Annotated in this window: 108 protein-coding genes and 1 pseudogene (2 of these 109 only partly in view); 55 read left to right on the top strand and 54 right to left on the bottom strand. The window is 72.8% G+C overall.

The window, feature by feature from the left end:
- Positions 1-1301, bottom strand: the 5' portion of a protein-coding gene (locus tag E4P39_RS12160; protein ID WP_135136833.1) for a deoxyribodipyrimidine photo-lyase. The gene continues 61 nt to the left of window position 1, outside the view; only the first 1301 of its 1362 coding nucleotides appear in the window; the start codon lies at positions 1299-1301; the stop codon falls past the left edge of the window.
- Positions 1302-1483: 182 nt separating this feature from the next.
- Here E4P39_RS12160 and E4P39_RS12155 point away from each other — a divergent pair, with 182 nt between their 5' ends.
- Complete coding sequence (locus E4P39_RS12155; protein ID WP_135136832.1) at positions 1484-2338, top strand: DNA-formamidopyrimidine glycosylase family protein; 855 nt, start codon at positions 1484-1486, stop codon at positions 2336-2338.
- Positions 2339-2449: 111 nt separating this feature from the next.
- On the opposite strand, the gene E4P39_RS23225 is transcribed toward E4P39_RS12155, so the two are convergent.
- The gene (locus E4P39_RS23225) at positions 2450-2581 is read right to left on the bottom strand and encodes a hypothetical protein (RefSeq protein WP_280790853.1); all 132 of its coding nucleotides are present in this window, start codon (positions 2579-2581) and stop codon (positions 2450-2452) included.
- 130 nt (positions 2582-2711) lie between these two features.
- Complete coding sequence (locus E4P39_RS12150; RefSeq protein ID WP_209306501.1) at positions 2712-3920, bottom strand: MBL fold metallo-hydrolase; 1209 nt, start codon at positions 3918-3920, stop codon at positions 2712-2714.
- Positions 3921-4001: 81 nt separating this feature from the next.
- Between E4P39_RS12150 and E4P39_RS22340 the strand changes: the two genes are divergently transcribed.
- Positions 4002-4151 carry a hypothetical protein gene (locus E4P39_RS22340; RefSeq protein ID WP_167761812.1) on the top strand — a complete coding sequence of 50 codons (150 nt, stop codon included), beginning with the start codon at positions 4002-4004 and terminating at the stop codon, positions 4149-4151.
- On the opposite strand, the gene E4P39_RS12145 is transcribed toward E4P39_RS22340, so the two are convergent.
- Positions 4152-5465 carry a Rieske 2Fe-2S domain-containing protein gene (locus E4P39_RS12145; protein WP_135136831.1) on the bottom strand — a complete coding sequence of 438 codons (1314 nt, stop codon included), beginning with the start codon at positions 5463-5465 and terminating at the stop codon, positions 4152-4154. It lies immediately after the preceding gene.
- A 57-nt stretch (positions 5466-5522) separates the two neighbouring features.
- The gene (locus E4P39_RS12140; RefSeq protein ID WP_135136830.1) at positions 5523-6707 is read right to left on the bottom strand and encodes a PP2C family protein-serine/threonine phosphatase; all 1185 of its coding nucleotides are present in this window, start codon (positions 6705-6707) and stop codon (positions 5523-5525) included.
- 144 nt (positions 6708-6851) lie between these two features.
- Between E4P39_RS12140 and E4P39_RS12135 the strand changes: the two genes are divergently transcribed.
- The 3 genes from E4P39_RS12135 to E4P39_RS12125 all read left to right on the top strand — a co-directional run bounded on the left by E4P39_RS12135 (position 6852) and on the right by E4P39_RS12125 (position 10312).
- On the top strand, positions 6852-7247 hold the full coding sequence (locus E4P39_RS12135) for a DUF485 domain-containing protein (RefSeq protein WP_135136829.1): 396 nt from the start codon (positions 6852-6854) through the stop codon (positions 7245-7247).
- Between the two features lies 1 nt (position 7248).
- Positions 7249-8901 carry a cation acetate symporter gene (locus tag E4P39_RS12130; protein WP_135136864.1) on the top strand — a complete coding sequence of 551 codons (1653 nt, stop codon included), beginning with the start codon at positions 7249-7251 and terminating at the stop codon, positions 8899-8901.
- A 142-nt stretch (positions 8902-9043) separates the two neighbouring features.
- Positions 9044-10312 (top strand): glutamate mutase L, encoded by a 1269-nt coding sequence (locus E4P39_RS12125; protein ID WP_135136828.1) that lies wholly within the window; start codon positions 9044-9046, stop codon positions 10310-10312.
- Here the strand turns inward: E4P39_RS12125 and E4P39_RS12120 are convergent.
- From E4P39_RS12120 to E4P39_RS12110, 3 genes are read right to left on the bottom strand one after another with little or no spacing between them, the layout of a single operon-like run.
- Positions 10293-11051 (bottom strand): VOC family protein, encoded by a 759-nt coding sequence (locus tag E4P39_RS12120; protein ID WP_135136827.1) that lies wholly within the window; start codon positions 11049-11051, stop codon positions 10293-10295. The two genes, E4P39_RS12125 and E4P39_RS12120, sit on opposite strands and share 20 nt — an antisense overlap.
- A 56-nt stretch (positions 11052-11107) precedes the next feature.
- A complete protein-coding gene (locus tag E4P39_RS12115; protein WP_135136826.1) occupies positions 11108-12571 on the bottom strand; it encodes a PH domain-containing protein in 1464 nt (487 codons plus the stop codon).
- The gene (locus E4P39_RS12110; RefSeq protein ID WP_135136825.1) at positions 12568-13080 is read right to left on the bottom strand and encodes a PH domain-containing protein; all 513 of its coding nucleotides are present in this window, start codon (positions 13078-13080) and stop codon (positions 12568-12570) included. Before E4P39_RS12110 ends, E4P39_RS12115 begins: the two co-directional genes overlap by 4 nt.
- A 57-nt stretch (positions 13081-13137) precedes the next feature.
- Here E4P39_RS12110 and E4P39_RS12105 point away from each other — a divergent pair, with 57 nt between their 5' ends.
- The 4 genes from E4P39_RS12105 to E4P39_RS12090 all read left to right on the top strand — a co-directional run bounded on the left by E4P39_RS12105 (position 13138) and on the right by E4P39_RS12090 (position 18571).
- Complete coding sequence (locus tag E4P39_RS12105) at positions 13138-13467, top strand: rhodanese-like domain-containing protein (protein ID WP_245159787.1); 330 nt, start codon at positions 13138-13140, stop codon at positions 13465-13467.
- A gap of 310 nt (positions 13468-13777) precedes the next feature.
- A complete protein-coding gene (locus E4P39_RS12100) occupies positions 13778-15481 on the top strand; it encodes a DUF4331 domain-containing protein (protein ID WP_209306500.1) in 1704 nt (567 codons plus the stop codon).
- A gap of 202 nt (positions 15482-15683) precedes the next feature.
- The gene (locus E4P39_RS12095; RefSeq protein WP_135136823.1) at positions 15684-16991 is read left to right on the top strand and encodes a tetratricopeptide repeat protein; all 1308 of its coding nucleotides are present in this window, start codon (positions 15684-15686) and stop codon (positions 16989-16991) included.
- Positions 16988-18571 (top strand): High-affinity nickel-transporter, encoded by a 1584-nt coding sequence (locus tag E4P39_RS12090; RefSeq protein ID WP_135136822.1) that lies wholly within the window; start codon positions 16988-16990, stop codon positions 18569-18571. Before E4P39_RS12095 ends, E4P39_RS12090 begins: the two co-directional genes overlap by 4 nt.
- A 71-nt stretch (positions 18572-18642) precedes the next feature.
- On the opposite strand, the gene E4P39_RS12085 is transcribed toward E4P39_RS12090, so the two are convergent.
- Positions 18643-20259, bottom strand: a complete 1617-nt coding sequence (locus E4P39_RS12085) for a long-chain fatty acid--CoA ligase (protein WP_135136821.1) — start codon at positions 20257-20259, stop codon at positions 18643-18645.
- A gap of 231 nt (positions 20260-20490) precedes the next feature.
- Between E4P39_RS12085 and E4P39_RS12080 the strand changes: the two genes are divergently transcribed.
- Positions 20491-21789: a PIN domain-containing protein gene (locus E4P39_RS12080; RefSeq protein WP_135136820.1), complete on the top strand. Its 1299-nt coding sequence runs from the start codon at positions 20491-20493 to the stop codon at positions 21787-21789.
- On the opposite strand, the gene E4P39_RS12075 is transcribed toward E4P39_RS12080, so the two are convergent.
- Positions 21779-22984 carry a cytochrome P450 gene (locus E4P39_RS12075; protein WP_135136819.1) on the bottom strand — a complete coding sequence of 402 codons (1206 nt, stop codon included), beginning with the start codon at positions 22982-22984 and terminating at the stop codon, positions 21779-21781. The genes E4P39_RS12080 and E4P39_RS12075 overlap by 11 nt on opposite strands.
- Before the next feature lie 163 nt (positions 22985-23147).
- On the opposite strand from E4P39_RS12075, the gene E4P39_RS12070 reads away from it, so the two are divergent.
- From E4P39_RS12070 to araA, 9 genes are all read left to right on the top strand, one after another.
- The gene (locus E4P39_RS12070; protein WP_135136818.1) at positions 23148-24077 is read left to right on the top strand and encodes a DUF5926 family protein; all 930 of its coding nucleotides are present in this window, start codon (positions 23148-23150) and stop codon (positions 24075-24077) included.
- Between the two features lie 225 nt (positions 24078-24302).
- Positions 24303-25460, top strand: a complete 1158-nt coding sequence (chvE, locus tag E4P39_RS12065) for a multiple monosaccharide ABC transporter substrate-binding protein (RefSeq protein ID WP_135136817.1) — start codon at positions 24303-24305, stop codon at positions 25458-25460.
- Positions 25461-25624: 164 nt separating this feature from the next.
- Complete coding sequence (mmsA, locus tag E4P39_RS12060; RefSeq protein ID WP_135136816.1) at positions 25625-27163, top strand: multiple monosaccharide ABC transporter ATP-binding protein; 1539 nt, start codon at positions 25625-25627, stop codon at positions 27161-27163.
- Entirely contained in the window at positions 27160-28407 is a 1248-nt protein-coding gene (gene mmsB, locus E4P39_RS12055; protein WP_135136815.1) for a multiple monosaccharide ABC transporter permease, read from the top strand. The genes mmsA and mmsB overlap by 4 nt, the downstream gene beginning before the upstream one ends.
- A 56-nt stretch (positions 28408-28463) precedes the next feature.
- Positions 28464-29516, top strand: coding sequence for a LacI family DNA-binding transcriptional regulator (locus E4P39_RS12050; protein ID WP_209306499.1), 1053 nt, complete (start codon positions 28464-28466; stop codon positions 29514-29516).
- 82 nt (positions 29517-29598) lie between these two features.
- Positions 29599-29721 (top strand): hypothetical protein, encoded by a 123-nt coding sequence (locus tag E4P39_RS23220; RefSeq protein ID WP_280790852.1) that lies wholly within the window; start codon positions 29599-29601, stop codon positions 29719-29721.
- 1 nt (position 29722) lies between these two features.
- Entirely contained in the window at positions 29723-31384 is a 1662-nt protein-coding gene (locus E4P39_RS12045; RefSeq protein ID WP_135136814.1) for an FGGY-family carbohydrate kinase, read from the top strand.
- Positions 31381-32061 carry an L-ribulose-5-phosphate 4-epimerase gene (locus E4P39_RS12040; RefSeq protein ID WP_135136813.1) on the top strand — a complete coding sequence of 227 codons (681 nt, stop codon included), beginning with the start codon at positions 31381-31383 and terminating at the stop codon, positions 32059-32061. Before E4P39_RS12045 ends, E4P39_RS12040 begins: the two co-directional genes overlap by 4 nt.
- Before the next feature lie 14 nt (positions 32062-32075).
- Positions 32076-33584 (top strand): L-arabinose isomerase, encoded by a 1509-nt coding sequence (gene araA / locus E4P39_RS12035; protein ID WP_245159786.1) that lies wholly within the window; start codon positions 32076-32078, stop codon positions 33582-33584.
- Positions 33585-33684: 100 nt separating this feature from the next.
- Here the strand turns inward: araA and E4P39_RS12030 are convergent, their stop codons facing one another.
- On the bottom strand, positions 33685-34932 hold the full coding sequence (locus E4P39_RS12030) for an arginine deiminase (RefSeq protein ID WP_245159785.1): 1248 nt from the start codon (positions 34930-34932) through the stop codon (positions 33685-33687).
- 200 nt (positions 34933-35132) lie between these two features.
- Here E4P39_RS12030 and E4P39_RS12025 point away from each other — a divergent pair, with 200 nt between their 5' ends.
- Positions 35133-36581, top strand: coding sequence for an FAD-binding oxidoreductase (locus tag E4P39_RS12025; protein WP_135136811.1), 1449 nt, complete (start codon positions 35133-35135; stop codon positions 36579-36581).
- Positions 36582-36624: 43 nt separating this feature from the next.
- Here the strand turns inward: E4P39_RS12025 and E4P39_RS12020 are convergent, their stop codons facing one another.
- Entirely contained in the window at positions 36625-38277 is a 1653-nt protein-coding gene (locus E4P39_RS12020; RefSeq protein ID WP_135136810.1) for an FAD-binding oxidoreductase, read from the bottom strand.
- Between the two features lie 35 nt (positions 38278-38312).
- On the opposite strand from E4P39_RS12020, the gene E4P39_RS12015 reads away from it, so the two are divergent.
- Positions 38313-39836 carry a glycerol-3-phosphate dehydrogenase/oxidase gene (locus E4P39_RS12015; protein ID WP_135136809.1) on the top strand — a complete coding sequence of 508 codons (1524 nt, stop codon included), beginning with the start codon at positions 38313-38315 and terminating at the stop codon, positions 39834-39836.
- 145 nt (positions 39837-39981) lie between these two features.
- Positions 39982-40776 carry a methyltransferase domain-containing protein gene (locus tag E4P39_RS12010; protein WP_135136808.1) on the top strand — a complete coding sequence of 265 codons (795 nt, stop codon included), beginning with the start codon at positions 39982-39984 and terminating at the stop codon, positions 40774-40776.
- A gap of 78 nt (positions 40777-40854) precedes the next feature.
- Here the strand turns inward: E4P39_RS12010 and E4P39_RS12005 are convergent, their stop codons facing one another.
- Complete coding sequence (locus E4P39_RS12005) at positions 40855-41607, bottom strand: MerR family transcriptional regulator (protein WP_135136807.1); 753 nt, start codon at positions 41605-41607, stop codon at positions 40855-40857.
- A 94-nt stretch (positions 41608-41701) separates the two neighbouring features.
- Here E4P39_RS12005 and E4P39_RS12000 point away from each other — a divergent pair, with 94 nt between their 5' ends.
- Entirely contained in the window at positions 41702-42577 is an 876-nt protein-coding gene (locus E4P39_RS12000) for a haloalkane dehalogenase (protein WP_135136806.1), read from the top strand.
- Here E4P39_RS12000 and E4P39_RS11995 read toward each other — a convergent pair.
- The 6 genes from E4P39_RS11995 to E4P39_RS11970 all read right to left on the bottom strand — a co-directional run bounded on the left by E4P39_RS11995 (position 42564) and on the right by E4P39_RS11970 (position 46357).
- Entirely contained in the window at positions 42564-42953 is a 390-nt protein-coding gene (locus E4P39_RS11995; protein ID WP_135136805.1) for a hypothetical protein, read from the bottom strand. The two genes, E4P39_RS12000 and E4P39_RS11995, sit on opposite strands and share 14 nt — an antisense overlap.
- An 89-nt stretch (positions 42954-43042) precedes the next feature.
- Complete coding sequence (locus E4P39_RS11990) at positions 43043-43489, bottom strand: YdeI/OmpD-associated family protein (RefSeq protein WP_135136804.1); 447 nt, start codon at positions 43487-43489, stop codon at positions 43043-43045.
- Positions 43490-43507: 18 nt separating this feature from the next.
- The gene (locus E4P39_RS11985; protein WP_135136803.1) at positions 43508-44314 is read right to left on the bottom strand and encodes an ABC transporter permease; all 807 of its coding nucleotides are present in this window, start codon (positions 44312-44314) and stop codon (positions 43508-43510) included.
- Positions 44311-45279: an ABC transporter ATP-binding protein gene (locus tag E4P39_RS11980; protein ID WP_135136802.1), complete on the bottom strand. Its 969-nt coding sequence runs from the start codon at positions 45277-45279 to the stop codon at positions 44311-44313. Before E4P39_RS11980 ends, E4P39_RS11985 begins: the two co-directional genes overlap by 4 nt.
- A 44-nt stretch (positions 45280-45323) precedes the next feature.
- Positions 45324-45920: a TMEM165/GDT1 family protein gene (locus E4P39_RS11975; RefSeq protein WP_135136801.1), complete on the bottom strand. Its 597-nt coding sequence runs from the start codon at positions 45918-45920 to the stop codon at positions 45324-45326.
- A gap of 83 nt (positions 45921-46003) precedes the next feature.
- On the bottom strand, positions 46004-46357 hold the full coding sequence (locus E4P39_RS11970; RefSeq protein WP_135136800.1) for a hypothetical protein: 354 nt from the start codon (positions 46355-46357) through the stop codon (positions 46004-46006).
- Between the two features lie 119 nt (positions 46358-46476).
- Between E4P39_RS11970 and E4P39_RS11965 the strand changes: the two genes are divergently transcribed.
- Complete coding sequence (locus E4P39_RS11965; protein WP_135136799.1) at positions 46477-47574, top strand: MFS transporter; 1098 nt, start codon at positions 46477-46479, stop codon at positions 47572-47574.
- A gap of 2 nt (positions 47575-47576) precedes the next feature.
- Here the strand turns inward: E4P39_RS11965 and E4P39_RS11960 are convergent, their stop codons facing one another.
- From E4P39_RS11960 to E4P39_RS11945, 5 genes are all read right to left on the bottom strand, one after another.
- A complete protein-coding gene (locus E4P39_RS11960) occupies positions 47577-48224 on the bottom strand; it encodes a hypothetical protein (protein ID WP_135136798.1) in 648 nt (215 codons plus the stop codon).
- 68 nt (positions 48225-48292) lie between these two features.
- Positions 48293-48520 (bottom strand): nickel insertion protein, encoded by a 228-nt coding sequence (gene larC, locus E4P39_RS23215; RefSeq protein ID WP_280790851.1) that lies wholly within the window; start codon positions 48518-48520, stop codon positions 48293-48295.
- Positions 48517-49470 carry a nickel pincer cofactor biosynthesis protein LarC gene (larC, locus tag E4P39_RS11955; RefSeq protein WP_280790850.1) on the bottom strand — a complete coding sequence of 318 codons (954 nt, stop codon included), beginning with the start codon at positions 49468-49470 and terminating at the stop codon, positions 48517-48519. Before larC (E4P39_RS11955) ends, larC (E4P39_RS23215) begins: the two co-directional genes overlap by 4 nt.
- 122 nt (positions 49471-49592) lie before the next feature.
- Positions 49593-52340 carry a diguanylate cyclase gene (locus E4P39_RS11950; protein ID WP_245159784.1) on the bottom strand — a complete coding sequence of 916 codons (2748 nt, stop codon included), beginning with the start codon at positions 52338-52340 and terminating at the stop codon, positions 49593-49595.
- A gap of 101 nt (positions 52341-52441) precedes the next feature.
- Positions 52442-54175, bottom strand: a complete 1734-nt coding sequence (locus tag E4P39_RS11945; protein WP_135136796.1) for a GGDEF domain-containing protein — start codon at positions 54173-54175, stop codon at positions 52442-52444.
- Between the two features lie 116 nt (positions 54176-54291).
- Here E4P39_RS11945 and pheA point away from each other — a divergent pair, with 116 nt between their 5' ends.
- On the top strand, positions 54292-55233 hold the full coding sequence (gene pheA, locus E4P39_RS11940) for a prephenate dehydratase (RefSeq protein ID WP_135136795.1): 942 nt from the start codon (positions 54292-54294) through the stop codon (positions 55231-55233).
- A 66-nt stretch (positions 55234-55299) separates the two neighbouring features.
- On the opposite strand, the gene E4P39_RS11935 is transcribed toward pheA, so the two are convergent.
- Complete coding sequence (locus tag E4P39_RS11935) at positions 55300-57414, bottom strand: MMPL family transporter (protein WP_135136794.1); 2115 nt, start codon at positions 57412-57414, stop codon at positions 55300-55302.
- 66 nt (positions 57415-57480) lie between these two features.
- Here E4P39_RS11935 and E4P39_RS11930 point away from each other — a divergent pair, with 66 nt between their 5' ends.
- Entirely contained in the window at positions 57481-57954 is a 474-nt protein-coding gene (locus tag E4P39_RS11930) for a MarR family transcriptional regulator (RefSeq protein ID WP_135136793.1), read from the top strand.
- Positions 57955-58036: 82 nt separating this feature from the next.
- On the opposite strand, the gene E4P39_RS11925 is transcribed toward E4P39_RS11930, so the two are convergent.
- The 5 genes from E4P39_RS11925 to E4P39_RS11905 all read right to left on the bottom strand — a co-directional run bounded on the left by E4P39_RS11925 (position 58037) and on the right by E4P39_RS11905 (position 60963).
- The gene (locus E4P39_RS11925) at positions 58037-58384 is read right to left on the bottom strand and encodes a co-chaperone GroES (RefSeq protein WP_245159783.1); all 348 of its coding nucleotides are present in this window, start codon (positions 58382-58384) and stop codon (positions 58037-58039) included.
- Positions 58385-58471: 87 nt separating this feature from the next.
- Positions 58472-58819, bottom strand: a complete 348-nt coding sequence (locus E4P39_RS11920; RefSeq protein WP_135136792.1) for a metallopeptidase family protein — start codon at positions 58817-58819, stop codon at positions 58472-58474.
- Positions 58820-58874: 55 nt separating this feature from the next.
- Complete coding sequence (locus E4P39_RS11915) at positions 58875-60305, bottom strand: GuaB1 family IMP dehydrogenase-related protein (RefSeq protein ID WP_135136791.1); 1431 nt, start codon at positions 60303-60305, stop codon at positions 58875-58877.
- Positions 60306-60343: 38 nt separating this feature from the next.
- The gene (locus E4P39_RS11910) at positions 60344-60718 is read right to left on the bottom strand and encodes a type II toxin-antitoxin system VapC family toxin (RefSeq protein ID WP_135136790.1); all 375 of its coding nucleotides are present in this window, start codon (positions 60716-60718) and stop codon (positions 60344-60346) included.
- A complete protein-coding gene (locus E4P39_RS11905) occupies positions 60715-60963 on the bottom strand; it encodes a type II toxin-antitoxin system prevent-host-death family antitoxin (RefSeq protein WP_245159782.1) in 249 nt (82 codons plus the stop codon). The genes E4P39_RS11910 and E4P39_RS11905 overlap by 4 nt, the downstream gene beginning before the upstream one ends.
- 91 nt (positions 60964-61054) lie before the next feature.
- On the opposite strand from E4P39_RS11905, the gene serS reads away from it, so the two are divergent.
- The 3 genes from serS to E4P39_RS11890 are packed head-to-tail and all read left to right on the top strand — an operon-like array spanning position 61055 to position 64060.
- A complete protein-coding gene (gene serS / locus E4P39_RS11900; RefSeq protein WP_135136789.1) occupies positions 61055-62350 on the top strand; it encodes a serine--tRNA ligase in 1296 nt (431 codons plus the stop codon).
- Positions 62347-63264: an HAD family hydrolase gene (locus E4P39_RS11895; protein WP_135136788.1), complete on the top strand. Its 918-nt coding sequence runs from the start codon at positions 62347-62349 to the stop codon at positions 63262-63264. Before serS ends, E4P39_RS11895 begins: the two co-directional genes overlap by 4 nt.
- On the top strand, positions 63257-64060 hold the full coding sequence (locus tag E4P39_RS11890) for an HAD family hydrolase (protein WP_135136787.1): 804 nt from the start codon (positions 63257-63259) through the stop codon (positions 64058-64060). Before E4P39_RS11895 ends, E4P39_RS11890 begins: the two co-directional genes overlap by 8 nt.
- Positions 64061-64188: 128 nt before the next feature.
- Here the strand turns inward: E4P39_RS11890 and E4P39_RS22335 are convergent, their stop codons facing one another.
- The 3 genes from E4P39_RS22335 to E4P39_RS11875 all read right to left on the bottom strand — a co-directional run bounded on the left by E4P39_RS22335 (position 64189) and on the right by E4P39_RS11875 (position 66163).
- Positions 64189-64458: a hypothetical protein gene (locus E4P39_RS22335; RefSeq protein WP_167761811.1), complete on the bottom strand. Its 270-nt coding sequence runs from the start codon at positions 64456-64458 to the stop codon at positions 64189-64191.
- A gap of 118 nt (positions 64459-64576) precedes the next feature.
- The gene (locus E4P39_RS11880; protein WP_135136785.1) at positions 64577-65113 is read right to left on the bottom strand and encodes a bacterial proteasome activator family protein; all 537 of its coding nucleotides are present in this window, start codon (positions 65111-65113) and stop codon (positions 64577-64579) included.
- 57 nt (positions 65114-65170) lie between these two features.
- Positions 65171-66163 carry an NAD(P)H-quinone oxidoreductase gene (locus E4P39_RS11875; protein ID WP_135136784.1) on the bottom strand — a complete coding sequence of 331 codons (993 nt, stop codon included), beginning with the start codon at positions 66161-66163 and terminating at the stop codon, positions 65171-65173.
- Positions 66164-66212: 49 nt separating this feature from the next.
- Between E4P39_RS11875 and E4P39_RS11870 the strand changes: the two genes are divergently transcribed.
- Positions 66213-66545 (top strand): VOC family protein, encoded by a 333-nt coding sequence (locus E4P39_RS11870; RefSeq protein ID WP_135136783.1) that lies wholly within the window; start codon positions 66213-66215, stop codon positions 66543-66545.
- Positions 66546-66552: 7 nt separating this feature from the next.
- Here E4P39_RS11870 and E4P39_RS11865 read toward each other — a convergent pair whose 3' ends face one another.
- Positions 66553-66846, bottom strand: coding sequence for a DUF1905 domain-containing protein (locus E4P39_RS11865; protein WP_209306498.1), 294 nt, complete (start codon positions 66844-66846; stop codon positions 66553-66555).
- Between the two features lie 260 nt (positions 66847-67106).
- On the opposite strand from E4P39_RS11865, the gene E4P39_RS11860 reads away from it, so the two are divergent.
- Entirely contained in the window at positions 67107-68021 is a 915-nt protein-coding gene (locus E4P39_RS11860; protein WP_135136782.1) for a hypothetical protein, read from the top strand.
- A gap of 83 nt (positions 68022-68104) precedes the next feature.
- Here the strand turns inward: E4P39_RS11860 and E4P39_RS11855 are convergent, their stop codons facing one another.
- The 8 genes from E4P39_RS11855 to E4P39_RS11820 form a co-directional block, all read right to left on the bottom strand.
- On the bottom strand, positions 68105-69706 hold the full coding sequence (locus E4P39_RS11855) for a 4-coumarate--CoA ligase family protein (protein ID WP_135136781.1): 1602 nt from the start codon (positions 69704-69706) through the stop codon (positions 68105-68107).
- A gap of 91 nt (positions 69707-69797) precedes the next feature.
- Positions 69798-70223, bottom strand: a complete 426-nt coding sequence (locus E4P39_RS11850) for a PaaI family thioesterase (RefSeq protein ID WP_135136780.1) — start codon at positions 70221-70223, stop codon at positions 69798-69800.
- An 81-nt stretch (positions 70224-70304) separates the two neighbouring features.
- Positions 70305-70691, bottom strand: a complete 387-nt coding sequence (locus E4P39_RS11845) for a VOC family protein (RefSeq protein ID WP_135136779.1) — start codon at positions 70689-70691, stop codon at positions 70305-70307.
- Positions 70692-70833: 142 nt separating this feature from the next.
- The gene (gene folP, locus E4P39_RS11840) at positions 70834-71694 is read right to left on the bottom strand and encodes a dihydropteroate synthase (protein WP_135136778.1); all 861 of its coding nucleotides are present in this window, start codon (positions 71692-71694) and stop codon (positions 70834-70836) included.
- A 145-nt stretch (positions 71695-71839) separates the two neighbouring features.
- A complete protein-coding gene (locus E4P39_RS11835) occupies positions 71840-73096 on the bottom strand; it encodes a serine hydrolase domain-containing protein (protein WP_135136777.1) in 1257 nt (418 codons plus the stop codon).
- 147 nt (positions 73097-73243) lie between these two features.
- The gene (locus tag E4P39_RS11830; protein ID WP_135136776.1) at positions 73244-73528 is read right to left on the bottom strand and encodes an HU family DNA-binding protein; all 285 of its coding nucleotides are present in this window, start codon (positions 73526-73528) and stop codon (positions 73244-73246) included.
- Positions 73529-73824: 296 nt separating this feature from the next.
- On the bottom strand, positions 73825-73998 hold the full coding sequence (locus E4P39_RS11825) for a DUF1059 domain-containing protein (RefSeq protein ID WP_135136775.1): 174 nt from the start codon (positions 73996-73998) through the stop codon (positions 73825-73827).
- A 78-nt stretch (positions 73999-74076) separates the two neighbouring features.
- Positions 74077-75165: an EAL domain-containing protein gene (locus tag E4P39_RS11820; protein WP_135136774.1), complete on the bottom strand. Its 1089-nt coding sequence runs from the start codon at positions 75163-75165 to the stop codon at positions 74077-74079.
- Between the two features lie 190 nt (positions 75166-75355).
- Between E4P39_RS11820 and E4P39_RS11815 the strand changes: the two genes are divergently transcribed.
- Positions 75356-78190 (top strand): SpoIIE family protein phosphatase, encoded by a 2835-nt coding sequence (locus E4P39_RS11815; RefSeq protein WP_245159781.1) that lies wholly within the window; start codon positions 75356-75358, stop codon positions 78188-78190.
- Position 78191: 1 nt separating this feature from the next.
- On the opposite strand, the gene E4P39_RS11810 is transcribed toward E4P39_RS11815, so the two are convergent.
- From E4P39_RS11810 to E4P39_RS11800, 3 genes are all read right to left on the bottom strand, one after another.
- Positions 78192-78890: a TRIC cation channel family protein gene (locus E4P39_RS11810; protein WP_245159780.1), complete on the bottom strand. Its 699-nt coding sequence runs from the start codon at positions 78888-78890 to the stop codon at positions 78192-78194.
- A gap of 104 nt (positions 78891-78994) precedes the next feature.
- A complete protein-coding gene (locus E4P39_RS11805; RefSeq protein WP_245159779.1) occupies positions 78995-81037 on the bottom strand; it encodes an acyl-CoA dehydrogenase in 2043 nt (680 codons plus the stop codon).
- On the bottom strand, positions 81034-81714 hold the full coding sequence (locus tag E4P39_RS11800) for a TetR family transcriptional regulator (RefSeq protein ID WP_135136772.1): 681 nt from the start codon (positions 81712-81714) through the stop codon (positions 81034-81036). The genes E4P39_RS11805 and E4P39_RS11800 overlap by 4 nt, the downstream gene beginning before the upstream one ends.
- 99 nt (positions 81715-81813) lie before the next feature.
- On the opposite strand from E4P39_RS11800, the gene E4P39_RS11795 reads away from it, so the two are divergent.
- From E4P39_RS11795 to E4P39_RS11775, 5 genes and pseudogenes are all read left to right on the top strand, one after another.
- Positions 81814-83094: an acetyl-CoA C-acetyltransferase gene (locus E4P39_RS11795; RefSeq protein WP_135136771.1), complete on the top strand. Its 1281-nt coding sequence runs from the start codon at positions 81814-81816 to the stop codon at positions 83092-83094.
- A gap of 86 nt (positions 83095-83180) precedes the next feature.
- Positions 83181-84536, top strand: a complete 1356-nt coding sequence (locus E4P39_RS11790; protein ID WP_135136770.1) for a 3-oxoacyl-ACP reductase — start codon at positions 83181-83183, stop codon at positions 84534-84536.
- Positions 84536-85390: a MaoC/PaaZ C-terminal domain-containing protein gene (locus tag E4P39_RS11785; protein WP_135136769.1), complete on the top strand. Its 855-nt coding sequence runs from the start codon at positions 84536-84538 to the stop codon at positions 85388-85390. Before E4P39_RS11790 ends, E4P39_RS11785 begins: the two co-directional genes overlap by 1 nt.
- 188 nt (positions 85391-85578) lie before the next feature.
- A pseudogene (locus E4P39_RS22915) lies at positions 85579-86637 on the top strand (hypothetical protein).
- A complete protein-coding gene (locus E4P39_RS11775; RefSeq protein ID WP_135136768.1) occupies positions 86630-87301 on the top strand; it encodes a class I SAM-dependent methyltransferase in 672 nt (223 codons plus the stop codon). The pseudogene E4P39_RS22915 and the gene E4P39_RS11775 overlap by 8 nt, the downstream one beginning before the upstream one ends.
- 14 nt (positions 87302-87315) lie before the next feature.
- On the opposite strand, the gene E4P39_RS11770 is transcribed toward E4P39_RS11775, so the two are convergent.
- The gene (locus tag E4P39_RS11770) at positions 87316-88098 is read right to left on the bottom strand and encodes a FadR/GntR family transcriptional regulator (RefSeq protein WP_209306495.1); all 783 of its coding nucleotides are present in this window, start codon (positions 88096-88098) and stop codon (positions 87316-87318) included.
- 110 nt (positions 88099-88208) lie between these two features.
- The gene (locus E4P39_RS11765) at positions 88209-88952 is read right to left on the bottom strand and encodes a phosphoglyceromutase (protein WP_135136767.1); all 744 of its coding nucleotides are present in this window, start codon (positions 88950-88952) and stop codon (positions 88209-88211) included.
- 105 nt (positions 88953-89057) lie between these two features.
- Here E4P39_RS11765 and E4P39_RS11760 point away from each other — a divergent pair, with 105 nt between their 5' ends.
- The 5 genes from E4P39_RS11760 to E4P39_RS11740 all read left to right on the top strand — a co-directional run bounded on the left by E4P39_RS11760 (position 89058) and on the right by E4P39_RS11740 (position 93110).
- On the top strand, positions 89058-89381 hold the full coding sequence (locus E4P39_RS11760; RefSeq protein WP_135136766.1) for a 2Fe-2S iron-sulfur cluster-binding protein: 324 nt from the start codon (positions 89058-89060) through the stop codon (positions 89379-89381).
- A gap of 122 nt (positions 89382-89503) precedes the next feature.
- Positions 89504-90790, top strand: a complete 1287-nt coding sequence (locus E4P39_RS11755) for an aromatic ring-hydroxylating dioxygenase subunit alpha (RefSeq protein ID WP_135136765.1) — start codon at positions 89504-89506, stop codon at positions 90788-90790.
- A gap of 1 nt (position 90791) precedes the next feature.
- On the top strand, positions 90792-91289 hold the full coding sequence (locus tag E4P39_RS11750; protein ID WP_135136764.1) for a 3-methyl-2-oxobutanoate hydroxymethyltransferase: 498 nt from the start codon (positions 90792-90794) through the stop codon (positions 91287-91289).
- An 83-nt stretch (positions 91290-91372) separates the two neighbouring features.
- On the top strand, positions 91373-92206 hold the full coding sequence (locus E4P39_RS11745) for a 3-methyl-2-oxobutanoate hydroxymethyltransferase (protein ID WP_135136763.1): 834 nt from the start codon (positions 91373-91375) through the stop codon (positions 92204-92206).
- Between the two features lie 40 nt (positions 92207-92246).
- Entirely contained in the window at positions 92247-93110 is an 864-nt protein-coding gene (locus E4P39_RS11740) for an alpha/beta hydrolase (protein WP_209306494.1), read from the top strand.
- 23 nt (positions 93111-93133) lie between these two features.
- On the opposite strand, the gene E4P39_RS11735 is transcribed toward E4P39_RS11740, so the two are convergent.
- Positions 93134-93589, bottom strand: a complete 456-nt coding sequence (locus tag E4P39_RS11735) for an RpiB/LacA/LacB family sugar-phosphate isomerase (RefSeq protein ID WP_209306493.1) — start codon at positions 93587-93589, stop codon at positions 93134-93136.
- Positions 93590-93614: 25 nt separating this feature from the next.
- A complete protein-coding gene (locus E4P39_RS11730; protein WP_209306492.1) occupies positions 93615-94562 on the bottom strand; it encodes an ABC transporter substrate-binding protein in 948 nt (315 codons plus the stop codon).
- A 129-nt stretch (positions 94563-94691) separates the two neighbouring features.
- Between E4P39_RS11730 and E4P39_RS11725 the strand changes: the two genes are divergently transcribed.
- From E4P39_RS11725 to E4P39_RS11700, 6 genes are read left to right on the top strand one after another with little or no spacing between them, the layout of a single operon-like run.
- Positions 94692-95813: an alcohol dehydrogenase catalytic domain-containing protein gene (locus E4P39_RS11725; RefSeq protein WP_135136760.1), complete on the top strand. Its 1122-nt coding sequence runs from the start codon at positions 94692-94694 to the stop codon at positions 95811-95813.
- The gene (locus tag E4P39_RS11720; RefSeq protein ID WP_135136759.1) at positions 95810-96514 is read left to right on the top strand and encodes a 4-carboxy-4-hydroxy-2-oxoadipate aldolase/oxaloacetate decarboxylase; all 705 of its coding nucleotides are present in this window, start codon (positions 95810-95812) and stop codon (positions 96512-96514) included. The genes E4P39_RS11725 and E4P39_RS11720 overlap by 4 nt, the downstream gene beginning before the upstream one ends.
- Complete coding sequence (locus E4P39_RS11715) at positions 96511-97527, top strand: amidohydrolase family protein (RefSeq protein WP_135136758.1); 1017 nt, start codon at positions 96511-96513, stop codon at positions 97525-97527. Before E4P39_RS11720 ends, E4P39_RS11715 begins: the two co-directional genes overlap by 4 nt.
- Positions 97528-97531: 4 nt before the next feature.
- On the top strand, positions 97532-98521 hold the full coding sequence (locus E4P39_RS11710; RefSeq protein ID WP_135136757.1) for an ABC transporter substrate-binding protein: 990 nt from the start codon (positions 97532-97534) through the stop codon (positions 98519-98521).
- Positions 98522-98552: 31 nt separating this feature from the next.
- Entirely contained in the window at positions 98553-99380 is an 828-nt protein-coding gene (locus E4P39_RS11705; protein WP_135136756.1) for a dienelactone hydrolase family protein, read from the top strand.
- A 49-nt stretch (positions 99381-99429) separates the two neighbouring features.
- Positions 99430-100311, top strand: coding sequence for an amidohydrolase family protein (locus tag E4P39_RS11700; protein ID WP_167761809.1), 882 nt, complete (start codon positions 99430-99432; stop codon positions 100309-100311).
- Between the two features lie 12 nt (positions 100312-100323).
- Here E4P39_RS11700 and E4P39_RS11695 read toward each other — a convergent pair whose 3' ends face one another.
- Entirely contained in the window at positions 100324-101574 is a 1251-nt protein-coding gene (locus tag E4P39_RS11695) for an FAD-dependent oxidoreductase (RefSeq protein WP_135136754.1), read from the bottom strand.
- Between the two features lie 158 nt (positions 101575-101732).
- Between E4P39_RS11695 and E4P39_RS11690 the strand changes: the two genes are divergently transcribed.
- A complete protein-coding gene (locus E4P39_RS11690; RefSeq protein WP_135136753.1) occupies positions 101733-102425 on the top strand; it encodes a class II aldolase/adducin family protein in 693 nt (230 codons plus the stop codon).
- Here E4P39_RS11690 and E4P39_RS11685 read toward each other — a convergent pair.
- From E4P39_RS11685 to E4P39_RS11670, 4 genes are all read right to left on the bottom strand, one after another.
- Complete coding sequence (locus E4P39_RS11685; protein WP_135136752.1) at positions 102422-102880, bottom strand: isoprenylcysteine carboxylmethyltransferase family protein; 459 nt, start codon at positions 102878-102880, stop codon at positions 102422-102424. The genes E4P39_RS11690 and E4P39_RS11685 overlap by 4 nt on opposite strands.
- Positions 102877-103974 (bottom strand): MFS transporter, encoded by a 1098-nt coding sequence (locus E4P39_RS11680; RefSeq protein ID WP_135136751.1) that lies wholly within the window; start codon positions 103972-103974, stop codon positions 102877-102879. The genes E4P39_RS11685 and E4P39_RS11680 overlap by 4 nt, the downstream gene beginning before the upstream one ends.
- 77 nt (positions 103975-104051) lie before the next feature.
- A complete protein-coding gene (locus tag E4P39_RS11675) occupies positions 104052-105263 on the bottom strand; it encodes a cupin domain-containing protein (protein ID WP_209306491.1) in 1212 nt (403 codons plus the stop codon).
- 118 nt (positions 105264-105381) lie between these two features.
- Positions 105382-106686 carry an MFS transporter gene (locus E4P39_RS11670; protein ID WP_167761807.1) on the bottom strand — a complete coding sequence of 435 codons (1305 nt, stop codon included), beginning with the start codon at positions 106684-106686 and terminating at the stop codon, positions 105382-105384.
- Between the two features lie 379 nt (positions 106687-107065).
- Here E4P39_RS11670 and E4P39_RS11665 point away from each other — a divergent pair, with 379 nt between their 5' ends.
- From E4P39_RS11665 to E4P39_RS11640, 6 genes are all read left to right on the top strand, one after another.
- Positions 107066-108208 carry an ABC transporter substrate-binding protein gene (locus E4P39_RS11665; protein WP_135136749.1) on the top strand — a complete coding sequence of 381 codons (1143 nt, stop codon included), beginning with the start codon at positions 107066-107068 and terminating at the stop codon, positions 108206-108208.
- Positions 108209-108261: 53 nt separating this feature from the next.
- A complete protein-coding gene (locus E4P39_RS11660) occupies positions 108262-109383 on the top strand; it encodes an extracellular solute-binding protein (protein ID WP_135136748.1) in 1122 nt (373 codons plus the stop codon).
- Between the two features lie 120 nt (positions 109384-109503).
- Positions 109504-111258, top strand: coding sequence for an iron ABC transporter permease (locus E4P39_RS11655; protein WP_135136747.1), 1755 nt, complete (start codon positions 109504-109506; stop codon positions 111256-111258).
- A 73-nt stretch (positions 111259-111331) separates the two neighbouring features.
- Complete coding sequence (locus E4P39_RS11650) at positions 111332-112486, top strand: ABC transporter ATP-binding protein (protein ID WP_135136746.1); 1155 nt, start codon at positions 111332-111334, stop codon at positions 112484-112486.
- Between the two features lies 1 nt (position 112487).
- The gene (locus E4P39_RS11645) at positions 112488-113783 is read left to right on the top strand and encodes an MFS transporter (protein ID WP_135136745.1); all 1296 of its coding nucleotides are present in this window, start codon (positions 112488-112490) and stop codon (positions 113781-113783) included.
- Between the two features lie 58 nt (positions 113784-113841).
- Positions 113842-113964 carry the 5' portion of an aldo/keto reductase gene (locus tag E4P39_RS11640; RefSeq protein WP_135136743.1) on the top strand. Its footprint extends 891 nt past the window's final position, so the window shows 123 of its 1014 coding nt (coding positions 1-123); it begins with the start codon at positions 113842-113844; its stop codon lies beyond the right edge, outside the window.

Below are 113964 nucleotides of genomic sequence, written 5' to 3'. Positions count from 1 at the left end.
ACGATCGGCTCGGGATACCCGGCCGGGATGCCGCCGGGCGCCGTCCACGGCTCGTGGACGTGCTTCGGGTCCAGGCCGCGCAGCTCCGGCACCCACCGCTTGACGTAGGCGCCGTCGGGGTCGAACTTCTTGCCCTGCGTGATCGGGTTGAAGACGCGGTAGTACGGCGAGGCGTCGGTGCCCGTGCCGGCCACCCACTGCCAGCCGTGGTTGTTGCTGGCCAGGTCGCCGTCGACCAGGTGCCGCAGGAAGTACCGGGCGCCGCGGGTCCACTCCTGGTGCAGGTCCTTGACCAGGAACGACGCGACGATCATCCGCACCCGGTTGTGCACGTAGGCCTCGCCGAGCAGCTGCCGCATCCCGGCGTCGACGATCGGGAAGCCGGTACGCCCCTGCTCCCAGGCGGTCACGAGCGCCTCGGCGTCCGGACCGTCGTCGTAGGGCATGCCCGCGAGCTGCGGGTTCAGGTACTCCCGTGCGGAGTCGGGGCGGTGCCAGAGGACGTCGGCGTAGAACTCCCGCCAGGCCAGCTCGGTCACGTACCGGCGAGCCGCCTCCCCGTCCTGCCCGGCCAGGTCGGCGAGCAGGGTCCGCGGGTGGATGCAGCCGTACTTCAGGTACGCCGACATCCGGCTGGTCCCGTCGACCCCCGGGGTGTCGCGTGCCTCGTCGTACCCCGAGAGCCGCTCGTCGCGGAACCGTTCCCAGGCTGCCTGAGCTGCGACCTCACCGGCCGGCGGCAGGTCGGCGTCCACCCGCGGGGCGGGAGGCGTGGCGTCGGAGCGGACGCCGGTGGTCCACGGGACGGCGTCCGGGCGCCGGGCCGGGGCGCGCCAGCCGTGCTCCCGCCAGGCGCGGGCGAAAGGGGAGAAGACCTTGAACGGCGTCCCGTCGCCCTTGGTCACCCGGCCCGGGGTGACCGCGTACGGCGAGCCGGTGCGGACCAGGGGGACATCGCCCAGCGCACGCTCGACGGCGTCGTCCCGCAGCCGGCCATAGGGCCCGGTGTCGGCGGAGACGTGCACGCTCCCCGCGCCGACCTCCGCGGCCAGTCGCGGGATCGCCCGCGCCGGGTCGCCGGACCGCAGGACCAGCGCGCCGCCCGTCTGCTCGTCCAGCGCGCCGAGGCAGTCGAGCAGGAAGCGGCGGCGGGGGTCGCCGGACGGCCCCCAGAGCCGCTCGTCCAACACGAAGAACGGCAGCACCGTGCCGTCGGGGCCGGCCGAGTCGAGCGCGGCCAGCAGCGCCGGGTGGTCGCCGAGCCGCAGGTCCCGTCGGAACCAGAGCACGGCGGGGGGCACCGCCCGAGCGTAGGAGCGGTTCCGCCGGTGTGCTTTGTGAGTGCCGTTCCACCGTTGCGGGTGCTGCAGCGGCCGCAATGCGCGAACAACACGCGCAATCCGGCACCGAGGGGGCCTTTCCGCGCGGAAAGTCCCCTGATCGGGGGCGGCGCGGGGCGGGTTGCGTCGGGGATCATGGGCGGGTGCCCGAGTTGCCCGAGGTGGAGGCGCTGGCCGCGTTCCTCCGGGAGAACGCCGTCGGCCGGGTGATCACGCGGGTGGACCTCGCCGGCATCCAGTCGATCAAGACCTTCGACCCGCCGCTGTCCGCGCTCGCCGGTCTCGAGGTCACCGGTGCCAGCCGGCACGGCAAGTTCCTCGACCTCGACGTCTCCGGCCTGCACCTCGTCGTCCACCTGGCGCGGGCCGGCTGGCTGCACTGGCGCGACGCCCTCCCGCCGGCGCCGCCCAAGCCGGGCAAGGGCCCGCTGGCGCTGCGGGTCCATCTGGAGGACGGGCACGGCTTCGACCTCACCGAGCAGGGCACCCGCAAGGGGCTGGCGGTCTACGTCGTCCGCTCGCCGTCGGAGGTCCCCGGCATCGTGCGGCTGGGCCCGGATGCGCTCACCGTCGACCAGGAGGGGTTCGCGCGCCTGATGGCGAGCCGCAGCGGGCAGGTCAAGGGCGCGCTCACCGATCAGACCCTGATCTCCGGCATCGGCAACGCCTACTCCGACGAGATCCTGCACGCGGCGCGGCTCTCCCCGTTCAAGATGGCCGACAAGCTGACCGGGGACGAACAGATCCGTCTCTTCGACGCCATGCGGGCGACGCTCACCGAGGCCCTCGGCCGCCAGGTCGGGCAGAAGGCGGCGACGCTCAAGGGGGAGAAGCGCTCGGGCCTCACGGTGCACGCCCGCACCGGGCTGCCCTGCCCGGTCTGCGGCGACACCGTCCGCGAGGTGTCCTTCGCCGACACCTCGCTGCAGTACTGCCCGACCTGCCAGACCGGCGGCAAGCCGCTGGCCGACCGGCGGATGTCCAAGCTGCTGCGCTGAGCGGCGGCTACCGCTCCGCCCGGGGGCGGGCGAGCAGCAGCCGCTCGTAGCGCGCCTCCTGGACGGCCAGGAACTCGCGCGGTGCCCGCCAGGCGCGCCACGCGGGGCGGGTCACGAGGACCGGCTGCCGTAGCCGCCCATCATCAGCCGCGCGGTCGAATAGCCGGTGTCGCGGGTGTCGGCTAACCAGCGGCCCGGGTGCGGTCGGCGGATCCAGCGGCGGGCCTTCGGTGCGCGGGTCATGACGTTCTCCCGGAGGAGGTCGGTTCAGCGGTTGCTGCACCAAGGGTCGACCTCCGCGGTCGCCTTCACGAGTGTCCGGGTCAACACATACCGCGTCCTTCCTGCCACTTCCGACGGGTTCCGCCGAAGGTCAGTCCGGCAACAGCGCGATCAGCCGGGAGAAGGTGCGCGCCAGGACGGCGCTGCCGACGCCGGCGTCGTCCGGACGGCTGGGCAGGTCCTCCGCCGAGCCGACCGCCGTCCACCAGTCGGTCAGCGGCGGCGGGTCCAGGACGTCGATCCGCTCGCCGGGCAGGGGGACGACGACCTGCGCCCGCGAGCGGGCGGCGGCCATCAGTCGCTGCACCGGCTCCGCCCAGCGGTGGAACGCGAGGTTGAACGTGGCCCAGTGGATCGGCAGCAGCACGCGGCCACCGAGGTCACCGTGCGCGCGCACCGCCTCCTCGGGGTCCATGTGGATGGCGTGCCACGCGTCGTTGTAGGCCCCGATCGGCAGCAGCGTCAGGTCGAAGGGGCCCAGCCGCGCACCCAGTTCGGCGAAGGCGGGCGTGTAGCCGGTGTCGCCGCCGAAGAACACCCGGTGCCGCGGCCCGGAGACGGCCCACGAGGCCCACAGCGTCGTGTCCCGCGTGAAGAAGCGGCCGGAGAAGTGCCGCGCCTCGGTGCAGGTGAGCGTGAGCCCGCCGACGGTCGTGCTCCCGTCCCAGTCCAGCTCCACGATGCGGTCGTCCGGCACGCCCCACCCGCGCAGGTGCTCCCCGATCCCCAGTGGGACGACGAACGGCGCGGACTGCGAGGTCAGCAGCTCCCGGACGGTGGGCAGGTCGAGGTGGTCGTAGTGGTCATGGGAGATCAGGACGGCGTCCACCGGCGGCAGCTCGTCCAGGGGGACGGGCACCTCGTGCAGCCGGGTGGGCCCGAACACCGGGGACGGCGAGACGCGCCGGCTCCACACCGGGTCGAGGAGGACCCGCTGCCCGTCGATCTCCAGCAGCGCGCTGGCGTGGCCGAACCAGGTGACCGCCAGCTCGGCGGCCTCCTCGGGCAGCACGGGGCGGGCGAGCGGGATGTCCCCGCCCGGCAGGCCGACGTGCCGTTCCTCGTGCATCTGCCGCAGCAGGCCCTTGCGGGCGCTGGCCGGTGGCAGCGCCGGTGTCTCCAGGCGGTTGTGGAACCGGCCGTCGGTGAACTGGGGGGACCCGGCGACGGTCGGCCGGAGCCGGCGTCGGCTCGCCCCCAGGGCCACGGGGAGACCCCAGGCGGCACGGGTCACGAAGCCCACCGGTCCGGCGAGGGCGGCGGCGGTCAGGGCGGCGCGGCGGAGCGGGGACGTCGGCACCGGTCCAGCATCCCAGCGATTCCGGCACGGCACCGGGCTGGATCGGCGCGGAGGCGCTCCCACGGGTGAGACCCTGGTCGCATGGACGAGGCGGAGCGGGCGCTCCCTCCCGAGGACGGCGGGGACCCGGCCTGCTGGCTCCGGCGCGTCTGCCCGGCCTGCGGTCGGCTGGCCGACGAGGACCCGCCCACCCGCTGCCCGGCCTGCGGCGCCGAGCTCCCCGACGACTGATCACGAGGCGGTGCGTGCCCGCCTCGCCGTCGCGAAGTCGCACAGCGCGCGGCGGAGTGCGACGCCCAGCCGGTCCGCGGGCACGTGCAGCTCCTCGCGGACGTCCAGCGGCAGTCCCTCGCTGGCGATCACGCCCATCAGCCGGAGGTCCTCCTCCAGCACCCGGCGGTGGAAGGCCACCTCCTCGGCGACGGCAGCGGGGAGCGGCAGCGGCTGACCGTGCCCGGCCGACAGGAACAGGCAGGTGTAGATCCGGGTGGAGTCGGCGTCCTCGGGCTGGAGCAGGAACAGGATCGTCGTCGTCGCCCCGCTGTCGAGGTACTCCAGGGACACCCGGAAAGAGAACGGCGCCCGGTAGACGTAGCCGGCCCGCCGGCGCTGCCGCAGCGGCCGCCCGCCGCGGGCGACCTCCGGGTCGGTGGGGTTCTCGCACCACTGCTCATGGGTGCTGCGGAAACCGCCCGGTTCGGGGACGACGTCGTAGACGGGCACCTCCGGACGGTCCTCCGCGCCGAAGGTCGCCCCGTGCACGTGAGCGAAGTGGGCGACGTCGAGGAAGTTGTCGGCCATCGGTCCCGCCGGGCCGGGCGAGCGCAGTGGCGGCAGCCACCCGGGGACGTAGTGCCGGTCGGTGGCCTCGGGGAGGTCCAGCGGGACGTCGATCGGCTCGGCCGGTGCCAGCCAGACGATGCCGAACCGCTCGCGGACGCCGAACGCCGGCGGGTCGCCCTCGACCCCGTCGGCCGTGCGGCGCAGCGTCCAGGTGCGGCCCAGCAGGCGCACCTGCAGCCAGCCGCCCGGCCGCAGTTCGCGGGAGAGGGCGACGGGGTGCCAGGCGTGGTCGAGGGACGGATCGAGGTTGCCGAACACCGGGCCGGCCGGTGCGGGCGCGGCCGGGACCGGCTCGGGGACGGTGTCGGCCGAGGGGCGCGGCGGGGCCGGTGCCGCGGTCCGCTCGGGTGCGAGCCACACCCAGCCGTGCCGCTCCTCCACCGCCCACGGCACGGACAGGTCGGCGCGGGGCGGGGGCGTACCGGCGTCCCCGAGGGAGGGGATGCCCACGCAGCGGCCCTCGGCGTCGAACCGCCAGCCGTGATACCCGCACTGCAGCCGTCCGTCGACGACCGAGCCGGCGGCCAGCGGCACGAGGCGGTGCGGGCAGCGGGCCGGAAAGGCGGTGACCTCCGCGCCGGGCCGCAACCGGACGACGACGTAGGCCCGGCCGCCGGCGCCCACCGGAACCGGCGTCGTCCCCACCTCGGCGGCACGGGCGACCGGGTACCAGCCTGTCGACCTGCGATGCGATACGGCCATGTCCCATTGCACCGCCCGCCGGTGTTCCGGGCGTTACGGCTTCGGGAAGGTTGTGCGTCAGTCGGCCACAGCGGGCGGCCGGCCCTCCGCCCGGACGGCGACGAGGCAGAGGTCGTCGGCCAGCGTGCCTCCGGAGAACGACGTGACGGCGGCGACCAGTGACTCCAGCACCCGCGCGGGATGGGCACCGTCGAGCTCCTGGATGACGCGGCGCGCGCGTTCCTCGCCGAACAGCTCGAGCGCCCCGCCGAGGTCCCGTCGCCGTACCGGCCGGCCCTCGGTGAGCCCGTCGGTGAAGACCAGGATGCCCCCGCCCGGAGCCAGCGCGGCCCGTCCGGGCCTTAGCCGGAGGGCTTCCGCGCCGACACCGAGCGGTGCACCGACCTGTCCCCCGGGCAGCGGGGTGCCGGTGTCCAGGAACCATGGGACCTCGTGACCCGCGGTCGCCCAGGTGACCTCAGGAGCGGGTGGCGGGCCGATGTTGAGGCAGACGGCGGTCACGAACTGGGCACCCTGCTTGCCGTGCTCGACCAGGGCGGCGTTGGCGAGCTGGAGCAGCTCCACCGGATCGCGGGTGAACCGGGCGAAGGTCGCGAGCGCCGCGCGCACGAATGCGGCGCACCGCGCGGCCTCCAGTCCGTGCCCGACGACGTCGCCCACCGCGATGGTCGTGCTGTCAGTCGGACCCTCGACGACCAGGAAGAAGTCGCCGGCGACCAGCCCGTCCGCGGGGGTGAACGACGTCGCGAACTCGAGCTGCGGACGCTCCGGGAAGCCGGACGGGGTCAACGCCGCGCGCAGCGACTCCAGCTCGGCGATCTCGTCCTGCTGGGCGCGCACCCGGCCGGCCAGTGCCCGCTCCCGGTCCAGCAGCAGGGAGACGAGCACCGCCACGCCGACGAACGCGACCGACCGGTTCAGCGCCGCGACCCACAGGTCGCCGCCGGTGAGGTCCGTGGACGGGTGGAAGAGCTGGGCGGCGACGAACGCCAGCGTCGCGGCGGCCGCGACGACCAGGCCGCCGCGAAGGCCGAACCAGTGCACGCCGAGCACGATCGGGATCAGCGCGTACATGGCGATGGCCAGGTCCGGCCTGTTCACCAGGACGACGACCACCACGACGGCGCCGAGCAGGAACGCGAGGACGGCGATCTGCCCGGCCGGGCGGGACGGCCGGTGTCCGAGGACCGTTGTCACGCTCCACCGGGACGAGGGCGCGGAGTCGACCCGGCGACCCGGCATGCGGGAAAGCTAACAGCATCCCGGCGACCGGACGGGCGACTCCGGCGGTTCGGGTGTCTGCTCGTCTCGGTAACGCCCCGCCGGACTCGCGGGTAACCCATACAGTGACGACGGCCACACATTGCCCGAGCTGGAGGGTGCCCCGTGAGCGATCCCGAAGAACGTCGGTTGCTGACACCGGAGGAGTACCGGGCGGCGCAGGACAGCCCGGAGTTCCTGGAGCTGAAGCGGCGGTTCCGCCGGTTCGCGTTCCCGATGACGGTGGCCTTCTTCACCTGGTACCTGCTCTACGTGCTGCTCTCCACCTACGCGTCGGACTTCATGTCCACGCGGGTGTTCGGCAACGTGAACCTCGGTCTCCTGCTGGGCCTCGCCCAGTTCGTGACCACGTTCGCCATCACCCACCTCTACGTCGCGCACGCCAACCGGCAGACCGACCCGATCGCCGACGAGATGCGTGGGCGCCTCGAGGCCCACGAGTTCGCCCGCGACGGCCGGGCCACGGGCACGGGCGGAACCGAGGGGGCCTCCCGTGCATGACATCACCGCGGCGGCCGCGACCACGGAGACCATCGGCAACCCGACGATCAACATCTCGATCTTCGGCGTCTTTGTCGCCATCACGCTGTTCATCACCTTCCGGGCCAGCAGCAGCAACAAGAGCGCCGCGGACTACTACGCGGCCGGGCGCAACATCAGCGGCACCCAGAACGGCCTGGCTATCGCCGGCGACTACCTGTCGGCCGCCTCGTTCCTGGGCATCGCCGGCGCCATCGCCGTCTACGGCTACGACGGCTTTCTCTACTCGATCGGCTTCCTCGTCGCCTGGCTGGTGGCGTTGCTGCTGGTCGCCGAGCTCATGCGGAACACCGCCCGGTACACGATGGCCGACGTCCTGGCCTTCCGGATGCGTCAGCGGCCGGTACGCATGGCGGCGGCCATCTCGACGCTCACCGTGTCGCTGTTCTACCTGCTCGCGCAGATGGCCGGTGCCGGCGGACTGGTCACCCTGTTGCTCGGGGTGAGCGGCGAGGCGGCGCAGGCCGTCGTCGTCACGATCGTCGGCGCGCTGATGATCTTCTACGTCCTGGTCGGCGGCATGCGCGGCACGACGTACGTGCAGATCATCAAGGCGTCGCTGCTGATCATCGGCGCCTTCGTGATGACCGTGTGGGTGCTCGGGAAATACGGCTTCAACCTGTCCGCGCTGCTCGGCGGGGCGGCGGAGAGCTCGGCTGCGGCGGCCACCCCGCGGGACGTCCTGGCCCCCGGGGCCCAGTACGGCGCAACCGGGACCTCGAAATTGGACTTCGTGTCCCTGGGACTGGCCCTGGTGCTGGGGACGGCGGGCCTGCCGCACGTACTGATGCGCTTCTACACCGTGCCGACGGCGAAGGACGCCCGCCGCTCGGTCGTCTGGGCGATCTGGCTGATCGGCATCTTCTACCTGTTCAGCCTGGTGATCGGCTACGGCGCCGGCGCCCTCGTCGGTGCCGACGAGATCCTGGCCGCCCCGGGCGCGGTCAACGCCGCGGCGCCCCTGCTGGCCTTCGAGCTGGGCGGCACGGTGCTGCTCGGCATCATCGCCGGGGTGGCGTTCGCCACGATCCTCGCCGTCGTCGCGGGCCTGACCATCACCGCGTCGGCGTCGTTCGCGCACGACGTCTACGCGTCGGTCATCAAGAAGGGCCAGGTGTCCGGAAACGGGGAGGTGCACGTCGCCCGGATCACCGCCGTCGTCATCGGCGCGATCTCGATCGGGCTGGGCATCCTGGCGCTGCAGGCGGGCATCAACATCGCCTTCCTGGTGGCGCTCGCGTTCGCGGTCGCCGCCTCGGCCAACCTGCCGACGATCATCTACACGCTCTTCTGGAGCCGCTTCACCACCCAGGGCGCGCTGTGGTCGATCTACGGTGGGCTGATCGCCTGCGTCACGTTGATCATCTTCTCGCCGGTCGTCTCCGGGGCGCCCGTGAACGAGGCGACCGGGGTGAGCCCGTCGCTGATCCAGCCGCCGGTCGACTTCCACTGGTTCCCGCTGAACAACCCCGGCCTCGTCTCCATCCCGCTGTCGTTCTTCCTGGGCTGGCTGGGCACGAAGCTGTCGAAGGAGGAGCCGGACGAGCTCAAGAACGCCGAGCTCGAGGTCCGGTCGCTGACCGGCATCGGCGCGGAGAAGGCCGTCGCCCACTGAGCCCGGTGGCCAGCGAGGCGCATTGCGTGTGCTGTTCCGGCGTTGTGGGTGCTGCAGTGGCCGCAACGCCGGAACAGCGGCCGCACTGCGGAGCAGATCCCGCCCCGGCCGGCGGCGAACTGCCGCGGCTAGGGTCCGGCGGGTGAGCGCACGCATCGCCTGCGTGGACATCGGCTCGACGTACACGAAGGCAGCGCTCGTGGACCCGGCCACCGGAGAACTGCTGGCCACCGCGCAGGCGCCGACGACGCCGGACGACGTCGTCCGCGGGGTCCTCGCCGCGACCGCCGGGTTCGCCGACGCCCCCGTGGTGGCCTGCTCCAGCGCCGGCGGTGGCCTCCGGCTGGCCGTGGTCGGCTACGAGGAGCTGATCAGCGCCGAGGCCGGCCACCGCGCGGCGCTCTCGGCAGGAGCCCGGGTGGTGCACGTCGCCGCCGGGGTGCTCGACGCGGCCGCGCTGGCCGAGCTGCGCGCCGCGGAGCCCGACGTCGTCCTGCTGGTCGGCGGTACCGACGGCGGCGAGGCCTCGGTGCTGCGGGCGAACGCGACGGTCCTGGCCGGTGCGGACCGGTCCGTCCCCGTCGTCCTCGCCGGCAACGCATCCGTGCGCGACGAGGTGGCCGCGGTGCTGCGGGACGGCGGGCTGCCGGTGCACGAGGCGGACAACGTGCTGCCCGACATCGGCCGGCTGGCGCCCGAGTCGGCCCGCTCGGCGATCCGGGCGGTCTTCCTGGAGCACGTCATCGGCGGCGACCGGCTGTCCACCGATCCGAGGTTGCGGTCCTGGGTGCGCGCCGTGACGCCGGACGCCGTCCTCGAGGGCGTGACGGTGCTGGCGCGGGTGCTCGCACCGGACGAGGTCGCCGTCGTCGTCCTCGACGTGGGTGGCGCGACGACCGACGTCTACTGCGTGCCGGACGCCGACGCCGAGCAGGCCACGCTCGGCCGCGAGGCGGTCGGGATCCCGGCCCGCCGGAGGACCGTCGAGGGCGACCTCGGCGTGGCCTCGAGCATCGGCGCGCTGCGGGCGGCCGCGGCCGCCGAGGGACTGGCCGTGCCGGGCGACGCCCCGCTGGACCTGGGCGAGGCGGCCGCCACGATCGCGCTGCGCCGGCACCTGCGGGCCGAGGCCGGCTACGGCCCCGGCGGTGCGAGTGCCCGGTCCGCCGGTCTGGTCGTGCTCTCCGGCGGCGTGTTCCGGCACGCCGACCCGGCGACCGTGGACGGCGTCGTCGGCCGGCTGGCCGCCGACCGAGGGGGCGCCGGGAGCATCCTGGCCCACAGCGAGGTCCTGGTCGACCGCGGCTACGTCCTCGCCGCGACCGGGCTGCTGGCCGCCGACCATCCCGAGGCCGCGGCGGGACTGGCCCGGGGTCTCCTGGCAGGCGCCGTCACGTCCCGGGCCGGGTGATGATCGAGAACTCCGCGCCGAACGGGTCGGTGATCGTCGCGAGCCGGCCGTAGAGGAAGTCCTTCGCCCCGTCGGAGCTGCCTCCGGCGTCGAGGGCGCGGCGCACGGCCTCGTCGGTGCCGTCGACCTCGAACGTCGTGCTCCACGCCGACGAACTGCCGGGTGCGTTCATGATGCCGCCGACCTCGTGGCCGTCGGGCCGCCGGAGGAACGTGAAGTCGGCCTGCGGCATGTCCGGGTTGCCGTCGAGCGTGAACCCGAAGACTGTGGCGTAGAACTCGCGCGCGGGCCCCGGATCGGGCGTGACCAGGTCGTTGCGCACCAGCGCGCCCGGCTCGTTCACCACCTGCGCTCCGGTGTGCGCCCGGCCCTCCCACAAGCCGAACTGGGCTCCGACCGGATCGCGGACGACGGCCATCCGGCCCTGGTCCGTCACGGCCGTCGGCTCCACCAGCAGGGTCCCGCCCGCCTCCCGCGCCCGTTCCGCCGTCCGGTCGCAGTCGGGAGTCGCCAGGTAGACGCTCCAGAAACAGCCGGCGTCGGGCTCGTGCGCCGCCGAGATCGCGGCGACGCGACGGCCCCGCAGGAGGCACATCGTGTACCGGCCCGCGTCCTCGGGGACGACGTCGAACTCCCAGCCGAACACCGAGCCGTAGAAGGCCAGCGCGCGGTCGAGGTCGGGCACACCCAGGTCGATCCAGGCCGGCGTCCCGAGCGGTTGGTTCGTGTCGACGTCCATGGCGACTCCTTCCCTCGGCGACCGCAACGTAGCGCCGGCCACCGACATCGCGGGAGTCAGCGGGGAGCGAACTCCGCGGCCCAGCTCTCCGATGCCGCGGCGGTGAACGGAGCGACGTCCGCAGTGGCCAGGTCGACGGCCGCGTAGCCGCCGCTGCCCGCCCCCACGCAGGCGACGACGGTGGCCAGGCCGGCGCGCCCCTGGAAGAAGGACTGCCGCACCCGCCAGCCGACGACCGCGCGGCGCTGCAGGACCGCCTGCTCGCGCACCAGCCAGCCGCTGCGGACGGTGAACGACTCCCGGCCCGTGGCATGACCGAGCGACGCGTACCGGCCCAGACCCACCGGAACCCCGAGGACCGTCAGTGCGATGCCCACCGCGAGCACCCACCACCACCCGGCCGTGACCGTCGCGAGGACACCGGCGGCGGAGACCAGCAGACCCGTGGCGACCGCCCGCACGATCCGCCGTCTCCGGGCCGCGGGCGGGTGGGTGACGAGCGGGCCGGGGTTCTCGACCAGCCGGTCCGCGAGCTCCCACGCCTGGGTGCGAGGGCCGAGCGGCAGGAGCTGGCCGCGCCGTCCCGCGTCCCCGAGCCCGGTGACCAGCGCGTTGACCCGGGCCGCCCGCACCCATCGCATGCCGAGCCCCTCGGAGACCGTGCAGCCGCGGATCCGGTCGATCTCGAGCTCGGTGTGCCGCCGGGTGACCAGACCCCGGACGGCGACCAGCGATCCGCCGCGGCGCACGAGCGAGAAGCCCCAGTTGACCAGCGCCGCCCCGACGACGGCGCCGGCCGCGAGGAGCAGGAGCAGTACGCCCACGGCGCCGAGCGTTCGCGCCCAGCCGCCGGCGAGGTCCAGCCCGTCGAGATCGGGCTGGACCCGCTGGCCCAGCTCCTCGAGCAGCCGGAAGCCGGCTCCCACGGCGGCCACGGGAACGGCGAGGTAGCTCCCGACCAGGGGCGCGTAGAGCAGCCAGCGGTTGTCGAAGCGGGCGAACTGCTCCTCGGGCGGCCCCGCCTCGCCGGCGCCGTCCATCCCCGGTTCGGGCTGTGCCGAGGTGCGGGTCAGGACGGCGGTGCGCAGGCGGTCGCCCTCGGCCCGGGGGACGCCGTCGACCACGATCTCCTCGTCCTTGCCGCTGACCGCGCCCGCGGCGGCGTCGATGCGCACCCGGACGAGACCGAACAGCCGGTGCATCAGCGGGGTTTCGATCTCGACGCCCCGGATGCGGTCGGTCGGCACCGTTCGCACGGACCGGGCCAGCAGGCCCCGCGTGACGACGACGGCGCTCGGCCCGACGGCGTAGCTGAACCGCCACCAGGTCAGCGCCGCCGTGAGCAGCGAGAACAGGGTGACGGCGAGCGCCAGCAGGATGATCGTCGTCCGGCCGCCGCCGAGCCCGGTGGCCGCGACGAGCGGGATCAGGACCGGGACGAAGGCCCGCGCCTGCCGGAAGGTCACCGTGTGCACGAGCAGGACCCGCGGCGACGTCCGGAGGCCCGGCGGCTCGGTCACGTGGCCTGGTCGCGGACCTGGGCCGCCCGCCGCGCGAGGTCGTCGGCCACGCGCTGGGCGACGCCGGCCTCGAGGTGCGGCACCCGCACGGTGCCCTCCGACGACGCCGTGAGCACGGCGACGGAGGCCAGCCCGAACACCTGCTGCATCACCCCGCGGGTGACGTCGACGGTCTGGATCCGGGAGATCGGGACGAGGGTCCACGTGCGGGACAGCCAGCCGGTAAGGGTGTAGACCGCCTCGTCGGTGACCTCCCAGCGGTGCACCCGGTAGCGCAGCCGGGGTCGCAGTCCGATGGACACCACCGCGTCGACCACCACCAGGATCGGCACCGCCCACCGCAGGAACGGCACGGGCCCGCCTACTGACGCCGGGACGAACCAGAGGAAGGCGGCCGTGCCGAGCGCCAGGACGATCGCGCCGATGATCCCCTCGGTGACCCACAGGCCGATCGCTCCCCGGGAGACCTGCCAGGCCGGGTCGCGGACGGGTGAGGCGACGGCGGGCACCCGTCCATCCTCGCAGTGACCGGCCCGGGAGCGGCGCGTGCCACGATGGACGGCGTGATGCCGCAGCAGGTTCCGACCGTGCCCGCCGCCGAGGTGCCCGAGGACGCCGTCGTCCTGGACGTCCGCGAGGACGACGAATGGGTGCACGGCCACATCGACGGGGCGACCCACATCCCGATGGGCGACGTCCCCACGCGCCTGGACGACCTGCCGGACGGTGACCCGCTCTACGTCACCTGTCGCGGCGGCGGCCGCTCGGCGCGGGTCGCGGCCTGGCTGAACCAGAACGGTTTCGACGCGGTGAATGTCGGCGGCGGCATGGGCGCCTGGCTCGACGCGGGGCGGCCGATGGTCAGCAACACTGGGGCGCCGCCGACCGTTCTGTGAGCGAGCCGGTACGGTTCCGTCACTTTATTGCACACCACTCACTACGGATCAATCTTATCGATCGCGTCTCCGTCACGTGACGCATTGCTACCGACAGGCCGTTCACCTGGCATTTTCCCGTTCGTGGTGAGCGGCGTCACACGGGTCCGGCTTATGTTCGCGCCATCGCAGCAGGCGACGATGTTCCACGCGAACACACGCACTACAGGGATCGCCTCTTCGGCGGCCCGGTGTCTTCCCTTCATCGACTGACTGCGGCGTCATGTCGGTCTCGCCCGTCCCGGGCGACTGGGAAAGGACTCCCATGCTCATGCCTCGACGACTCCTCCAACGCCGGGGGAGCCGTGCCACTGCGCTCATCGCGTCGGGCGGCCTGCTCGCCGGCTCGACCCTGATCGGCCTCCTGCCGACCATGGCGGGGGCGTCCAGTCACCGCGAAGCGCCGCTGATCCTGGGCGATCCAGCGGTGGACAACACCGACGTCTACGCGTTCTCCAGCCCGGAGAACGAGGACCACGTCACCTTCATCGCCAACTGGCTGCCCAACCAGGAACCCGACGGCGGCCCGAACTTCTATCCGTGGGCCGACGATGCCGAGTACCTGATCAACATCGACAACGACGGCGACGCCCTGGCCGACCTCATCTACCGGTGGCGGTTCCACACCGACGACCAGCGCGCAACCGACACGTTCCTCTACAACAACGGCCCGGTGACCTCGCTGGACGACGAGAACCTGCTGTTCCGGCAGCACTTCACACTGGACGTCAGCACCGACGGCGGCGACAGCTACGGCGAGCCGATCAGCGAAGGTCCCGTGGCCCCGTCGTTCACCGGTCGGGCCAGCATGGGCTCGTCGCAGGACTACGTCGAGAACCTCCGCAACCCGGCCATCACCGAGGTCGCCGGCGGCGGTCGCACGTTGGCCACGCAGACCGAGGACCCGTTCTTCCTCGACCTGCGCGTCATGGACCTGTTGTACGGCGGCGACCTGTCCGAGACCGGCCAGGACACGCTCGAGGGCTACAACGTGAACAGCATCGTGCTCGAGGTGCCAAAGACCGAGGTCGCGATCGACAACGACGCGACGAACAACCCGGTCATCGGTGTGTGGAGCACGACGACGCGGCCCACGCTGCGCAATGCCGACGGCACCGCCGCGGAGGGCTCGGGCTACACCCAGGTCTCCCGCCTCGGTCAGCCCCTGGTCAACGAGGTCGTCGTCCCGGCGGGCCTCAAGGACGCCTTCAACTCCATCAGCCCCGACCAGGACGCCGCCGCGGCCGACGGCGCCGTGCTCGACCGGGTGCTCGAGCCGGAGGTGCCGCAGCTCATCGAGGCCATCTACGGCGTCGAGGCCCCTGCGGGTCCGCGGTTCGACATCGCCGAGGTCTTCCTGACCGGCGTCGTCACTGGTGCGGTGGTCGACGTCGACGGTGACCCCGCCACGCCGAACCCGCTGGACGTCGACCTAAACTCGCAGGCGTTGAACGCCGGGGCGGCTCCGTTCCAGCCGTCGGAGATGCTGCGCCTCAACATGGCGATCACCGGGCCGACGGGTCTGGACGGCAAGCCGCTGGAGGAAGCCAGCCGGCTCGGCGTCATCGGTGGCGACATCCAGGGCTTCCCGAACGGCCGACGGCTCGCCGATGACGTGGTCGACATCGAGCTGCTCGCGCTCGAGGGCATCTACGACGTCAACAATGTGCCCGAGGAGCGGCAGGCGGCGTTCGACGCGTTGAAGAACGGCGATGGGGTCGCCGCGAACGACAAGGCGTTCAGCTCGGAATTCCCCTACCTCGCCGGTGTCCACACCCACGCGGTGAACGCGACCAACACCGGGGACAGCCGCTCTGAAGGCGCCTCTGCCGGGGCGGTGCCCGGATCGGGAGGGACCGGGTTCGACACCCTCATCCCGGCACTCACCGGGTCGGCCGCGGTCCTGCTCATCGGGGCCGGAGTCGGATCGCTGATCCGGGCCCGGGGCCGGGGTCTCGCAATCCGGGAGGCCTGACCGATCGAGAGCCGTGGGGTGCGGCCGACCGCCGCACCCCACGGCCTCGCCCGTCCGGGCGCCCTGACGACGGTGCGCCCTCAGCCCCGAAGGAGATCAGTGTTCCTCGTCGGCCGTTCCGGTCCCACGCCATTGCTGTGGCGTGCCGGGCCGCGAGTGCGCGGGCGTCTCGGGTCGTCGGCCGACCTGTCGAGCTCCTGACATGCGCAGACGCACCGCGGTGAGCGCGGTCGTGGTGGGCATCGTGTTCCTGTTGGTCGCGGTCGCGGCGTACTACACCACGGCGGTGGACCGGGCCGCCGCCCGCCTCGAGCAGGCGGTGGTGGACCAGGTCGATCCGCTCAGCGCCTCGATCGAGGCAGCGCAGCGCCGGCTGACCGACGTGCCTGGGGACTACCGCACCTGGGCGCAGCTCGGCTCGGCCTACGTCGAGCAGGCCCGGGTGACGGCGGATCCGACCTACTACGACAAGGCGGACGGCGCGCTGCGGGAGTCGCTCGTGCTGCGCGCGGAGGGCAACGACGCCGCGCTGACCGGGCAGGGGGCGCTGGCCAACGCCCGGCACGATTTCGCCGCCGCGGCCGGTCTGGCCGAGCAGGCGCTGGCGATCAACCCCTACAACGCCACCGCGTGGGGTGTGCTCACCGATGCCCGCACGCAACTGGGGAACTACCCGGGGGCCACGGAGGCGCTCGGCCGGATGCTGGCGCTGAACCCAGGGCTCGCCTCGTTCACCCGCGCGTCGTACGACGCGGAACTGCACGGCGACCTGCCCGCTGCCCGGGCGGCCCTGGAGCAGGCGCTGGACTCGACCCAGGGCGGCGCCGCCGAGGCGTTCTGCCGCACCTACCTGGGCGCCCTCGCCTTCTCCACCGGAGACCTCGACGAGGCCGAGGCCCAGTACGCCGCCGGCCTCGACGCGAGACCGGGCGACGCGGCACTGATGCTGGGTCGGGCGCGCGTGCTCACCGCACGTGGTCAGTGGGCGGCGGCCGAGGAAGCCTTCCGAGCGGTCGTGGACGCGCAGCCGCTGCCGGAGCACCTCGTCGAATACGGCGAGTTCCTGCAGGCGCAGGGGCGGGTCGACGACGCCCAGCAGCAGTTCGCGCTCGTGGGGACGGTGGGGGAGCTGTTCGCGGCCAGCGGGGCCACCGACGATCTGACCACCGCACTGTTCGCGGCCGACCACGGCGACCCGTCCGAGGCGGTTGCGGCCGCTCAGACGGAGTTCGACCGTCGGCAGAACGTCGACTCCCACGACGCGCTGGCCTGGGCGTTGCACAGCGCGGGGCGGGACGCGGAGGCGCTGCCCCACGCCGTGCAGTCGACGGCGCTCGGTGGCCGCAACGCGCTGTTCCTCTACCACCGGGGGGTCATCGAGGCGGCGGTCGGTCAGATCGACCAGGCCCGGGCGACCCTGGCGCTGGCACTGGCCACGAACCCGCACTTCTCCCCGCTGCACGCCCCCCGGGCGGAGGAGCTGCTGACCTCGCTGGGCGGCCGCCCGTGACAGGCGGACGGTCGATCGCGGTCGCCCTCGCGGCCGGGGCGCTCTGGGTCGCCGTCCCGGGCGGGGTCGCCCAGGCCCATCCGCTGGGCAACTTCACGGTCAACCACTACGACCATGTCCAGCTCTTCCCCGACCGGGTCGAACTCACCGCCGTCGTCGACCGGGCCGAGATCCCCACCGCGCAGGCGCTGCAGACGATCGCACCGGACGGTTCACCGAGCCCCGAGCAGCTGGCCGGCGCGGCCACGGCGGAGTGCCCGGACGTCGCGGACGCGGTCACGCTCGGGGTGGACGGCCGGACCGTTCGGTGGCGGACCGGGGAGAGCGCGCTCGAGGCGGTGCCCGGGGCGGCGGGTCTGCCCACTCTCCGGCTGACCTGCGAGTTCACGGCAGAGGTGGCGCTGGGGCGTGCCGCGGAGGTGTCCTTCGACGACACCTACCTCGGGGAACGGGTGGGCTGGCGGGAGCTGACGGCGGACGGCGAGGGAATCCGGCTGCTGGACTCCCCGGTGCCGGTGGCCAGCATCAGCGACGAGCTGCGCGACTACCCCGGTGACCTCCTGGCGTCACCGGTCGACGTCCGGTCCTTCACCGTGGCGGTCGAGCCCGGCGAGAACACCGGCGTTGGGGCGGCGGTCACGCCGGAGGACGGCGACCCCTTCAGCAGCGCCCTGGCCGCCCTCGACCGCCGGCTCGAGGCCCTCGTCGGCGACCGCGGGCTCACCCCGCTGGTCGGCACCCTCGCGGTACTGCTGGCCGTCCTTCTCGGCAGCGGACACGCCCTGCTGCCCGGGCACGGCAAGGCGGTGATGGCCGCGTACCTGGCGGGACGCCGAGGCCGCACCCGCGACGCCCTCACCGTCGGGGCCACCGTGACGGCGACGCACACCGCCGGCGTGCTGATCCTCGGGCTGGCCCTGTCGCTGTCCAGCTCGCTCGCCGGTGACCAGGTGATCCGCTGGCTCGGCGTGGGCAGCGGCCTGCTCGTCGCGGGCATCGGCGGATTCATGCTGCGGGGCGCGCTGCCCAGGTGGCGGGCCTCGGGGGCGCCGGGCACGCCCGTCGTCGCCCTGCCACCCGAGCCGGTGCTCGCCGGAGCGCTGCCGGCGTCCGGCGGCCCGGCAGCCGTGCATCACCACCACGGCCACGGCCACGAGCATCCGCACGACCACGAGCACCTCCACGACCACGGCCACGCGCACGGCCACGACGGCTGGTGGGCCGGCGGTCACGACCACGACCCTGCCCCCGGCCGCGGCGGGCTGATCGGCATGGGCGTCGCCGGTGGCCTGGTCCCCAGCCCGTCGGCGCTCATCGTGCTGCTCGCCTCGGTCGGGCTCGGGCGCACCGCCTTCGGCGTCGTCCTGGTGCTGGCCTACGGGCTGGGCATGGCAGCCACCCTCACCGCCGTCGGCCTGCTCCTGGTCCGGCTGCGGGGCCGCCTGGACCGCCGGGCTCCCGACCAGGGACGACGTTCCTGGCTGACGCGCCTCGTTGCGGCCGCGCCCGTGCTGACGGCGGGCCTCGTGCTCCTCGTCGGACTGTCGCTGGTGGCTCGCGGGATCGCCCTCGGCGCCTGACCGACCGACCGCAATGGCCATTGTGGCCGTGGGGACGGGACTTTCCGCGCGGAAAGTCCCGCCCGTAGGGCTCAGCTGGGCAGCTTGTAGTCGGCGAACTGCGTGCGCAGGTCCTTCTTCGAGAACTTGCCGACGCTGGTCTTGGGCACCTCGTCGATGAACTCGACGGCGTCGGGCATCCACCACTTGGCGACCAGCGGCTTGATGTGGTCCAGGATCTCCTCCGCCGTCGCGGTCTGGCCCTCCTTGAGGACGACGGCGGCCAGCGGGCGCTCGTCCCACTTCGGGTGCGGGATGCCGACGACCGCGGCCTCCTTCACCGCCGGGTGGCTCATGATCGCGTTCTCCAGGTCCACCGAGCTGATCCACTCACCGCCGGACTTGATGAGGTCCTTGGTGCGGTCGGCGATGCGGATCGAGCCGAACTCGTCCATCGCCGCGACGTCGCCGGTCTTCATCCAGCCGTCCTCGGTGGTGAGCTCCACCCCGGCGTCCGGGTTGTAGTAGTCCTTCGCGCACCACGGGCCGCGGACCTGCAGCTCGCCGGTGGCCTTGTCGTCCCAGGGCTGCGGCTCGAGCGTGTCGGCGTCGACGATGCGCGCCTCGACGCCGAGGAACGGGATGCCGGCGCGGGCGCGCTGCGCGGCCTTGCCCTCGTCGTCCAGGTCGGCGAAGCGCGGCGGCAGGATGCCCGAGGAGGCGACCGGGTGGGTCTCGGTCATGCCCCACGCCTGCAGGATCGGGAGGCCGACCTGCTCCTTGTAGGCCTCCGACAGCGCCTTGGGCACCGCGGAGCCACCACAGCCGATGTCGCGCAGCTTGTGCGGCTTGCCCGCCAGGTGGGGGAGCACGCCCTGCCAGATGGTCGGGACGCCGGCGGTGAAGGTGACGCCCTCCTCGATGATCAGCTTCGCCAGGTTCTCCGGCTGCATCATCGCGCCGGGCATGACCAGCGAGGCGCCGGCGGCGGGCGCGGCCTGCGCGATGCCCCAGGCGTTGGCGTGGAACATCGGCACGACCGGCATCGCGACGTCCTGGATGCCCAGTCCGAACGCGTTGGGCATCAGGACGCCCATGGTGTGCAGGAACGTCGAGCGGTGCGAGTAGACGACGCCCTTCGGGTTCCCGGTGGTGCCGCTCGTGTAGCACATCGAGGCGGCCGAGCCCTCGTCCGTCACGTGGAAGTCGACCGGCTGGGCGTCGGCGAGCAGCGTCTCGTAGTCGAGGACCCGCGGGTCGTCGGGAATCTCGGTGCCGCCGCCGTCGTCCATGATCACGACGTGCCGGACCGTCTTCATCGTGTCGATGAGCGGCCACAGGATCTGCAGCACGGACCGGTCGACGAAGATGACCTCGTCCTCGGCGTGGTTGGCGATGTAGGTCAGCTGTTCCGGGAAGAGCCGCACGTTGAGCGTGTGCAGCACCCGCCCCGTGCAGGGGGCGGCGAAGTACAGCTCCAGGTGGCGCTGGCTGTTCCAGCCGAACGTGCCCACGCGGCCGTCGCCGCTGATCCCGAGCGTGTCGAGGACGCCACCGAGCTTGCGGGTGCGTTGCGCCCACTCCGCGTAGGTGGCCCGCGTGATCCCGCTGGGGTTGTTGGTGACGATCGTCCCGTCGCCGTAGTGCTGCTCCACGTGGCGGAAGATCGCGTCGACGGTCAGGGGCATGTCCTGCATCAAGCCGCGCATGATCGGATCCTGCCAGTGACCCGGCTCACGCTCCAGCCGAGCCTCCGCTGGCCGGCTCTCTAGGCTGTCCGGCGAATCGCGATCGTCTTCGGCGTTCGAGGGGGGCGTGTTGCGGAATCCGAAACTTGTCTGTCCGTATGCTTCTCGGAAGCGCCAGATCTCTCCTCCCAGATCGCATCGGCGAGCACGCGGGCCGGAGTGGGCTCCGGCCGAGGGACGAGAAGGGCAGCGATGAGGGCTTTGGTAGATGCGGAACGGACGATCGGATCGGGCTACGAGATCTTCCGTGAGCACGTCAGCGCGGTGTCGGCGGAGGCGCTGTCGGGCCGGACTATCGCGCTCGACACCAATGCGCTTCTCGACCTCTACCGCCGGCATTCCATGAGCACCGAGAACATTCTCGCTGCCCTGCGCCGCATTAAGTCGCAGCTCTTCCTGCCGGCGCAGGTGCAGCGTGAGTTTTGGCTCAGGAGAGACACAGTCCTTCACGAGGTCCTGACCGCAAATTCCATGCAAGACCTCTCGGCGGCCGAGCGTTCCGTGAAGAAGGTCGTTGAAGCGGCTGCTCGATGGGTCATTGACGCCGACGAGCGGGCGCGCCTCAGTTCACTCGTGGATGACACGTTTCAGGAGTTGAAGCACGCGACTGCTGGAAAGTCCTCCGCGGACCGAGCGAAGAAGGCGCTGGTGGATCCGGGTAGCGACGACGTGCTCACTGCACTGACCGACCTCTTCGCTGGCCGAACCGGGGAGGCTTTCGCGCCGGAGGCTGAAGCGCAGGTGCGGGCGGCGGCGGATGGTCGTTTTCGGCGGAGGCAGCCACCCGGCTACATGGATGCAGACAAGCCCGACGGGGGGCTGGGCGACCTCTTCGTGTGGGAACAGCTCATAGAACGGGCGACTACTGACAAGCGTCCGGTCGTGCTGGTCACCAACGATCAGAAGGAGGACTGGTGGCGTCTCCTGGGAAAGAACGCGCCGATCAGTGCGCGCTTCGAGCTCGTCGAGGAGATGCGCCGCCGAGCGGGCGTTGAATTTCGGACGCTAACCCTTGACCAGTTCCTCATCGCCCTGGCGGACGACCCAACGTCTGAGCTCGAAGAGAGTGCGGTTGATGACACTGGCGTGGATGACGACGTCGACCTGCCCGGTGCGTCTGGCGAGACCTGGTCCGCGTCGGAGTTCGGCGCCCTCGTCGCGCTGTTGTCCGAATGGGGGTATTCCGGGCAGGCGCACGTAGCCTTGGCTGCAGCAGGAGAGGCGGACGGGGTCCTGGACCGCGCGCAAGTTCTTTCGATCCTTGGGCTGGCCCCGGACGCCAAGTTGACCGCCTTCACCCGAGCCATTCGCACCGCACAGAAGGAACTTGTCGAGCAGGGGATCATCCGTCCCGGGCTCACGTGGGGTTTGCGCGCCCAGTACGACGGGCCGGGGAAGGCGAAGCGCTTTGCGGCGCCCCCAGAAGTGGCTCGGGCCTTCGCCGACGCAGCTGCCGAACGACAGGGTGGAGAACCGCTGCCTAGCGGCTGAGGACGACGGGCAGCTCGGCCAATCCGCGGATCACGAACTCGGGACGGCGCACCGGCTCGCCGCCCAGCTCGAGGGACGACGTCCGATCGAGCAGTGCCCCGAAGGTGGCCTGCAGCTCGACCCGGGCGAGCGGTGCGCCGATGCAGAAGTGCACGCCGGCGCCGAAGGAGATGTGCGGGTTCTCCGCGCGGCCGACGTCCAGGGTGTCCGGCTCGGCGAAGACGGCTGGGTCGCGATTGGCCGCGCCCAGCAGCGCGGCGATCTTCTGCCCCTGCCGCACCGTGATCCCGCCGATCTCCACGTCCGCGGTGGCGGTGCGCTCGAAGAGCTGGAGGGGAGAGTCGAAGCGCATCAGCTCCTCGATGGCGGCCGGCAGCAGCGAGCGGTCGGCCCGCAGCCGCCGCAGCTGGTCCGGGTTCCGCAACAGGGCGAGCGTGCCGTTGCCCGTCACGTTCACCGTCGCCTCGTGACCGGCGTTGAGCAGCAGGATGCAGGTGGTGACCAGCTCGTCCTCGGTGAGCCGGTCGCCCTCGGAGTCGCGGACACTCACCAGATGACTGACCAGGTCCTCGCCCGGGGACCTCCGCCGCTCGGCGGCCAGCGCGCGGAGGTAGGTGACGAACTCGTCCGCCGCACGCTCGGCGTCGTCCTCCCGCTCCCGGGTCCGCTCGTACTCGTACATCTTCACGATCGCGTTGGACCAGGGCCGGAGCAGTGGCCGGTCGGCGTCGGGCACCCCGAGCAGCTCGGCGATGACGGCGACCGGCAGCTGCTCGGCCATCCCCGGCAGCAGGTCCACCGACCGCCCGCCGCCCGACTCCTCGAGCAGGCCGTCGACCAGCCGGCCGGCCAGGGCCTCCACCCACGGCCGCAGCCGCTCGACGTGACCGCGGGCGAACGCCGTGCTGATCAGCCGCCGCAGCCGCGTGTGGTGCGGCGGCTCCATCTCCAGGATGGCGTTCCGGTGGATGAGGTTGAAGCTCTCGAACCGCTCGGCCGGGGCCTTGTCCGACCAGACGCGGCCCAGCCGGCGGTCCCGGAGGACGGCGTTGGACTCGGCGTGCGTGAACGACAGCCAGAGGCCCAGCCCCTCGTGCCACTGCACCGGTGCGACCGCCCGGGCGCGGGCGAACGCGGGGTAGGGGTCGGCCACGACCGCCGGGTCGTCGAGATCCAGAGGAGGAGCCGAGGTCACGCCGGGAGTTTAGGAAGGTCGGCCACACCGCGGGTCCTGGCGTCGACCGCGACGAACTCGTGGCCATCAGCGCGTGATGGCCACGAGTTCGTCGTACTCGCCGCGGACCGGTGTCCCGTGGGGCCGGATCGACGCCGGTTCCGCCCCACCTACGCTCGACGGCATGGCCCGCTCCTCCACCCGCAAGCGTCCCTCCGCCTCCGCTCCCCCGGAGGGCGTGAACCCCAAGGCTCCGTGCCCGTGCGGATCGGGCCGCCGGTACAAGCACTGCCACGGCTCCGGCTACGCGCCGCCGGTCACGCGGCCCTTCGAAGGGCTGCCGGGCGAGGCCGACTGGGTGGCGCTCCGCGAGCTGGTGCCCGCGGCCACGGCCAGGCTGAGGACGACGGAGGGCCGGGAGGTGACCCTGGCCAGCGTGCTGCCCGGCGGCGCCCCGGCCCTGGTCCGGGCGAACGGCGAGATCCTGCTCGGCGTCCAGATGCAGGCCTCCTCCGACGACGTCAGCCGGGACATCGGCACCGCGCTGGCGGCCGCGCTCGAGGCGCCCGCCGGAGCCCCGGTCGACATGGGCCCGGTCGGCGTGGGAGAGGGACCGCGACTGCAGGAGTTGCTGGACGTGTCCGCCCCGTTCGAGGTGACCGTCCACGACACCTTCGCGTTCTGGCTCGAAGGCACCGATCCCGGCCCGGCGGCGCTGTCCGGGCTTGAGCACGCCAACGAGGCCATCCTGCCGACGGTGCGCCTGGCCGGTCTGGACGCCGCGTACTGGGTGCGCCCCGGGAACGAGCGGGCGCACCTGCGCTGGGTGCGGCCCGAGGCGGAGGAGCCGTTGCTCGACGCGCTGGCCCGGCTCTCTGCCGCCGAGCAGCTCACCCTGGGCGAGGGCACCCGCTACGCCGGTGCCTTCCGTGCCCTCGGGCTCGTCGTCCCGGTCTGGGACCTGCCGGCCGACGCCCCGGCCGAGGACTGGATCGGCCCGGCGACGGAGTTCCAGGCCCGGCTCGAGACGGCGATGACGTCGTCGGCCCCGCTGACCTCCGACGAGCGGCGGGCGCGGGCCGGACTGCTGGCCCGGCAGATCACCCTCCGCTGACCCTGGGTCATCACGCGCCCGCGTCTCGGTGACGGCCGTCCGGGGCGAGCGGCGGAGGGGCATCTCGGTGCACGCCGGGGTGGCGCGAGCGTTACGCGAAAGTGACATCTTGCGGGCGCGCAGGGGGTTGACGCGGAGTCGTGTTAGCGCTCACATTGGTCCGGCCCGCGCCGATGCGGGCATGGCCGCTGAGTCGAGGCGGCAGATTCTCGAGGAGGAGACTCAGTGAGCAGGAAGCTCTTCACCGCCATGGGTGCCGCAGCGGCGCTCTCCCTGGCGGCTTGTGGTGGCGAGGGCGCGGGCAGCGGCTCGTCGGGCGGCGGCGGCGCCAGCGCCCCGGAGGACCTGTCGATCGGCGTCTCGATGCCGACGCAGACCTCCGAGCGATGGATCGCCGACGGCAACTCCGTGAAGGAGCAGCTGGAGGCCGAGGGGTACGAGGTCAAGCTCCAGTTCGCCAACGACGACATCCCCACCCAGTCGCAGCAGGTCGACCAGATGATCACCCAGGGCGTGAACGCGCTGATCATCGCCGCGATCGACGGCACAGCGCTCAGCACCCAGCTCCAGGCGGCGGCCGACGCCGACATCCCGGTCATCTCCTACGACCGGCTCATCCGTGACTCGGAGAACGTCAACTTCTACGTCAGCTTCGACAACTTCAAGGTCGGCGTGGCCCAGGGCAACGCGCTCCTGACCGGGCTCGGCATCGCCAACGACGACGCCCCCGACGGCACGGCGACCGGGCCGTTCAACATCGAGCTGTTCGCCGGTTCGCTGGACGACAACAACGCCTTCTTCTTCTTCGAGGGTGCCATGTCGGTCCTGCAGCCCAAGATCGACGACGGCACGCTCGTCGTGAAGTCGGGTCAGACCGACATCGAGCAGGTCGCGACCCTCCGCTGGCAGCAGGAGACCGCGCAGAAGCGCATGGAGGACCTCCTGACCGGCAGTTACGCCGACGGCACGAAGGTCAACGGCGTCCTCTCGCCCTACGACGGCCTGTCCCGCGGCATCATCACCGCCCTCCAGAACGCGGGCTACGGCCCGACCACCGAGGGTGGCGCCAACCCGATGCCGATCGTGACCGGCCAGGACGCCGAGATCGCCTCGGTCAAGCTGATCGCCGACGGTGTCCAGAGCTCCACGATCTTCAAGGACACCCGACTCCTCGCCGAGCAGGCCGTGGTCGCCGCCAAGGCGTTCCTCGAGGGCAACGAGCCGGAGGCCAACAACACCGAGGACTACGACAACGGTGTCAAGATCATCCCGTCCTACCTGCTGCCGGTCGAGACCGTCTTCGCGGACGACATCGAGCCCGTGCTGATCGAGTCGGAGTACTGGACGGCCGAAGAGGTCGAGGCCGGCCAGGCCGCCGACTGACCGCAGGGATCCCCTGACCGGCCGGGCTCGGCGGCGACGACCGCTGCCGAGCCCGGCCGCACCACCCGGGACGGATTCGATCCCGCGCGACGGCCCGCGAGGGCCCACACTCTGAACACCGCACCAGACCGCACTCGACGACGAGGACGAGGACGACGGAGCCCATGGGCGACAACATCCTGGAGATGCGTTCCATCACCAAGACGTTCCCCGGCGTGAAGGCGCTGCAGGACGTCAACCTGAACGTCCGCCGCGGCGAGATCCATGCCATCTGCGGTGAGAACGGCGCCGGCAAGTCGACGCTCATGAAGGTCCTGTCGGGGGTGTACCCCGCCGGCGACTACGACGGCGAGATCGTCTTCGACGGCAGTCCGGTGCACTTCGGCGGTATCCGCGACAGCGAGCACGTCGGGATCGTGATCATCCACCAGGAGCTCGCGCTCGTCCCGTACCTGTCCATCGCGGAGAACCTCTTCCTGGGCAACGAGCGTCGTGGCCGGACCGGCCTGATCGACTGGAACCTCGCGAACGCCGACGCCGCGAAGCTCCTGGCCTCGGTCGGCCTGCACGAGAACCCGGTGACCCCCGTCGGCCAGCTCGGCGTCGGCAAGCAGCAGCTGGTCGAGATCGCCAAGGCGCTCTCGAAGGACGTGCGGCTGCTCATCCTCGACGAGCCCACCGCCGCGCTCAACGACACCGACTCCGAGCACCTGCTGGGCCTGCTCCGCAAGCTCAAGGAGCGGGGCATCACCTCGATCATGATCTCGCACAAGCTCAACGAGATCACCGCGATCTCGGACAACGTGACCGTGATCCGGGACGGCAAGACGGTGGAGACGCTGAACCTGCACGCCGGTGAGGTGACCCAGGAGCGCATCATCCGCGGCATGGTCGGCCGCGACCTGGAGAGCTTCTACCCCGACCGGGTCTCCTCACCCGGCGAGGAGGTCATGCGGGTCGAGGACTGGACCGTCTGGCACCCCACGCAGGACCGCAAGGTCGTCGAGGACGCCAGTTTCACGGTGCGCGCCGGGGAGGTCGTCGGCATCGCCGGCCTCATGGGCGCGGGCCGCACCGAGCTGGCGATGAGCATCTTCGGCCGCTCCTACGGCCGCAACATCTCCGGGCGCGTGTTCATCCGCGGCAGCGAGGTGCAGGCGCGCACCGTCTCGGAGGCGATCGGCCACGGCATCGCCTACGCGACCGAGGACCGCAAGCGCTACGGCCTCAACCTCATCGAGGACATCCGGCGCAACGTCTCGGCCGCCGGCCTGAAGAAGCTCGCCCGGCGGGGCTGGGTCAACGGCAACGAGGAGACCAAGGTCGCCGAGGAGAGCCGCCGGAGCATGAACATCAAGGCGCCGAGCGTGATGTCGGTCGTCGGGAAGCTGTCGGGCGGCAACCAGCAGAAGGTCGTCCTGTCGAAGTGGCTGTTCACCGACCCGGACGTGCTCATCCTCGACGAGCCGACCCGCGGGATCGACGTCGGCGCCAAGTACGAGATCTACACGATCATCAACCGCCTGGTCGACGCCGGGAAGGCCGTCGTCGTCATCTCGTCCGAGCTGCCCGAGCTGCTCGGCATCTGTGACCGCATCTACACGCTGTCCGCCGGCCGGATCACCGGTCAGCTTCCGGTGCGTGAGGCCACCCAGGAACGCCTCATGGAACTGATGACCAAGGAGAGGGAGCTCGTCGGATGACCAGGACCGCGCCGCCGGAAGCCGACCCCACCCCGCAGGAGCCGGCGCCCGCCGTCGCCCTGCACACCGGGACCAGTGACGTCCGGCAGCTGATCACGCGCAACCTGCGGACCAGCGGCATCTACGTCGCCTTCGCCGCGATCGTGGTGCTCTTCGCCATCATCACCGACGGCCTGTCGCTCAGCCCCGGCAACATCACGAACATCGTCCTGCAGTACTCCTACATCCTGGTCCTGGCGATCGGGATGGTCCTCGTGATCATCGCCGGCCACATCGACCTGTCGGTCGGCTCGGTCGTCGCCCTCACCGGGGCGGTGTCGGCGATCCTGGTCATCAAGAACGACTATCCGTGGTGGGTCGGCGTCCTCGCCGCGCTCGCCGTGGGCCTGGCGGTCGGCGCCTGGCACGGCTTCTGGGTGGCCTACGTCGGCATCCCGGCGTTCATCGTGACCCTCGCCGGCATGCTGCTGTTCCGCGGCATGACCCAGCAGGTGCTCGGCAACGTCTCGCTGTCGCCGTTCCCCGCGGAGTACAGCAAGGTCGCCAGCGGCTTCCTCAACGGACTCATCGGCGGCGACGGCTACGACGCCTTCACCCTGCTCATCGGCGTCATCGCCGTCGGCGGCTACGCGTTCAGCGGATTCCGCACCCGCCTGGCCCGGATCAAGTACCAGCAGCCGGTCGAGTCGTTCCCGCTGTTCGTCGCCCGGGTCGTGGCCGTCGGCGCCGTCGTCATGTACTTCGCCTGGCAGCTGGCCCACGCCCGCGGCCTGCCGATCGTGCTGATCATCCTGGCTGTGCTGATCCTCGCCTACGGCGTGATCTCGAAGCGGAGCGTCTTCGGGCGCCAGATCTACGCCATCGGCGGCAACCTGGCTGCGGCGCAGCTCTCCGGCGTCAAGGTGAAGGTCGTCAACTTCTGGATCTTCGTGAACATGGGCTTCCTGTCCGCGGTCGCCGGGATCATCTACTCCTCGCGCTCCAACGGCTCGCAGCCCAGCGCCGGCAACATGTTCGAGCTGGACGCGATCGCGGCGGCGTTCATCGGCGGCGCGGCGGTCACCGGTGGCGTCGGCACGGTGGTCGGGGCGATGGTCGGCGGCCTGATCATGGCCGTGATGAGCAACGGCATGCAGCTCATGGGTGTGGAGCAGCCGATCCAGTCGGTCATCAAGGGCCTCGTCCTGCTGCTCGCCGTCGCGTTCGACGTCTACAACAAGCGCCGCGCCGGCGCGTCCCGCTGAAGCGCCGGCCGGGGAGGGCCCCCGGCAGCGGCGGATCGAGGACCCGAGGAGGAACGGTGCAGCCCCAGGCGGCCGCTGGCCGGCCGCTGGTGATGGCGGACGTCGCCGCCCGGGCCGGGGTGTCCCACCAGACGGTCTCCCGGGTGGTCAACGGCCACCGCAGCGTCGCGCCCGGGACCCGCGCGCGCGTGGAGCGGGCGATCGCCGAGCTGGGCTACCGGCCGAACATCGCGGCCCGCGCGCTGGTCACCGGATCGACCCGGACCATCGGGCTGGTCACGGTCAACATCAGCCAGTACGGCCCGGCCCAGACGATGCTCGGTCTGGAACAGGCCGCCCGGGCCGCCGGCTACGCGCTCAGCGTGACGATCCTGGACGACGCCACCGCCGCCGCGATGCGGGAGGCCGTCGACCGCTTCGTCGCGCAGTCGGTCGACGCGGTCGTCGCGCTCAGCACCTACGACGACGCCGCCGAGGCGCTGACCGCGATCGACGCCCCGGTACCGCTCGTCGCCGTCCAGGTGGGCGGGGTCGAGGACCGGCCGGCCGTCGGCGTCGACCAGGAGACGGGCGCGCGCCTGGCCACCCGGCACCTGCTGGACCTGGGGCACCGCACGGTGCACCACGTCACCGGCCCCGCCGACTCGCAGGAGGCGCGGGCGCGCATCGAGGGCTGGCGCTCGGAGCTGCGCGCCGCCGGCGCTCCCGTGCCCGGGCTGCTCGCCGGCGACTGGACGCCCTCGTCGGGCTACGCGGCGGGCAAGCAGCTGGCCGCCCGGGTCAGGGGTGGGGACGACGTCACGGCGGTGTTCCTGGCCAACGACCAGATGGCGCTCGGGCTGCTCGCCGCGCTGCACGAGGAGGGGCTCTCGGTGCCTGAGGACGTCAGCGTCGTGGGCTTCGACGACCTGCCGGAGGCGCCCTACTTCACCCCGCCGCTGACCACGGTGCGCCAGGACTTCGCCGAGCTGGGGCGCCGCGGGGTGCAGCTGGTGCTCGCCCGGCTACAGGGCGAGGACCTGCATCCGGACCCCGTGCCGCCCACGCTCGTGGTGCGGGGCAGCAGCGGACCCTCGCGGGCCGGTTCCGCGCGCCCGGAGAGGGGTTGACCACGCGGATGTTAGCGCTAACATCAGTCGCCGCACCGGCTCCGTCCCACCGTCGTCGACCCCGCCGGGCGCAGGAGGACTGATGCACCAGGACGACCCGGACGCCGTCGTGACCGGCGTCGACCTCGACACCGGGTCCGGCCGGGCGGTCGTCGTGCCGGTCGCTGGAACCGGGCCTGTCCCGGCGGGCGGAAGGGTCTCCTGACATGACGACGGATGCCGGCGCAGCGATCACCGGCGGTCGCACGGCCCTGGGGATCGAGCTCGGGTCGACCCGGATAAAGGCGGTGCTGATCGGTCCGGATTCCGCTCCGCTCGCCGTCGGCAGCTCCGACTGGGAGAACCAGTTCGTGGACCGGCTGTGGACGTACTCGCTGGACGCCGTCTGGACCGGGGTGCAGCGGAGCCTCGCCGCCCTGGCCGACGACGTGCGGCGACGCCACGGGGTCGAGCTGTCCTCGGTGGGGGCCCTCGGTGTCTCGGCGATGATGCACGGCTACCTCGCGTTCGACGCCGACGGTGCGCTGCTCACGCCGTTCCGTACCTGGCGCAACACGAACACGGGCCGGGCCGCCGAGCGGCTCAGCGCGGAGTTCGGCGTCAACATCCCGCACCGGTGGAGCGTCGCGCACCTCTACCAGGCGATCCTGGACCGCGAGGAGCACGTCGGCCGGCTCGATCACCTGACGACTCTCGCCGGCTACGTGCACTGGCAGCTCACCGGCGAGAAGGTCCTCGGGATCGGCGACGCCAGCGGCATGGTCCCGATCGACGCCGCCACCGGTGGGTACGACGCCACGATGCTGGCCCGGTTCGACCAGCTGGCCGCCGAGGCCGGCGTCGAGCTGAGCCTGGCCGGGCTGCTGCCCGCCATCGCGATCGCCGGCCAGCAGGCCGGCACGCTCACCGCGGCGGGCGCGGCGCTGCTCGACCCGACCGGGCGGCTGCGCCCCGGCATCCCGCTCTGCCCCCCCGAGGGTGACGCGGGCACGGGGATGGTCGCCACCAACTCGGTCGCCCCGCGCACCGGCAACGTCTCCGCCGGGACGTCGATCTTCGCCATGGTCGTGCTCGAGCGAGAGCTCGGCCGGGTGCACCGCGAGCTGGACCTGGTCACCACGCCGGCCGGGGACCCGGTGGCCATGGTGCACTGCAACAACGGGGCGAGTGAGCTGGATGCCTGGGCCGGGCTGTTCACCGAGTTCGCCCGGGCGCTGGGCAGCGAGGTCAGTTCGTCCCAGGTCTTCGAGACCCTCTTCACCGCCGCGCTGGACGGTGCGAGCGACGGCGGCGGGATGCTGGCCTACAACTACCTCTCCGGGGAGCCGATCACCGGGCTCGAGGAGGGGCGTCCGCTCTTCCTGCGGTCCCCGGACAGCCGGCTGAGCTTGAGCACCTTCATGCGGACGCAGCTGTTCTCGTCCCTCGCCACGCTCCGGATCGGCATGGACGTCCTGCAGAAGGACGAGGGTGTGCGGCTGGACCGCATGTTCGCGCACGGCGGCCTGTTCAAGACCGCGGGCGTCGGGCAGCGCTTCCTGGCCGCGGCCATCGACACCCCCGTCTCGGTCGGCGACGTCGCCGGCGAGGGGGGCGCCTGGGGCATCGCCGTCCTGGCCGCCTTCGCCGCCAGCGGATCGGACATGAGCCTGGCCGACTACCTGGAGACCGCGGTCTTCGCCGGCGCGAGCCTGCAGACCGTCGAACCCGATCCGGTCGACGTCGCGGGCTTCGACGCGTTCATGCGGCGGTACGTCGCCGCACTCCCGGTCGAGCGGGCCGCCGTGGAGCACCTGGCGGTCGGCACCCCGCCGGCCGCCGAGACCGAGACGACCTCCGCCGTCCTGACCGAGGAGCAGCCGGCATGACCGTTCCCACCCTGACCGAGCGCGGCACGCACCGGGAGCTGCGCGAGCACGTCGCGGGGCTGCATTCCCTGCTGGTGCGCAACGAGCTGGTGACCTGGACGGCGGGCAACGTCTCGGCACGGGTGCCGGGCGAGGACCTCTTCGTCATCAAGGGCAGCGGGGTCTCCTACGACTCCCTGAACTGGGAGGGCATCACAGTCTGCGATCTGGACGGCGAGGTCGTGGACGGCGTCCGGGCGCCGTCCAGCGACACCGCGGCGCACGCCTACGTCTACCGGACCCTGGCCCGGGTGCACGGGCAGGTGCACACGCACAGCCCCTACGCGACCGCCTGGGCGGCCCGCGGCGAGGAGGTGCCGTGCGTGCTGACGGCGATGGCCGACGAGTTCGGCGGCCCGATCCCCGTCGGGCCCTTCGCGCTGATCGGCGACGACTCGATCGGGCAGGGCATCGTGGCGACCCTGGAGAACCACCGCTCGCCGGCCGTGCTCATGCAGAACCACGGCGTCTTCACGATCGGGCCGTCCGCGAAGGCCGCAGTGAAGGCCGCGGTCATGGCCGAGGACGTCGCCCGCACCGTGCACCTCTCGCGCCAGCTCGGGGAGCCGATCCCCATCGCGCAGGCCGACATCGACTCGCTCTACGCCCGGTACCAGAACGTGTACGGACAACGATGAAAGAGGACTCCCCTGTGACTGCCCCGTTCGAAGGTCGCGAGATCTGGTTCCTGACCGGCAGTCAGAACCTGTACGGCGAGGAGACGCTCCAGCAGGTCGCGGAGCAGTCGCAGCGGGTTGCGGCCGCGCTCGAGGACGCCGCCGAGGTGCCGGTGCGGGTGGTCTGGAAGCCCGTCCTCAAGGACGCCGGCGCGATCCGCCGGGCGATGGGGGAGGCGAACGAGGACGACTCCTGCCTCGGCGTCATCACGTGGATGCACACGTTCTCCCCGGCCAAGATGTGGATCTCCGGGCTGGACGCGCTGCGCAAGCCGCTGCTGCACCTGCACACGCAGGCCGACGCCGCCCTGCCCTGGGCGACGATCGACATGGACTTCATGAACCTGAACCAGGCCGCCCACGGCGACCGGGAGTACGGGTTCATGCTCACCCGCCTCCGCGTCCCCCGGACGACGGTGTCCGGGCACGTCTCCAACCCGGCCGTGCGCGCCCGCATCGGGTCGTGGGCCCGGGCGGCGGCGGGCGCGGCCGCCGCGCGCGGCCTGAGGCTGGCCCGGTTCGGCGACAACATGCGCAACGTCGCGGTGACCGAGGGCGACAAGGTCGAGGCCGAGATCCGCTTCGGCATGTCGGTGAACACCTGGGGCGTGAACGACCTGGTCGCGGTGGTGGACGCCGTCGAGGACAAGGCCGTCGACGCGCTGATCGAGGAGTACGGCGACCTCTACGAGCTGTCGTCCGACGTGGCGCCCGGCGGCCCGCAGCACGACGCCGTCCGCTATCAGGCCCGGATCGAGGCGGCCCTGCGGTCGTTCCTCGTCGACGGCGGTTTCGGCGCGTTCACGACGAACTTCGAGGACCTGGGCGGGCTGCGCCAGCTGCCCGGTCTCGCCGTCCAGCGGCTGATGGCCGACGGGTACGGCTTCGGTGGCGAGGGGGACTGGAAGACCTCGGCGTTGCTGCGCGTGCTGAAGGTCGCCGGGAGCGGCCTCCCCGGCGGGACGTCGTTCATGGAGGACTACACCTACGACCTGGACCCCGGCAACGAGCGGATCCTCGGCGCCCACATGCTCGAGGTCTGCCCGACCATCTCCGGGGAGAAGCCGCGGCTCGAGGTGCACCCGCTGGGCATCGGCGGCCGCGAGGACCCGGCCCGGCTGGTGTTCACCGCGGCCGCCGCCGAGGGTGTCGTCATCGGCTGGTCGGACCTGGGCGACCGGTTCCGCTGGGTGGCCAACGAGATCGACGTCGTCGAGCCCTCCGAGGCGCTCCCGAACCTGCCGGTGGCCCGTGCGGTGTGGCAGCCCCGGCCGGACTTCCCGACGGCGACCGAGGGCTGGCTCACCGCCGGCGGCCCGCACCACACGGTGCTGACCACGCAGCTGGGCGCCGACGAGCTGACCGATCTCGCCGAGGTGTTCTCGACCGAGCTCGTGCTCATCGACGCCGACACCACGCGCCGCTCGCTCGCCAAGGAGCTGCGCTGGAGCGCCGCCTACCACCGCCTCGCCCAGGGCCTCTGACCGCCGACCCGCTTTCGGTACCGGAAGCTGAGCCGGACGGCTCCGCTTCCGGTACCGAAAGCGGGCGCCGGGGCGGGACTTTCCGCGCGGAAGGTCCCGGCTAGAGCGGGTCGCGGGTGATGGGGCAGGACATGCACCTCGGGCCGCCGCGGCCGCTGCCCAGCTCCGAGCCGGCGATCGACACGACCTCGATGCCGGCCGCCTCCAGCGCGGCGTTGGTGACGGTGTTCCGCTCGTAGGCCACGGCCAGGCGCGGGGCCAGCGCGAGGGTGTTGTTGCCGTCGTCCCACTGCTCGCGCTCGGCGGTGACCGGATCGAGGCCGGTGTCGATGACGCGCAGCCGGTCGATCCCCATGGCGGCGGCCGCGGCGACGACGAACGGCTGGGGCCCGGTGACCGACAGCTCGGCGCGGTCGTCCTCGGCGGGGGAGCCGTCGGGGACGGTCACCGTCCAGGCCATCAGCGAGTGGGCGACGGCGGGGTACATGACCATCGCGTCGACGTCGACCATCGTGCAGATCGTGTCCAGGTGCATCGTCGCCCGCTGCTGCGCGATCGGGACGACGAGGACGGTGTGCGCCAGTCCGCGGGCGAACACCCGGCGGGCCAGCCGCTCCGCGCCGCCGGGCGTGGTCCGCTCCCCGACGCCGACGGCCACGACCCCCTCCGCGAGCAGGAGGACGTCGCCGCCCTCGAGGTGCTCGAGGCGGGCGCCGTAGAGCTGCTCCACGCCGGCGAAACGCAGGTGGTGGGTGTAGACGGCGGCGGTGATCGTGCTCTCCCGGTGCCGCGCCGGCATGGCCAGCGACGTCACCGCGACCTCGTCGGCCACCCAGACCGAGGAGTCCCGCGTGAACAGCAGGTTCGGCAGCGGCGGGACGACGAAGTCGCCGCGGTCCATGACCTCGTAGGCCAGCCCCCTCCCGCCGCGGAGCTCGTCGTGGGCGAGGCCCGCGATGAGGGTGCCGGCGAGGTCCTCGGGCGCCAGGTCACCGAGATGCGCGGTCGCGATGCGCTGCAGGGTGCCGCCGAGCCGCGGGTCGTCCACCGCCGCGGCGATCAGCTCGGCCCGGGCGGACGGGAGGGACAGCACCTCGGCGAGCAGCCGGTCGAGGTACAGCACCTCGACGCCGCGGTCGGTCAGCGCGGCGGCGAAGGCGTCGTGCTCCTCCTGCGCACGCCCCACCCAGGGGACGCCGTCGAAGAGCAGCTGGTCGTTGTTGCGCGGGGTGAGCCGCCGCAGCTCGGGCCCCGGGCGGTGCAGCAGAACGGTGCGCAGCCGGCCCACCTCGCTGGTGGCGCCCACGGCGGGGGTCGTAGCTCGGTCGGCCGGCCCGGTCTCGATCACGGTCCAGAGGCTCGCACAGGCCGTCGTCCCTCCGCCCGTCCGCAGGGCCGAGCCGTGACCCAGCCGCGGAGGGGAGCCCCCGCCGGCGGGTCACCGCAAGTCCGCCGCAAGTATCCGGCAAGCGGTCGTCGCGACTCTTCCTCCCGTCCAGATCATCCCCGCGGCGCCCGCCGCGGCACTGCCCAGAGGAAACCCCCCTGATGAGCATCACCGAGCTCCACGACGAGCCCGAGTACCTGGTCGCCACCATCCACGACGACGTCCTGGACACGCTGGCTCCGTCGATCCCGGCAGCCGACGTCGACGACCTCCGCAGCCGCGTCCACGGTCCGGTCCACGCCGCCGGCGACGACGGCATGGCCGCCGAGGTCGCCACGTGGAACCTGGCGGTCCAGCACACCCCGGCGATCGCCGTGGGCGCCACCTGCGCCGCCGACGTCGTGGCGGCCGTCTCCTGGGCGGTGGCGCACGACCTGAAGGTCGCCGTCCAGGCCACCGGCCACGGCCCGGTGCGCAACGCCGCCGGCTCGCTGATGATCACCACCCGCCGGATGCAGGGCGTGGCCATCGACCCCGACCGCCGCATCGCCCGCGTCCAGGCCGGGGTCAAGTGGCACCGGGTGCTGGAGGCCGCGGCCGAGTTCGAGCTGGCGGGTCTGTGCGGATCGTCGTCCGACGTCGGCGTCGTCGGTTACTCGCTCGGCGGCGGCATGGGTTCCCTGGGGCGCAAGCACGGTTTCGCGGCCGACCACATCACCGCCGTCGAGATCGTGACCGCCGACGGCCGGCTGCGCAGGGTCACCGCGGAGGCGGAACCCGAGCTGTTCTGGGCCGTCCGGGGCGGCAAGGGCAACCTCGGCATCGTGACGGCGCTGGAGATCGAGCTGGTGCCGGTCGGGTCGCTCTACGCCGGCGGCATCTTCTTCGCCGGTGCCGACGCCGCCGCGGTCCTGCACGCCTTCCGCGAGTGGGCGCCGGAGCTGCCGGAGGAGGTCAGCACCTCGGTGGCGATCCTGCGGATGCCCCCGATGGAGGAGCTGCCCCCGCCGCTGCGCGGACAGACCGTCGTCCACCTCCGCTACGCCTACTCCGGGAAGGACGTCGAGGAGGCTGAGCGGCTGATCGCGCCGATGAAGGCGACCGGGACGATCCTGCTCGGCTTCGTCGGCCCGATCCTGCCCACCGAGATGGACTCGATCCACATGGACCCGGTCGACCCGCTGCCGGCCTGGGAGAAGGGCATGCTGCTCGCGGAGCTGACCGACGAGACGGTCGAGGCGCTGCTCGAGGCCGCCGGCCCGCAGGTCCAGATCCCGCTGATCATGGCCGAGATCCGGCTCATGGGCGGGGCGCTGGGCCGGCCGGCAGCTGTGCCGAACGCGGTCGCCGGACGCGAGGGCGCGTACTCGGTGCTGGTCCTCGGCCCCGCCGTCCCCGAGCTGGCGGAGGTCGTCCCCGCGGTCGGCAAGGGCGTGCTGCGCGCGCTCATGCCGTGGGCGGCGCCGGGGGTGCTGACCAACTTCCTCGGTGACGTCACCGGTCCGGCGGAGGTGCTGAACGCCTACCCGGCGGAGACGCAGCGGCGGCTCATGGCGGTCAAGCGCACCGTCGACCCGGCGGGCGTCTTCTCCTTCGGCCACGCCATCTGACGAGCGGCCGGGAGCGCGGCCACCCTGCGCTCCCGGCCCGTGCTCAGTCGGGCAGCAGGACGCCGGGGTTGCAGATCCCCTGCGGGTCGAGGCGCTGCTTGACCGCGCGCAGCACCTCGACGCCCAGCGGCCCGATCTCCCGCTCCATCCACGGGCGGTGGTCGGCGCCGACGGCGTGGTGGTGGGTCAGCGTGCCGCCCGCACCCAGCAGCGCGTCGGTCGCCGCCCGCTTGGCGGTGAGCCACTGCTGGATCGGCAGCGCGTCGTCGAGGTCGGCCAGCGCGGTGACGTAGAGGGAGGCGCCGGTCGGGTAGCCGTGCGAGACGTGGCTCATGATCAGCGGCTTCCGGCCGTCGCGGGTCAGCGACTCCCGCAGGGCCCGGCGGACGGCGTCGTACACCGTGGGCAGCGCCGTCCAGGTGGCCGCGGTCTCCAGGGTCTCCACCAGCAGGCCGGCGTCCATGAGCCGGTCGCGCAGGTAGGGGGCGGAGAAGCGGTGCGCCTTCCACGACGTCCCGATCCTGCGGCCGAGCCGGACCGCTCCGCCGTCCCGCAGCAGCGAGGACGCCACCTCCTTCCGGACCCGCACGATGCTCGGCAGCCCCTCCCAGCCGAGCACCAGCAGGCAGCCGGCGCCGTGGCCGCGGGTCCGCAGGGTCCCGCGCAGCAGCCTGGCGCCCGTGCCGGAGGCCATGAGGAGGTTGGCCCGGGTCTCGTCCGGATCGGACAGCCGGACGATGTCGGGCAGCAGGTCGTGCCGGGCCAGGTGCTGCAGCGCGGCCAGCCCCGCGGCCCAGGACCGGAACGACCAGCCCTCGTACGCGCAGGACTGCGGCTTCGGGCGGACCCGCAGCGTCACCTCGGTGATGACGCCGAGCGTGCCCTCGGAGCCCAGCGCCAGGCCCAGCAGGTCGGGGCCGGCGGCCGATGCGGGCGGGGAGCCGAGCTCCAGCACCCCGGACGGCGTGGCGAGGGTCAGCCCGGCCACCAGCTCGTCGAAGCGGCCGACCCCGGTCGAGTTCTGGCCGGCCGAGCGGGTGGCCGCGTACCCGCCCACGGTGGCGAACTCCCAGCTCTGCGGCAGGTGCCCGAAGGTGAGCCCGGCCTGGTCGAGCGCCTGCTCCAGCGCCGGCCCGCGCATGCCCGGCCCGACCGTGACCAGCGACGACGGCACGTCGAGCGACTGGACGGAGGCCATCAGGGACAGGTCGAGCGCGACCGACGGCCGGTCGTCGGGGTCCACCCCGGCCAGCCCGCCGACGACGCTCGTCCCGCCGCCGAAGGGGACGACGACGACGCCGAGGTCGCCGCAGGCCGTGAGCAGCGCGGCGGTCTCGTCGGTGGTGCCCGGCAGCACGACGGCGTCCGGGGCGTCCGAGGCGTCGCCCTCGCGCCGGCGCAGCAGGTCCAGGTAGCTCTTCCCGCCGGCCCGGCGGAGCCGCGAGTCGCGGTCGGTGCGGACGTTCTCCTCGCCGAGGAGCTCCACGAACCGCGAGCGGGCCTCCTCCGACAGCCGGGAGGGCCCCAGCCGGATCTGGTCGACGGCGACCGGCGGCGTGGACCGCGGCGTCCAGCCCAGCTCGCGGGTCAGGTACTTGAGCGCGGGCTTCGGGAGGGCCCGGGTGACGTCCCCGCCCGCGTCGGTGGGGTCGGTCGGTCCCCACCCCTGGATCGTGAGTTCCGGTTCTTCGGGCACCGCTACAGTCTGCCGGTGCTTCCGCCGGGCCGATCATGGTGACCGGCCCGCTGCCCGGCTCGCTGTCCGCCCTGCGCCGGGACCGCGCGCTCGCCGACCTGTCCGGCTCCTCCGTCGACGTCGTCGTGGTGGGTGGCGGGGTGACCGGCACCGGGGTCGCCCTGGACGCGGCCGCCCGCGGGCTCTCGGTCGTGCTGCTGGAGCGCGCCGATCTCGCCTCGGGCACGAGCCGGTGGTCGTCGAAGCTCGTGCACGGCGGGCTCCGGTACCTGGCGCACGGCGAGATCGGGCTGGCCCGGGAGAGCGCCCGCGAGCGCGCCGTCCTCACGGGGACCACCGCGCCGCACCTGGTCCGGCCGCTGCCGTTCCTCGTGCCGGACGTGGCCGGCCGGTCGGTGACCGCGCTCGCCGAGGCAGGGGGTCGGGCCGCCGACCTCATCCGGCGCTCGGTGCCCGGCGGCCGTGGGTCGCTGCCGTCGACCCGGCGGGTGTCGCGGGCGGAGGTCTCGCGGCTGGTCCCGGGCGTGCGGGCCGGGCGGGGCGGCGTCGTCTTCTGGGACGGGCAGCTGGTCGACGACGCCCGGCTGGTGATCGCCCTGGCCCGCACGGCCGCGGCCCACGGCGCGCAGGTGCTGACCGGCGCGACGGTGGACGCGGTCGACGGCGCCGACGTGCACCTCGGGCTGGACGACGGCGAGGCGCTGACGCTGCGGGCCGGGGCGGTGGTGAACGCGGCGGGGGTGTGGTCGCAGCGGCTGGCGCCGGCGATCCGGCTGGTGCCGTCGCGCGGCTCGCACCTCGTGGTTCCGGGATCGCGCCTGGGGTCGCCGACGGCCGCGCTGACCGTGCCCCTGCCGGGCTCGCGCTCGCGGTACGTGTTCGCGCTGCCGCAGCCCGACGGGCTGGTCTACCTCGGGCTCACCGACGAGCCGGTGTCCGGGTCCGTGCCGGACGACGACCCGGTGCCCAGCGACTACGAGGTGCGGCAGCTGCTGGACACGGTGAACCAGGTGCTGACCTCGCCCCTGTCGCACTCGGACGTCGTCGGTTCCTACGCCGGGCTGCGTCCGCTGGTGCTGCCGGACTCGGCGGGCACCGGCCCCGGCGATGCCACCGCGGACCTCTCGCGCAAGCACCTGCTCCGGTGGGACGGACCGGTCCTGTCGGTGGTCGGCGGAAAGCTGACGACCTACCGGGCGATGGCCGAGGAGACGGTGGACGCCGTGGTCGAGCGGCTGGGGCGGGGTGCTGCTCGCTCGGGCACGGCGCGGTTGCCGCTGGTGGGCGCGGCGTCCCGTGCGTCGTTGGCGGGCATCGAGGCACCGGCGCGGCTGGTCGCTCGGTACGGGACGGAGGCGCCGGTCGTGGCGGGGTTGGGACTCGAGCCGATGGTCGACGGCCGGGCCGAGACGGTGGGGGAGCTGCGGTTCGCCGTACGCCACGAGGGGGCGCGGAGCGTGGCCGACCTGCTGGACCGCCGCACCCGCATCGGCCTGGTGCCCGCCGACCGCGCCCGCGCCGTCCCGACGGCCGAGCGCGTGCTGGCCGAGGAGCCCTGAGCCGCCGCGCATTGCGGGTGCTGTTCCACCGTTGGCAGTGCTGCAGCACGCGCAATGTCAGCACAACGCCCGCAATGCCGGCGGACGCTCTCACTGCTTGGGACGACGGTTCCGTTGGACGGGACGGACGGACCAGACTCGCGGGGTGGACATCTACACCCACGGGCACGCGGAGCCGGTGCTGCAGTCGCACCGCCGGCGGACCGCCGAGAACTCCGCTGCCTACCTGCTGCCCGTTCTGAGGCCCGGGCTGGATCTGCTCGACGTCGGCTGCGGGCCGGGCACCATCACGGTCGATCTGGCGGCGCGCGTGGCACCCGGCCGGGTCGTGGGGATCGACGTCTCCGCGGACCCGCTCGCCGAGGCCCGGACCGCGGCCGAGCGCGCCGGCGTCCAGGTGACCTTCGAGGTCGGCGACGTGTACGCCCTCGATGCGGCGAGGGACTCGTTCGACGTCGTCCACGCGCATCAGGTGCTGCAGCACCTGACCGACCCGGTCGCGGCTCTGCGCGAGATGGCCCGGGTGTGCCGACCGGGAGGAGTGGTCGCCGTGCGGGACGTCGACTACGCCGCCACCACCTGGTTCCCGGCGGATCCCGGCCTCGACCGCTGGCTCGACCTCTACTCCCGCGTCGCCCGCCGCAACGATGCCGAGCCCGATGCGGGGCGACGGCTCGTGTCGTGGGCTCACGCCGCCGAGCTGCGGAACACCGTCGCGACGGCGAGCACGTACTGCTTCTCCTCGCCCGACGAGCGGGAGTGGTGGGGCCGCTCGTGGGCGGGCCGTGCGACGGCGTCGTCCTTCGCCGAGCAGGCGGTGGCCTACGGACTGGCGACCACCGCCGAGCTCGAGGAGATCGCCGACGCGTGGCTGCGCTGGTCGGAGGCGGACGACGGCTGGCTGGGCATGCTGCACGGCGAACTGCTCATCCGCGTGTGACCGACGCCCCGACGATGTGCGCTGACGCCCCGTCCCAGGCTCAGAACGGGGCGTCAGCGCACACGCTTGCCGGGGCGATCACCCCTGGCGGGCGGCGTTGGCCTGGTTGGCCGTGCTGACGTACTGCGCCAGGCCGGGTGCCATCGCCTCGTAGGTCGCGGTGAACCGCTCGTCCTCGACGTACATCCGGCCCAGGCCGGCGTGCATCTCGGGCGAGCAGTCGTAGAACCAGCGGCTGATCGACTGCCGGTGCGCCTCCGCGACGTCCATGGCCTCCTCGGAATCGGGCGCGGCGCCCGACTGCAGCGCCCGGACGAACCGGCTCCCGATCTCCTCCTGCTCGGCCTTGATCGCGAGCCAGTCGTCCTTGGAGTACGCCGCCGTCTTCCGCTTCGACTGCGCGTACGCCTCCGTCTCGCCCCAGCGCTCCTCCACCTCGGCGTCGTACTGCGCCGGGTCGTGCTCGCCGAACACCTCGAACCGCTCCTCCGGGGTCATTGAGATCCCCATCGCTCGCGACTCCATCTCCTTCTCGACGGCCGCGACCATCGCCGACGTCCGGTCCAGCCGATCCCGCAGCAGCGCGTGCTGCCGGCGCAGGTGCGCCTCCGGGTCGGCCGCCGGGTCGTCCAGCAGGGTCGCCACCTCCTCGAGGGGGAACCCGAGCTCGCGGTACAGCAGCACCTGGTGCAGCCGGTCCAGGTCGGCCGGCGAGTACTGCCGGTAGCCGGCCGCCGTCCGCCCGGACGGCGACAGCAGCCCGATCCGGTCGTAGTGGTGCAGCGTGCGCACCGTGATGCCGGCCAACGCGGCCACGTCTCCCACGTTCATCGGCGTCCTCCTCTCTCTGACGGGGACGAGCGTGCAGCCTGACGTTGCGTCAGGGTCAAGTGCAATGTCGGGACGACGTGTGAGGATCGCCGTCATGGCCGACGACGTCTCGCCCGAGGACCCGTTCCCCCGCACGCGGATGAGCGTCAGGGACGCCGAGATGGCCTACGTCGACGTCGGCACCGGCGACCCGATCCTCTTCCTGCACGGCAACCCCACGTCGTCCTACCTCTGGCGCAACGTGATCCCGCACGTGCAGCACCTCGGCCGCTGCATCGCCCCCGACCTGATCGGGATGGGCGAGTCGGGCAAGCTCCCCGGCAGCTACACGCTCGCCACCCACGCCGCCTACCTGGGTGAGCTGCTCGACCGCCTCGACCTCGGCGACCGCGTCACGCTCGTCCTGCACGACTGGGGCTCCGCCCTCGGCTTCGACTGGGCGGAGCGGCACCGGGAGAGGGTGCGCGGCATCGCCTTCACCGAGGCGATCGTCACGCCGCTGACCTGGGACGACTGGCCGGCCGACGCCCGGAAGATCTTCCAGCTCATGCGCAGCGAGGACGGCGAGGCCGCCGTGCTGGACAAGAACGTCTTCGTCGAGCGGATCCTCCCGGCGTCGGTCGCCCGCGGGCTGACCCCCGAGGCGCACGAGCGCTACCGGGAACCGTTCCGGACGAGGGACGACCGCCGGCCCACCCTCGACTGGCCGCGGCAGATCCCGATGGAGAACGAGCCGCCCGAGGTGCACGAGGTCGTGATCCGCTACCGGGACTGGCTGGCGACCAGCGACGTGCCCAAGCTCTTCATCGACGCCGAACCGGGGTCGATCCTCGTCGGCCGGCAGCGCGAGCTGGTGCGCACCTGGCCGTCGCTGACCGAGGTGACCGTCACGGGCAGCCACTTCGTCCCCGAGGACGCCCCGCACGAGATCGGCCGGGCGCTGGCCGACTGGATCCCTACGCTCCCCTAGCCGCCCGGGCCACCGACTCGGTCACCGTCGGGACCTCTCCCGCGGTCCCGGGCAGCGCGCGGTTGCTGAAGTACCGCATCTCGGGTCGCCAGCGCTTCATCGCCGCCCGGTGCGGATCGGTACGGACGAACGCCCGGGCCGACGGCTCGTCGTCCCACCACGACACCGTCGTGAAGCGGCGCGCCAGCGGTTGCGCCCGGAGCAGGAGGGAGCGGGCGCCGGGGCTGGCCATCGTCTGCGTGCGGATCGCCCGGCTCGTCCGGAGAAAGGCGGGGACGTCGCGCAGCCGGCGCAGGTGCAGGTGGGTGACGTAGACGACGCCGGGGCCGGGGCCGATGTCCTTCGCCGTCCACGGCAGGTCCGGGATCACGGGCACGGCAGGCCTCCTCCGGGACGAGCTGGTGAGGCCCGACGCTAGCCCTGCGGTCCGGACCGGCACAGCCGTATCGACGCCCCGGGGTGCCGTTACCGCGTCTTCCTGCCCGCGCGCAACGACTCGACGGTCTTCTCGATCCGGGCGGTCCTGGTTTCGGGCTTCTTCGCCTCCTCGACCCAGCGCACCCACTCCTTCTGGTGCGTGTAGGCGAGACCGTCGAACGCGGCCCTGGCCGGCTCGTCGAAGGCGGCGGCGAGATCGTCGGGCACCGGCACCTCGCGCGGCGCCGTGTCGAGCTCGATCCGCACGTCGACCTCGTCACCCGCCACCACCCCGGCGGCCTGGCGGTGCTCAGCGGCCAGCGGGATGAAGTACGCCCCGGTGTACGGCGCCACCGTCGTCCGGTAGGTGTAGCCGCCGAGCGTCACGACGACCGGTGGGCGTTTGCCGGCGTCCATCTCCTCGACGACGACGGCGGGGACCTCGATGCCGGTCGCGGTCTTGCCACCGAGGATGATCGTCGCCCGGAATTCCACGCCCGCAGGCTAGAGCAGTCAGTCCAGCGCCCTGCGGCGGAACCCGATCAGGCTGCCGATCCCGAAGACGGCGAGGAAGCCCAGCAGCGCCAGCGCACAGACCCACAGCGGCAGGTGCGGCACCCCCGGCGCCATCTGGGCCCGCAGCGCCTCGCTCACATAGGTCAGCGGGTTGATCGCGCAGACCACCTGGAACCAGCGCAGCGAGTCCAGCGACTGCCAGGGGAACTGCGTCGAGCCGGTGAAGAGCAGCGGCGTGAGGACGACGGCGAACACCACGTTGATCCGGTTCGGCGTGACGAACGTGCCGATGGTCATGCCGACGCACGCCCCCACCAGCGAACCCAGCACGAGGAAGAGGAACAGCACCGGGACGTCGGACCAGCGCACCGGCAGCGAGCCGAGCACCCACAGGCTGATCGGGAACATGACGACGGCGGCGACCAGCGCCCGGAGCAGCGAGAACACGATCTTCTCGACCGCCACCAGGTAGGTGGGCAGCGGCGCGAGCAGCCGGTCCTCGATCTCCTTGGTGTAGGAGAAGTCGATGACCAGCGGGAACGCGGTGGTCTGCAGCGCGGTGAGGAACGCGGTCAGCGCGATCACGCCCGGCAGCAGGACGTCGGAGTACTCGCTCGTGGCGAACCCCAGCTGGACGAGCACCTTGCCGAACACGAACAGCAGGAAGACCGGCTGCAGCACCACCTGGAGGAGGAACGGGACGAGCTCCCGGCCGGTGACGAACACGTCGCGCCAGAGCAGGGCCCGGAACGCCCGGCCCATGTTCGGCGCCGTCGGCGCCCCCACGTCCGCGACCAGGCTCATCGCAGCTCCCGTCCGGTCAGGCTGAGAAAGACGTCCTCGAGGCTCGGCTCCCCGATCCGGACGCCGGTGAGGCGCGCCCTGCGGGCGGTCAGCGTGTCCGAGACCGGCCCGACCAGCGCGGCGGCGTCCCCGGAGAGGTAGATGCGGGCCCGCAGCGCGCCGGCGTCGGCCACCGGCTCCACGCGCTCGGCAGCCGAGAGCTTCGCCAGCGCCGTGAGGACGTCGTCGTCGGTGTCGTCCTCGGCGCGCTCGACGTCGACCTCCAGCGTGGCGCTGCCCGGCAGCGAGCGGGTGAGCGCCGCCGGGGTGTCGAGGGCCAGCAGCTTCCCGTGGTCCATGATCCCGACCCGGTCGGTCAGCGCCGCGGCCTCGTCCATGTCGTGCGTGGTCAGGACGACGGTCACCCCGCCGTCCCGGAGCTCGCGTACGCGGTCCCAGACGAACAGCCGGGCCTGCGGGTCGAGGCCGGTGCTCGGCTCGTCGAGGAAGATCACCTGCGGGGCGTGCATGAGCGCACGGGCGATGAGCAGCCGTTGCGCCATGCCGCCCGAATAGTTGTCCACCTTGTCCTTGCCGCGGTCGCCGAGACCCAGCTGCTCGAGCAGGGCGTCGGCCCGGCGGTTGCGTTCGGCCCGCCCGATGCCGTGGTAGGCCGCGTGGAAGACCAGGTTCTGCCGGGCGGTGAGCGCGCGGTCGAGGTTGGGCCGCTGGGGGACGACGGAGAGCCGGCTGCGCGCCGTCACCGGGTCGGCGGCGACGTCGACCCCGGCCACGCTCGCGCTCCCCGACGTCGGCAGCACCCGGGTGGTGAGGACGCCGATCGTCGTCGTCTTCCCGGCGCCGTTGGGGCCGAGCAGGCCGAACACCTCACCGCGCTCGACGGTGAAGGAGATGCCGTCGACGGCGTTCGTGGGCCGGCCGGGATAGCGCTTGACCAGCTCGCTCACCTGCACGGCCGGCTCCATCGCGGCCCATGGTGCCACTGCCGGCGCCGGGCCCCGTTCGGATCTCAGGCGGTGAGGGTGCGGACCGTCTCGATCGCGGCGAGGACGGCGAAGACGAGGAACAACCCGGCCGCCACCCGCCGGATGAGCGGGATCGGCAGCCGGTCGGCCAGCTTCCGGCCGAGGAAGACCGCCAGGCCGGAGACCACGAGCAGCGCGGCCCAGGCGCCGGCGAACACCGAGAACGGCTCGTCGTAGCGGGCCGCGAGCCCGGCGGTGGCCAGCTGGGACAGGTCGCCCCACTCGGCGGCGAACAGGACGCCGAAGGAGATCGCCGCCGCCCGCAGGAACGACGGGTCCGTGGGGGTCTCGGCCAGGTCGTCGTCCTCCGGGCCCTCGTTCGCGCTGCGCCAGAGGATCACGGCGCCGACCAGGAAGAGCAGTGCCACCACGCCGCTGACCAGCGCCTCCGGCAGCAGCGAGAGCAGCGAGCCGGCGGTGACCGCGATGGCCACCTGCAGCCCGAACGCGGTGCCGACGCCGACGAAGACCGGCAGCGGCGCGAACCGGGTGGCCAGCACGAGGGTGGCGAACAGCGTCTTGTCGGGCAGCTCGACCGGCAGCACCAGGATGAACGCGGTCGCGATGACCGTCAGGACCACTCGAACTCCTCCACTCGGCACTGCCGGGCGGGGCTCGGGCAGTTCTTCTCGTCAGTGCGCCACGGTAATCGAGGACGCGGAGCTCACCAGAGGCCGGGCGTGAAGTACACCGCCAGCGGGCCGGCCACGGCGACGGTGACGACCGCGGCGACGAGGAGCCAGGGCCTGCCCCGCAACCGGGTCCGGCGCACCACCAGGAGGTTCACCGAGAGGGCGACGGCGGCGTAGAGCGCGGTTCCGGCGAGGGCCGCCACCACCCAGGGGGCGAGGCCGTCGTCCACCAGCGCCGGGTCCACCGATCCCATCCCGAGAGCGGCGAGCAGGACCGCCACGAGGATGAGCCAGGGGACGAGCACGAACGCGGCGGCGACCGCGAGGACCGCGTTCACGGCGACGACCGCGAGCCAGGCACCGCGAGCAGGTCCGGAGCCGGTCACGGAAGGATTATCGGCTTGCCCGGCACCCGTCCCCGGTCCATAGTCCCGGCATGCCGTTCCGTTGACGTCCGTCGCCCGACCGACTCCCTCCTACCGCACGCCCACTCGCCCGGCTGGCCGTGGGCTGGGCCGCGCTGTCCGAGCTGGTGCCGTACTACCCGCTCTACGCGCTGCTCTTCCTCGACACGGGGCTGTCCGACGCCCAGATCTCCGTGCTGTTCGCGATCTGGTCGGTCACGGCGCTGGTCACCGAGGTGCCGGCGGGCGCGCTCGCCGATGCCTGGTCGCGCCGCGGCGCCGTCGTCCTGGCGTCGGTCCTGCAGGCGCTCGCCTTCGTCGTGTGGACGGTCGCGCCCGGCTTCTGGGTCTTCGCCGCCGGGTTCGTGATCTGGGGCGTGGGCGGCGCGTTCGTCTCGGGCGCGAGCGAGGCGCTGGTGCACGACGAGCTCGCGGCCGTCGGGGCGGCGGGCTCGTTCGGGCGGGTGTACGGCTGGATGACCTCGGCGGAGCTGCTGGTGCAGGTGCCGACCGCGTTCGCGGCCAGCGCGCTGTACGCGCTGGGCGGGTACGAGCTGGTCGGCTGGGCGAGCGTCGGCGCCTGCCTGGCGGCGGCAGCGCTCGCGACCCGCTTCCCCGAGGCCCCGCGCCTTCCGGACGACGACGAGGACGCGCCTCCCCTGCGGGCCGGTGTCGTCGAGGCGCTCCGCCGCCCGGCCCTGCGGCTCGCGGTGCCGGCCATCGCTCTCATCGGCGGCCTGGACGCCGTCGAGGAGTACTTCCCGGTCCTCGCCGCGGACCGGGGAGTTCCCCCGACGGCGGTGCCCTTCGCCGTCCTCGGGATCGCCCTGGCCGGGGCCGCCGGCGCCGCGCTCGGCGGCCGGCTGCCGCCGCAGATGCTTCAGGTGCTGCTCGGCGCCGCCGGGGGATGCCTGGTCGTGGCGGCCGTGAGTCCGGCCGTGGTCGCCCTCGTGATGACGGCCGTCTTCTACGCCCTCTACCTCGCGGTGCTGGTGGCGGCCGAGGCGCAGCTGCAGGCCCGCATCACCGGGCCGTACCGGGCCACCCTCACCTCGGTCGCGGGGCTCGGTATCGAGCTGGCCGCGCTGCTCGTCTTCGCCGCGTGGGCCCTGGGCGGCGTGGCCGCGACGGCCGTTCTCGTGCTGGCCGTCGTCCCGGTCGCCGCGATCGGCCTGCGGGCGACTGCCGAGCGCCGCTGAGGTCAGCGCGCCGCGGTGGACGTCCGCTCCGGCACCGAGACGCGCGGCAGCAGGGCGTGCACGAGCGGCCCGACCGACAGCGCGTACAGCACGGTCGCCAGGCCGAGGGTGCCGCCGAGCAGCCAGCCGGTGGCCACGACCAGCACCTCGATCGACGTGCGCACCAGCCGGATCGAGCGACCGGTCCGCCGGACCAGCCCCGTCATCAGTCCGTCGCGCGGCCCCGGTCCGAGGCGCACGCCGATGTAGGCCGCCGTGGCCAGCGCGTTCAGCAGGATCCCGGCCGCGGCGAAGCCCATCCCGGCGGCCACGGACGGCGCCGCCGGCAGCACGACGAGCGCGGCGTCGACCGCGACGCCGATGACGAGGACGTTGCTCACCGTGCCGAGACCGGGCCGCTCACGGAGCGGGATCCAGGCGAGCAGGACGACGGCGCCCACGACGACGGTGACGGTGCCCAGCGACCAGCCCAGCTGCCGGGCGAGCCCCTGGTGCAGCACGTCCCACGGCATGACGCCGAGGCCCGACCGCACCAGCAGCGCCATGGAGACGCCGTACAGGAGCAGCGCCGCGTAGAGCTGGACGAGCCGGCGCGTCCATGTCGCCCGCCCGGAGGGAACGCCGGCGGGGCGGTGAGGGGTCGGAGGCACGCACCGATAGTGCCAGCCCGGGCGGCGGGGGACGGGCCGCAGCCGGGAGCGGGGGCCCTTCCGACGCGTCAGCGGGACGGAACGGGCCAGTCCGTCGCGGCGGCGGCGGTCGCGGCCCGCAGGACCTCCTTGACCGGAAGGCCCAGGTCGCGGGCCAGCGCGGCGACGTCCTCGTACTCGACGCTGACGTTGACCGCCCGCCCGCCGGAGACGGCCACCTTCACGCCCACCCGGCCGCCCAGCACCTCGACCGAAGACGCCGTCCGTTCCAGCGCCACCTTGCCGACCGGCGTCACCCGGAGCCCGATGGTCGACGTCGTCGCGAAGACCGCCCCTGCACGTCCGGGACGGCCTCGGGGCGGCACAGCACCGAGAGCGTGTGTGCCGGGCGGCCCTTCTTCATCAGGATCGGGGTCAGCCACGCGTCCGAGGCGCCATTGGCGAGGAGCGCGTCCAGGACGCCGGGCCACAGTCGCGGGTCCAGGTCGTCGATGTTCGCCTCGAGCACGACCGGCCCCGACGGTGCCGCCTCCACCGGTTCGCCCAGTACCAGCCGGACGACGTTCGGCAGCTCGACCGGATCGCGGGCGCCGGCACCGGTACCCACCCGGGTCACGCGCAGGGCGGGCAGCGTCGTCCACTCGTCCACGAGCTCGGCCACCAGGGCCGCGCCGGTGGGGGTGCACATCTCGGCCGGCACCGGGCCCGCGACCACGGGGATCCCGGCGAGCAGCTCCAGCACGGCCGGCCCGGGGATCGGGACGACGCCGTGCGCTCCCCGCGCCGAGCCGCTGCCCAGCGCGACCGGGGAGGCGGTCAGCCGGGTGAGCCCGAGGTGCGCGAAGCCGGCGACGACGCCGACCACGTCGGCCAGCGCGTCGAGTGCGCCGACCTCGTGGAAGTGCACCTGCTCGGGCGGGACGCGGTGCACGCGTCCCTCGGCGACGGCCAGGCGCTCGAACACGGCCAGCGCGCCCTGCCGCACGGCGGGGTCCAGCGCGGCGGCGTTCAGAAGGGACCGCACGTCGGACCAGGTCCGATGCGTGGACGACGCCGGTGCGTGCACGTGCACGCGGGTCGCCCCCAGCCCGGAGCGGGTGACCGGCTCCGTTCCCAGCCGGATCCGCTCCACCGGCAGCGCGGCGACCGCGGCCGCCGGCACGTCGAGCGGGACCCCGGCATCGACGAGGGCCCCGAGCAGCATGTCGCCAGACGCCCCGGCAGCGAGATCCAGCCAGCCGATCACACTGTCGTCCTACCGGACGACACCGCGGCCAGGGGGCGTCCCCGGCCTGCGCCGAGCCGCTGCCCGTGTCCCTGCCGGGAACCCTCCGGGCCCCGCGCCGGGTCCACCCGGCTGCGCCGGAATCACCTTCCCGCTCGTCTGGCCACGCGGGCGGCGAAGACGCCCGCGGCGTAGCCGTTGTCGATGGCGCCGACCGCCACGCCCGGCGACGTCGAGTTCAGGATCGTCATGAGCGCGCCGAGGCCACCGAACGCGGCGGGCTGGCCGGTCGACGTGGGCACCGCGATCACCGGGACGTCGGTCATCGCGCCGATCATCGGGGCCAGCGAGGCGTCCAGCCCGGCGACGACGACCAGGCAGTCGACGTCGCTCAGCAGGCTGCCGTCGGTGAGCATGGCGCGGATCCGGGCGGCCCCGACGTCGTCGACCCGGACGACCTCGGTGCCGGTGACCCGGGCGGCGAAGGCGGCCTCCGCGGCCACCGGGATGTCACCACCCCCGGTGCAGAGCACGTGCACGCGTCCCACCGGCTCGGGCATCGGCCCGACGGCGGCGGCCATCGCGGCGGCGTCCATCGTCGTGTACGCGTCGTGCTCGCTCGCCAGCGCCACCAGCACGTCGGCGGTCGCACGCAGCACGAGAGCCGGCCGGTCGGGGTGCTCCCGGCGCGCCTCCCGGACCAGGGCGAGCACCTGCTCGGTGGTCCGTCCGGTGGCCCAGATGACCTCGGGCTCCGCCGGGATGCGGGCCGGTCCGCCGCCGGGAGCGCCGAGCACGGGAGCCTGCTCGACGGGGGCAGCAGGAGCCGGACCGAGAAGGGGCTCGATGGGGCTTCCCGTGCCCAGCGGCGGGTCGACCGCGCGGGGCCCGGCGAGCAGCCGCGCGAAGCCGTCGGTGCCGTCGGAGGCGGAGCGGACCGGCGGGGACGGCACGGACGGCGATGGGCCGGCGACCACGACCGCCGTCGTGTCGTCCGCGCTGTCGCCGGGAGCCGTGCCGGCGTCCTGGGCGTCCGCCGGGGGCCCGGCGGGCTCGTCCAGCGGGTTGGCGTCGACCCGCGTCTGGGTGACTCCGGAGAGCCGGATCACCCGGTCGCGGCCGCTGCGCTTGGCGTCGTAGAGCACGCCGTCGGCGGCGGCGAAGAGCGTGCGCCGGTCGTCACCGCGGGCCGCGGAGGCGATGCCCACGCTGATCGTCACGGGGAAGGGGAGACCCAGCTCGTCCCAGTCGTAGGCCGCGACCTTGCGGCGGGTGCGCTCGAGGGCGCGCTCCGCCTGCTCCGCGGTCGTGTCGGGCAGCAGGATGACGTACTCGTCGCCGGCCCAGCGGCACACCTCGTCGGTGTCACGGACGCCGGCGATCAGCAGCTCCCCGACGATCCGCAGCACCGCGTCCCCGCCCGGGTGCCCGATCGCGTCGTTGACCTCCTTGAACCGGTCGACGTCGACGACGGCCAGGGCCGGCGCGGCACCCGCGGACAGCAGCCCGTCGAGGCGGGCCTCGGCGTAGCGCCGGTTCGGCAGGTGGGTGAGCGGGTCCTCGTAGGCCTGGCGGCGCAGCTGACCGGCGGCGCGCTCGGTCTCCAGCAGGCTCTTGCGTCGGCCGAACAGCTCCACCCAGCGGGTGCGGCGCTCGTCGACCCGGTCCAGCTCGTCGGAGAGGTAGGCCTGCAGGTAGGGCAGCGCCCGGCCGGCGTCGGCCTGGTCGGCGTGCAGCGTGCACAGCTCCCGCAGCGCGGCGCGGCGCAGGCGGGGCAGCCCGTGCTCGGTCGCGAGGGTGAGGGCGGAGACGAGGTGCTCGTCGGCCGGGCGGAGGTCGCCCTGCCGGCGCAGGGCCCGGCCCAGCGCGAGCTGCGCGGAGGCCAGCTGGGCCCGGTCGGCGGTGGCCGAGGTGATGCGGACGGTGGCGCGCAGCGGGCCGGTGGCGGCCGCGTGCTCGCCCAGCCCGACCAGGGCCCAGCCGTGCACGACCTGGGCCGCGACGAGGCCGGGCGCGTCCGGGGGAAGGAGTTCCAGGGCGTGCTCGGCGAGCCGGCGGGCCTCGGCGAAGTGCGGGGTGGCCGACTCGGGGGCGCCGTCGTCGAGGAGCCCCTCACCGAGCTCGGCGCACAGCTCGCCCAGGCGGGTGGCGGTGGTGGCGACGACGACCACCGGGTCCCCCGCGAAGTCTCCGTCCCCCTCCTCCCCCAGCGCGCCCGGCCGCGCCGCGGCGGCGATCGCGGCCTCGTGCGAGCGGCGCTGGTAGTCCAGCGCCAGCGGCATCAGCTCGAGGTCGGCCAGCACGCCGGCGAGGGTGCCGAGCGTGTCGACGAGCAGGGAACTCGGCGGCAGGGCGGGGTCGAGCAGGCTGGCCGCCTCGACCGCCTCGTCCATGGCGGCGTCGATCCGGCGGGAGAGCAGCTCGATGCGGGCGTGCCGGGCCAGCCCGGCGGCGCGCTGCAGGTCGTCGTCCGTGGCGTCGAACGCGGCCTTGGCCGAGCGCACCAGGGCGATGGCGAGGGCGGCGCGCGAGGCGGACTCCGCGCGGGGGTCGGACTCCTCGTCCGAGCCGTCGATGAGGTCGGCGACACCGGCGTGCAGGTCGAGGGCGGGCTCCGCCGACTCGGGCGGGGTGTCCACCGGATCCCCGACGAGGGTGAAGCCGGCGACGCGCAGCCGGCGGACCAGCAGCTCGGCCCGGAGGGTGTCGGCCCAGGCGCGGCCCAGGGAGCCGGGGGCGGCGGCAGGGTCGGCAGGGACGTCGGCGGCCGGTTCGGCGGCGACGTAGGGGGAGGGATCCCGCTCGACGCCGGCGAGCAGTTCCTCGGCATCGTCGAGCTGCCAGTTCGCCAGCGCCGCGGTCACCCGCTGGTGCAGGGCTCCGGGTGGCACGAGCGCACTGTGCACGCCGCCTGCGCGGCTGTCGAGCACATGTCCGGGAACGCGCCGTCCCCCGTCAGTCCCGTCCCTCGAGCCCCACGTGCGGGGCTCGCTCACGGGTTCGCCTCCCCGTCGGGCGCTGCGTCCTCGTCGTCCCCGGGGTCGCCGGCGGGCCCGGTGGACGCGCCCGCGCCCGGGGCGCGGACCCGGTTCCGGCCGCTCCGCTTGGCGGAGAACAGGTGCAGGTCGGCGGCGTCGAACAGGGCCCGCCAGCCGGCGTCCGCGCCCGGCGTGCCCTCGGCGGTGCCCGCGGTGCTGGCCACCCCGATGCTCACGGTGACCGGCCCGGGGATCTGCACGTCGTTCCAGTCGGCGGCCGCGACGGCGCTGCGCAGGCGTTCCGCGACCACGACGGCCTGCGGCTCGGTGGCTCTCGGCAGGATCACCAGGAACTCGTCGCCCGCCCAGCGGTACACCTCGTCGCCGGTGCGGCTGTGCTCGCGCAGCAGATCGGCCACCCGGCGCAGGACGACGTCGCCCTCGGTGTGCGACGCGGCGTCGTTGACCGACTTGAACCGGTCCACGTCGACGACCGCCAGCGACAGCGGCTGCTCGCTCAGCGGCAGCGCGCCCAGGCGCCGCTCGGCGCTGCGCCGGTTGCCGAGCCCGGTGAGGGGGTCCTCCAGCGCGTGCCGGCGCAGCAGGGCCGCCTGGCGCTCGGCCTCGCGCAGCCGGCTGCGGCGCACGAACATCTCCGCCCAGAGCTCCCGGCCACGGGCCTGCGCGCGACCGGTGTCGGCGCGGTAGGCCTCCAGCCAGTGCAGCGCCTCGGCCGGGCGGCCCAGGTCGGCGGAGAGCTGGCCGAGCTCGAGCAGGCTCTGGCGGTAGCGGCGGCGGTCGCCCGCGGCCGCGAACGCGCCGCCGGCGTCGACGAGCAGGCCGATCGCCTCCTCGCCGCTCTCCTCGTCGTTGCCGTCGCGCTGCGACATCCGGGCGAGCAGGCGGGCCAGCGCCAGGCCCGTGTAGCCGCGCAGCCAGAGGCTGCCCTCGGCCTCCACGCGGCGACGGACCCGGCGCAGCGGGCCGAGCGCGCCGTCGAGATCGTCGGCGCACGTCAACGCCCAGGCCTGGACGACGTCGAGCAGGTCGAGCTCGGTCGCGTCCTCGTCCGGTTCCCAGCCGAGCTCCCGGGCGGAGGCCGCGCAGGCGACGGCCTCGCCGGCCAGCTCGCGCGCGCGGTCGGCGTTGCCGCGACGGCGCAGCGTCTGCGCGAGCTCGGTGTGCTGCTGAGCCGACAGCAGCCGCATCCGCCACTGGTCCTCGGGGCTCCGCAGTGCGGCGGCGACGTGCTGGGCGCGCATCGCGTGGGCGACGGCCAGCTCCTCGAGGTCGAGGGCGGCGAGGGTCATCGAGAGCCAGCGGTGCGCCTGGAGCAGAGCCCGGGACGGCCCGCCCGCGTCGGCGGTGGGTGGGGGGTGCTCGGTGAGCAGGCTGGCATCGACGGCCAGCAGCATCGCGGAATCGAAGTGGTCGGCGGCGACCTGGATGTGGGCCAGGTAGGACATCGCCAGCGCCGTGTGGGCCGACGGGTCGCACTTGTCCAGGGACTCGCGTGCGGCGGCGACGTCCTGGGCCGCCTGGTCGGGCTCGTTCCCGAGCAGCGCCCGCCGGGCCGCGAGCGCGCTCCGCCACGCGACCCAGAGGGGGTCGGAGGTGCCGGCGAACGCGTCGGCGGTCTCGCCGACGAGGGTCAGGAAGGCGTCGTCCTGCCGGTCGCTGCTGGCGAGCAGACGCCAGAGCGCAGCCTCGAGGTCGCCGGAGGCGACGCGGGCCGAGCCGGGGTGCACGCATTCCTCCAGTCGCGGGGGGTGGGCCGGCCGTACGGGCCGGAACTGCCGGTCGAGCGAGGCAGCTTCCCCCGGGTGGAGCTTCCGCCCCGACCCGCCCGCACTACCCTCGCCGGATGCCTGGAACGCCTCCGACGCGGTTCGCTTATCTCGGGCCCGAGGGTACCTTCGCCGAAGCGGCGCTCAGCATGGCTGTTGCCTCATCGGAGGGAGCCCGTTCACCCTTCCCGAGCGTGGCCGCGGCCCTGGGTGCCGTCCGTTCGGGGGACGTCGACGCGGCGCTCGTCCCGCTGGAGAACTCGGTCGAGGGCTCGGTGCCCGCGACGATGGACGGGCTGGCAGACGGCGACCCGCTCGTGATCACCCGTGAGGTCTTCCTCCCGGTGACGATGACGCTGGTCGTCCGCCCCGGCACGGCGCTGTCCGACGTCCGATCGGTCGCCAGTCACCCGCACGCCCTGGCGCAGGCCGCCCGGTGGCTGTCCTCGAACCTCCCGGGAATCTCGCCGCTGCCCACGACGTCCACCGCCGCAGCCGCCGCCTCGGTTGCCGAGGGCGACTTCGACGCCGCGGTCTGCGCCCCGATCGCCGCGCAGCGGTACGGGCTCACGACGCTGGTCGACGACATCTCCGACCATCCCGGGGCGGTCACCCGGTTCGTGCTGGTCGCCCCGCCCGGAGCGCTTCCCGAGCCGACCGGCAACGACAAGACGTCGCTCGTCGTGGTGGTGGGCGACCGGACCGGGGCCCTGTTGGAGATGCTCGGCGAGTTCGCCGTCCGCGGTATCTCGCTGACCCGGATCGAGTCCCGGCCCACCCGGCAGCGGCTGGGGGTCTACTCGTTCTCGCTCGACTGCGAGGGGCACATCGCCGATGCGCGGGTGGGGGAGGCACTGGCCGCGCTGCACCGGGTGTCCGACGGCGTCCGCTTCCTCGGCTCCTATGCGCGCGCCGACGACCGGGAGAACAAGCCGGTCCCGGAGAGCGCCGCCGATGCCTCGTTCGTCGAGGCGCTGGCGTGGCTGGACGGGATCCGCGCCGGCCGCTTCCCGAGTTGATCATCGGGCTGTTGCCGCTCCGCCCGGCCGGTCGGCGGGTGTCTGCGGCAGGAACGCGATGATCGACTAGCGCTGGGCGGGCTCCAGCACGCGCTCGGCCGCCACGGGCGCCGGCCCCTTCGCCAGCGTGCTGGGCCACCACACCGTGTCGCCGATGATCGCGACCGCGGCCGGCACCACCAGCGAGCGGACGACGAACGTGTCGAGCAGCACGCCGAACCCGACCAGGAACGCCATCTGGACCAGGAACAGCAGCGGCAGGACCGACAGCGCGCCGAACGTCGCGGCCAGCACCAGCCCGGCCGACGTGATGACGCCGCCGGTCACCGCGAGCGCCCGCAGCACGCCGGACTTCGCGCCGTGCCGGGCGGACTCCTCCCGCGCCCGGGTCATCAGGAAGATGTTGTAGTCGATCCCCAGCGCGACGAGGAACACGAACGCGATCAGCAGGATGGCCGGATCGCTGCCCGGGAAGGCGAAGACCCCGTCGAACAACAGGGCGGCCACCCCCACGGTGGCCCCGACGCTGAGCACCACCGTCGCGACGAGCAGCAGCGGGGCGACCAGGGACCGCAGCAGCAGCGCCAGCACCAGCGTGATGACGACGAGGACGCTCGGGATGATGACCCGCAGGTCGCGCGCGGCGCTCTCGCGGGCGTCGAGGTTGCTCGCGGTCTCACCGCCCACGATCGCCTCCGGATCGGCGTCGTCCAGCGCGGTGCGGAGGTTCTGCACCGTCTCGATCGCGGCGACGCTGTCGGGGGCGACGTCCAGGGTCGCGTCGAGCCGCACCAGGCCGTCGACGACGACCGGCCGCGCGCCGGGGCCGGGCGGGCCTCCGGTGAAGGGGGCGACGGCGGCGACGCCGTCGGTGGCCGCGGCCACCTCGGCGACCGCGGGCCAGCTGTCCTCCGGCGCGACGATGACCGTGGGGCTGCCCGCCCCGGCGTCGAAGTGCCGGCCCAGCGCCTCCTGGCCGGCCACCCCGTTCGACTCCCCGCGGATCGCGTCGGAGATCGGGATCCCGTCGGCGTCGTAGGTGGGTGCGAACACGGCAGCGGCCATGAGCGCGGCGACGCTCACGAGCAGCACCCGCCGCGGACGACGGCCGACGAGGGCGGCGACGCGCGGCCAGCCGCGGCCCTGCTTCGGCTCGACGCCGTACTGGGGACGGAACGGCCAGTAGGCCGCCCGGCCGAGGAGCGTGAGGGCCGCCGGCAGGAACGTGAGCGCGGCGAGGACGGCGAGGGTGACGCTCACCGCGGAGATCGGACCGAGCCCGCGGTTGGAGCCGAGGTCGGAGAAGAGCAGGCACAGCACGCCGAGGACGACGGTGGCGCCGGAGGCGACGATCGGCTCCCACGACTGGCGCAGCGCGATCCGCATGGCGGCGTACTTCGACCGCTCCCGGCGCAGCTCCTCGCGGAACCGCGCCGCCAGCAGCAGCCCGTAGTCGGTGGCCGCTCCGACGACCAGGATCGATGCGATGCCCTGGCTCTGGCCGTTGACGGTGATGACGCCGCCGTCGGCGAGCAGGTACGCGACCGCGTTGGCGGCGGTGAGCGCCAGCCCGGCGGTGGCGATGACCAGCAACGGCAGCAGCGGGCTGCGGTAGACGATCAGCAGGATCACCAGGACGACGCCGAACGCGGCCAGCAGGAGCAGACCGTCGATCCCCTCGAAGGCGCGGGAGAAGTCGGCGAAGATGCCGGCCGGTCCGGTGACGAACGACTCGGTGCCCTCGACGCCGATCGTCGCGCGGAGCTCCTCGACCAGGGGCAGCAGATCGTCGCTGAGGTCGGGGGCCAGGGGCAGGAACGCCTGCACCGCCTCGCCGTCCTCGGAGGGGATGGGCGGCGAGGGCTCGCCCGCGAGGGCGCCGGCCTCCTCGGCCACCGCGGTGGCCTCGGCGATCCGCTCGCCGATCGCGCCGAGGGTGGCCTGGTCGACGGCGCCGTCGCTCTCCCACAGCAGGAGGGCGGGAATCGACTCGGTGGGCTGGAACGACGTCTGCAGCTCCTGCACGCGGGTGCTCTCGGCGCTGTCGGGGAGGAACGCGGCGATGTCGTTCTCCTGCAGCCCGGTGAGCTTCGCCCCCAGGGCGCTCAGCGGCGCGGCGCTGCCCAGCCAGACGAGCAGGATCAGCAGGGGGAGGAGCCAGCGGAGCGAGCGGCGGGGCATGATTTCCCTTGATCGTGGATTGTCTCGATGTTCGAGAGATTAGCGAAGCGGCCGCGGAGGTGACCAGTGGGGAGGGACGTCGACCGCCAGGAGCTCGCTCTTCTCCTTCGCCGACTGACCGTCGAGCTGGATGCAGTCGGGCAGCGATTCGCCGAGCTCCACGGACTCAACCGCACCGACGTCCGGGCGCTGGTCGCGGTCATGGACGCCGCCCGGCGGGGGACGTCGCTGACCGCGGGTGCGCTGGGCGAGGCCGTCGACCTCCGATCGGCCTCGGTGACGGCGCTGGTCGACCGGCTGGAGCGCGTCGGGCACCTGCGGCGGGTGCGGAACCCCGAGGACCGGCGGCGGGTGTCGCTGGAGATGTCGGACACCGCGATGGCCGCCGGTGGGGAGTTCTTCGGCGGCCTGCAGCGCGACCTGATGGCCGCCATGTCGGACTACTCGGACGAGGAGCTCGAGACCGTCGCCCGCTTCCTGACAGCGATGACCGACGTCATCGTGCGCCACCAGCGCCCCGAACCGACCGCTCGACCGTGAGCGGGGTGACCCGGCCGGCGCTGTGCACTTCCGGGGGTCCTCCGGCCCGGATGGCCCCGGGACGTGCACAGCCGCCGAGACCTCAGAGGTAGAGGCCGGTCGATTCCTCGATGCGCTCGGCGGCGACGGCGTGCACGTCCCGCTCCCGCAGGATGATCAGGTCCTCGCCGTGGACCTCGACCTCGTGCTGGTCCTCGGGGGAGAAGAGCACCTGGTCGCCGACCTTGACCTGCCGGCAGCTCGCGCCGACCCCGCGCGCCTCGCCCCACACCAGCCGCTTGGCCACCTGCGCGGTCGCCGGGATGAGGATGCCGCCGCTGGAGCGACGGTCGCCGTCCTCCTTGCGCAGGGCCACCAGGACGCGGTCGTGCAGCATCTTGATCGGCAGCCCGCCGCCCTTACCGGCTGGGACGGGGATGGTCTCGGGCACGTAGCGAAACGCTACCCGGCCCCACCCCTCCCGCTTTCGGTACCGAAAGCGGGAGCGGCCACCGCCGCTTCCGGTACCGAAAGCGGATCAGGACCAGCCGAGCTCGTGCAGCCGGTCGTCGTCGATCCCGAAGTGGTGCGCGATCTCGTGCACGACGGTGATCAGGACCTCCTCGACGACGTCGTCCTCCGTCTGGCAGATGTCGCAGATGGCCTCGCGGTAGATCATGATCCGGTCCGGCAGGTCGCCGCCGTAGTGCCAGCCGCGCTCGGTCAGCGCGTGGCCCTCGTAGAGACCCAGCAGGTCCGGCTCCTCCGGATTCCGGTCCTCCACCAGGACGACGACGTTGTCCAGCAGCTCCATCAGCTCCGCCGGCACCTCGTCGAGAGCGTCGGCGACCAGCTCCTCGAACTGCTGACGGGGGACGGGCCTCACCGGATCGCCGTCGTCGACGTGCCCACCGGCCGAGCCGGCTCCGGGGCGATCGCCGTCACCAGCTGATCGGCAGCGGCCGGCCCTCCTCGTACCCGGCCGAGCTCTGCACCCCCAGCACCGCGCGGTCGTGCAGCTCGTCGATGCTCTGCGCCCCCGCGTAGGTGCAGGCCGAGCGGACGCCGGCCACGACCTGGTCGATCAGGTCCTCGACGCCCGGCCGCGCCGGGTCGAGGTACATGCGCGAGGAGCTGATTCCCTCCTCGAAGAGGCCCGCCCGGGCACGCTCGAAGCCCGACGCCGTCGCCGTCCGCGCCTTGACCGCGCGCGCCGACGCCATGCCGAACGACTCCTTGTACAGCCGGCCGGCGTCGTCGTGGACGTCACCGGCGCTCTCGTAGGTGCCGGCGAACCAGGAGCCGACCATGACGTTCGCCGCCCCCGCCGCCAGCGCGAGCGCCACGTCCCGCGGGTGCCGCACGCCGCCGTCGGCCCACACGTGCCCGCCCAGCTCGCGGGCGGCGTCGGCGCACTCCTCGACCGCGGAGAACTGGGGCCGGCCGACCCCGGTCATCATCCGGGTGGTGCACATGGCGCCCGGGCCCACGCCCACCTTGACGACGTCGGCACCTGCCTCGATGAGGTCGCGGGTGCCCTGCGCGGTGACCACGTTGCCTGCGACGACCGGCGTCGCCCCGGCCACCGACCGCACGGCCCGCACCGCCTCGATCGCCTTCTCCTGGTGACCGTGAGCCGTGTCGACGACGAGCACGTCCACGCCGGAGGCCAGCAAGGCGCTCGCCTTGCCGGCCACGTCGCCGTTGATCCCCACCGCGGCCGAGGTGAGCAGGTCGCCCGCGGCGTTGACGGCGGGCAGGTAGAGGGCCGAGCGCAGCGCGCCCTTGCGCGTGATGACGCCGACCAGCCGGTCGCCCTCCACCACGGGCGCAGCGCTCACCCGCTCCCCGGACAGCACGTCGAAGATCTTCGGCAGGTCGGTGCCGGCCGGGATCGTGAGCGGGTCGGGCGCCATGACCTCCGACAGCTGGGTGAAGCGGTCCACGTCCCGGCACGCACCGTCGGTGACGACGCCGACGGGGACGCCGTCCTCGACGACGACCACGATCCCGTGCGCCCGCTTGGTGAGCAGCGACAGCGCCTCACCCACGGTGGACGTCGGGCCGAGCGTGATCGGGGTGTCGTAGACCGGGTGCCGCTTCTTCAGCCAGGACACGACCTCGCCGACGACGTCGACCGGGATGTCCTGCGGCAGCACGGCCAGGCCGCCGCGCCGGGCCACCGTCTCGGCCATCCGGCGGCCGGAGATCGCGGTCATGTTGGCGACGACGACCGGGATCGTCGTCCCCACCCGGTCGGGCGTGGTCAGGTCCACCTCGAGCCGCGATCCCACCGACGACCGGTTCGGGACCATGAACACGTCCGAATAGGTCAGGTCGTGAGCCGGCCGTGCACCACCGAGAAACCGCATGACGCCCATTGTCCCGCAGGGCGCCGCTGCGGGTGCCGTCACGCTCGCAGGTGTGCGATTCCGTAGTCGACGAGACGGTCGTCGCGGGTGACCAGGGTCAGGCCTTCCATCCGGGACTGGGCGACCAGCATCCGGTCGAACGGGTCCGCATGGTGCGGCGGCAACCCTCCGGCGGCCAACGCATGCGCGACGGTGACCGGCAGCTCGGTGAATCCGTTCGTGGCGAGCTCGGCCGGCAGGTCGTCCGGCCCGCTGAGCGTGCCGATCGACTGCTTGATGCCGATCTCCCACGCAGAGGCGGCCGACACCGCGACGAACTCCGCTCCGGCGATCGCGTCCGCCGCGGACTGCTCCAGGCGGGGGTCGTCGTCCAGCCACCAGAGAAGCGCATGGGTGTCCAGGAGGAGCCTCACGGCCGTTCCCCCCGGAACGCGGCGGCGACGTCCTCGGGTAGTTCGTCGAAGTCCGCGGCCATCCGGATCTGCCCGCGCGCACTCCCCGGCGTCCGGCGGACCGGCCGTGCCGGAACGGGGACGAGGCGGACCATCGGCGTGCCGGAGCGCGAGATGACCACGTCCTCCCCTGCCATCGCCCGGTCGATCAGTTTCGAGAGCTGGGTCTTGGCCTCGTACACGTTCACCGGCTCGGTCGCACCCACACGAGAACGGTAACGCTGGTTGGTCTGGTTGACCAGACCAATGCGGGAACACCAACGGGGGCGAGCACATCCCGCCACCTACGATCGGGGGGTGATCGACCTGCGACTCGTGCGCGAGAACCCCGACCTCGTCCGTGCCAGCCAGCGGGCCCGGGGCGCCGACGAGTCCCTGGTCGACGCACTGCTCGCGGCCGACGCGGCCCGCCGCGAGGCCGTGACCCGCGCCGATTCCCTCCGGGGGGAGCAGAAGACCGCCTCGCAGGCCGTCCGCGGGGCGAGCCCGGAGGAGCGGCCCGCCGTCCTGGAGCGCGCCAAGGCGCTCGCCGCGCAGGTGAAGGAGGCAGAGGACGCCCAGCGCGCCGCCGACGCAGCCCTGCGCGCCGCCCACCTGCCGATCCCGAACGTCGTCGCCGACGAGGTCCCGCCCGGCGGTGAGGACGACGCCGTGCTCATGCGGACCGTCGGCGAGGTGCCCGCCTACGACTTCCCGGTGCGTGACCACCTCGAGCTCGGCGAGCTGCTCGGCGCCATCGACATGGAGCGCGGCGCGAAGGTCTCCGGCGCCCGCTTCTACTTCCTCACCGGGCCCGGTGCGCTGCTGGAGTTCGCGCTCGCCCAGCTGGCGATCTCCCGGGCCGTCGCCGCCGGGTTCGTCCCCGTCGTCGCTCCCGCGCTCGTCCGCCCCGAGGCCATGGAGGGCACCGGCTTCCTGGGCGAGCACGACGAGGAGGTCTACCGGATCGAGCGGGACGACCTCTACCTCGTCGGCACCTCCGAGGTGGCGCTCGCCGGGATGCACGGCAACGAGGTGCTCGACCTGTCGGCCGGGCCGAGGCGCTACGCCGGCTGGTCCTCCTGCTTCCGCCGCGAGGCCGGCTCCTACGGCAAGGACACCCGCGGCATCATCCGCGTGCACTGGTTCGACAAGGTCGAGATGTTCAGCTTCTGCCCGCCCGAGGAGGCGGCCGCCGAGCACCTGCGGCTGCTCGCCTGGGAGGAGGAGTTCCTGCAGGCCCTCGAGCTGCCCTACCGCGTCGTCGACATCGCCGCCGGCGACCTCGGCACGAGCGCGACCCGCAAGTACGACATCGAGGCGTGGTTCCCCAGCCAGGGCACCTACCGCGAGCTGACGTCGACGTCGGACTGCACGACGTTCCAGGCGCGCCGGCTCAACATCCGGTTCCGCGACGCCGACGGCAAGCCGCAGACCGCCGCCACGCTCAACGGCACCCTCTGCGCGATCGCCCGCACCATCGCCTGCCTCCTCGAGGTCCACCAGCGCGCCGACGGCTCGATGTACGTGCCCAAGGCCCTCCGCCCGTGGCTGGGCGGGGTCGAGGTGCTCACCCCCGGGATGGACCTGGGGACAGCGGTCCCGCCCGCATGAGCGGAGCAGAGCCGGCGCCGAAGGTGCTCAAGGCCTACGGCGCGCTGCCCGGCGCCGACCGCGTGGTCGAGGGCCCGGTGGCCGACGCCTGGCTGCCGAAGCTCGTCGCGACCGACCTCGACGGCACGCTGCTCGACTCGGCCGGGGAGGTCAGCCCCCGCACGCGTGCGGCCCTGACCGCCTGTTGGGACGCCGGGATCCCCGTCGTCGGCGTGACCGGCCGCGGCCCCCGCCTGCTGGACAGCGTCCGGGAGGCGCTCGACGCCCGGGGCATCGCCGTGCTCGCGCAGGGCGGGTACGTCGTCGACCTCGAGCGCGACGAGGTGCTCCGCACGGTGGGGCTGCCCCGCCGCCAGGCGGCCGCCGTGATCGAGGCGATCGAGGCCGTCGCCGGCGAGTTGATCGTCGCCGTGGAGGACGCCGCCGAGCAGAGCGAGGCCCGCCGGCCCCTGCGGGTGCAGCACGGGTTCGACTGGCCCTATCCCGAGCCCTCCGACGTCCTGCCCCGCCACGAGGTGCTGCCCGCCGGGCCGGTCCTGAAGGTGTTCCTGCGCTCCTCGACCCTGGATCAGGACGAGCTGCTGGCGCGGGCGAAGGACGTCGTCGACCCGGCCGACGCCGAGGTCACCCACGCCGGGCTGGGCTTCATCGAGGTCCTGCCGCCGGGCATCACCAAGGCCAGCGGCCTCGCCGTCGCACTGGAGCGGTACGGCGTCGGCTTCGGGGACGTCCTGGTCTTCGGCGACATGCCCAACGACCTGCCGATGATCGCCGCGGTCACCGCGGCCGGAGGTCGCGCGGTGGCTGTCGCCAACGCGCATCCCGCCGTCCGCGCGGCGGCACCGGAGCTCACCAGCGGGCACGACGTGGACGGCGTCGCGCAGTACCTCGAGGCGGTCCTCCTCGATGTCTGACTGGAGGCCGCGGCTGATCGTCAGCGACATGGACGGCACCCTCCTGCACTGGGACGACACCGTGAGCGAGGCGACCGTCGCGGAGCTGGATCGGTGGCGGGAGGACGGCGTCCCGGTCGTGCTGGCCACCGGCCGGCCGCCCCGCTGGATGCACAAGATCCGCGAGGTCCTCCGGCACGGCACCGCGGTCTGCTGCAACGGCGCGATCCTGCTCGACCTGGAGACCAACGAGATCCTGGACGAGGACCTGCTGGCGCCCGGCGTCCTCCAGGAGGTCACCGCCGAGCTGCGCAGGCGCCGGTCCGACGTCTGGTTCGCCGTGGAGTACGGCGACCAGTTCCGTCACGAGCCGGTCTACCGGCCGCGCTGGGACGTGAATGCTCCTGGCGTCGAGGTCGCCTCGCTGGAGGAGATGGTCGCCGCCCCGGTGGCCAAGCTGCTGGCCCGGCACGAGTCCCTGCCGCGGGACGAGTTCGTGTCGCTCGTCGAGAGCGTCGCCGGCCACCTCGCGACGGTGACCAACTCCTCGGACGACGCCCTCGCCGAGATCTCCGCCGCCGGCGTCACCAAGGCGTCGGGGCTGGCCAAGGTGGCCGCCCGGCACGGCGTCGGCCCGGGGGACATCGTGGTCTTCGGGGACATGCCCAACGACATCGCCGCGTTCGAGTGGGTGCGCGACGGCGGCGGCCGGGCGGTGGCCATGGCCCACGCGCATGCCGACCTGCTCGCGGTCGCGACCGACGTCACCGGCACCAACGACGACGACGGCGTCGCGGAGTTCCTCGCTTCGCTGTGACACCGTCGTCCTGCCGGACGACGACGCGGCGGGCGGCCGTTCCGACTGGGTGAGCGGTGGGTTCCACCATCGGACCGACCCAGCGCGACGGCGCCCCCGAGGGGTGGCGCCGTCGCGCTGTCCCGGGCTCAGGTCAGGACGTTGTAGGCGATCACCATGTTCGCGATCGCCACGACGATCGCGACGACGCCGATCACCAGGCCGGCGGTCGCCTTGCCCGACCGGGTGCTGCGGCGGGCGATCGCGCCCAACGCGACACTCACCACGCCGAGTGCGAGCCCGACGACGGCGAACAGGACGGCGAAGACGACGCCGACGATGCCGGTCACGAGCGAGGCGATCGCGAGGCCGTTCTGCCCGCTCTGCGTGGCGGGGGTGGTCGAGTGCTCTGTGGTCACGGTTCCTCCGTCCGAGCGACCGGGAGCTCCGGTCGCGTCGGAGGGGACTGGTCGACCGGCCGGGCGGCGAAACCGCCCGGTCCCGGATTCACCCGTGCAGGTGGCGCCGGTTCACTCGTCAGAGGTACTGGCCGCCGCTGCGGGCATCGGGCTGACCCGGCGTGTGGCCCCCGGGAAGAGCCTTGCGCTTCATGTCCTCGAGCTGGGCCCGGGCAGCCATCTGCTGGGCGAAGAGCGCGGTCTGGATCCCGTGGAAGACGCCCTCCAGCCAGCCCACGAGCTGCGCCTGAGCGATGCGCAGCTCGGCGTCCGACGGCGTCTCACCCTCGTTGAAGGGCAGGGTGATCCGCTCCAGCTCCTCTCGGAGCTCCGGCGCCAGACCCTCCTCGAGCTCGCGGATGGAGGCGGCGTGGATGTCGCGCAGCCGGTTCCGGCTCGCGTCGTCCAGGGGGGCGGCCCGGACCTCCTCCAGCAGCTGCTTGATCATGGTGCCGATCCGCATGACCTTGGCCGGCTGCTCGACCATCTCGCCGATGCCGGGCCCGCCGTCACCGTCGTCGTCGTGGCCCATCGGCATGGCGCCGACCGGACGCCCGTCGGGGCCCACGACCACGACCTGCTGCGGGCGTTCGCTGCCGTTTCCGGGTGCAGTCATGCCCCCCATCCTGCCCGGTGGCCCCGGCGCCCGGACGGGGGCCGCCGGGCGGCGGCCTCACCCCTCGTTCAGCAGCAGGACCTTGCCGATGTGCTCGCTGGCCTCGACCACCCGGTGCGCCTCGGCCACCCGGGCCATCGGCAGCCGGCGGTCCACGATCGGACGGACGACGCCGCGCTCGACGTCGGGCCACACGTCGTGCAGCACGGCCGCGACGATCTCCGCCTTGCCGCCGGGGCCGGTCGCGGGCCGCGAGCGGAGCGTCGTGGCGGCGACCGAGGCGCGCTTGCGCATCAGTTTCCCGAGGTCCAGCTCGGCCTTCGTCCCGCCCTGCATCCCGATCGAGACCAGCCGGCCGCCGGTGGCCAGTGCCTCGACGTTGCGCATCAGGTACTTGGCGCCCATGTTGTCGAGGATCACGTCGACGCCCGTGCCGTCGGTCTCCTGCGCCACCCGCTCGACGAAGTCCTCGTCGCGATAGTTAATGCCCACCTCGGCGCCCAGCTCCCGGCAGACGTGGAGCTTGGCCGCCGTCCCGGCCGTGGTGAACACCCGGGCTCCGGCGCGGGCCGCGAGCTGGATGGCCATCGTGCCGATGCCGCTCGACCCGCCGTGCACGAGGAAGCGCTCACCGCGGCGGAGCCCGGCGAGCAGGAAGACGTTGGACCAGACCGTGCAGACGACCTCGGGCAGCGCGGCGGCCGTCGCCAGCTCGACACCGGAGGGCCGGGGGAGCAGCTGCCCCGCGGGGACGGCGACGCGCTCGGCGTAGCCACCGCCGGAGAGCAGCGCGCAGACCTCGTCGCCCACGGACCAGTTCGTCACACCCGGCCCGACCTCGCTGATGATCCCGCTGCACTCCAGTCCGAGGATGTCGCTGGCGCCCGGCGGAGGCGGGTAGAAGCCCTGGCGCTGGAGGAGGTCGGCGCGGTTCACCGCCGTCGCCACCACGTCGACGATCACCTCGCCGGGGCCGCAGGCGGGGTCGGGGACCTCGCCCCAGCCGAGGACCTCCGGGCCGCCTGGTTCGCGAATCGTCACCGCACGCATGGACCGACCCTAGGCACCGCTACCCTCCCGGCGACGAGAGGGGAGACCCGTGGCGATCCCGATCCTGCCGGTGCGGGACCTCGCGGAGGCGCGTGCGCTGTGGACCACCGCCGGCCTGACGGTCGAGGACTACAGCGACGGGTACGCCTTCGTGCTCGCCGACGGGTGCGAGATCGTGCACCTCGAGGTCCATCCCGCGCTGGATCCCGCGGCCAATCCCAGCGCCTGCTACATCCACGTCGACGACGTGCACGGCTGGCACACGCGGCTGGCCGACGCCGGCCGGCCGGTCACCCCGGTGCGGAACGAGCCGTGGGGCATGGCGGAGTTCAGCGTGCGCGACCCGAGCGGCAACCTGGTCCGCGTGGGCCGGCCGATCTGATTCGTCTTCAGGCCAGCCGCTCGTCCAGGTGGACGGTGACCTCGTCGCCGGTCTGCTTGCCGAGTGCCTGCCGCAGGTCCTTCGTCACCGGCAGCTTGTGCGTGCCGTCGCCCAGCGCCATGAACGAGCTGCGGAAGGGCTGCCCGTCGACGGTGCCACGGACCTTGACGAGGCCCCGGGTGCCGAAGCACTCGGCCGATCCGGGCATCTGCACGTAGGTCCAGCCGCCCTTGGACGGGCTCTGGACGAGGGGAGCGGTGAACTCCAGGTCCAGGGGGCCGGGAGCGCGGGGGTCGGTCATCGTCGTCGTCCTTCCGGCGGTCCGGGACGCCGGCAACGGCGTCCCAGCTGAGACGGCCCGGGCTGGGGGAAATCATCGGCCGCCGGCCCACCCCTGCGCCAGATCCGCTGACGGAGAGCGCCGACGCGCCGCGGTGCGGGGCAGCGGGCTGATCGGCACGGTCCGGGACGGGGCGACTCGGTGCGGCGGTGCCACTGTCGGTCCGTCCGCCGGCTCCTGCCGCGGCACCCGCGGCCCCGGCGGTCACCCGGAGGTATCCGATGACCGCGACACCACAACCCCCCTGGGCGCCAGCCCCGCGACCGAACCCCTGGAGCGCCGGCCGCATCATCGCGCTCGTCCTCGGCCTGCTCGTCCTGCTCTTCTCCGCCCTGTTGCTGATGGGCGGCGGAGCCCTGCTCTCGGCGGATCTGACCGAACGCAGCGACGACGGCTATCTGACCTCGCCCGAGGACACGTTCACCGGGCCCGGATACGCCCTCGTCAGCGAGCGGATCGAGCTCTCCCCCGGCGCTGACTGGGTGCCCCTCGCGGCCGCGCTGGGCACCGCCCGGATCGAGGTGACCGGGACCGTCCCCGGCAGCGAGGTGTTCATCGGCATCGCCCCGGTGACGGACGTGACCGCCTACCTGGAGGGTGTCGAGCGCACGGTCATCGACGACCTGGGCGCCGACGCAGGTCCCGGGACCCCCGTGCCCGGTGGCGCGCCGTCCGGGCTTCCGGGCGACCAGGACTTCTGGACGGACCAGGCCGCCGGCCGGGGCACCGAGCAGGTCAGCTGGGTGCCGGCGGAGGGCGACTGGATGCTCGTGGTGATGAACGCCGACGGATCGGCCGGGGTGTCCGTGGACGCCCGCATCGGCGCTACCTTCCCGGCGCTGACCGGCTTCGGCTGGGGGCTCCTCGTCGCAGGGCTGCTCTGCCTGGCGATCGGCGTGGTCCTGCTGGTGCTGGCCATCCGCCGTCCGTCCGACGCTCGCCGCGGAATGCCTCCGAGCGGATGGCAGGTGCCCGCAGCGCCGGTGCCTGCCGGCCCACCGTCCTGGGCGCCGCCGTCCTCGGGGCCGCCGGTCTCCGGGCCGCCGGTGCCGCCGTGGGTCCCGCCCGCGCAGGCCGACCGGGCCACGGCTCCCGACGGGCAGCCGTCGCCCGAGCGCACGCCGAAACAGTCCTGAAGCCGCCTCCGAGACGACCAGGGCGCCGCGTCCACCGGCACGTTGCGGTGGTCACGGCGCCCTGAGCGCGGCGCTGGTGCGCGTCAGAGGCGGGCCTTGAGGTCCTTGCGCAGGATCTTGCCGGCCGCCGACTTCGGCACCGCCTCGATGAACTCGACGAGGCGGATCTTCTTGTGCGGGGCGACCTTCTCCGCCATGTAGGCCTTGACGGCGTCCTCGGTGAGCTCCGAGCCGGGGGCGCGGACGACGAACGCCTTCGGCAGTTCCTCGCCCGTCTCCTTCTCCGGAACGCCGATGACCGCGGCGTCGGCGATCTCCGGGTGCCCGAGCAGCACGGCCTCGAGCTCGGCCGGCGCCACCTGGTAGCCCTTGTACTTGATCAGCTCCTTGACGCGGTCGACGACGGTGTAGATCCCGCGGTCGTCGACGACCGCGACGTCGCCGGTGTGCAACCAGCCCTCGGCGTCGACGGTGTCGGCCGTGGCCTGCTCGTTGTTGAGGTAGCCCTTCATGACCTGCGGGCCGCGGATCCACAGCTCGCCGCGCTCGCCCGGGGCGGCGTCCTCGCCGGTCGTCGGGTCGATCAGGCGGCACTCGGTATTGGGGATCGCGTAGCCGACCGACCCCTTCGGCACCTCGTGGCCCTCGGCACCGGGCGGCTCGAGGCCCGGGTCGGGCGTGGTGTGCGAGACCGGGGAGAGCTCGGTCATCCCGTAGCCCTGGGCGACGGTGACGCCGGTGTCGGCGCCCTTGCGCAGCCGCTGCTCCACGGCCCTCGCCAGCGACTCGTCCAGCGGGGCGGCACCGGACAGGATCGAGCGCAGCGACGACAGGTCGTAGTTGTCGACGATCGGGTGCTTGGCCAGCGCGACCAGGATCGGCGGCGCGACGAACGCCCGGGTGATCTTCTGGTCCTGCATGGTCCGGAGGAAGTCCTCCAGGTCGAAGCGCGGCAGCGTGACCACCGTTGCGCCCCACGCCAGGCCCTGGTTCATCAGCACGGTCAGGCCGTAGATGTGGAAGAACGGGAGGACGGCGATGATCCGCTCGTTCTCCTGCAGGTCGATCAGCGTCCGGGTCTGCGCCACGTTGGCCACCAGGTTGCGGTGGGTCAGCATGACGCCCTTGGGCAGGCCGGTGGTCCCGCTGGAGTAGGGCAGCGTGACCAGGTCGTTCGCCGGGTCGATGTCCACCTGGGGGGACGGCGCGTCGCTGCCGAGCAGGTCGAGCAGGTTCGCGTGCCCCTCCATGCCGTCCAGGACGATGACCTCGTCGACCGGCGACTTCTCCACGGCCACGGCTGCGCGGTCCATGAACAGCGAGATCGTGATCAGGATCTTGGCGCCGGAGTCCCTGAGCTGGAAGGCGATCTCGTCGGGCGTGTAGAGCGAGTTGATCGGCGACATCACGCAGCCGGCCGCCGCGATCCCGTGGAAGACCACTGGGTACCAGGGCGTGTTCGGGCAGAAGACGGCGACGACGTCGCCCTTCCGCAGGCCCTTGGCGTGCAGCGCCGCGGCGACGCGGTCGACGTAGGCGGACAGCTGACCGTGGGTGATCGTGTCGCCCTTGAGCCCGTCGATCAGCGCCGGGGCATCCGGGCGCTCCCTCCCCGCCGCCAGCACGAACTCCGGCACCGACACATCCGGGATCTCGACATCGGGGTACGGGCTGGCCAGGGCCACAGGAACTCCTCCTCGGGACGATGTGGCGCCAGTCTCACACTGTCCGTGACCGGCCCCACAAGGGGGTTACCCGCGGGTTCACTTGTTCGGATCAGCGCGGCCAGAGCACGGACTGCGTGCAGCGGAACAGGGCGATCGTCTTCCCGGAGGCGGGGTCGCTGACCACGGCGTCCCAGACCTGTGTCGTCCGCCCGGCGTGCGCGTTCGTCGCCACGGTGACGATCCGGCCCTCGCGGACCGTCCCCAGGAAGTTCGACTTCAGCTCGATGGTGGTGAACCCGGCCGACCCGTCCGGGAGCAGCGCGCGGGTGGCCAGCCCGCAGGCGGTGTCGGCCAGCGCCACCACCGTGGCGGCGTGCAGGTAGCCGTTGGGCGCCAGCAGGTCCGGCCGGACGTCGAGCCCGGCCTCCAGCCGGCCGGGCTCGTGCGCGGTGATGACAAGCCCGAGCAGCCCCGGGAGCGTGCCCGGGAGGATCTCGTTGAGCTCGTCTGCGGTGTGGAACCCGGTGGCTGCCATGCCGGGCAACCTAGCCATCCACGCTTTCGGTACCGAGAGCGTGGGCGCGTACCGCCGCTTCCGGTACCGAGAGCAGGTGGGTCAGCCGGGCCGGGCCGTCTCCCAGAGGCCGACGACGTTGCCCTCGGGGTCGGTGAAGTAGGCCGCGAAGCCCATGTCGCCCACCGGCATCTTCGCCGCGACGGTGGAGCCGCCGAGGCCGCCGATCTTCTCCAGCGTGGCATCGATGCTGTCGACGTCCACGACGATCACCGGCCCCGTCGCGGGACCGTCCTTGCGCGCCATCATCCCGCCGTTGATGAACCCGGGCTCGGTGGGGCCGCTGTCCCCGCTCGGGCCCGACATGACCATCGTGTAGCTCATCTCCGGCATCTCCTGCACCTGCCAGCCGAAGACCTCCTTGTAGAAGCCGCGGGCGCGGTCCCCGTCGTCGAAGGGGACCTCGAAGTGCACGACCCGACCGCCCATCTCCACACCTCCGGACTCGACCTGGACCTGTCGCGGCGGAGGCTAGACCCGGCCCGACCCACCCACCAGGGCCCCCGCCCTCGCGGCTTCCGGTACCGAGAGCTGCGCTTCCCGGTTCCGCTTCCGGTACCGAAAGCTGGATTCAGGCGAGGCCGCGGACGGTGCGCACCGGCGGCCGGTCGCCGCGGATCGACGCGACCATGTCCAGCGTCTGCCGGGTCGCCGCCACGTCGTGCGCGCGGAACACCCGCGCCCCCAGCCAGGCGCTGACCGCCGTCGCGGCAAGGGTGCCGGTGAGCCGCTCCTCCAGCGGGACGTCGAGGGTCTCCCCGACGAAGTCCTTGTTGGACAGCGCCACGAGGACGGGCCAGCCGGTGTCCACCATCTCGCCCAGCCGCCGCGTGGCCTCCAGCGAGTGCCGGGTGTTCTTGCCGAAGTCGTGCCCGGGGTCCACGAGCACCCGGTCCCGGTCGACGCCCGCGGCGACGGCGGCGTCCGCGAGCGCCGTCGTCCGGGCGACGATGTCGGCGACGACGTCGTCGTAGGCCACCCGGTGCGGCCGCGTGCGCGGAGGCAGCCCGCCGGCGTGCGTGCAGACGATCCCCGCGCCGGCCTCCGCGGCCACGCCCGCCAGTTCGGGGTCCACCCCGCCCCAGGCGTCGTTGACCACGTCGGCCCCCGCCGCCAGCGCCTCCCGGGCCACGGAGGCGCGCCAGGTGTCGATCGAGATCGGCAGCGCCGGGTGGGCGGCCCGGATCGCCGCGACCAGGTCGACGGTGCGGCGGATCTCCTCGGCGGCGTCGACGTCCTCGCCCGGCGCGGCCTTCACCCCGCCGACGTCGACCATGTCCGCGCCTTCGGCGACCACTCGGTCGACGCGTTCGACGGCGGCGGCCAGCTCGAACGTCGCGCCGCGGTCGTAGAAGGAGTCGGGTGTGCGGTTGACGATCGCCATGACGACGAGGGCGCCGTCCGGCACGTCCAGGGCGCCGAGCCGCAGCAACCGCGTTCCCCCGCTCCGTCCGCCGTCTGCTGGAGTCCGCCAACCTAGACGATGCGCAGGGGACGGCGACGACCGTCTCCGCCCCTGCTTTCGGTGCCGAAAGCAGGGACGCCCTCCGCCGCTTTCGGTACCGGAAGCGGGGCACTCAGTCGACGATGGCCTGGTTGACCAGCGCGCGCAGGTAGTTGCGGATCGGTAGGGTGCTCGAGGGCAGCAGCTGCGTGTAGAAGCTGACCGTCACGTCCTCGACCGGGTCGACGTAGAAAGCCGTCGACGCCGCACCGCCCCAGCTGTAGTCACCGAGGCTGGCGACGACGCCGTACCGCGCCGGGTCGATGACCATCGAGAAGCCCAACCCGAACCCGACCCCGCGCAGCGGCGTCTCGGCGAACAGCGGCCGGCCGAAGGTCTCCAGGTCCTGGTTGCCCGGCAGGTGGTTGCGGGTCATGTGCGTGATCGTCCGCGGGCCGAGCAGCCGCCCGCCGTCGTAGGACCCGCCCCGCCGGAGCAGCTCGGCGAAGCGCAGGTAGTCACCGGCGGTGGACACGAGCCCCCCGCCGCCGGCCAGGAAGTCGGGCTTCGAGTGCGCGGCCGCGCCCATGGCGTCGAACGGCACGAAGCCGGTCGGGGCGCCGCCCGGCTGCCCGGGGACGGCGGCGTACAGCCGCGCCAGCGACTCGAGCTCGTCGCCGTCCCGCAGGCCGAAGGACGTGTTCCGCATGCCCAGCGGCGCGAAGATCCGCTGCTCGAAGAACTCGTCCAGCGGCTGCCCCGAGATCACCTCGACCAGCCGGCCGAGGACGTCGGTGGAGACGCCGTAGTTCCACTCACTGCCCGGCTGGAAGACCAGCGGGACCGACGCCCACTGCCGGCACACCTCGGCGGAGTCCGCGCCGGGAGGGGTGCCCCACTCGTGACCCATCGCGCGGTACATCGCGTCGACCGGGTGGGCGTGGTGGAACCCGTAGGTCAGGCCGGAGGTGTGGGTGAGCAGGTGCCACACGCGGATGGGCTCCACCTGCGGGGCGGTGACCGGCTTCATGGCGGAGCCGGCGACGTACACCCGCGTCTCGGCGAACTCGGGCAGCCACTTCGTGATCGGGTCGCTGAGCTGGAAGGCGCCCTCTTCGTAGAGCATCATCGCCGCGACCGAGGTGACCGGCTTGGTCATCGAGTAGATGCGCCAGCGGGTGTCGGCCTCGACCGGCAGCCCCTCCTCGACGTTCCGGGAGCCGGACCGGCCGACGTGCACCAGCTTCCCGTGCCGGGCCACGGTGACCAGGAAGCCGGGCAGCTGCCCGTCGTCGACCCAGCGGCTCAGCCGCCGGTCGACGCGCTGCAGCCGGGCGGGGTCGAGACCGACCTCCGCGGGATCGGTGCTGACCTGCAGGTCGGTGCCCACGCACACCTCCGGAATCGCCGGAACGCCGTCCGCCGTCGGACGGCGCCTGTTCCCCGCATCCTGACCCACGGCGTTGTGGGCCGGACCACACGGGGTCGGCAGCCGCCCGACGGCGGAGGAGGTCAGGTCCTGGGCAGACCCGGTCGATCAGACCGGAACGCTGCTGGCGGCCTTCTTCAGGTTCGAGCCGGCGGTCACCTTGACGGTGTTGGCGGCGGGGATGTCGAGCGACTCACCGGTCTGCGGGTTGCGGCCGGTGCGCGCGGAACGCTGGGTGCGCTCGACGGTCAGCAGCCCGGAGACGGCGACCTTCTCGCCGCGGGTGATGGCGTCGACGAGCTCGTCCTGCAGCCCGGCGAGGACCGAGTCGACGGTCGAGGCCGGGACGTCGGCGCGCTTGGCGATGGCGGAGACCAGTTCGGCCTTGTTCATGAGGTTCCTCTCGTGAGTGCGGTGGCAGGTGCCTGGGCTCGGCACGCGGCCGGCTCCATCCCCCGACGCGGCGGGCGCCGGCGGGGCCTCCCGGCATCCGCACACGGGGGCGCGGAGGATTCGGGAGCAGCCGGCGCTCGTGCAGCGCCGGACCCCGGGCACCGTGCCATGCCGACCGGGGGTCTGGCCAGCGGGGGGTCTGGAGAACCCCGCGGGCCCCTCGTGTCTCAGCCCCGGACGCACGGGAGCGGAGCGCGAGGACGACGTCCTCGCGCTCCGCTCCGGAGGTGCGCTGATCAGATGGCGACGATGCGGTCGCGCACGGCCTGCACCAGCTCGGGGGTGATGTCGGTGACGCCGTGGTCGCGGGATGCGTGACCGGCGACCTGCGCGAAGATCCCGTCCTCGTCCGAGGCCGAGAAGCGGGCGCTGCAGCCGGGGATGACGTCTCCGCAGGCGAAGGTCTTCATGGGTGGACTCCACGTCGTCGAGCGGTCTGGGCGGTGGTGCGACCGGTCGCCGGGGTGGCGGCCGGGGGTCTGGTGGGGTCAGCGGCTCTTCCGTGCAGCGGAGGCGAGATCCTCGATGCGCAGCAGGCCGAGCACCGATCCGGCGGGGTCGGTGCACAGGACCGGGTCGAACCGCTGCGCCGGAGGCCGGGTGAGCGCCCGCTGCAGGGTCTCGGTGACGTCGGCGGAGGGGTGCACCCGCAGCGACACCGGGGCGGTGTAGACCTCCGCCGTCCGCAGGTCGGCGAGGACCAGTGCGACGGGCTCGCCCTGCGGACCGACCAGCACGGCAGGGGGCAGCTCGCCGGCTCCCTCGGTCTGGCGGACGGGCCGCAGCAGGCTGGCCACGCTGTCGGTGAGCCGGGCGCGGGCGACCTGCGAGCGCACCATCGTCACCACGTCGGGAGCCAGCGGCTGGAACGTCGGGGCCGGCCGGCCGAGCAGCCAGCCCTGACCCAGCGGGACCCCGAGCCGGGCGAAGGCGGCCAGCTCGGCCGGGGTCTCCAGTCCCTCGGCCAGCAGCCAGGCGTCGATCCGGCCGGCGAACTCGCCGAGCATCTCGGCCAGGGCCACCCGCACGGGGTCGGCATCGGCGTCGCTGACCAGCGCGCGGTCGAGCTTCACCACCTGGGGCCGCAGGGCGGCGAGCTGCTGCAGCCCCGAGTAGCCGCTGCCGGCGTCGTCCAGGGCGATGAGCGCGCCCCGCTCGCGGAGCTCGTCGCACTGGCGGCGCAGCAGGGCCAGGTCGTCCACCGGGGTGTGCTCGGTCAGTTCGACGACGACGCGGCGCAGGTCGGGCCGGGTGGCCAGCGCGTCCTGCACGGGCGCCGAGCCGAGGATGTGCGGGCTGACGTTGACGGTGAGGAACGTGTTGGCGGGCAGGTCGGGGACGACGTCCAGCGCCTTGTGGATCGCCAGGGACTCGAGTTCCGCGGCCAGGCCGGCCTCGGCCGCGGCGGCGAACCACACGTCGGGCCCGGCCGTGCCGGGGAAGCGGGCCAGCGCCTCGTAGCCGGCGACCGTCGCGGCGGCGAGATCGACGATCGGCTGGAACACCAGCGTCAGGTCGTCGGGATCGGCGAGCAGCGGACGGCAGTCCGGCAGTACCCGCGTCCGCGCTCCCAGCATGTCGGGTCCATCGGCCGGTGGCCGGAGTTGCTTGAACCCGGGCGGGGCGCGTGCCTCTCCGAGGCGTCCCGGACACCAACGGGTGCCGGGCGTTCAGCCGGGAGGAGCATCGTGCCGGACGGGGCCGCATGACAGCATGGAGGCCTGCGGTGGCGGGCGGCGCCGCCGGACGGACGCGGAGGGGGAGTTGGTGGCCTCAGTGGCTCGGCCCGCGCCCCTGCAGCCGGACGTCCTCCACGACCCGCACCGCGTCGCGGCCGCACGCCGGCTGCTGCTCGAGGTCTACGGGCACGCCGCCTTCGACCGGCTCTCGGGGCTCGCCGCCCGGCTGCTCGGCACCGGCCACGCCAAGGTCACCCTCTTCACCGACCAGGACACCGTCGTCGGCGGCCACGGTCTGCCCCCCGGGGTGGTGGGTGGTCCCGCGCTGCTGACCGGTGTGCTCTCCGCGTTCGTGGTGCGCACCGGGTCTCCGCTGGTGGTCCCCTGCGCGGCGGAGGACGAGCGGGTCTCGGGGGTGGAGGCCGTCACCTCCGGCCAGGTCCAGGCCTACCTCGGCGTGCCTCTGATCGCGGCTTCAGGGCACATCGTCGGCGTTCTCGCGGCCTACGACGCCGAGCCGCGCCCCTGGTCCGACGACGAGGCGGCCCTGCTCGAGCAGCTCGGGGCCAGTGTGGTCGCCGAGCTGGAGCTCTCGGCCGCGCAGTCGGCGATCGGGACGTCGGACGCCCGGCTGGAGATCGCGCTCGAGGCCAGTTCGATCGGTACCTGGGAACGTGACCTGCGCACGGGGTCGGTCTTCTGGGACGAACGCTGCGCGGCGATCTTCGGCGTCGACGGAGCCGTGGAATCGCGCCCGGTCGAGCAGATCATGAACGACCACGTCCACCCCGACGACCGGGCGCTGGCATCCGAGGCCCTGCGCGAGGCACTCGAGCAGGGCGGCCAGTTCACGGCGGAGACCCGGACCATCGATCCGGACGGCCGGGTCCGCTGGGTGGTGTCCCGGGGCCGGGTGGTGCGGGACGCCACCGGCGAGCCGGTGCGCGTCCTGGGCACCGTCCTCGACGTCACCGACGCGCGGCAGCAGGCCGATCAGCGGCTCGCGGCGCTGCAGCGGGCGACGGCGGTCTCGCAGGTCGCCGCCGAGCTGGCCAACGCCGCCCGGTTCGAGGACCTGGCCGACGTGGTGCTGCGCGGCGCGCGGGTGCTCGGCGCCCAGTCGAGCCTGCTGGCCGTCTTCGCCCCCGACGGCGGGTCCCTGCGCCTGCACATGACCCGGGGCCTCGCCGACGAGGTGCAGGAACACGTGGACTACCCCGTCGAGGGCATCGAGCTCCAGCTCGACGACACCCAGCCGACGCAGTACGCCGCCATGCACGGGGAGCGCGTGCTGCTGGCCGACACCCAGGAGATGTTCGCCCGGTTCCCCTCGACCCGGGAGGGCAGCGAGGTGCTCGGCGTGCGCGCCATCGCCGCCCTGCCGCTGAGGGTCGAAGGCCGGATCCTCGGTGCGTTCGTCGCGTTGTGGACGATCGACCACAGCTTCTCCGAGGACGACGCCGAGCTGCTCGAGGCGCTCGCGGCGCAGATCGCGCTCAGCGTCTCGCGGCTGCGGGCCGACGACGAGCGGGCGGCCGCGGTCGCCGCCATGGCCGAGGCGAACCAGCGCCTGCAGCTGCTGGCCGACGCCGGCCGCGTGCTCTCGGGGTCGCTCGACATCAACCAGCAGATCGGCCAGCTCGCCGAGCTCGTCGTCCCGGCGCTCGGCGACTGGTGCTGGATCGTCGTCACCGACGAGCAGGGCCGGCTGCACGACCTCGCGTGCGCCCACCGGGACCCCGCCCGCCGGGCGGAACTGGAGACCTACGTCGAGTCGATGGTCAACGTCATGACCGACGCGGCGGGAGCCCGGGTGGTCACGCGGACCGGGCAGCCGCTCGTCCTCCCGGAGATCGACCGCGAGCGGGTGGTCGCCGCGCTGCCCGACGCCGCCGCGCAGGAGAGCCTCGAGCTGCTGGGTGCGGCGTCCGGGGCGATCGTGCCGCTCGTGGCCCGCGGTCAGACCCTGGGCGCGCTCGGGCTCTTCACCGGCAAGGACCGCGGCCCGCACACCCCCGGCGAGGTCGACACCGCGGTGGAGATCGGCCGCCGGGCCGGCCTGGCCCTGCACCACGCCCGGCTCTACGGCCAGCAGCGGGACCTCGCCGACGCGTTGCAGCGGAGCATGCTCACCGCCCCGCCCGAGCCGAACCACTGCGAGATCGCGGTCCGCTACGTGCCGGCCGCCGAGGGCGCCGAGATCGGCGGCGACTGGTACGACGCCTTCCTCCAGGAGGACGGCGGCACCGTGCTGGCCATCGGTGACGTCGCCGGCCACGACACCCGCGCCGCCGCCGCGATGGGACAGGTGCGCGGGCTGCTGCGCGGGATCGGCTACTCCAGCGGCGGCACGCCGGCCGAGATCCTCACCGAGCTCGACCGCGCGGTGCAGGGGCTGGCCCTCGACACGATGGCGACCGCGCTGGTGGGCCGCCTCGAGGAGAGCGACGAGGACCTCCGTACCGGCCGGACCTGGTTCCGCTGGTCGAGTGCCGGTCATCCCGCGCCGATCGTGATCGACGCCGAGGGCGAGGTGACCCTGCTCGACGGGGCACCCGCCGACCTGCTCCTCGGTGTGGCCCCGAGCACGCGTCGGGCGGACCGGGTCGCCTGCCTGACCCGCGGCGCAACCCTGCTGCTCTACACCGACGGGCTGGTGGAGCGCCGCGACCGGGACGTCGACGCCGGGACGGACGAGCTGATGGCGGTGCTGCGGGAGTACGCCGGACTCCCGCTCGAGGAGCTGTGCGACCGGGTGCTCCAGCGGCTGTTCCTGCCCGACGCGGAGGACGACGTCGCCATGCTCGCCGTCCGCCTGCACCCGCAGAGCGAGCCGCGCCCACCGGAATCGGGGCCGCAGCAGGTGCCGGCGAACATCGAGCCGGCACCGGCGGTCCACCCGGAGGCCCCGCGCGCCGGGTGAGTCACTCCCGGCGGCGCCGGCGGCGCAGCCGGGTGCGGGTGCGTTCCGGCAGGTCGACGGCGACCGGTGCCTCCCAGCCGCGCCAGACGGAGAGCACCCGCAGCGTGGCCACGAGCACGATGACGGCGGCCGCGACCGGGAGGGGGTCCACGCCGAGCGGGCCCGCGAGCACCGCCAGCAGCGAGGCCCCGATCATGGCGGCGACGGCGTTGTACGGGCCCGGCTGCACGATGTCGGCCCGCTGGGCGAGCAGGACGTCACGGATGACCGCCCCGCCGACCGCCGTCGCCGTCCCGATGAACACGACGGAGGCGCTGGGCAGGCCGGCGATCTGCGCCTTCTGGGCGCCGATGACGGTGAAGAAGCCCAGCGTGATCGCGTCCAGGACCACCAGCAGGCCGGTCAGACGGGCCAGCCAGCCGGAGAAGTAGAACGTCACCGCGGCGGCGATGGACACGGTCGGCAGGTAGGCCGGGTTGGTCATGGCCACCGGAGGCAGGTCGCCGAGGAGGACGTCGCGGATCAGGCCGCCGCCGAGGCCGCCGCTGACCGCGAGGAGCAGCACCCCGGAGACCGCGAAACCCTCCCGCGCGGCGAGCAGTCCGCCGGTGAGGGCGCCGATGACGATGGCGGCGAGGTCGACGGCCGCGGGTATCCGCAGGGCCGTGTCCGCTGCGGCGATGATCTCCACGAGGCCCATCTTTCGTGACCTCCCGCCGTGATCATCGGGTTGGTGTCGCTGCGGGCGGCGTGTCCCGCCGTGTCGGCGGCCGCAACCCGATGATCAACGTCGCGGTTCGCCGCTCACTGGGCGGGGGCGACCTGGAGGTCGGTGGCGCTCTCCTCGGGCGTGGAGTCGCCCTCGGCCTCGCTGCGCACCTCGGCGTCGCGGGCCGCCATCGCCTCCTGGCGGGCCTCCTCCTCGTCCAGGATCCGCGCGGCCTTCCATCCGTGGGGGATGGCGAAGGCGTCCACCAGCGTGGCCAGGTGCGGCCGCAGGTCCCGGAGCAGCTGGTTGACGGTACTGGTGAGGAGTTTGGCGCGGGCGGGCGTGAGCTGGCCGTGCTCGAGGAACCAGGCCTTGTCCGCCTCGATCGTCGAGAGCGCGTAGAGGTCGCAGACGGCGTCCAGCAGCCGCTTCGCAGCGGGGTCGTCGGTGCGGTCGACGCCGGCCACGAAGGCCTCCATCACGACCCGGTCGATGTGCGTCTGCGCCGTCTTGAGCACGTGGTCCTGGACGTCGTTGAACATCTCGAAGGGCGCCATGCCGGGCGTGGTCGAGTTCTTCCGCAGCCGCCGGATGGCGCCCTCCAGCGCGTGCTTCTCCCGGAACTCGAGCATCTTCAGCTGCCAGCCGCGGGTGAGCATCGGGATCTCGACATCGTTCCGGCTCGGGACGGCGTCGATCAGCCGCGCGATCAGCGCCCGGGCCGCCGTCCGCTCCAGCACCGTCTCGCGGACCATGTCGGCGATGAAGCCGACCTTTCCCCAGCCCTCCAGCGAGCCGAACGCGTCGCGGTAGCCGGTGAGCAGGCCCTTGGCCACGAGCTGCAGGAGGACGGTGTTGTCGCCCTCGAAGGTGGTGAAGACGTCGGTGTCGGCCTTGAGGTGCGGCAGGCGGTTCTCCTGCAGGTACCCCGCTCCGCCGCAGGCCTCGCGGCAGAGCTGGATGGTGCGGGTGGCGTGCCAGGTCTGGGCGACCTTGAGGCCCGCGGCCCGCGACTCCAGCTCGCGCTGCGCCTTCTCGTCGATCGTCTCCGCCGCCTGGACGTCGTGCATCGTCTCGACCAGCTGCCCCTGCGCGAAGTGCAGCGCGTACGTGGTGGCCAGCGCCGGCAGCAGCTTGCGCTGGTGCACCAGGTAGTCGTTGACGACGATCTCGCGGTCCTCGCCCGGGGCGGCGAACTGGCGCCGGACGTCGCCGTAGCGGACCGCGATGTCGAGGGCCAGCTTGGTCGCCGAGGCGGCCGATCCGCCGACGCTGACCCGTCCGCGCACCAGGGTGCCGAGCATGGTGAAGAAGCGCCGTGTCTCGTTCGCGATGGAGCTCGTGTACGTGCCGTCCGCGGCGACCTGGCCGTAGCGGTCGAGCAGCATGTCGCGGGGGACCTGCACGTGGTCGAAGGTCAGCCGGCCGTTGTCGACGCCGTTGAGCCCGGCCTTCGCGCCGTCGTCCTCGATGGTGACGCCGGGGCACGACTGGCCCTGCTCGTCGCGGATCGGCACCAGCCAGGCGTGCACGCCGTGGTTCTTCCCCTGCGTGATGAGCTGCGCGAAGACGACCGCCATCCGCCCGTCCCTGGCCGCGTTGCCGATGTAGTCCTTGCGGGCGGCCTGGTGCGGGGTGTGCAGGTCGAAGGTCTCGGTGGCCGGGTCGTAGGTGCACGTCGTCCGTAACTGCTGGACGTCGGAGCCGTGGCCGGTCTCGGTCATGGCGAAGCAGCCGGGCAGGTCGAAGCTCATGACGTCGCGGAGGTACAGGTCGTGCTGCCGCCTGCTGCCGAGCATCTGCAGCGCCCCGCCGAACAGGCCCCACTGGACGCCGGCCTTGACCATCAGCGACAGGTCGCCGAAGGCCAGCATCTCGATCGACGTGACCGAGCCGCCGGCGTCGTCCTCGCCGCCGTACTCCTTGGGGAAGCCGAAGCCCACCCGGCCCGACTCGGCCAGCTTCTTGGCCGCCCGGGTCACCCGCTCGCGGGCCTCCTGCACGTTCTCGCCGTAGACCGGGAGGAAGTCGGGGTCGTTCAGGTTCTCCCGGGCGTCGCGGCGCACGTGGGCCCACCGGCCGTCCAGGACCTCCTGGATGCGGGCGGGATCCACCGACGTGGGCAGGCTGCTCGTCACTTCTCCTCCAGCGTGCTCGTGGGTACGACGCCGGACAGTCCGGCCCAGGCGAGATCGGTCAGGTGGGCGGCGAGCTCGGAGCGCAGCATGGGCCGCTCGGCCTGGAGCCACCAGTCGGCGGCCGAACGGACGAGCCCGACGAGGCCGTGACCCCAGGGGGCGGCCGCGGCCGGATCCCGGCCGGCCTGCTCCAGGGCCGTCGCCATCAGCGCCGCCGCCTGGTTCCCCACGAGCGCCGACAGGCTGGTAATCGGGTCGCCGTCCCCGGCCGGACCCCCGTGGACGACGAAGCGGTAGAGCTCGGGATCGGCCTCGAGGAAGGTCAGGTAGGTCTCGATCGCCGCGGCGATCATCCGGCGGGGCTGCGGGCTGCTCAGCATCGCCTCGCGGAGCTTCGGCAGCAGCTGCTCGGCCACCCGGGCGCAGACGGCGGCGTGCAGCTCGGTGCGATCGGCGAAGTGCCGGTAGACGGCGGTCTTGCTCGTCCCGGCCTCGGCGGCGATCTCCTCCATGCCCACGCCGGCTCCGTGCCGGCCGACCGCGGCGAGGGTCGCCTGGACGAGTTGTTCACGCCGGGCGCGGCGGTGTTCGTCCCATCTAGAGTCGCGGCGGTCACGGGCCTGCGCCACATTCCCCGGGGCGCGGTCCGGCCGGCGGTGTGGACCGTCGGCAGGCATAGCGTGCGACGTAGCTCTCACCCCCTCGGCTTTCACGTAACCGACGGTACCGCGTACCGTCGGTACCGACCAGTCCACCCCCGACCTCGGAGGTCTCCAGTGGCTACGACTCGCAAGGCGGCGATCGTCGGCGGGAACCGGATCCCGTTCGCCCGCTCCAACTCGGCGTACGCGCAGGCGTCGAACCAGGACATGCTGACCGCCACCCTCGACGGCCTCGTCGCCCGGTTCGGCCTGCAGGGCAAGCAGCTGGGCGAGGTCGTCGCGGGCGCCGTCCTCAAGCACTCGCGCGACTTCAACCTGACCCGCGAGAGCGTCCTGGGCTCGAAGCTCTCGGCGACCACGCCGGCCTACGACGTCCAGCAGGCCTGCGGCACCGGCCTGGAGGCCGCGATCCTGGTCGCCAACAAGGTCGCCCTCGGGCAGATCGAGTCCGGCATCGCGGGCGGTGTGGACACGACGTCCGACGCACCCCTCGCCGTCGGCGACGACCTGCGCCGCGCGCTGATCGGCCTGAACAACGCCCGGACGCTGCAGCAGCGGCTCAAGGCGATCGGGAAGATCCGGCCGGGTCAGCTCGTCCCGGAGGCACCGCGCAACGCCGAGCCGCGCACCGGCCTCGCGATGGGCGACCACGCGGCGATCACCGCCGAGGAGTGGGAGATCGGTCGCGAGGAGCAGGACGAGCTCGCCGTCCGGTCGCACCGGAACATGGCCGCCGCCTACGACCGTGGCTTCTTCGACGACCTGGTGACGCCGTTCCTCGGCCTGGCCCGGGACAACAACCTGCGGCCGGACTCGTCCCTGGAGAAGCTCTCCACGCTCAAGCCGGTCTTCGGCAAGGGCGAGGGCGCCACGATGACGGCGGGCAACTCGACCCCGCTCACCGACGGCGCCTCCGCCGTCCTGCTCGCCTCGGACGAGTGGGCGGAGGCCCGCGGTCTGCCGGTGCTCGCCCACCTGGTCGACGCCCAGACCGCGGCGGTCGACTACGTGCACGGCGGCGAGGGCCTGCTGATGGCCCCGGTCTACGCGATGCCGGTGATGCTGGCCCGCAACGGCCTGACCCTGCAGGACTTCGACTTCTACGAGATCCACGAGGCCTTCGCCTCCACGGTCCTCGCGACGCTGAAGGCCTGGGAGGACGCGGACTTCTGCAAGGCGAAGCTCGGCCTCGACGCCCCGCTGGGCTCGATCGACCGCGGGAAGCTCAACGTCAACGGCTCGTCCCTGGCGGCCGGTCACCCGTTCGCCGCGACCGGCGGCCGGATCGTGGCCCAGCTCGCCAAGACGCTGCACGAGGCCGGCCCCGGCAAGCGCGGGCTGATCTCCATCTGCGCCGCCGGCGGCCAGGGCGTCGTCGCCATCCTCGAGTCCTGACCCCCCTCCGCAGCTTTCGGTACCGAAAGCTGCGGTTACCTGCCCAGCTTTCTGTACCGAAAGCTGGAACGAGAGGAAGACCTTCCGTGAGCGACTGGTACCGCGAGTTCGCCAACTCCGGCTTCGGCTCGACCATCACCAAGCAGCTCGGACTGCCCCGCCCCGCGGTGCTGCGCCGCTACGAACCGGGGGAGCCGCTGCTCCCCGGCCCCGTGGTGGTCGGCTCCGCGGGGGAGGGGCGGCTGCGCGAGCAGCTCACCACCGTCCTCCGGGACGCCGGGGTGACGGTGCAGTCGCCGGTCACCGCCGACGGCGCCACGGACGGCGAGAAGCTCGGCGCCGTCGTCCTCGATGCCACGGGCCTGTCGACGCCGGGTGACCTGGCGAGCGCGCACGACTTCCTCGCCCCCGCGATCAAGCGGCTGCGGGCGTCCGGACGGGTGCTGATCCTCGCCGACCCGCCGTCCGAGGCCGGCTCGCCGGCGCAGGCGGCCGCCCGCCAGGCGCTGGACGGACTGGTCCGCTCCATCGGCAAGGAGCTGCGCGACGGGTCGACGGCGAACCTGGTCTACGTCCCGGCCGGCGCCGAGGGCTCGATCGCCGGCCCGGTGCGGTTCTTCCTGTCCGGCCGGTCGGCCTACGTCGACGGCCAGGTGGTGACCCTGTCGTCCGCCGAGGTTCCCGAGGGGGAGGACGCGGATCGGCCGCTGGCCGGGAAGGTCGCCGTCGTCACCGGGGCGGCGCGTGGCATCGGCGCCTCGATCGCCCGCGTGCTGTCGCGGGACGGCGCGCACGTCGTCGCCGTGGACATCCCGGCGGCCGGCGACAAGCTCGCCGAGGTCGCCAACGAGGTCGGCGGGACGGCGTTCCAGCTCGACATCACCGCCGACGACGCCGCCCCGCGGCTGGTCGAGCACGTGCGCGAGCGGCACGGTGGGGTGGACGTCGTCGTCCACAACGCCGGGATCACCCGCGACAAGCTGCTGGTGAACATGGACGCCGCCCGCTGGAACTCGGTGATGGCGGTGAACCTGCAGGCGCAGCTGGACCTCACCCAGGCGCTGCTGGACGCCGACGGCGTGCTGAAGGACGGCGCCCGGATCGTCTGCGTCTCCTCGCAGTCGGGCATCGCGGGCAACCGCGGGCAGACCAACTACGCGGCGTCCAAGGCAGGCGTGATCGGCATGGTGCGGGCGTGGGCGCCGGAGTTCGCGAACCGGAAGGCCACGATCAACGCCGTCGCCCCGGGCTTCATCGTCACCGACATGACCGCGAAGATGCCGCTGGGCACCCGGGAGGTCGGCTCCCGGCTGAACTCGCTGCAGCAGGGCGGGCTGCCGGTCGACGTCGCCGAGACGATCGCCTGGCTGGCGCAGCCGGGCAGTGCCGGGGTCAACGGGCAGACCGTGCGGGTCTGCGGCCAGTCGCTGCTGGGCGCCTGATGCCCACCACGATCCTGGAGTCCGCGCCGTCGATGGCGCGGCTGCTGGCCCGGGCCGCGCTCACCACGCGCGGCCGGGGCGGCGACCTGCCGGACACCCGCCTGGCCCGCAACGGCGTCCAGGTGGACCCGGCCGACCTCGCCGCCTACGACCGGGTCTGCCGCTTCCCCCTGACCGACACCCTGCCGGCGACCGCTCCGCACCTGCTCACCTTCCCGCTGCAGGTGGCGCTGATGAGCGACCGCTCGTTCCCGCTGGCGCTGCCGGGGCTCGTGCACGTGCGCAATCGCATCGAGGTGCTCCGGCCGGTCGGCGCCGACGAGGCGCTCGACCTGGAGGTCTGGGCCGAGCGGTTCGCCGCCCACCGCAGCGGGGCGACGGTCGACCTCTGCGCGACGGCGTCCACAGGCGGGAGCGAGGTCTGGCGCTCGCGGTCGACCTACCTGGCCCGCGGCGCGACGGCGCCGGAGGGCGCCCCCGAGGCCGACGTCTACGTGCCCGTCGGCGACCTGGCGCGGCCGGCCGCCACGTGGCGGGTCCCGGACGACGCCGGACGGCGCTACGCCAAGGTCTCCGGCGACGTGAACCCGATCCACCTGTCCGGCCTGACCGCCAAGGCGTTCGGGTTCAAGCGGGCGATCGCGCACGGCATGTGGGTCAAGGCCCGCGTGCTGGGCGCGCTGTCCGGCCGGCTGCCCGACGCGTTCACCGTCGACGTCGCCTTCCGCAAGCCGCTGTTCCTGCCCTCGACCGTCACCCTGTCGACGGCGCAGGCCGACGGCGGCTGGGACGTCGCCGTCCGCAACGCCGCGAGCGGGACCGAGCACCTGATCGGCACGATCCGCCCGCTCTGACCACCTCCTCCCGCTTTCGGTACCGGAAGCGGCGCCGCACGCCTCCGCTTCCGGTACCGAAAGCGGGACGGGAGCCGGGTGGTCGGAAAGCGGGACGGGGGCCGGGTGGTTGGATTGGTCTGACCATCGACTCCGGGGCGGGTGCCGTGCTGCTGATCGACAACGCCGCGACGGCGGCCGTCCTGACCATGCCGGACGTGGTGAGCGTCCTCGAGCAGACCTACCGCGACCTGGCCGCCGGCGAGGCGGTCTGCCGGCCACGGATCGATCTCCGCATCCCCACCGGCGAGGACGACCGGGTCTACCAGTGGGGGTCGATGGAGGGCGGGTCGGCGGCCTCGGGCTACTACGCGATCCGGATGAAGTCCGACGTCCTCACCGAGGTCGAGTACGGCGGCACCCGCACCCAGGAGAAGTACTGCGTCCAGCCCGGCACCTACTGCGGGCTGGTCTTCCTGCTCTCGGCGCGCACCGGGAAGCCGCTGGCGATACTCAACGACGGCGTGCTGCAGCACATGCGCGTCGGTGCCGACTCGGCGATCGGCACGAGGTACGCCGCCCGGGACGACGCCCGCGTGCTGGGCATGCTGGGCTCGGGCGGGATGGCCCGCAGCCATCTGGAAGCGCTGCTCACGGTGCGGGCCCTGGAGCGGGTGCAGGTGTACAGCCCGACGAAGGCGAACCGGGACCGCTAGGCCGCCGAGATGCGCGAGCGGCACGGCGTCGAGGTGGTGCCCGTCGACGAGCCGCGCGACGTGTTCCGCGGGGCCGACATCGTCTCCGGCTGCACCGACGCGGCCGCCGACGTGATCGTCGGCGACTGGCTGGAGCCGGGGACGCACGTGACCTCGATCGGCGGCAGCCTGGACGCCCGCACGCGCGACGTCCTCGACGTGTGGCTGCGCCTGGGCACGGCCCCGGCCCCCGTCAACGACCCGTCCTGGCGGCCGACCGACGAGTACCTGGCCTACATCGCCCGTCCCACCGACCCGGTCTGGAGCCGGCACCGGCACGGGCGGAACCGTCGTCCGCCGGAGTCGGGGCCCCGGGTGGTTAGCCTGGAGGACGTGCTGACCGGGGCCGCCGAGGTGCGCAGCGACGACGCGCAGATCACCTTCTCCGAGCGCGGCAACATCCAGGGGGCGCAGTTCTTCGCCGTGGCGGGGCTCGTCTACGAGCTGGCCCGCGAGCGCGGCCTGGGGCGCGAGCTGCCGACGGCCTGGTTCCTCCAGGACATCCGTGACTGAGCGGCAGGAGGACTGGAACGACCCGGACCGGGTGGGCCGCTGGGTCGCCAAGGACGCCCGCCGGCCGGCCGTCCAGACCGCGCGGGACCTCGCGGTCGCGACCGTCGCCGTCGATTCCTCCCCGGCCTTCGTGGTGGAGCTGGCGGCCGGCTCCGGAACCTTCCTGGCGACCTTCCTCCGGGCCTTTCCCGAGGCGCGCGGACTCTGGTCGGACAGCTCGCCGGAGATGGCCCGGCACGCCCGGAAGACGCTCGCCCCCTTCGCCGGCCGCGTCGACTACGTGCTCAGCGACCTGCGCCGGCCCGGTCTCGCGGGGGGCGCCGCGCCGGACGTGCTGATCTGCGCCCGCGCGACGCACGGCCTCGACGCCGCCGAGCTGACCGCGTTCTACCGCCGGGCCGCCGCGTCGCTGCGGCCGGGCGGGTGGCTGATCAACCTCGACCACATGGCGGGGAGCGAGGAGTGGGGACGCCGCTACGACGCGCTCACGCCGCGCTTCTACGAGGGGGTCGGGGAGGGGCAGACGGCCGGGAAGGCGAAGGACCGGGGCGGTCACCGGCTGGAGACGCACCTGGAGCTGCTCGCCGCGGCCGGTCTCACCGACGTCGACACACCGTGGCGCCTGCTCTCGACCGTCCTGGTGATGGCCCGCCGGCCGGCCTGACGGAGCCGGCCGGGCTAGGCGGTGGCCTTGCCCTCCTCGACACCGGCGACGCGGTCCGCCGTCCGGTCGAGGTGGGTGCTCATCAGCGTCGTGGCGCGGGCCATGTCGCGGTCGGCGATGGCGTCGACCAGCGCGCGGTGCTCCTCGACGCCCCGCCGGCCGTGCAGCGGCGCGACCTGGCGGGCCTTCTCCAGCGACATCAGCAGCGGGCCGTGCAGCGAGGCCACCAGCATGGCGACGGCGCGGTTGTGCGCCGCCTGCGCGTACCGGGCGTGCCATTCGGCGGACAGCTCGAGGGGGTACTCGTCGCCCTGGAGCGCGGCGCTGCTGCGGTCGCAGATCTCGTAGAGCGCGGCGATGTCCTCGTCGGTCGCCCGCTCGCACACCAGCGGCACGATCCCGAGCTCGAACACCCGGCGGGCCTCGGTGACCTCGCCCGCGGTGAGCGTCGCGAGGGAGATGAGGTCGGCGATGCCCTCGCCGACCAGCCGGCTGCTCGGCGCGGTCACGAAGGCGCCGCCCCGGGCGCCGACCCGGATCTCCACCAGGCCGTTGGCCTCCAGCACCCGCAGGGCCTCGCGGACGGTCACCCGGCTGACCCCGAACCGCTCGCACAGCTCGCGTTCGGAGGGCAACCGGTCGCCGGCGAGCAGCTGGCCCTGGCGGATGAGCAGGCGGACCTGCTCCACGATCACCTCGGAGATGCGCCCGATGCTCACGCGGCTGAGCAGGTCACCCTTGCCGCCGCCCACGAGCGGGGATGCGGCCGGGGTGGCATTCATCTCGGGCGTCGTCACTCCCGCATCCTAGGCGGGCGCGCAATGGAATTGGTCTTATGTAATGACCAATTCGGGGTGATGTGCACCGCCGGGTGACAGCGGGAGCGGCCGCCGGACGGGCACCGACCCTAGCGTCCCTGGCCGGCCACCTGCGCCGCCGCCGTCGCCGCCGCGGCCGGATCGAGGTAGCTCCCGCCGCGGACGGTGGGCGCCAGCCCGGCGTCGAGCCGGTACACCAGCGGCATCCCGGTCGGGATGTTGAGGCCGAGGATCTCCGGCGGCGACAGTCGGTCCAGGTGGGCGACCAGTGCCCGGAGCGAGTTCCCGTGGGCGGTCACGAGGACCGTGAACCCGGCCCGCAGGTCGGGGACGATCGAGTCGTACCAGTAGGGGAGGAGCCGGGCGCTCACGTCGGCGAGGCTCTCGGTCCGGGGCAGCAGGGTCGAGGGGATGCCGGCGTACCGGGGATCGGCCGAGACGTCCTGTCCGTCCCCCGGCGGGAGGGGCGGCGGCGTCGCGTCGTACGAGCGGCGCCAGAGCGTGAACTGCTCGTCGCCGTACCGCTCCCGGACGGCCCTCCGGTCCAGACCCTGCAGTGCGCCGTAGCAGCGCTCGTTGAGCCGCCAGCTCCGCCGGACGGGGATCCAGCCGCGCTCCGCCGCGTCCAGGGCGAGGGTGCCGGTCCGGACGGCGCGGGTGAGGACGGAGGTGTGCAGGACGTCGGGCAGCACGCCCGCGCCATGCAGCCGCCGTCCGCTGTGCCGCGCCTGCTCCTCGCCCCGGGCCGTCAGGTCGACGTCCACCCATCCGGTGAACAGGTTGCACGAGTTCCACGCGCTCTCCCCATGGCGGAGCAGCACCAGGGTGGGCATTGCGAGAGAATAGCTACTGGGCAAGGGCCATGGTCTAATGGACAGACCAAACCTGGCGGCAGCGCCAGACGAACGTGGTGCCGGGGCGAGGGAGAGTCGAGAACCGTGCCGAAGGTGATCTATGTCGGTGAGGCCGGCGACGAGCGCGCCGTCGACGCGACCGTCGGGGAGTCGGTGATGACCACCGCCGTGAAGAACGGCGTCCCCGGTGTCATCGGGGAGTGTGGCGGCAACGCGTCGTGCGCCACCTGCCACGTCTGGGTCCGGGAGGACTTCCTGCCGCTGGTGGGCACCCCCAACGACACGGAGGAGGACCTGCTCGACATGGGCGTCGCCGATCGCCGCGAGGGCAGCCGTCTCTCCTGCCAGATCAAGATGACCGACGAGCTCGACGGACTGACCGTCGTGGTTCCTGCCGACCAGTACTGACCCGCCCGATCTCGGCCGGGGAACCGGTTGACACCCACCCCCAAAGGTATGACAGTTAGTCCTCTCCGCCTCGATGCTCACAGCTCGGCGGAGTGCTCGACCGGACAAGGGAGACGACGCTCGTGCTGCGCCCAGAGATCAACGAACTGCTGACCCAGACCGGCCCGAAGACGCCGATGGGCGAGCTGTTCCGGCAGTACTGGATGCCGGCGTGCCTGGCCGAGGAGCTGCCCGAGGACGGGTGTCCGCCCATCCGGCTCAAGCTCCTGTCCGAGCGCCTCGTCGCGTTCCGGGACAGCTATGGCAACTACGGCCTCATCGACGAGTTCTGCGCGCACCGGGGCGTGTCCCTCTGGTTCGGCCGGAACGAGGAGGGCGGGCTGCGCTGCCCCTACCACGGCTGGAAGTACGACACGACGGGTCAGTGCCTCGACGTCCCGTCGGAGGCCGACAACTCGAGCTTCGCCGAGAACGTCAAGCTGACGAGCTACCCGCTGGTGAAGATCGGTGACCTCCTGTGGACCTACATGGGTGACCCGGCCACGCAGCCCCCGCTCCCGGAGTGGGAGTTCGCGCTCGTCCCCCCGGAGCAGACCTACACCTCCAAGCGCTGGCAGCAGTCCAACTGGCTGCAGGCCTTCGAGGGCGGCATCGACTCCAGCCATGTCACGTTCCTGCACTCCGGCGGTCTGAAGACCGACCCGCTCTTCAAGGGCGCCAAGGGCAACGAGTACAACCTCAACGACACCAAGCCCTTCTTCGAGGTGGCCGACAGCGAAGGTGGCCTGTTCGTCGGGGCCCGCCGCAACGCCGAGGACGGCAAGTACTACTGGCGGATCACACCGTGGGTCATGCCGAACTTCACGATGGTCCCGCCGCGCGGCGACCATCCGATCCACGGGCACTTCTGGGTCCCGATCGACGACGAGAACTGCTGGACCTACAGCTTCGACTACCACCCCGTCCGCCCGCTGTCCGCCGTGGAGCGGCAGGCCATGATCGACGGTCACGGCGTGCACAGCGAGAACATCCCGGGCACCTACCGTCCGGTGGCCAACATGGACAACGACTACCTGATGGACCGTGAGGCGCAGAAGAGCGGCGCGTACTACTCGGGCATCAAGGGCATCGCGATCCAGGACTCCTCGCTGCAGGAGAGCATGGGCCCGATCGTCGACCGCACCAAGGAGCGCCTGGTGCCGGCCGACAGCGGCATCATCAAGGCCCGCCAGAAGCTGCGGAAGGCCGCCCTCGCCCTCCGGGACCAGGGCATCACCCCGCCCGGCGTGGACCCGGCGCACCACCACGTGCGGTCCGCGGCGGTCGTCCTGCCGCAGGCGGAGGCGTTCCTCGACGCCGCCCGGGACGACGTCCGGGTCAAGCCCGGCATGCCGGTGGCGTCGGTCTGAGATGACCGCCGACACGAGTCTCAGCAGCTGCGCCCGCGCGGCCACCGCCGCCGAGGCGCGCTTCCGCATCGACGCGCCGGTCGAGTCCCGCAACGCGCGGGTCGTCGCGCTCGACGAGCCTGCGGCCGAGGTCCTCCGGTCGGTCGCCGCGCACGAGTGGGCCGGTGCCCGCTTCTTCGTGTGCGAGCCCGGTCCTGCCGGCGCCGGCGCCGGCGGGGAGTTCCTGCTCCGCAGCATCGACGGCACCCCCGCCGTCCTGAGCAGCGAGCTCGACGGCGCGCACGTCGTCGTCATGGTCGCGACCCAGGACTCCGGCGCCGGCTGCGCCTACGCGATCGGCAAGGCGTGCTGGGAGCGGGCGGTGATGACAGCCGGCCTGGTGCTCGGCGACGGGTCCCAGACGGCGGCCGTCGCCGCGCTGCGGCCGCACGCGCGCGTGCTGCTGCCGACGGCGGACGAGAGCGACCTCCTCGAGCTGCTGACCGCGCTCCGGGTGTAGGCGACGCCCGGCCCGACCTCGGGTACGGGCGGGGCACGGAGCCGACGGACGACGGCCCGAGGACGACGAGAGAACAGGGCGACATGGACAAGAAGATCAGCCTGCGCACCCTCCAGCAGATGAAGAACGAGGGCCGCAAGATCGTCGGCGTCGTCGCCTGGGACTACCAGATCGCGCGCATCGTGGACCGCGCCGGCGTGGAGATCGTCTCCGTCGGCGACACGGTCGGCGTCAACCTCTGGGGCCACTCGAACCCGTTCGAGGTGACGATGGAGGAGATGCTCGTCGTCGCGAAGGCGGTGCGGCGCGGGGTGAGCCGGGCCCTGGTCAGCGTCGACTTCCCGTTCGGGCCCCTGCAGGAGGGCGCCGACAGCGCCGTCCGCGCCGCCATCCGCTTCGTGAAGGAGGCCGGCGTCGACATGGTCAAGCTCGACGCGGCCTCGGACTACCTGGACGCCGTGGAGGCCGTGACGCGGGCCGGCATCCCGGTGTTCGCCCAGTTCGGCATCACGCCGCAGACCGCGCTGCGCTACGGCGTCGAGTACAAGTCCATCCCCTCGGCGGCCGACGCGGTGCCGGTGGAGCTGAAGGACGAGCTCGTCGCCGAGGCCAAGCGGCTGGAGGACGCGGGCGCCGCCCTGCTGAACTTCACCAACTCCGGCCCGGTCGTGGGTGCGGCCGTCGCCGAGGCCGTCGGCATCCCCGTCGTCGGTGGTTTCGGTGGTGGGCCGTGGCTCGACGGCCGGATGCGCATGGTGAACGCGGCGATCGGCTACGCGGCCTCGGCGATCGACGGCGCACCGGACACCTACGTCAACGTCGCGCAGCTGACCCTGGAGGCCATGACGGCCTATGCCGAGGACGTCCGCGCCGCGCGGCAGCTGCCCGGCGGCATCCCCGTCCCGCCCGCCTCCTGACCGACCCGCCGACGACCGCACTCCCGAGAGGAACGCCACCGTGCCCACCGCCGTCGTCGACGGGATCCGCACGCGCTACGAGGTGAGCGGGGACGGGCCGCCGCTGCTGATGTTCTCGCCGGGTGGGTTCGACTCCACGCTGGAGAGCTGGCGGACGGTGGGCATCTACAAGCGGCTCGCGCTGCTGGACCACCTGACGCAGCGGTACACGTGCATCACCTTCGACCGGCGCGAGTCCGGGCACTCCGGCGGCCGGGTGGAGCGCATCTCGTGGCCGGACTACGTCCGGCAGGGCGTCGGGCTGCTCGACGAGCTCGGCTTCGAGTCGGCGCACCTGATGGGCGGCTGTGTCGGCTGTTCCGCGGTTGCCGCGATCGGGGTCGCGCATCCGGAGCGCGTGCGGTCGCTGGTGCTGTACTCGCCGGCCGGCGGCGTGAAGTACCGGATGAAGCAGCACTCCCGGTTCGAGCAGCACCTGGCCTTCGTCGACGAGCACGGGCTGGACGCGGTCGTGGCGCTCGCCCGGGAGTCCGGCGGCACGTTCACGAAGGATCCGCGGGTCGGCCCGTGGAACAGCGTGCTGCGCACCGACGAGGCGTTCGCCGCCGCGTACGCCGCGGGGGACGCGGCGCGCTACCGGGTGCTGGTGGCCGGCATGGTGCGGCTCATGTTCGACCGCGACACGGTGCCCGGCGCCGAGCCCGAGGACCTGCTGGCGCTCGACGTCCCGGCGCTGATCGTCCCGGGACAGGACGAGTCCCATGCCCCCTCGGCCGCGCGCTACCTGCAGGAGTGCCTGCCTCTCGCGCAGTACTGGGACGTGCCGGTCGCCGAGCAGACGGAGCAGACCGCCCCCGCGCGGATCCTCGAGTTCCTCGACTCGGTGGAGCAGGCCCGCGCCTGACACCGTTCAGGGACGGCGTCCGGTCAGAGGAGCGTCTCGCCGCGCTCCAGGGCGGCGATCTGGTCGATGCGCCGCTGGTGCACGTCGCCCTTGAAGGGCGTCTCCAGCCACGTCCGCAGGATCTGCTCGGCCAGCTCGGGTCCGACGACCTTCGCCCCGATCACCAGGACGTTGGAATCGTTGTTCCCGCGCGATATCTCGGTGTGCCACACGTCCGGGCACAGCCCCGCCCGGATGCCGCGGATCTTGTTGCAGGCGATGGTCTCGCCGGAGCCGCTGCCGCCGATCACGATGCCCCGGTCCACCGACCCGGCGACGACGCGACGGCACACGTCCTCGCACAGCGGCGGGTAGTCGACGACCTCCGACTCGTCGGCGGCACCGCGGTCGTCGACCTCGTACCCCTGCTCGGTCAGCCAGGTGACGAACAGCGCCTTGAGGACGACGCCGTTGTGGTCGGCGGCGATGGCGATGCGCATCGTGGATCTCCTCGGGCGCGGGCGGTCAGGCGGTCAGGTCGAGGGTGCCCGGCGCGAACACCTCGTCGAGCGGCAGGGGCCGGTCGAGGATGCGCTGGTCCACGGCGTGCTTCATGAGGGTCTCGAGCACCGCCCGGTTGGGCTCGATGCCGTAGGGGAGCGGATCGGCGCCGGTCAGCTCCATCACCCGCTGGTACATCCGGTCCGTGGCGTTCGGCGAGTCGATCGAGCCGGTCCGCAGCCGGTCGACGTAGACCGCCTTGGCCCGGGCGAAGGCGTCGAAGACCTGCTCACCCAGCTCCGGCCGCTCGCGCAGCAGCTCGTCCCGGACGACGACGAGGTGGTTGATCGGGTACAGGCCGCGATCCCGCAGCGCCGCGAAGCCGGCCTCGTCGGGGTCGGGGATCAGCGGCGCGACGTCCGGGGAGTCGATGTCGACGCCGATCACGGCGGCCAGTTCGCCGTCGGCGAGCATCTGCTCCAGCGTGCGGCCGGGCTCGACCGGGACCACGTTGGCCGGGGGGCGGTACTGGGCGACGTGCTCGTCTCCGGAGAGCACCCAGGTGATCGAGTCGAGGTCGACGCCGTGCTCCTCGGCCAGGATGGCGCGGGCCCAGACGCCGGTCGTCACGGTGTAGCCGCGGTTGACGCCGACCTTGCGGCCCTCGAGGTCCTTCGGGCCCCGGATGCCGGAGCCGACCCGGTAGGAGACGGCGCCGTGGTGGAAGCCGCGGACCAGGAACGCGGGCACCGCCGTGAACTGCACCCCGTGCGCCTTCGCGACGAGGTAGGTCGTCAAGGCCATCTCGCTGACGTCGAACTCCAGCTCGCGCACCATCCGGCGGAAGCCCTGGACGAGGACCGGGATCTCCTCGAAGTCGAACCGGAACCCGTGCGGGGTGACCGTCCCGTCCTTCAGGGCGGCATTGTTGCCCTGGGTGCGGGTGACGGTCCGGAGGAGGGGCTCGGTCACGCGATCGCCTCGGCTCGCTCGTAGGGGCTCCGGGGCGGAGCTTGGAGGGTGGGAAACTACCATGGTCAGACCAATAGACCTTAAGCTACGGTGCGGTTTCCGAAGCAGCTACGGGAGTAGGGATCAGGCATGGCAGAGCAGGTGCTCGCGGCGGTCCGGACGGCGCCCGGCAGGACCGAGATGCGCGAGTTCCCGATGCCGGACATCGCGGACGACGCGGCGCTGCTGAAGATCGAGGTCGCCGGCATCTGCGGCACCGACGTCAAGCTGTACCGCAAGCCCACCATCGACGAGCCGGTCATCATGGGCCACGAGAACGTCGGCATCGTGGCGAAGGCCGGCGCGAAGTGGTCCAAGATCCACGGTCTGGCCGAGGGCGACCGCATCTTCGTCGAGCACTACGTCGGCTGCATGCACTGCGAGTGGTGCCGGCTCGGTGAGTACCGGCACTGCGAGATGACCGACTGGCGCACCAATCCCGAAGCCCGCCGCTACGGCTACACGTCCTCGAACAACCCGGGGCGGCTCTGGGGCGGCTTCTCCCAGTACATGTACCTGCCCTGGAACGCCGTCACGCACCGGGTCCCGGACGGCGTCAGCGCGGAGCTGGCCGGTCTGGTCACGCCGCTGTCCAACGGCATCGAGTGGGCGCTCAACGCCGGCAAGGTCGGCTACGCCTCCACCGTGCTCATCCAGGGCCCCGGGCAGCAGGGCCTCTCGCAGGTCGTCGCCTCCAAGCAGGCCGGCGCCTCGCTGATCGTCGTCACCGGCACCACGCGCGACGCCACGCGGCTGCAGCTCTGCAAGGACCTCGGCGCCGACGCGGTCATCGACGTCCAGACCGACGACGCGCTCGAGCGGGTCCTGGAGCTCACCGGTGGCAAGGGGGTCGACGTCGTCCTCGACTGCACCTCCGGGGCGGGCACCGCGCCGGTGCTGCTCGGCATCGACGCGATGAAGCGCCGCGAGGGGATCATGGTCACGCAGGGCGAGGAGGCGGCCTTCCCCGACTTCCCGCTGAAGAAGATGACCGAGAAGTGCATCACCCTGGCCAGCGCGCGGGGGCACAGCTACCGCTCCGTCGAACTGGCCCTCGAGCAGCTGGCCTCGGGCCGCTTCCCGCTGGAACGGCTGGCCACCCACCGATTCCCCCTCGCCGACGTCGACCACGCGATCCGCACCCTGGCCGGCGAGACCGGCGAGGACGCGATCCACATCTCGATGCTCCCGTGGGGCGAGGACGCTTCGTGAGCGCCGTCCGGGGGAACGTCGTCGTCACGAACATCGCGCGGGCCGACTCCGAGGTCGTCGACGGGCTCGCGCGGCTGGGCGTCTCGACCGTCCACGAGGCGCAGGCCCGCACCCACCTGCTCGACCCGGCGCTGCGGCCCATCTACGTCGGCGCGCGCATCGCCGGGACGGCGGTGACGGTCAGCGTGCCCCCGGGCGACAACTGGATGATCCACGTCGCCGTGGAGCAGTGCGCCGAGGGCGACGTCCTGGTCGTCGCACCCACCACGCCGTCGCAGGCCGGCTACTTCGGTGACCTGCTGGCCACCTCCGTCCAGGCCCGTGGGGTGCGCGGCCTGGTCATCGACGGCGGCTGCCGGGACGTCGCCGACCTGACCGGGATGCGCTTCCCCGTCTGGTCGCGGCACGTGTGCGCGTTCGGCTGCGTCAAGGAGACCCTCGGCAGCGTCAACGTGGGCGTGGTCTGCGCCGGCCAGTGGATCGAGCCCGGCGACGTCGTGGTGGCCGACGACGACGGCGTCGTCGTCGTCCCCCGCGGACGCGCCCGCCAGGTGCTCGAGGCGGCGCTGGCCCGCGAGGAGCGGGAGGCCGGCATCCGGGAGCGTTACCGCGCGGGCGAACTCGGGCTGGACATGAACGACATGCGCCCGAAGCTGGCCGCCAAGGGACTGACCTACGTCGAGCAGGAGCCGCAGCGTTGATCATCGACATCCACGGCCACTACACGACCGAGCCGTCGCAGCTCACGCGCTTCCGCCAGGCCCAGCTCGCGGCCCTGGAGAACGGGGACTCTGCCCCGCAACTGGAGAACATTCGCGACGACGAGCTCCGCGAGAGCGTCGAGCAGAACCAGCTGCGCATCCTGCGCGAGCGCGGCGGCGACCTGATGATCTTCTCGCCGCGCGCGTCGGGCATGGGGCACCACGTGCCCGACCCGGCTACCGCCGTGGCCTGGGCCCGGTCCAGCAACGACCTGGTCGCCCGCATCGCCGACCTCTACCCGGAGCACTTCGCAGGGGTCTGCCAGCTGCCGCAGACCCCCGGCGGGAGCCAGGACGACGTCGTCGCCGAGCTGCGCCGCTGCGTCGGGGAACGCGGCTTCGTCGGAGCCAACCTCAACCCCGACCCGTCCGGCGGCAACTGGACCTCGCCGCCGCTCACCGACCCGTACTGGTTCCCGGTGTACGAGGCGCTGGTGGAGCTCGACGTGCCCGCGATGGTGCACGTGTCCAGCTCGTGCAATCCCAACTTCCACGCGCTCGGCGCGCACTACCTCAATGCCGACACGTCGGCGTTCATGCAGTTCCTCGAGGGGAACCTGTTCGAGCGGTTCCCGACGCTGCGGCTCGTGATCCCGCACGGCGGGGGCGCCGTTCCCTACCACTGGGGCCGCTACCGCGGGCTGGCCATGCGCAACGGCTGGCAGGACCCCGCCGAGCTGCTGCGCAACGTCTTCTTCGACACCTGCGTCTACCACCAGCCGGGCATCGACCTGCTCACCCGCGTGATCCCGGTGGAGAACATCCTGTTCGCCTCCGAGATGCTCGGCGCGGTCCGCGGCGCCGACCCGGAGACCGGGATCGAGTGGGACGACACCAAGAAGTACCTCGACGGGGCGACGCTCGACGACGGGCAGCGGCAGGCGATCTTCGAGGGCAACGCGCGACGCGTGTACCCCCGTCTCGACGCACGCCTCATGGAAGCGGGGAGATGACCGGATGTCCCGACTGCAGCTGACCTTCGCCTGCGGCGACTACGACCGGACCAGGGCCCTCGAGGAGGGCACGGTCCGGCCCGACGGCATCGACCTCACGTACCTGCGGCTGCCCGTCGAGGAGACCTTCTTCCGGATGCTGCGGCACCGGGAGTTCGACGTGGCGGAGATGTCGCTGTCGTCCTACGTCAAGTCCCTCGACCTCGACGAGCCGCCGTTCGTGGCGCTGCCGGTCTACACCTCCCGGCAGTTCCGGCACGCGGGCATCTTCGTGCACGAGAGCGCAGGCATCGAGAAGCCGGCGGACCTGCGCGGCAAGGTGGTCGGCACGCCGGAGTGGCAGCTGACCGCGAACGTCTGGATCCGCGGCACCCTGGCCGACCACTACGGGGTGCCGGTCGACTCGGTGGAGTACCGCACCGGGGGCCAGGAGACGCCCGGCCGGATCGAGAAGGCCGCCGTCGACCTCGGCGAGCGCATCCGCATCCAGCCGATCGCGGGCGACAAGACCCTCGCGGCGATGCTCGCCGACGGTGAGATCGACGCCTTCCAGGGCCCGCGGGTGCCGTCGTCCTTCGTCCCCGGTGGCACCGTGCGCCGGCTGTTCCCCGACCCCGTCGCGGCCGAGAAGCAGTACTTCGCCGACACCGGGATCTTCCCGATCATGCACGTCGTCGTCGTGCGCCGGGACCTCTACGACCAGCACCGGTGGGTGGCGCAGTCGCTCACCAAGGCCCTGGGGCTGGCCAAGAAGAAGGCCGCGGCCGAGCTCTACGACGCCTCGGCGCTGCGGTTCATGCTGCCGTGGCTGATCCCCGGCCTCGAGGAGGCCCGCGCGCTGCTCGGCGAGGACTACTGGTCCTACGGGCTGGAGGCCAACCGGCACGTGCTGGAGACCTTCCTGCGGTACCACCACGACCAGGGGCTGTCCCGGCGCCAGTACTCGCCGGCCGAGCTGTTCGCCCCGGAGTCGCTGGAGAACTTCGTCATCTGACCCACCGCTGCGGCGAGAGGGACCACCCCCGATGGATCTCAAGAGCTATCTCGAGTCCGAGCTCGAGGAGGACGCGACGCTGCCCGGCGGCGGAGCGTCGGCCTCCACCGACGGGGACACCGGTTATCCGGGCGACCCGGCGGTGCACGTGCCGGAGTCCGCGGTCGATGCGGCGACGGTCCGCTTCCCGGGTGGGGACGGCGAGGTCGAGGCCTACGTGGCCCGGCCGCGCGGGGGCGGGCCCGCACCGGCGGTCGTGGTCGTGCACGAGAACAAGGGCCTGGTCCCGTACATCACCGACGTCGCGCGGCGCCTGGCCGTGGCCGGCTTCGTGGCCGTCGCCCCCGACCTGCTGAGCCGGCTGGGCGGCACGGGGTCCTTCGCCACTCAGGCGGACGTGACGGCGGCGCTGGCCATCATCGACGCCGCCGACGTCGTGGCCGACGTCCGGGCCACGCTGGACTGGGCCGCCGGGCAGGAGGACGTGCGGAGCGACCGGCTGGGCATCCTCGGGTTCTGCTACGGCGGTGGCGTCGCCTGGCGGGTGCTCACCCAGGAGCCGCGGCTCTCCGCCGGGGTCCCCTTCTACGGCCCGACCCCCGACCTCGCGGCCGTCCCGGGCATCCAGGCGCCCGTGCTGGCCGTCTACGGCGAGACCGACTCGCGGATCACGTCGATGCTGCCGGCCATCCGGGAGGCCATGCACCGGCACGGCAAGACCTTCGAGCCGCTCGTCCTCGAGGGCGCCGGGCACGCCTTCCACAACGACACCAATCCCGACCGCTACTCCCCCGGGGCGGCCCGCGAGGCGGAGGACGCCGCCGTCCGCTGGCTCGACCGGTGGCTCACCAGCCGCTGACCCGCGGGTCGACGCCATCGACGGGCCCACGAACGACGAGAGGACTCCTGTGACGCTCAAGGGCATCGACGTCCACACCCACGTCCACGACGCGCGGGCCCGGGCCCTCCAGGGGCCCGACGCGGTCCGGAGGTTCGAGGAGAAGGCCCGCTACTTCAAGCGGGAGGCGAAGAACACCTCGGTGGAGGAGCAGGCCGAGCTGTACCGCAGCAAGGAGATGATGGCCGTGCTGGTCAACAGCACCGACGTGACCATCACCGGCCTGCCGCCCGTGCCCAACGACTTTCTCGCCGAGACCGTGCAGCAGTTCCCCGACGTCTTCCTGGGCATGGGCGCGATCGACCCGTGGCAGGGCGAGCTGGCCCGCCGGGAGATCGTGCGGATGAAGGAGATGGGCCTGGTCGGGATCGGCGAGCTGAACCCCGCCCGGCAGCACTTCTATCCCAACGACCGGCGCTTCTACCCGCTGTGGGAGGAAGCCGAGCGTCAGGGCCTCGTGCTCCTGTTCCACAGCGGCTACGCCGCCGCCGGGTCCGGCACGCCCGGCGGTGGAGGCGTGAAGCTGAAGTACTGCCAGCCCCTGCTGCTGGACGACGTCGCGGCCGACTTCCCCGACCTGACGATCATCTGCGCCCATCCCTCCTGGCCGTGGACGGCGGAGAGCCTGGCGATCGCGCGGCACAAGCCGAACTTCTACATCGACCTCTCGGGCTGGTCGCCGAGGTACTTCCCGCCGGAGCTCGTGCAGCAGGTGAACAGCGTGATCCCGCACAAGGCGCTGTTCGGGTCGGACTCGCCGTCCCTGCCGCTGGAGCGCTGGCTGGCCGACTTCGAGGAGCTGCCGCTCAAGCCGGAGGTCCGCCAGAAGATCATGCTCGACAACGCGGTGAAGCTCTTCGGCCTCGAGGACCGGGTGGCGACGCCGTCCTGAGGCGCCCGGCGGTCAGCCCGGGACCGCGGCGGCCGCGAGCAGGGTCTTGAGGGGGGTCGAGCTGTCGCCGGCCAGGTCGGCCGGGATCGACACGCCCTGCGTCAGCGCCTTGCGGACCACCATGTAGTCGACCGGGTTGTTCACGGCGTCGACGGCCAGCAGCTCGCCGTCCCGGTAGTAGAGGACGGAGAACTTCTCGTCGTCGGTGTTCCCGCGGACGACGAACGAGTCGAAGCCCGCCGACAGCCCGGCGATCTGCAGGCGCAGCTGCCCCTGGTTCGACCAGAACCACGGCACCGAGCGGGTCTCGGCCGGAGCGCCGACGAGGGTGGCGGCGGCCACGGCGGCCTGGTGCACCGCGTTGTGCACCGACTCGAGGCGGACCCGGCCCTCGCCGGTGAGCGGGTGGGGGAGGACCGTGCAGTCGCCGGCCGCCACCACCGACGACTCGCTGGTGCGCGCGTAGGCGTCGACCACGATCCCGCCGTCGCACTCCAGGCCCAGCTGCTCGGCGAGCTCGGTCCGCGGCAGCACGCCCACGCCGACCATCACCAGGTCGGCCGGGAGCTCGGTGCCGTCGGCCAGGAGCACGCCGGTCACGGCGCCGTCGGTACCGCTGAACCCCGCCACCGCCGTGGACAGCAGGACGGTGGTCCCGCGGCGCTCGTGGGCCTGCCGGTAGAACTCCGACACGACGGGGGCCACGGCGCGCGCGATCAGCCGGTCCGCGGCCTCGACGACCGTCACGTCCTTGTCCTGGGCCCGGGCGACCGCGGCCGCCTCGAGCCCGATGAAGCCGCCGCCCACGACCACCACGCGCGAGGCGCCCGCCAGGCGGGTGCGCAACTGCTGGGCGTCGTCGACGTCGCGCAGGTAGAGGATGCCGTCGAGGTCGGAACCCGGGACGGTCAGCCGTCGCGGCCGCGCCCCGACCGTGAGTGCGAGCCGGTCGAAGGCCAGCTCGCGGCCGGTGGCCGTCCGGGCGAGGCCCGATCGGCCGTCGGCGGGCAGGGCGAGATCGACGACCCGCTCACCGCAGATCAGCTCGATGCCGGCGTCGGCGTAGAAGGCGGCCGTGCGGAAGGAGAGCGACTCGTGGCCGGCCGTGCCGGTCAGGAACTCCTTCGAGAGCGGGGGCCGCTGGTACGGGGGGTAGGCCTCCGCACCGACCATGGTGATCGGGGCCGTGTAGCCGAGTTCCCGCAGGGACATCGCCAGCTGCACGCCGGCCTGGCTCGCCCCGACGATCACCGTGCCGCTCATCGGGCGCGGGGGGACGGAAACGGACTCAGGCGTGACATCGGCTTCCCTCTGACCCCGGAGAATAATGGACTTACCATTCTACCATCGGCGTCGTCTGTGTCACAGTGTTCGACGTGCGCGGATCCGCAGCACTCTCTCAGGACTACAGGAGGCCCCGCATGACCGAGGACCTGCGCGGACTGGTCTCGCTCGGCTGTCGCGTGCTGGGCGACGCCGGTCAGGGCGACCTCATCTGGGGGCACGTCTCCGCCCGGGATCCCGAGGGCCGCGGGGTGTGGATGAAGGCGTCCGGGCTCGGCTTCGAGGAGGTCCGCCCCGCGGACGTCATCCTCGTCTCCTGGGACGGCGAGGTGCTGGAGGGGGAGGGGCGCCGGCACGCCGAGTACCCGATCCACACGGAGGCCATGCGGCGGCGCACTGACGTCGGCAGCGTCATCCACACGCACTCGCCGGCCGCCGTGGCGCTGGGCTCCCTCGGGGTCCCCCTGCGGCCGATCTCGCACGAGGCGAACCTGTTCGTCCCGGACGACCTGGCGCGGTTCACCGCGACCACCGACCTCATCCTGACCGCCGCACTGGGGGAGCAGGTCGCCGAGACGCTCGCCGACCGCAACGCCTGCCTGCTGGTCAACCACGGGATCGTCGTCGCCGCCGCGGACGTGGCGACGGCCACGATCACGGCCTACCTGCTCGACCGCGCCTGCCAGATGCAGCTCACCGCGATGGCGGCCGGCGAACTGGCGAGCTGGTCCTCTCCGGAGGAGTCGCTGTCCAAGCGGGAGCACTGCTACTCCGACGCCATGCTGCGGGGTGCGTGGGACTACCTGGTCCGCCGCCTGGACCGCCACTAGCGGTCGGTCGGCAGGCGGGGGAGCCAGCGGGGGACGCGCGCGGCGTACTCCCCGTACGGCTCGCCGAAGATGGTGGTGAGCCGTCGGTGGTCCGTGCGGGCCCGCTCGTCGAACCAGTGCACCAGGCCCGCGGTCACGGCCAGGGACAGTGGCGACCGGGTCGCCAGGGTCAGGCCGGTCAGGAAGATCAGGTGTCCCATGTACATCGGGTTGCGGGTGTGCGCGTAGATCCCCGTCGTCACCAGCCGCTCCGGCTGCCCCTGGGACATGCCGGGAGGGCCACCGGCGCGGGTGATCCGGTACGTGCCGGCGAGCCGGTACTGCAGGTAGCCCCAGGCCATCACCGGGGCCCAGGCGAGGCGGAGCGGTCGCCGGGACATCGCCTGTTCCGCCAGGACGACGGCGGGGACGGCCGCGAAGGTCCGGGTCGAGGTGCTGCGCAGCGACGGCCTCATACCGCGGCCTCCGGGACGTGGCGTCGCGTGCGCAACGCGAGGGCGGGCACGGTCATCGCCGCCCCGACGAGGGCCATCGCCGGTGCCAGCGCGATGGCCCCGACGAGCCCGGAGACGGCCAGCGGGGCGGCGAACAGCGCGGCGGCGCGGAACGTACCGGCTGCGGCGATCGCCTCGCCCCGTTCCTCCGGGTGCACGGAGTCCGTGGCGATCGCCGGGCCGACGGTCTGGAGTGCGCCCGCGCCGAGACCGCTGAGGGCCAGCACGAGGGCGGCGAGCAGGACGTCGTCCGCCAGTGCGACGGCGAGGGCCGTGCCGATGCCCGCCGCGAGCGTGCCGACTACGTAGGCCCAGCGCGTGCCGCGCTCGCGTACCCGGCCGACGATGCCGGCTCCGGCGAGCGCGGCGCCGTTGGCGATCGTCACCAGCATGCCGATGGTCGAGGAGGAGTGGCGGGCGGAATCCAGGGCGACGGGGATGAAGGAGCTGAGCAGCCCGCGCCAGGATCCGGCGGTCACGCCCGCCCAGCAGCCGATGCTCACCCCGGGCCGGCGCCAGATCTGGCCGCGGGGCCGGTCGGCCGGCGGGGAGAAGGGAGGCAGGCGGTCCAGCAGGAAGGTCGGGACGATGCCGAGGGCCGCGGCCCCGGTGGCCACGGCCAGCGCGAGGACGGGCGTCCGCTCGGACAGCAGCCCGGCGACCGCGGGGCCGGCGAGGAGGCCGAGGCTCCCCACGAAGTTCGTCGTCGCCAGCGCACCGACGGCCCGCCCCGGACCGCGCACCACGTGTGTCTGCGTGCCGGTGAAGAAGCAGGCCCGTGCCGCCCCCTGCAGGAGGTTGGCGACGACCAGGGGGACGACGGCCGCCGACAGGGCCATGAGCCCGCTGCTGGCCGTGAGCAGGACACCGGCGGCGGTGATGAGGGTCCAGTCCGGCCAGCGGCGCATGGCGGGACCGAGGCTGAGCCGGGTGGCCATCTGGGCCACGGCCGAGACCGCCGTGACGGCGCCGATCTCCGCTGCGGAGTAGCCGGCCCGCAGGGCGAGCAGGGGCACCGCCACGGTGGCGATGCCGAGTGCGAAGGAGAAGATCACCGCACCGGCGTTCGATGCAGCGGCGTCGCGGGACGGGACGAACCTCCGTCCCGCCCGCGACGCCGCCACCAGGGGACTCAGACCTGAGCGGGGACGGAGCTGAGCTCAGCCGTGTACTCGGGTGCGTCCTCGAAGTAGTGCACGTTGTCGTAGCCGAGGTGCTTGAAGATGCGGTTCTGCGACGCGAGCAGGCGCAGCTCCGAGCCGTCCGCGGCGAAGTGCTGGACGACAGTGTTCTGCGGGACGTAGAGCGTGTCGCCCTTGCGGATCTCGTGGCGCGTGGGCTCCTTGGCGATGCGGGCGTAGTACTTCTCCGCGATCTCCTCCTGCACCTCCCAGTGCAGCGAGTAGCCCTCGCCCTCGAGCACGTAGTCGACCTCGTCGGCCATCTTCCAGTGCTTGCCCGAGCGGCTCCCCGCGGGGATCTTCAGCTCGTAGATGTCGACGCCGAACTGGCGGAGGTGGGTGAGCTCCTTGTTGACCATCTGCCGCACGTTGCCCAGCGGCGTCACCTCCCAGGTGCCGTCCTCGGGGGTGACGATCTTCTGGCGGTCGACGACGCCCTCGGTCCAGATGGCCGACCAGTCCTCGCGGGGGCCGAACTCGTCCTCGCGCTCGATCGGGCCGCTGCGGCCCTGCTGGATCAGGCCCATGAACATCCAGGTGCACTTCGCCTTGATGACGAGGGCGACGGCCTTCTCGTCGTAGGGGTTGAAGTGCCGGTGCACCGAGTCGGTGTGCACGAAGGCCAGGTCGCCGGCCTTCCAGTCGTACCGGATGTCGTCGTGGATCTCGTAGCCGGCGCCCTCGAGGATGTAGAACGCGGCCTCGTTCTGGTGGCCGTGGCCGTGGTTGGAGCTCTGCGGGGGCAGCTCCACGAAGTGGACCTGCAGGGTCTGGGTGAGGAAGTCCTCGTCCCCGGGCCCGATGCGCCACCAGGTGCGCGACGCTTCCGAGTCGCCGGAGTGCCCGACCTTGGCGTCGTCCACGACGACCGAGTCGTCACGCACGCGCTCGGCGGCCAGCTGTGCCTTGCGGAAGTGACCGAGACCGTAGGTCTCCGAGGTCAGTCCGCGGACGAAGACGCGTCCCTTTTTAGCCAATGCGAACTCCTGTTCCCCGGCTCCGACGGCCGGCAGTGCGCCGCCGGGTGCCCCGGCGGTCAGCGTGTGGATCTCTGCGGCGAGCCCGGTCAGCAGGCCGGGCAGGCCGATCGTGCGGCCGCCGCCGGGGCGACGAGGGGCGGTGCGGTGCAGGCCGGTCCGAGGACGGAGCGGCTGCTCACACACTCCCGTTTCCGGGGCGGGTGGACAGCCGTACCGTAACAGCCCGGTGGGACAATTGTCATACCATTAGTCACAGGGTGGGAGGCGCCGTTCCACCGGCGCTCCGGCCCTCCGAGAGCCGTCAGGCCGCCGGCCGGGGAACGGGATCGGCAGGGGGCGACTCGCTCGCCTGCTCGGGCTCGGGCTCGGGCGCAGGGGCCCGCCTCAGCCGCCGCAGGCGGGGCAGCAGGACGACGGCGGCGGCCAGCGCCGTCCCCCCGGCGACGACGAGGCCCGCGCGGGCGCCGAACGTCTCGCAGATCCAGCCGAGCAACGGCCCGCCGATCGGCGTGGAGCCCAGGAAGACCAGCCCGTGCAGCGCGAGCACCCGGCCGTGCATGCTCGGGTCGGTGCCGAGCTGCAGGACCGTCCGGCCCAGCGTGTTGACGATGATGTTCGCGAAGCCGATCGCGGCCATCGCCAGGTAGGCGGCGGTGAGGCTCGGCGCGGCCGCGGCCACCAGGTTGATCGCGCCGAAGGCCATGCAGGACAGCAGCAGCCCCCAGGACGTGGCCGTCTCGCGGGAGGCGCTGAACAGTGCGCCCACCACCGCCCCGAGCCCGAGCGCCGCGGTCAGGTACCCGTAGACCTCCGCGCCGCTCCGGAACGTGTCCTGGGCCAGCAGCGGCAGGACCACCCGGAAGTTCTGCCCGAAGAGCGCGATGACGCCGATCAGCAGCAGCGCCGCCCGGAGCTCGGGCTTGGCGAGGACGTAGCGCAGGCCGGCGCGGGCGGCGCCCTTGCCGGATTCGGGCACCGTGACCGGCCGGAGGCTGGCCGCGTCGATCCGCAGCAGGCCGATGAGGACGCCGACGAAGGACAACGCGTTCACCGCGAACGCCACCCCGACGTCCGTCGTCGCGATCAGGATGCCGGCGATCGCGGGGCCGACCAGTCGCCCGGCGTTGTGGATCGTCGAGCTCAGGGCCTGGGCGTTGACGTAGTTCTCCGGCTCCACCATCTCGCCCACGAACGCCTGGCGGGCGGGGGTGTCGAAGGCGTTGACGATCCCGAGTGCCAGCGCCAGCGCGTAGACCATCCACAGCTCGACCGTGCCGGTGAGGGTCAGCACCGCCAGTGTCGCCGCCAGCACCGCCTGGATCGTCTGGGTCACGATGATCAGACGGCGGCGGTTCAGGCGGTCGACGACGGCCCCGGCCCACAGCCCGAGCACCAGCAGGGGGCCGAACTGGAGCGCCGTGGCGATGCCGAGCGCCACTCCGCTGCCGGTCAGCGTGAGCACCAGCCAGTCCTGGGCGACGCGCTGCATCCACGTGCCGGCGACCGACACCGCCTGACCGGTGAAGTAGCGCCGGTAGTTCGGTTCCCGGAGGGACCGGAACGTCCGGTCGCGGGCGTGGCGGACCGCCGCTCGAGCGCGCCTCATGCCGCAGTCGACGGGCGGTGCTCGGGGAGGGTGGGGCACGTGCTGCTCATGCTGGTGGCTTCCTCCCGTGTCGCCGAATGGTAAGACCATCGGCCCGGCGGATCGCGCCGAACCGCCAGGGGACCCGCGAACCGGCGTCGTCCCGCCGGACCTCGAACCACGCCGGGTCGCGCCACGCGGCGACGCCCGGCCCTCGGCCCCGCCGCGTCCCGGGCAGCGCCCGTGGCGCAGGTCACGCTGAGGTATCGACTTGTTGACGGTCTTGTGTCGATCAGCGGGTGAATGGTAGGACCATCACACCAAACGAGCTGTAAGCTGCATCACCACGGTGCACAGCCGTTCCCGGCCCTGGCCGTCCTTTCCCCGCAGGAGACCATCGATGCGTTCTCTCGTCGCCACTCGGACCGCCGCTGCGGTCGCGGCCACCCTCATGCTCGCCGCGTGCGGGGGGGCGCCGACCGCCTCCCCGAGCAGCGGGGACAGCGGCAGCGGCCGGGAGGACTCGGACCTCGCCGTCGCGGCGGCGGAGACCTACGCCAAGTTCAACGGCATGAGCGGCCAGGAGCGCACCGACGAGCTCGTGGCCTGCGCCGAGGAGGAGGGCCAGCTCAACGTCTACACGTCCAACACGGACATGGAAGACCTGATCGACGTGTTCAGCGATGAGTACGACATCGAGGTCAACAACTACCGTGCCGGCTCCGAGTCGGTCCTCCAGCGCCTCCTGCAGGAGGACGAGGCGGGCTACTACGGGGCGGACGTCTTCGAGACGAACGCGCTCGAGCTCGGCGTCGCCGACCAGGAGGGCCTGCTCCACCCGTACGAGAGCGAGCTGCGCGACTCCGTCCTGGAGCAGGGCCGGCAGTCCGAGGGCTGGACCGCCACGCGGTTCAACGCCTTCGTCGTCGGGTGGAACACCGACAACGTGAAGCCCGGCGAGGAGCCGACCTCGCTGGAGCAGCTGGCCGGTCCCGAGTGGAAGGGCCGGATCTCGATGGAGGTCGGCGACGTCGACTGGTTCACCGCACTGCACGACTACTACGTCGACGAGCAGGGGATGAGCGAGGACGAGTACACCGACCTGATGACCCGCCTGGCCTCGAACTCCCAGGTCGTCAAGGGTCACACCGTCCAGGGCGAGCTGCTCTCCGCCGGCCAGTTCGACGTCGGCGTCTCCCTCTACAGCCACACGGTCGACAAGGCCGCCGCCGAGGGTGCCCCCGTCGCGTGGCGGCCCGCCAGCGGTGAGCCCGTGCAGCCGATCATCTCCCGGCCCAACGGCATCGGGCTGGTCAAGACCGCCACGAACCCGTGCGCCGCGATGCTCTTCGTCGACTTCGAGCTGACCGGTGGCCAGGACGTGTTCAAGGAGGCCTTCCGGATCGGCTCGGTCGAAGGCACCGACAACCCGCTCAGCGCGTTCGAGACCTTCGCCGTCCCCGAGGAGAAGCTGCTCGAGGACCCCGACACCTGGAACAAGGCCTACGAGGACCTCCTCGCCAACGGCCAGGCCATCGATTGAGCCGGCGCCGTACGGCCCGCATCAGTTCTGACAACCAGAAGGAGACCCACCCCATGCGGAAGTCCCGCACCGTCGCCCGCGCTGCCCTCGCGGCCGGCACCGTCCTCGTCCTCGCCGCGTGTGGCGGCAGCCCGACCTCGCCGTCGGCCGACAGCGGCGACAACGCCGACAGCGGCCCCACCAAGGCCGAGGAGCTCTACGAGGAGATCGGCGGCCTCTCCGGCCAGGAGCGGCGCGACCGCCTGGTCGAGCTCGCCGCGGAGGAGAACGGCCTCAACCTCTACACCTCGATGAACGCCGACATCCTCGACTCCGTGTCCGAGGCGTTCACCGACACCTTCGACATCGACGTCAACGTCTACCGCGCGGGTTCGGAGACCGTCCTGCAGCGCATCCTGCAGGAGCAGGACGCGGGCTTCCCGGGCAACGACGTCGTCGAGACGAACGGCAGCGAGCTTGGCGCGCTCCAGAAGGAGGGCGTCATGGCCCAGTGCGTGGCGCAGGAGCTGATCGACCAGGTGCCCGAGGCCGGCCAGTCCGAGGCCTGGACCTCGACCCGGTTCAACCTCTTCGCCCCGAGCTGGAACACCAACATCATCAGCGGCGACATGGTCCCGACCTCGTGGGAGGACCTCGCCGACCCGAAGTACGACGGCCAGCTGGCCCTCGAGCTCGGTGACTACGACTGGTACCTCGGGCTGACCGACCTGTGGCTCTCGGAGGGCAAGAGCCAGGAGGAGATCGACCAGCTCTTCGCCGACATGGTCGACGGCGCCGTGGTGGTCAAGGGCCACACGGTGATGGCCGAGCTCATGAGCGCCGGTCAGTTCGGCGTCGCGGCGTCGAACTACAGCTACATCGTCGAGGCGGCGAAGGCGGCCGGAGCTCCCGTGGAGACCCAGCCCTACGTCAGCCCGGTCATCGCCCGCCCCAACGGCGGCAGCTGCATGAAGAACGCGGAGAACCCCGCCACGGCGATGCTGTTCATGGACTGGCTGCTCGAGGAGGGCCAGCAGGTCATCGCCGACCTGGAGCTGACCCCGGCCATCGCCGAGGGTGACGCGCTGGGTGGCGCCGAGCTCGTCGCGGTCGACAGCGAGCGGCTGCTCGAGCAGGGCGACGAGTGGAGCGCGAAGTACGACGAGCTGCTCGCGGGCGCCGAGACGATCGAGTGATCCCCGCCGGGGCGGTGCCGTGCGCGTCACGGCGCCGCCCCGGTCCGGCGTTCCGCGCCGTCGCGCCGTCCGTTCCGCCACCGCACCACGCCGAGACCTGATCGAGGAGCCTTTCCCCCGATGACGCTGACCAGCCCTCCGGTACGGGCCGAGGAGCGGACCGAGCCGACCGGCTCGACGGGCGCCTCCCCCTCGCGGAGGAAGCTGCCGCTGTCCCCCAAGTTCTTCATCGTCGCCGGCGTCGCCGCAGCGATCGGCTACCTGGCTCTCGTGCCCCTCGGCTACCTGCTCTGGGGCACCTTCTTCGACGCCGAGGGCTTCGACCTCGGCGGGTTCGAGCGCGCCTACGGTTCCGGCCGGATGGGCGAGCTGTGGGGCAACTCGCTGGCCTTCGCCGGTGGCTCGGCATTCCTGTCCCTGACCGTGGGCACCACGCTCGCGTACCTCAACGTTCGGACGGCGGTGCCGTTCAAGGCGCTGTTCTTCGCCGCGTCGATCGTGCCGCTGATCGTTCCCGGCATCCTCTACACGGTCTCCTGGATCTTCCTGGCCAGCCCGCAGATCGGGCTGCTCAACAACTTCCTGGAGCCCGTCTTCGGCACGGCCCCGTTCAACATCTTCAGCATCTGGGGGATGATCTGGGTCGAGGGGCTGCACTCCTCGCCGATCGTCTTCCTGCTGATGGTGGCGGCCTTCCGGTCGATGGACCCCTCCCTGGAGGAGTCGGCCCTGATGTCGGGCGCCACCCGGCTCCAGACCCTGCGCCGGGTGACCCTGCCGCTGGTCCGGCCGGCGCTGCTGTCCTCCGTCCTGGTCATCCTGATCACCAGCCTCGAGAGCTTCGAGGTGCCCGCGCTGCTCGGGCTCCAGAACGGCATCTACGTCTTCACCAGCCGCATCTACTTCGTCTTCCGCAGCTATCCGCGGGACCTGCAGGCCGCCGGTGCGCTGGCGGTCAGCCTGCTCGCCATCGCCGTCATCGGCGTGATCATCGCCCGGCTGCTCGCCGGCCGGGGCACCAAGACCTACCAGACCGTCACGGGCAAGGGCTTCCGCCCGCGGCCGCTGGACCTGGGCAAGTGGCGGCCCGTCGTCGGCGCCGGCATCCTGATCTACTTCTTCGCCACCGTCGTCGGCCCGCTGCTGGTGCTGATCTACGCCGCGCTGCTGCCCTACTACCAGGCGCCGTCCGCCGAGGCGTTCGCCTCGTTCACCCTCGACAACTTCCGCCAGGTCTTCGAGATGGACTCCGCCGGCCGGGCGCTCGTGAACAGCCTGGTCCTCGGCATCAGCGCCGCCGTGATCGTCATGGCGCTGATGTCCATCGCGGCCTGGATCTCGGTCCGGTCGACGATCCCCGGGCGCGGCATCGTCGAGCAGCTGAGCTTCGTGCCGCTGGTCATCCCCGGCATCGTGCTCGGTGTCTCGATCTCCTTCGTCTACCTGCGCAGCCCCATCCCGATCTACGGGACGCTGCTCATCCTGCTGATCGCCTACTGCACCAAGTACATGCCCTACGGCATGCGGTACGCGACCACGTCGATGACGCAGATCTCCAGCGAGCTGGAGGAGTCGGCGCAGGTGAGCGGGGCCAGCTGGTGGACGACGTTCCGCCGCGTGCTCCTGCCGCTGCTCTCGCCCGGCATCATGGCCGGCTTCGTCTACATCCTGGTCGTCAGCTTCCGCGAGCTGTCGAGCTCGCTGCTCCTGTACAGCCCGGGCAACGAGGTGCTGTCGATCCTCATCTGGGAGCAGTTCGAGAACGGGTCGTTCAACGTGCTCGCCGCGATCGGTGTGCTCATGGTGGTGGCGCTCGTGATCATGGTCACGATCGCCTACAAGCTCGGCGCCAAGGTCGGTCTGCGTGAGGACTGAGCCGCTCGACCGGCACACCACCCCCCAGCCGCTCCCCCCGAACGCGTAACGGTCGGAAAGGACCAGAACCGCCATGCTTCGCATCGACCACCTCGTCAAGTCCTTCGCCGGTGAGAAGGCACGGGGCAAGAAGAACAAGGCCCAGGAGGGTCATGCGGCGGTGTTCGCCGTCAACGACGTGAGCTTCGAGGTCAAGGAGGGTGAGCTGTTCACCCTGCTCGGCCCGTCGGGCTGCGGGAAGACGACGACGCTGCGCTCCATCGCCGGCCTCGAAAAGCCCGACAGCGGGACGATCACGGTGGGCGACCGGGTGATGTTCTCCGGCGGCGTCAAGGGCGGCGACCGCGCGGTCAACATGCCCGCGAACCAGCGCGGTCTGGGGATGGTCTTCCAGTCCTACGCCATCTGGCCGCACATGACCGTGTTCGACAACGTCGCGTTCCCCCTGCAGGTGCGCAAGCGTGCCGACCGGCCGTCCAAGGCGGAGATCGCGGAGCGCGTCGAGCGGGTGCTCGCCACGATGGAGCTCTCCCCGCAGGCCGGGCGCCAGGCGACCAAGTTGTCCGGCGGTCAGCAGCAGCGCCTCGCGCTGGCCCGGGCGCTGGTCATCCAGCCGCCGCTGCTGCTGCTCGACGAGCCGCTGTCCAACCTCGACGCCAAGCTGCGTGAGTCGCTGCGCTACGAGCTCAAGCGGCTGCAGCGCGAGCTGGGCATCACCTCGGTCTACGTCACCCACGACCAGGTCGAGGCGCTGGCGCTCTCCACGCACATCGCCGTCATGGAGCACGGCCGGGTGGTCCAGCTCGGCCGGCCGCGCGAGGTCTACGAGAGCCCGAGCAACAAGTTCGTCGCCGAGTTCATCGGCACGTCGAACTTCATCCCGGGCACCGTCGGCTCCGCGCAGGGCGGGCAGCACTCCGTCGACACGACCAACGGCAGGCTCTTCATCGAGTCCGGCTCCGACCTCCCCACCGGCTCGGACGTCGTCGTCTCGATCCGCCCCGAGGCGGTCGAGCTCTCGACCGAGAGCCGCGCGGGCCAGGTGCCCAACGAGTGGCACGGCACGGTCGTGGCGCGCGCCTTCCTCGGTGACGCCGTCGACCACGTCGTCGCCGTGGACAAGCACGAGATCCGCGCCCGGGTGAACCCGTCGGTGTCGTTCGAGCCGGGGACGCAGGTCTACCTCCAGCTCGACCCGACGAAGATCTCCCTCGTCCCGGTCGGCTGAGGTGCCGCTGCCGGAGGTCCTGAAGAACCGCGACTTCGACCTCTACTGGTCCGGGGTCGTCCTCAGCCAGATCGGCACCCGCGGCACGGTCGCGGCGAACTTCTTCCACGTCTACGCGCTGACCGACTCCATCGCCTACACCGGGCTGGTGGGGGCCGGTCAGGCGGTGGCGCTGCTGCTGCTCAGCCCGCTGGGCGGCGCCCTGGCCGACCGCTACGACCGGCGGCGGCTGCTCCAGGTGGCCCAGGCCGTGTCGCTGGTCGTCGCCCTGGGGCTGGCGGTCGCCACGTTCACCGACGTGGTCGAGGCCTGGCACGTGGTGCTCAGCGTGCTGCTCACCACGGCGGCGGCGACGTTCGACCAGCCGGCCCGGCAGGCGCTGATCCCGGCCATCGTCGGCAAGAAGCACATCGGTGAGGCCATCGCGCTGCTGAACCCCTCCCGCGAGGTGGCCGTGCTCCTCGGCCCCCTGCTGGCCGGCGTGCTCATCGCGGTCAGCGGCCCCGGGCTGATGTACGCGGTCGACGCGGTGACCTACGCCCTGCTGATCGTCGTCCTGGCGTTCGTCCGGGTGCCGCGGCTGAAGCCCACGGGGGCCGCGGCCGGGTCGATCTTCGGCAGCATCGCCGAGGGCGCGCGGTACGTCGTCCGGCGGCCGCTGATCACCAGCCTCATGGCGCTGGACCTGTCGGCGACGGTGCTCTCGGCCTACCGGGTCCTCCTGCCGGCGATCGCGACCGACGTGCTCGCGATCGGCGCCACCGGCTACGGGATCCTCTCCAGCGCCCCGTCCGCGGGGGCGCTGCTGGCCACGTACACGATCTTCCGGGTGGTCAAGGACTCGCGCCGGCAGGGCAGGGTGCTGCTGGGCGCGACCTTCCTCTACGGCATCGCGGCGATCCTGCTCGCCCAGTCCCCGACGGTCTGGCTCGCGGTCGGCGCGGCGCTGCTCCTCGGGTCGTTCGACGCCATGGCCACGACCATCCGGCACGCGGCCGTGCAGATCGACACCCCGGACGAGCTCCGCGGCCGGGTGACGGCGTTCTACCAGATGTCCTCCCGGGGTGGCCCGGCCATCGGGGACGTCGTGATGGGTGCGTTCGCCGGCGTCGTCGGCCCGATGGTCGCGCTGACGATCGGCGGGTTCGGGCCGATGCTGGTGGCGCTGGGGTTCGCCTCCCGGCCCAACGTCGTCCGCGACTACCAGGGCGTCGACGACTCCGAGGACGAGCCGGTGGAACCGGTGGCCCCGCCGGACGCCCGGCCCGTCTCCGGGGAGACCCGGCGCGCCACCTGACGATCCGCCCGCCCCGCCCCCGGGCGAACCGAAGGAGACCAGCATCAGCACGCCAGAGATGGACTACCGGACCTTCGGCCGCACCGGCCTCCGGGTCAGCGTCTGCGGCCTCGGCGGTGGCGGCGAGAGCCGCCTCGGCCTGAAGAAGGGCTCCACCGAGGACCAGGCGATCGAGGTGGTC

This window comes from Blastococcus sp. CT_GayMR19, from assembly GCF_004570385.1.
In the GTDB taxonomy this organism is placed as follows: Bacteria; Actinomycetota; Actinomycetes; order Mycobacteriales; family Geodermatophilaceae; genus Blastococcus_B.
The sequence above is the reverse complement of the archived record's forward strand: the minus strand, read 5'-3'. Positions and strand labels throughout refer to the sequence as shown.

Excerpts from the sequence above, each read along its gene's own strand:
- E4P39_RS11695 (WP_135136754.1), bottom strand. The coding sequence starts at position 101,574 with ATGAGCGGCACGGTGATCGTCGGGGCGAGCCAGGCCGGCGTGCAGCTG.
- E4P39_RS11825 (WP_135136775.1), bottom strand. The coding sequence starts at position 73,998 with ATGAAGACCTTCGCCTGCGGAGACGTCATCCCCGGCTGCAGCGCCCGC.
- E4P39_RS22340 (WP_167761812.1), top strand. The coding sequence starts at position 4,002 with ATGGACGAGGCGGAGCGGGCGCTCCCTCCCGAGGACGGCGGGGACCCG.
- E4P39_RS11915 (WP_135136791.1), bottom strand. The coding sequence starts at position 60,305 with ATGCGGTTTCTCGGTGGTGCACGGCCGGCTCACGACCTGACCTATTCG.
- E4P39_RS11890 (WP_135136787.1), top strand. The coding sequence starts at position 63,257 with ATGTCTGACTGGAGGCCGCGGCTGATCGTCAGCGACATGGACGGCACC.
- E4P39_RS11665 (WP_135136749.1), top strand. The coding sequence starts at position 107,066 with ATGCGTTCTCTCGTCGCCACTCGGACCGCCGCTGCGGTCGCGGCCACC.
- E4P39_RS12000 (WP_135136806.1), top strand. The coding sequence starts at position 41,702 with ATGGCCGACGACGTCTCGCCCGAGGACCCGTTCCCCCGCACGCGGATG.
- E4P39_RS11660 (WP_135136748.1), top strand. The coding sequence starts at position 108,262 with ATGCGGAAGTCCCGCACCGTCGCCCGCGCTGCCCTCGCGGCCGGCACC.
- E4P39_RS11865 (WP_209306498.1), bottom strand. The coding sequence starts at position 66,846 with ATGACCGACCCCCGCGCTCCCGGCCCCCTGGACCTGGAGTTCACCGCT.
- E4P39_RS11880 (WP_135136785.1), bottom strand. The coding sequence starts at position 65,113 with ATGACTGCACCCGGAAACGGCAGCGAACGCCCGCAGCAGGTCGTGGTC.
- E4P39_RS12070 (WP_135136818.1), top strand. The coding sequence starts at position 23,148 with ATGGCCCGCTCCTCCACCCGCAAGCGTCCCTCCGCCTCCGCTCCCCCG.
- E4P39_RS11875 (WP_135136784.1), bottom strand. The coding sequence starts at position 66,163 with ATGCGTGCGGTGACGATTCGCGAACCAGGCGGCCCGGAGGTCCTCGGC.
- E4P39_RS12015 (WP_135136809.1), top strand. The coding sequence starts at position 38,313 with ATGGTGACCGGCCCGCTGCCCGGCTCGCTGTCCGCCCTGCGCCGGGAC.
- E4P39_RS11705 (WP_135136756.1), top strand. The coding sequence starts at position 98,553 with ATGGATCTCAAGAGCTATCTCGAGTCCGAGCTCGAGGAGGACGCGACG.
- E4P39_RS11820 (WP_135136774.1), bottom strand. The coding sequence starts at position 75,165 with ATGCTGGGAGCGCGGACGCGGGTACTGCCGGACTGCCGTCCGCTGCTC.
- E4P39_RS12120 (WP_135136827.1), bottom strand. The coding sequence starts at position 11,051 with ATGGACGTCGACACGAACCAACCGCTCGGGACGCCGGCCTGGATCGAC.
- E4P39_RS11710 (WP_135136757.1), top strand. The coding sequence starts at position 97,532 with ATGTCCCGACTGCAGCTGACCTTCGCCTGCGGCGACTACGACCGGACC.
- E4P39_RS11750 (WP_135136764.1), top strand. The coding sequence starts at position 90,792 with ATGACCGCCGACACGAGTCTCAGCAGCTGCGCCCGCGCGGCCACCGCC.
- E4P39_RS12095 (WP_135136823.1), top strand. The coding sequence starts at position 15,684 with ATGCGCAGACGCACCGCGGTGAGCGCGGTCGTGGTGGGCATCGTGTTC.
- E4P39_RS11745 (WP_135136763.1), top strand. The coding sequence starts at position 91,373 with ATGGACAAGAAGATCAGCCTGCGCACCCTCCAGCAGATGAAGAACGAG.
- E4P39_RS11725 (WP_135136760.1), top strand. The coding sequence starts at position 94,692 with ATGGCAGAGCAGGTGCTCGCGGCGGTCCGGACGGCGCCCGGCAGGACC.
- E4P39_RS11895 (WP_135136788.1), top strand. The coding sequence starts at position 62,347 with ATGAGCGGAGCAGAGCCGGCGCCGAAGGTGCTCAAGGCCTACGGCGCG.
- E4P39_RS11935 (WP_135136794.1), bottom strand. The coding sequence starts at position 57,414 with ATGCCCCGCCGCTCGCTCCGCTGGCTCCTCCCCCTGCTGATCCTGCTC.
- E4P39_RS12080 (WP_135136820.1), top strand. The coding sequence starts at position 20,491 with ATGAGGGCTTTGGTAGATGCGGAACGGACGATCGGATCGGGCTACGAG.
- E4P39_RS11850 (WP_135136780.1), bottom strand. The coding sequence starts at position 70,223 with ATGGCAGCCACCGGGTTCCACACCGCAGACGAGCTCAACGAGATCCTC.
- pheA (WP_135136795.1), top strand. The coding sequence starts at position 54,292 with ATGCCTGGAACGCCTCCGACGCGGTTCGCTTATCTCGGGCCCGAGGGT.
- E4P39_RS11735 (WP_209306493.1), bottom strand. The coding sequence starts at position 93,589 with ATGCGCATCGCCATCGCCGCCGACCACAACGGCGTCGTCCTCAAGGCG.
- E4P39_RS12105 (WP_245159787.1), top strand. The coding sequence starts at position 13,138 with ATGCCGCAGCAGGTTCCGACCGTGCCCGCCGCCGAGGTGCCCGAGGAC.
- E4P39_RS11810 (WP_245159780.1), bottom strand. The coding sequence starts at position 78,890 with ATGGGCCTCGTGGAGATCATCGCCGCAGCGGACACGGCCCTGCGGATA.
- E4P39_RS12045 (WP_135136814.1), top strand. The coding sequence starts at position 29,723 with ATGACGACGGATGCCGGCGCAGCGATCACCGGCGGTCGCACGGCCCTG.
- E4P39_RS12025 (WP_135136811.1), top strand. The coding sequence starts at position 35,133 with ATGAGCATCACCGAGCTCCACGACGAGCCCGAGTACCTGGTCGCCACC.
- mmsA (WP_135136816.1), top strand. The coding sequence starts at position 25,625 with ATGGGCGACAACATCCTGGAGATGCGTTCCATCACCAAGACGTTCCCC.
- E4P39_RS12100 (WP_209306500.1), top strand. The coding sequence starts at position 13,778 with ATGCCTCGACGACTCCTCCAACGCCGGGGGAGCCGTGCCACTGCGCTC.
- E4P39_RS11685 (WP_135136752.1), bottom strand. The coding sequence starts at position 102,880 with ATGAGGCCGTCGCTGCGCAGCACCTCGACCCGGACCTTCGCGGCCGTC.
- E4P39_RS12145 (WP_135136831.1), bottom strand. The coding sequence starts at position 5,465 with ATGGCCGTATCGCATCGCAGGTCGACAGGCTGGTACCCGGTCGCCCGT.
- E4P39_RS11670 (WP_167761807.1), bottom strand. The coding sequence starts at position 106,686 with ATGAGGCGCGCTCGAGCGGCGGTCCGCCACGCCCGCGACCGGACGTTC.
- E4P39_RS11800 (WP_135136772.1), bottom strand. The coding sequence starts at position 81,714 with ATGCCTGCCGACGGTCCACACCGCCGGCCGGACCGCGCCCCGGGGAAT.
- E4P39_RS12040 (WP_135136813.1), top strand. The coding sequence starts at position 31,381 with ATGACCGTTCCCACCCTGACCGAGCGCGGCACGCACCGGGAGCTGCGC.
- E4P39_RS12140 (WP_135136830.1), bottom strand. The coding sequence starts at position 6,707 with ATGCCGGGTCGCCGGGTCGACTCCGCGCCCTCGTCCCGGTGGAGCGTG.
- E4P39_RS11690 (WP_135136753.1), top strand. The coding sequence starts at position 101,733 with ATGACCGAGGACCTGCGCGGACTGGTCTCGCTCGGCTGTCGCGTGCTG.
- E4P39_RS11845 (WP_135136779.1), bottom strand. The coding sequence starts at position 70,691 with ATGGGCGGTCGGGTCGTGCACTTCGAGGTCCCCTTCGACGACGGGGAC.
- E4P39_RS23225 (WP_280790853.1), bottom strand. The coding sequence starts at position 2,581 with ATGACCCGCGCACCGAAGGCCCGCCGCTGGATCCGCCGACCGCACCCG.
- E4P39_RS11785 (WP_135136769.1), top strand. The coding sequence starts at position 84,536 with ATGCCCACCACGATCCTGGAGTCCGCGCCGTCGATGGCGCGGCTGCTG.
- E4P39_RS12005 (WP_135136807.1), bottom strand. The coding sequence starts at position 41,607 with ATGAACGTGGGAGACGTGGCCGCGTTGGCCGGCATCACGGTGCGCACG.
- E4P39_RS12085 (WP_135136821.1), bottom strand. The coding sequence starts at position 20,259 with ATGCGCGGCTTGATGCAGGACATGCCCCTGACCGTCGACGCGATCTTC.
- E4P39_RS11830 (WP_135136776.1), bottom strand. The coding sequence starts at position 73,528 with ATGAACAAGGCCGAACTGGTCTCCGCCATCGCCAAGCGCGCCGACGTC.
- E4P39_RS11650 (WP_135136746.1), top strand. The coding sequence starts at position 111,332 with ATGCTTCGCATCGACCACCTCGTCAAGTCCTTCGCCGGTGAGAAGGCA.
- E4P39_RS11860 (WP_135136782.1), top strand. The coding sequence starts at position 67,107 with ATGACCGCGACACCACAACCCCCCTGGGCGCCAGCCCCGCGACCGAAC.
- E4P39_RS11765 (WP_135136767.1), bottom strand. The coding sequence starts at position 88,952 with ATGCCCACCCTGGTGCTGCTCCGCCATGGGGAGAGCGCGTGGAACTCG.
- E4P39_RS11655 (WP_135136747.1), top strand. The coding sequence starts at position 109,504 with ATGACGCTGACCAGCCCTCCGGTACGGGCCGAGGAGCGGACCGAGCCG.
- mmsB (WP_135136815.1), top strand. The coding sequence starts at position 27,160 with ATGACCAGGACCGCGCCGCCGGAAGCCGACCCCACCCCGCAGGAGCCG.
- E4P39_RS23220 (WP_280790852.1), top strand. The coding sequence starts at position 29,599 with ATGCACCAGGACGACCCGGACGCCGTCGTGACCGGCGTCGACCTCGAC.
- E4P39_RS11980 (WP_135136802.1), bottom strand. The coding sequence starts at position 45,279 with ATGGAGCCGGCCGTGCAGGTGAGCGAGCTGGTCAAGCGCTATCCCGGC.
- E4P39_RS11985 (WP_135136803.1), bottom strand. The coding sequence starts at position 44,314 with ATGAGCCTGGTCGCGGACGTGGGGGCGCCGACGGCGCCGAACATGGGC.